The organism is Streptomyces sp. NPDC002580, from assembly GCF_042889485.1.
Lineage (GTDB): Bacteria > Actinomycetota > Actinomycetes > Streptomycetales > Streptomycetaceae > Streptomyces.
On the sequence record NZ_JBIAQZ010000016.1, the window covers coordinates 1 to 112,896 of the forward strand.

The following is a 112,896-nucleotide window of genomic DNA, read 5'->3' on the forward strand; positions in this document are numbered from 1 at the left end:
CGGCGGTGAGCGGTCGACTTCGATATCCCGAAGCAGGGCGGCAGTTGGCGCCAGGCGCAGCCGCTGACCAGGACGTAGACGATGGCCGCGAACAGGGTCTCATCAGGCGTGTCCTGTGTTCCGCCGCCCTGCGGCCGCACCCTCGACGGCGGAATCAGCGGCTTCGCGATCTCCCACAGCCCGTCCGGAACAATCCAACTCCACGTACCCCGCCCCATACCGAGGTCAACGACGCCTCACCACGTAGGACACGGTCTTATGGGTCGATACCCTGCGACCTGGGCGGATGCATGACGCGACCGCCGCACGCAACGAAGGTATCGGGATCTGTTTCCAGCACTTTCCCGATGTCGAGATCCTTCTGGACGACGGCTATCTCGGGCTCCGTCGTGATCACCCCGGACAGGCGGTGACACCGCCGAGAAAGGGCAACAGGATCAGCCCGCCCGAGGTCCTCGAAGCCCGTCGGCGAGCCCGCCACCGACACTCCTCGAAACGCATCACCGTCGAACACGCCCTCGCCGACCACAAACGCTGGAAACAACTGACGCGCTGGACCCACCGACGCGAGACGCTGCCCGCCACCTACCGAGCTATCGCCAGCCTCGTCTCCGACCGCACCACCGGCTGACAACAGCCACGACCGGGAGAAACACACCTCGCCCGCTATCACGCACCAGCTCGTAAGTCATGCTGAGATAGGGCCACCCTGTACCTCCTAAGTTGAACTGGCCGTTCGCTTTGGAGAGTTGCACGGTGGCCCGCCCTACGGGCAGGGAGCAGAATCCGACCCAGCACACGCCTCCGGCGTACGCCTCAGCCGTGATCGGCTACACCACATCACGGGACGCGATCCACGCGGCAGCGTGAACGTGCGATGAAGGGCTTCCGCAGTACCAATAAAGCCCAGCGGTTCCTGTCCGCGTTCAGCGGCATCTCACCCCACTTCCGGCCCCGCCGCCACCTGATGACAGCCTCCGACCACCGAGCCCAGATGGCCATCCGCTTCGCCATCTGGGACCAGATTCAGACAGTCACGCACCCAACAACGTGACAACGCCCCCGTCTGCCTTTCCCTCTCTCCCCGCCCCACGGACAACCACCGGCTGACATCGCCGCTCGTGTCCCTCCCGTCCGACCGGCTCCCGTCGGGACCCGGTCACCGACAGCAATGAGCCCCGCTCACGGCCGATCGGGGCAGCCCCTGAGCACCGGCGCACGGCGCGGGATCTATCCGGACCAATCGCTGCATCCGAAAGCGTGCCCGCCTCCGAAATCCTGTCGAGACCTCACACCGTACGGAAGTCCCTCCTGAGGGGTGATTTTCATGACTTCCCCCACCTCCTACGCCCTCGCCGCCTCTGCCGGTGCCCTGGCCCTCGCCCTCGGCGTCACCGCGCCCGTCACGGCGGCACCCGCCGATACCACCGCCCAGGCCATGGTGTCCGTCTTCCACGGCATCCCCGGTGCGACCGTGGACGTGTACGCCGACGGTCAGCGACTGCTGGACGACTTCAAGCCCGGCACGGTCACCAAGCCGCAGCCGCTGGACGCCGGCACCTACGACATCCAGGTCTACCCGGCCGACCAGGGCCCCGGGGACGGCACACCGGTGGTCAAGAAGCAGATCAAGGTGGCCGCAGGCGCCGAAGCAACCGTCGCTGCACACCTGTCGACCGGCGGCGATCCCCAACTGACGGCGTACAACGACGACGTGGCACCGGTGGCCGACGGCAAGACCCGCCTGACCGTCCGCCACGTTGCCGCCGCCCCGGCCGTCGACGTCCGCGCGGGCGGCCAGCCGATCTTCGTCGACCTCACCAACCCCAACCAGGAAGGCGCCGCTGTCGACGCGGGCACCGTCAACGCTGATGTCGTTCTCGCCAACACCGACACGGTGGTCATCGGACCGGCCGACCTGGACCTCACCAGCGGCACCAGCACCATCCTGTACGCCTGGGGCAGCGCCCAGGACGACAACCTGAAGCTGACGCCACAGGTACTCGACGCCCAGTAGAAACACCAGGGCCCCGGTCACAGGACAGATCCGAACCCCGCCGCCTTCCCCACCGGCCACCCTTGGCAAGAGCCCACGGTTCCGGCCTCGACGTTGCACGGCAATTACGTCTGGCGTTGCGATCGGTCGCGGGTGCCAGGTCTGTACGGTCAACGGTGGATCTTCGAATAGGAAGTGACGCCTGATGACAGATGTGACCGTGTCGGCGGAGGCCGTGGCGGAAGTGCAGCCGTCCGGTTTGGCGGCCACTTCCCGAACGAGCAGGCCGCCATCAAGTGCGTCTATATGGCCATCATGAGCCTGGACCCCACCGGCCAGGGACGTAAACGCTGGACCCAGCGTTGGAAGGCGGCCCTGAACGCCTTCGAGATCACCTTCGACGGCCGGCTCTCAACCGCCCGCCGCTGAACCCCAACAACTCCAAAACCACCGTTAACTTTACGGGCCCCAAGACTGCACATATTCATCGAACTTCCGGCGCAGGGCACTAGCTTGACTCTGTTGGGCATCTTGGATGGTCGGGCTCAGGTGCCGAGGGATTCGCCAGGACTTTGACCGGGGGATCTCGTTCTGGTCCAGGAAGATCTGGAAAGCAGTCGGTGGTCGCGGCGAGGGCGGCTCCCCGGCCGGTGTCAGTCCGCTGAGGCGCTCGATGTTCACGGCGATGGCCGTGAGTACGTGTTGCAGGTGGGCTTTCAACTGTCCCTGGTAGCGGCAGTGGCGCATGCCGTGTCCGTGGGCGAACTCGTTGATGGTGCCATCGACTCCGGATCGGACCGCGTAGCGGGCTTTCCACTCGGGGGTCTGCTGCTCGGCGAAGTCCTCATCGCACCACAGCCCGTCGAGGCGGTCTCTCACCCACATCGCCGTCGTACTGCCCGGGTTACCCGCCCGCGCGATCTGCGCGGTCAGAGAAGGGACCTGCTCACCGGAACGAGGACGGAGCGACAACGGCCACCTCGACAGCTGCATCGGCTCGTGAAACAGCCCCGAGCATGCCCGTTGATCACGCTGCCGCACCGAGGAACTCCAAGATCCCCGACAGAGTCAAGTTAGAGCCCCACACGCGCGCCTCCGAGCAGAACAACGCACGCGCCGGGCGGAGCGGGTTCAGCGAAGTCTGCCGACGCTTAACTAGGTAATTCGTAGCCGAATACAAAGTGGGTTGGTCTGCGATCTTTTTTCACCTGATCGGGTTCAAGACCAATCTATCCGGTGGGTAGAACCGGATTCCCCGCGTGAGGGATGAAGAGAAGGATCAGCAAGTACGGCCGGGGTGGCCGCGTCTGGCGCTGGGTGCGCTGAGCGGGGTGCTGGCCGGCCTCGCGTCGCTGGCGGTGGCCGAACCGGTCACGGCAGCGGTGCGTCCGCAGTCCAGTCCGGTCATCGCGGTGGGTGGGGCGTCCGTCGACGCAACGCCCGCTGGGGTCAAGGACTGGGCGATCCGTCACTTCGGCACCAATGACAAGTTCGTGCTGCAGTTCGGCATCCTCGTCGTGCTGGCTGTGCTGGCTCTGGTGCTGGGTGCGCTGGCGGTACGGTTCCGGCGGGGCGGAGCCGCCGGGGTCCTTCTCTTCGGAGCCGTAGGCGCGGTGGCCGCCGTGAGTCGCCCCGACTCCACGGGTATTACCGACGCCCTCCCATCCGTCGTGGGAGCCGTTGCCGGAGCCCTGCTTTTGTACGTGCTGGTGGGCCGCCTGACTGCGGTGAGGTGGCCGGCAGCGCAATCCGGCTCTGCGACCGAGGAAGCGGGCGATGGGCTGTCTGCGCCCGCGGGCTGGGACCGGCGCGGATTCGTCCTCGCGGCCGCATCCGCGGCAGCTGCCTCTGCCGTGGTGGGTGCGGTCGGCCGGTCCCTGAATGCTTCGCGCGGCCAGGACGCGATCGCCTCCCGTGAAAAGGTCGTGCTGCCACCCCCCGGGTCACCGGCGCAACCGGTCCCCAAGAGGGCCGGGCTCCGCATCGCTGGAATCAGCCCCTTCGTCACCCCCGGCTCGGACTTCTACCGGGTGGACACGGCGTTGGTGGTGCCCAGGGTGGACGCCACTACTTGGCGGCTGCGGATCCACGGCAAGGGCGTACGCCGTCCGGGCGTCTACTCCTTCGACGACCTGCTGCGCAGGGAACTGATCGAACGGGACATCACCCTGACCTGTGTCTCCAACGAGGTCGGTGGCCCGTATGTGGGCAACGCCCGCTGGGTCGGCGTACGGCTGGCCGACCTGCTCGCCGAATGCGGGGTCAGACCTCCTTCCCAGGGAGGTGCGGCGGATCAGCTGGTGTCCCGGTCTGTGGACGGCATGACGATCGGCAGCCCGGTCGAGGACCTCATGGACGGCCGCGACGCGATGCTCGCCCTCGGCATGAACGGTGAGCCGCTGCCCTTCGCTCACGGTTTCCCGGTCCGGATGGTCGTCCCCGGCCTGTACGGATTCGTCTCCGCCTGCAAATGGATCAAGGACATCGAACTGACCACGTTCGACTCCTACGACCCGTACTGGGTCAAGCGCGGCTGGGCTCGCAGTGCTCCGGTCAAGACCGGGTCGCGCATCGACACCCCCGAACCCTTCGCCCGCCCCGGAGCCGGCACGGTGATGATCGCCGGCGTCGCCTGGGCCCAGCACCGGGGCATCGACAAGGTCGAGGTCCGCATCGACGACGGTTCCTGGCAAGAAGCGGACCTGGCTGCCGAGGACACGCGCGACACCTGGCGTCAGTGGTCGCTCCCCTGGCAGGCCGCCAAGGGCGGCCACACCCTCACCGTCCGCGCCACCGACCGCACCGGCGCGGTGCAGACCGACAAACGTACCCACACCATCCCCCGCGGTGCCAGTGGATGGCACTCCGTCGTCGTGACCGTCGACTGACCACCACCCCAAGGGGCCCGTCCCCTTCCCTGAGCCACCTCTCTGCAACACCCCCGATGCAGCCGCATCACGCTGCACCTTCCAACAGGAGATCATGATGAACACCCGTATCCGCCGTACCTCCGGACTCTTCGCCGCCGCCGCTGTGCTGCCTCTGGCCCTGTCCGCCTGCTCCAGTGGCAGCAGTGACTCGGCCGCCTCCGACTCCTCGATCAAGGCGTCGGCTACAGCCAGCGAGAGCGGCGACGGCATGGGCGGCGGCTCGAGCAGCAACCCGAGCAGCATGGACCAACCGTTCGGCCCGGCCTGCTCCTCCGTTCCCAAGAGCGGCGCGGGCTCCTTCGACGGCATGGCCAAGGACCCGGTCGCCACCGCCGCCTCCAACAACCCGGCGCTCTCCACCCTCGTGACGGCGGTGAAGAAGGCCGGCCTGGTCGACACCCTCAACAACGCCCAGAACATCACCGTGTTCGCGCCGACCAACGACGCCTTCGCCAAGATCCCGAAGGCCACCCTGGACAAGGTCCTCAACGACAAGGCCCAGCTGACGAAGATCCTCACCTACCACGTCGTCGGCCAGAAGCTCACTCCGAAGGACCTGGAGAACGGCTCCTTCACCACTCTGGAGAAGTCGAAGCTCACGACCTCCGGCTCCGGCGAGTCCTACACGGTCAACGACTCCGCCAAGGTCGTCTGCGGCAACGTGAAGACCGCCAATGCCAACGTCTACATCATCGACACCGTCCTGATGCCCAAGAGCTGACACCACCGCGAGCCGAGCACGCACGCCTGCCCGGTCGCCCTGATGGGAGCGACTCGGGCGGCGGCCTGCTCTACCCGGGCATCCGCCGGCCGCCCGATCGGCAGGGCCTGGCGGGTGCCCCTCATCAGATTCCTGACTCGGAAGACTGGATCGGCTTCGGGGCGAGCGCCCGCCCAGGCTCGGCCTGTTACGCCCCCGCTCAGGCCACAGGTCCCTGTCATCACCCGCTCGGTCCCCTTGCGCCGGGCAGTCGTCCCCGCGACGGCCGAGGATGGCGGGACCAGGCTCGCACCGGCCTTCGGCGCGCCCCCGATCTGGAGGTCCCATCGTGAGCAGTGCCGATATCGCCCCCGACTTCGCAGATCGCATCGACTTCGAGGACGCCGACCGAGGCCTGGTGGCCGGACCCTCCAACACGAAGATCACGGCTGAGGACGGGCTGGTGGTCTGGGACTTCGAGGCGACCGCGTTCCTGCGGGAAGACTGCCCGGACACGGCCGATCCGAGCCTGTGGCGCCAGTCGCAGCTCTGTGCTCGTGCCGGCCTGTACGAGGTCACCCAGGGCGTCTACCAGATCCGGGGCTTCGACCTGTCGAACATGACCCTGATCGAGGGCGAGCGAGGTGTCGTGGTCGTCGACCCGCTCGTCTCGAGGGAGTGCGCCGCCGAAGGCATCGCTCTCTACCGGGCCCACCGGGGTGAGCGGCCGGTGTCCGCGGTGCTGTTCACCCACTCCCACATCGACCACTTCGGCGGCACGCTCGGCGTGATCGGCCCGGACGACGACGTGCCGATCGTCGCCCCCGAGGGCTTCATGGAGCACTCCGTCGCCGAGAACGTCTACGCCGGTACCGCGATGCTGCGTCGTGGCGTCTACCACACCGGCGGCGAACTCGAGCCCGGCCCGCGCGGCCTGATCGGCGTCGGCCTCGGCTTCGCCGCCTCCCACGGTCTGCCCAGCCTCCTGCCGCCCACCCTGGACATCACCCGCACCGGCCAGGAGGAGCGCCTCGACGGCGTCCTGTTCCGCTTCCAGCTCACCCCGGGCACCGAAGCACCCTCCGAGCTGAACTTCCACCTGCCCGAACTCCGCGCCCTGTGCATGGCCGAGAACGCCACCCACAATCTGCACAACATCCTGACCCTGCGCGGCGCCGTGGTCCGCGACGCCCGGATCTGGTCCCGCTACCTCACCGAGGCCATCGGCCTGTTCGCCGCCGACTCCGACGTCGTCTTCGCCTCCCACCACTGGCCGACCTGGGGCACCGAACGCCTCACCACCTTCCTGTCCGAGCAGCGTGACCTGTACGGCTACCTCCACGACCAGACACTGCGCCTGCTCAACCAGGGCCACACCGGCACCGAGATCGCCGAGATGATCGAGCTGCCGTCCCGCCTGGCGAGCGCCTGGCACGCCCGCGGCTACTACGGCTCGGTCAGCCACAACGTCAAGGCGATCTACCAGCGCTATATGGGCTGGTACGACGGCCACCCCGCATCCCTGTGGGAGCACCCGCCCACCGCCTCCGCCCAGCGCTACGTCGACTGCATGGGCGGCATCGACTCCGTCCTGGCCAAGGCCCGCTCCTACATGGATGCCGGCGACCTGCGCTTCGCCGCCCAGCTCCTCAAGCACGCCACTTTCGCCGCCCCCGGCGACAGCCGGGCCAAGGAAATGCTCGCCGAGACCTTCGAACGCCTCGGCCACGGAGCCGAATGCGGCACTTGGCGCAACAACTACCTCATGGCCGCCCAGGAGCTGCGCACCGGCGTCAGGCCCGTCCCGATCGCCACCGGCAGCATGGCCACCGCGCTCTCCGTCGAGCAGGTCTTCGACTCCCTCGCCATCCGCGTCAACGGTCCCCGGGCATGGGAGCACTCCCTGGCCGTGCTGTGGCGGTTCTCCGACCTCGCCCAGACGTACCGGACGAGCCTGCACAACGGCGTCTTCGTCCACCACTTGGTCACGGACGCTTCCGCCGACGACGCAGACCTCACGCTCACCCTGACCAAACCGCAGCTCATGGGCATGCTCTCCGGCCGCGGCCTCGACGGCATCGACCACACCGGTGACGCCGGCGTCCTGGCCACCCTCATGTCCGTCCTCGACGAACCCGACCCCGCCTTCCCCATCGTCACGCCCTGACGGACCAGAGCCGCCGGCGGTGCTGGTGCACCGGGTGCGGGCCGGGCAGGGGCGGCACTGGCTCTTGGTGAACCGGGCCACGATCAGCGGGGCCGCGGTGGGCGAGGAGGATGCGGGCGGTCCCACGGCCTGACGCGGACGTCACCTGGATCACTTCATGCGGGGAAGCGGCCCGTGGAGCGCAACTGCCAGCGCCGTTCGGCGTAGGCGAGGTCGTCACGCCATAGCCGGCCGGCCGCTGCCCGCATGAGGGGGCGCATCAGTGGAGCTGCGCTGCGCGCTGCGGCGAAGCCGCGTCGGCCGGAGGTGGCCACGATTGCCTCGATGACGGCTGTCCGTGGCCTGCCGTGCTCGTCGGGTCCGAGCGGGGTCGCGTGCGTCTCGACGACCGAACCTTGTCCTTCGCCCTCGGTGATGTGCATGACGACCGTGCGGGAGTCGGGGGCGGTGAAGACGGCACGCACGGGGACGACGAGTCTCCCGGTGAGCTTGAAGGAGACGTCGACGGTGAAACTGTCCTCGGTCGCGTGCTTGCCGGGGGTGTCGACGACGGTGAGGTCGACGAATGAGTAGGGATGGAACCAGGCGCCGTGCCATGGATCCAGCCGGTTGGCGATGATGTCCTCCGGCTCGCAGGTTCCGAGAGCCGAGTAGACGGCTGACACGGCGTTTGCCAGTGAGGGCCGGACGGGCAGCACGGGTGTGTCCAGTGGTGGTTCGCCGCCCACGGTGTCCAGGCGTACCCAGACCAAAAGGCCGTCATGGTGGACGGGCAGGGGTTCCCAGCCGGCGAACGGCTTTCCGTCGAGAGCGAGTCCGTGCCAGTGACAGATGAGTGTGCCGCAGCGCACCGGGCTGTCCCGCAGAGGTGCACCAAGGTGCGGGCAGATGCCAGGTCCGGCGGCAAGCCGCCCGTCGCCGTTTCGCCACACGACGATCTCCTGCCCGACGACGGTCCGGGCGAGGGGACGGTCCGCGGGAATGTCTCGGGCGGCGCCGATGACGTACCAGTTGCCAGAGGGCCTGTTCTGCGCCCGTTTGAGCGCATGCGCGATGACAGCAGGGCGGGCTTCACGCCAGGTCGGATGCTGGTGCTCCCACGCTACGGGGGTGCGGCGCAGTGACAGCGGGAAGCGTCTGCGCGGGGCAGGGGGGCCGGGGTTCATGCGACCTCCGCAGCTGCGGGCTGAGACGGGTGCGTAGCACCGCCGTGCGAGTGCGCCTCATTCTCAGACGGCGTCGGCCGAGCAGTATGGCGCGTTCGTGCCCGCGCTGCGGCGACGCGCACCAGACCGTCGACGGCGACGGCGGCGCGGCGTCGTCGGCTTACCGCAGTCCGTCGGTGAACGACCGCGTAGCCGTCCTCGGCCACGGCGTCCAGGATTCCCCCATAGAGCACGAAGGCTGTCCGGATGCACGGGCGGCTGACGGGGTCGAGCATCGCGATGCCAGGCGCCGCCTGACGGTACACCCCGCGAGTGAGGTCTTCGAAAGCCTTGAGCGCCGCAGTGATGCGCGGGTCACGGCGGCCGGTGGCCCTGCTCCATTGCAGCAGGTCCCGATCGACTGCGTGGGCTGCCATGAGGTTCGCAGGAAGGTAGACGCGGCCGCGGTCGAGGTCCTCACCCACGTCCCGCAAAAAGTTGGTCAGCTGGAAGGCGACGCCGAGTGCGGCGGCATACGGCTCCGCTTCCTGGTGCGGCACCACGGTGCCGAGGACTGGCAGCATCTGCAGTCCGATGACCGCAGCCGAGCCGTGCATGTACAGGCGCAGATCTTCGTAGGTCGGGTAGTCGGTGACGTCAAGGTCGCTGCGCATGGAGTCCATGAAGTCACTGAAGTGACGGGGGTCGATGTCATACCGGCGGGCCGTGTCGGCGAGCGCCATGACGACCGGTTCGGAGCTGGTCGCGTCCTGCAGGCCCTGTTCCAGGCCTGCTTGCAGGCGGGCTAGGCGCGCCGAACGCTGTTCCGCAGTATCCGTGGTGTCACGTACGTCGACGATGTCGTCGGCCCAGCGGGCAAAGCCGTACAGGGCGTGAACGGCGGGACGCCGCTCGAGGGGCAGGAGCCGGGTTGCGAGGAAGTAGGTCTTGCCGTGCCGAGCGTTGAGCTGCCGGCAGCGTGCGTAGGCGCTGCGCAGTGCAGGGTGGCGGATGCCCGCCGCATCGAGTTCACGGTCGCTCATCGAGCCGTCCTTCGGTGGAGGATGTGGCCTGGCGCGGACGGACCAGCCCGCGGACGTGGCCACCGGTGATCCGGGCGGCGGCGAGCTTCCCGGAGATCAGCACCGTGGGTACTCCTACACCCGGTGTGGTGCCGCAGCCGGCGAGGACGGCGTTCTCGGTGCCGCGAACCAGGTTGCGGGGGCGGAAGGGGCCGGTTTGAGCGAAGGTGTGCGCCGCGGAGAACGGGGTTCCCGCAGCGTGGCCCTGGGCCTGCCAGTCGGCGGGCGTGACGAGGCACTGCTCGGTGATGCTGGAGCTGATGCCCTCGAGACCGCGCTGCTCGAGCTCTTTCAGGAGGCTGTCGCGGTAGCGCGGGGCGAGCCCGCCCCACTCATCGGCCTCGGGCCCGATGTCCGTGTTCGGACAGGGGGCGAGGATGTAGTGCAGGTGCTTGCCGGGTGGTGCGAGGCGCGGGTCCGTGGCCGTTGGGCGGGTGATGAGCAGGGAGGGATCGCTCATCAACTGTCCGGTGCGGGTCAGTTCATCGAAGGTGCGGCTCCAGGAGGCTCCGAAGGACAGTGTGTGGTGGCCGAGACCGGGCCAGGTCTGAGTGGTGCCCGCGTGCAGGATGACGGCGGACGGCGAGTTCCGGATCCGTACCGGCCGGCGGGGTGTGTGGCCCAAGAGGCCGTAGGTGACGGGCAGATCGGGAGTGAGGACGACCGCGTCGCACGGGATGCGGTTCTGGCCGGTGACGACCGCGGTGATGCGATGGCCGGAGCGTTCCAGATGTGTGACGTCCTGCCCGAAGTGAAAGTCCGCGCCCGCTTGGGCGGCTGCGTCGGCCATGGCCTGCGGCAGAGCGTGCATGCCGCCGCGGGGGAAGTAGACGCCGGCGATCGTGTCCATGTAGGCGATGACGGCGTAGGCGGCCAGCGCTCGGGCGGGCGGGATGCCCGCGTACAGGGCCTGGAAGGAGAAGACGCGGCGCAGCCGCTCATCGTGCAGGTAGCGTCCGATGCGCGTGTCCAGCCTGCCGAATCCGCCCAGGGCGGCCAGCCGGGCCAGGTCAGGTGTCAGGAGTTGGAAGGGCGAGTCGAAGTTGGCGTCGATGAAGTGGCGCATCTGGGCTCGGTAGAGGCGAGTGAGCCAGTCGCGCAGGCGCCGGTAGCCTGCTGCCTCCCTGGGACCGGCGAACCGTTCGACCTCCGCTTCCATGGCTTCGCCGTCGGTGTGGACGTCGATGCTGGTGCCGTCGGCGAAGCGGGCCCGGTAGGCCGGATGAAGAGGGATGAGTTCAACGCGCTCGCGCAAGGAGTCGCCGACTGCGGCGAAAGCCTCGTCGGCAAGCTCCGGCATGGTCAGCACGGTGGGGCCGGTGTCGATGTGGTAGCCGTCGCGCTGAAGGCGTCCGGCACGGCCGCCGGGCAGCTGATCACGCTCCACAACGGTGACTCGGCGACCGGCACCCAGTAGATGCAGTGCGGCCGAGAGCCCTGACAGGCCGGCACCCACAACGACGACGTGGTCCGTGCGTCCGGGGATGGTCCTGGTCATCGGCTGGCCCCCTCTGCGCCCACGGTGAGAAGCAGGGATCCGGTGCGAGGGCAGGAGGCGGTTGGGCCGCCCGCAGGTGCATTTTGGGCCGTGGGAATCCCGGCGGTGGACTGCAGGAGTTGCCGCAGATGCCTGCGGCCGTCGGGCTCGAGCGCCGCTGCTTCGAGATGGCGCATGCCCTGCGCGGTCAGTCTGCTGATCTTTGCTTCTGTTGTCGCCTGCGCGCCGGTGGAGACGAGTACCTCTCGTACCCGGGCGAGACCGTCTTCTGAGAGTTCGGGACGGCCGAGTGAGTTGCGCAGCACGTCCAGGGCGCTGTGGTCGTCGCGGGCCTCAGCCCGGGCCTGCGCAACGGCGATGAGATAGGTGGGCTTGCCCGAGCGGACATCACTGCCCGACGGTTTGCCGCTCTGCTCTGCCGTGCCGAAGACGTCCTGGAGATCGTCCCGCAGCTGGAAGGCGATGCCGACGCACCGGCCGGCTGAACACAGGGCCGCGGTGGTGGCGTCGTCTGCATCTGAAAGGGCGGCGCCGAGGGCCAGGGGCCGCTCGACCGAGTAGAGAGCACTTTTGAGGCAGGCGGCGCGGATCGCGTGAGCCAACGAGCGTGAGGAGGTGGTCTGGCCTTGAAGGTCCAGGTACTGGCCGGCCACCATCTCCGTGCGCATGGCGCTCCACAGGCCGCGCACCCGTCGTGCGCGGGTCGGGCAGAGTTCGGTGTCGACAAGCACGTCGTCCGCCCACGCCAGCGCCAGGTCCCCGGCGAGGATGGCCGCCGACTCGCCGAAACGCTCTCGGTGCGGAGAGGACACGGCGTCGGCGTATTGAGCCTCGACGTCCGCGTGCAGGGCGGGCTGCCCGCGGCGGAGCCGGGAGCCGTCCATCACATCGTCGTGAACGAGCGCGCAGGTCTGAATGAGTTCCAGAGCGCACCCCATACGCAGCGCGGCCTCCGAATCGCCGACCCCGCCGCCGCACGCGCGCAGCGCCCACCACAGGAACTGGGCTCGTGTGCGCTTGCCACCGCCCAGGGTGAAACGAGCGACACGATCGGCGAGATCGTGAGCGAACACCGGGTCGAGGGCGGTTGCCTGGGCAGCGCGCTCGGTCAGCAAAATTTCGAGCCGCCGTTCGACGGCTGCGGGCACATCCGCGTCGATCCTCTGCAATTCCTGGAAGCCCGCGCTGGTCGGCTCACCTGAGATGGCGCTGTCGGATCGGGCATGCGAGCGGCGCGAGGAATCAAGCTGCTGTGAATTCCGCTCGGCTGGAGTTCCCTGCTGGGAAGCGTGCGCCGAACCAGGGGGCGCTTCGACCGCACAGTGGCCGTTCGGCTTGCTGGGACGCATCCCGGATCCTCTCAATGTGATCGCAGCTGGCCTTTTCCTTAACCTTTCCGCGCCGGTGGGAGTCTCGGATGCGCCAGCCGAGGTAATGCGAAGCCGCATGCCGCACTTCCGCGAGCGAGCCCTGCCCCTTGCCCTGCGGAGAGTGAGCACGGCTGGCACGCAGAAAGCCGTCTCCCGTCAAGCTCTCCGCGCGTCCTGCATCCGGAGGGCCGCGTCAGCGGGAATCATTTCGACCACGCCTACGGGATACGACAAGAGAGGGGAACGCTCGTGCTCAGGGCGGACGTCGCCATCGTGGGCGCGGGCGCGGCGGGACTCTCCCTCGCCTACCTGTTGTCCGACCCGCCCCCTGGAAGGCGTCGGCTGGCGGTGCTCCTCATCGACGCCCCGCCAGGTCCCCTGCGACCGCCGCGCCGGACCTGGTGCTTTTGGGAGCGCGGTCGGGGATGGTACGACGACGCCGTGACCGCGTCCTGGCAGAACTTGCGGGTTCACACCCGCACCGGTCACATCATCACGAGTCACATCGCACCGCTGCGTTACAAGATGATCCGCTCCGACGACTTCGAGAACCTGATCGCTCACAGCCTCCGGCAGAGCGACAACGTCCAGTGCATCGAAGCGACCACCGAAGCAGTGGAGGGCATTGCCGGCGGAGCCCTGATCCACGGTCGAACCGCAGGCGGTCGGTCATTGAACGCCCGGGCCCGGTGGGTCTTCGACTCCCGCCCGCTGGGTAGCCTCCCCGCAGGCCGCACCACCTTGCTGCAGCACTTCCACGGCCGGTTCGTCGAATCCGATCAGCCGATCTTCGACCCCGGCACGGCCGAACTGATGGACTTCCGCACGCCGCAGCCCGCCCAGGGGCTCTCCTTTGGCTACGTACTCCCCACCAGCCCCACGTATGCCCTCGTGGAATACACCGAATTCTCCCCCCGACTCCTGTCTCAGCAAGCATATGAAGCCGCCCTGAGCCACTACACCCGAGATGTTCTCGGTCTGCCGGACCTCAAGGTCGTCTCGACGGAGACGGGCGTTATTCCCATGACGGACGCACCCTTCACCCGGCAGACCGCACCATCGGTGTTCCGGATCGGCGCGGCAGCAGGTGCGACCCGCCCGTCGACGGGATACACCTTCGCCGCCATCCAACGCCAGATCCAAACAGTCGCCAACGCGCTGCTGTCAGGGCGGAACCCGCTGCCACCCGCTGCGCACTCCGCCCGCTCCCGGGCCATGGACGCCGTCATGCTGCGCGCCCTGGACAGCGGCCGGGTCGGCGCCGACTTCTTCACCCGCCTGTTCACCCACGTCCCCATGGAACGGCTGCTGCGCTTCCTCGACGGCCGTACCTGTCTCCACGAAGACCTCGCCGTGGGAATGTGCACCCCCGTGCTGCCCATGCTGCGATCCGCCGCAGAACTGCTTTACCTACCCCGCCGGCCCTTCCCCCGCCCGTGATCCGGCGGCGGACCCCTGTGTACCTGCTCAAGGAGACCGCATGACCCTGCTCCGCGACGCGGACCTGGCCGCCGCGTTCGACCATGCCGCCCGCAGCTACGACACGCTGGTGGCCGTCAACCCCGGCTACCACGCACATCTGCGCCGTTCCGCGCGCCGCCTGGGCTTGGCGGACGGCGGCCGCGGCCTGCGGGTACTGGACCTGGGGTGCGGCACCGGTGCCTCGACCGCCGCACTGGCAGCGGTGCTTCCGCACGCCTCGATCACGGCTGTCGATGCCTCGGCCGGCATGTTGGAACGCGCAGCTGTGAAGCCCTGGCCCGGCCACGTCACGTTCGTCCACGCCCCGGCGGAGCAGCTGACAGAGGCAAACGTCGGGAAAGCCTACGACGCGGTGTTCGCCGGATACCTGTTCCGCAATGTTGCCGATCCCGACAGGGTGCTCGCATCGGTGCATGGCCTGCTGGCCGCCCACGGCCGGCTCGCGGTGCACGAGTACACCCTCAGCGGCCGGGCCGGCCACCGAGCGGTGTGGACGGCCGTGTGCGCCGGCATCGTCCTGCCCGTCGCTACCGCCCTGGGCGATGGGCAGTTGTATCGCCACCTATGGCGCAGCGTCGTCGAATTCGACACGGCCGAGGAATTCGCTCGTCGGGTCCAGTCGGCCGGCTTCGACTCCGTTCGGGTGCTGCCCTTGCCGGGATGGCAGACCGGCATCACCCACACGGTCATCGCCCGGCGCGCCACCGGCGACGACGAGGCCGGCGGCCGATGAGGGCGCCGCGGCCACGAGACGTCGCCCGACGCGGCAGAGACCGCCGGGCCTCCACGCTGCTGCCCCGGCCCGGCACCCCACGCGTCGACAGCGCGCAGCCGCCCACCACCGCCGTCGTGGGCGGAGGAATCGCCGGAATGGCGGCAGCGACCGCCCTCGCCGAACGAGGCGTGCGCGTCACCCTCTACGAACGCGAGGCCTCACTCGGCGGGCGCGTAGCCGGCTGGCCGGTCACCCTGCGCGACGGCACCACGGCCACCATGAGCAGAGGCTTCCATGCCTTCTTCCGGCAGTACTACAACCTCCGCGGTCTCCTGCGCAGGACCGACCCTGGGCTGCAGCGGCTGACCGGCCTTGCCGACTACCCCCTGCAACACAGCGGGGGGCTGCACGACAGCTTCCGCAAGGTCCCTCGCACACCACCGTGGAGCGCCATCGGATTTGTCGCCCAGAGCCCGACATTCGCCATCCGCGACCTGTACCGCATGAACCCCCTCGCCGCCCTGCCCCTCCTCGACGTCCGCGTCCCGGAGGTCTATGAGCAACTTGACGGCGTCAGCGCGTACGACTTCCTGCGATCGATCCGCTTCCCCGAAGCCGCCCACCATCTCGCCTTCGAGGTCTTCTCCCGCAGCTTCTTCGCTGATCCTCGGCAACTGTCAGCGGCGGAGATGGTGCTGATGTTCCACATCTACTTCCTCGGCTCCGCCGAGGGACTTCTCTTCGACGTACCCGACGAACCCTTCCCCGACGCTCTCTGGAGACCGCTCGGCGACTACCTGCGGGGCCACAACGTCGACGTCAGGCTGTCCACCCCGGTCGCGACCATCACCCCCACACACGACCAAGGCTTCATCGTCGACTGTGGCGAAGAGCGGTGGTACGACTCCGTCGTGCTGGCCCTGGACACTGCCGGCCTGCAATCCATCGCCAGCAGTTCGCCGGAACTCGGCAGTACGGCATGGCGCCAGAGCGTTGCCCGGCTGCGGACGGCACCGCCCTTCCTCGTCTCGCGGCTCTGGCTTGACCGGCCCGTGGCCCGCGATCGCCCGGGCTTCCTCGGCACCAGCGGTTACGGAACCTTGGACAACGTCAGCGTCCTCGACCGCTGGGAAGGCGAAGCCTCCCGCTGGGCCACTCGCACCGGCGGCTCCGTCGTCGAACTGCACGCCTACGCCCTACCGCACACCTGCGCCCGCGACGTGGAGCAAGAGCGGTTGCTCACCCAGCTTCACACGGTCTACCCCGAGACCCGGGCCGCCCTCGTCGTGGACGAACGCCACGAGTGGCGGACCGACTGCCCGATGTTCCCGGTCGGTGGGTACGCCGACCGTCCCACCGTCCGAACCAGCCACCCCGGCCTGGTGATCGCCGGAGACCTCGTTCGCACAGAGCTGCCCGTCGCCCTCATGGAACGCGCAGCCACGAGTGGCTTCATGGCCGCCAACGCATTGCTGGAACAGTGGAACGTCCAAGGGCAGGTTCTGTGGACGGTGCCCCGGCGAGGCCGCAATGTCGCCTTCAGGGCTATGACGATGATGGGCACGTTTTTCTAACGGGTAGCCGAACGGCTTTCGTGGACCGAACCTGCTTCCGGTCTGCGAGCAGCACTCGCCCAAGACGTCCTGTGCCGTGAGGGCCGGACGCCTTCGGACATCCTCAGCGATGTCGAACACCGCCCGCCTGCCAGGACACTGCGTGCCCAACTTCAAATACTGGCGCCGGGCCACACCCCCAGCGATCTCTGTCGGCTCGGTACGGCCACCCTGCACAAGGTTTGAAATCGCCTGAGCGGAACACACGGTGTTCTGACACAGCCTTTATATGACCAGGTAGGAGACACGTCATGGGCATCATCGCCTGGATACTCATCGGTCTGCTCGCGGGCATCATCGCCAAGGCCCTCATGCCCGGCAGGGACCCGGGCGGCATCATCATCACGATGCTCATCGGCATCGCCGGAGGCCTCCTCGGCGGCTGGCTCGGCAAGGTCATCTTCGGCGTCGACTCCATCGACGGCTTCTTCGACCTGTCCACCTGGATCGCCGCCATCGTCGGCTCGCTCATCCTCCTCGCCCTGTACCGGGTCCTCACCGGAAACCGCCGCCACGCCTGACCCCACTCCCGCACCTTCGGCGAAACGGCTCCGCCCTCCCCTCACCGGAGGACGGAGCCGCCGCCTTTTCCGCCCCGCCCGAAGCGTGTAGGACGCCCCGGCGAGCTGCGGATACGTAGGCATCAGATGCTCGAGGCGCGCACCGGTCGGCGCGCGCGGGGTGCGGGTACCGAAGAGGGCCGGCGGCGCAAACGTGAAGCTCGGCCCAGCATCGGGTTCTCATCTGCGGTTGTATCGTGCCCAAACGGTCGGCGGTGGTCGGCCCGGACGGTACGGGGTGACAGCTCGTGTTCCTCAGCCTGTGCCGGACCGGCCCATCCGCGGCACGGGCCGCCCTGGAACAGATCCGGGGGGACGGCAACGCGTCTCGCCCCCGCGTCATGGGCAAAAGGGCCGTCGCCCGCTCCGGTCTGCCCGTACGCGGTCCTGCTCAACATCCTCGCGGAACCCCTGCCGCACAGGGGCATCCCCGGTTTCATCCCCGCGTGGGAGAGCAGAGTGGCAGCGCAGGGCTGGATCCGGCGGGGCCGGGGCACCTCAGAAAGGGCGGGTCGTGGACCCGCCGGCCGCCGGCAGGACGGCCGGTCGGCAGGGAGAGAGGAGATGGCGGTGCCGGAGCACACGGAGGCCGATGGGAGAACCGCCCCGGATGCGCGTGCTGCCACGCTCACGGAGGTGCTGAAGGCCATCGGAGCCGGAGCGTACGTCGTCGACGAGCGGGGGCGCATCATCGCGGTCAACGCCCGCGCCGAAGACCTGCTGGCCCGGACAGCCGGCGATCTGCTCGGCCATGACGCGCACGACCTGCTGCACAGGGACGTCCACGGTCAGCCCCTGCCGAAAACCCGGTGCCACATGCGGCGGGCTTTCCACGCCGGCCGCATCGCCTGGGCCGAGAAGGACCACTTCGTCCGCGGGGACGGCTCCGTCCTGCAGGTCTCCTGGACGATCACTCCCTACGACACCGGTGACGAGGCGAGCGGCGCGCTGGTGGTCTTCCACGGCGCCACCCGAGGGCCGGAAGCGGATGCGCGGCCGGAGGCGGCGGCCGGGCCGCTGCCGGAGCTGGAGCGGCTCGCGCTGCTGGCGGAGACCACCACGCGGCTGACCTCCACCTTGGACGCCGAGGAGGCGCTGCGCCGACTGGTGGCGCTGGTGGTGCCACGACTGGCGGACTGGGCCGTCATCGACCTGATCACCGAGCGCGACGAGGTGTGGCGCAAGGCCGTCGTCCACGCCGAGGGCGACAGCCTGGTGTACCACGAGGAACTCCAGGGCCCGATGCCGCCGATCCCGGAGGAGTCGCCGATGCCGCTGTCGCGGGCGCTGCGCGGAGCCGCTTCCACCCTGGCCGGCCCCCAGACCTACCGGCGGGAGCCGGACTCCGGTATCGCGGTGGAGCAGCGCAGGCTGTTCGACGCCACCGGCATCCGCTCGGCAGCCATCGCCCCCATCCACAGCGCCCGCGAGGTCCTTGGGGCCCTCACCCTGGGCCGCGCCGGGCATCCGGGGGACTTCACCCCGGCGGATCTGCACCTGATCGAGGACATCACCCGCCGTGCGGGCCTGGCTCTGGACAACGCCCGTCTCTACCAGCGCCAGCGCAAGGTCGCCGAGACCATGCAGAACCATCTGCTGCCCCAGATGCCGCGTGTGCCGGGACTGGAGATGACCGTTCGCTATCTGCCCGCTCCCGACGCCTCGCAGGTGGGCGGCGACTGGTACGACGCCTTCCCCCTGTCCGACGGCGCCACCGCCCTGGCCATCGGTGACGTGGTCGGACACGATCTGGAGGCCGCGGCGGGCATGGCGCAGGTCCGCAACATGCTGCGTGCCTACGCCTGGTCGCAGACCAAGCCCCCCAGCCGGATCGTCGAACGCCTCGACGAGGCGATCCGGCACATCACCGACGTCACCATGGCCACCATGATCCTGGCCCGCCTCGAGGAGGCGGACCACGGCCGGTGGAAACTGTCCTGGAGCAATGCCGGTCATCCGCCGCCACTGTTGATCAGCCACGATGGCCTGGCCGAATACCTCACCGACGGTCACGGCCTCCTCCTGGGCGTCAAAGCGGCCCCCCGTCCCGACGCGACCACCCTGCTGCCACCCGGATCCACCCTCGTGCTCTACACCGACGGTCTCATCGAAGAGCTCGGCCACACCATCGACGAGGGCCTGCAGCGGCTGCGCCGGCACGCCGCAGCACTGGCCCACCGCCCCCTGGCCTCCTTCACCGACCAGTTGCTGCGTCGGGTCCGACCGGCCGAAAACGACGACGATGTCGCCCTCCTTGCCCTGCGGACCCCGGTGCCCCGCGCGTGACCGCTCCCGACCCCTCATCGCGGGCGCCACGCGGCAGGGGCCGCGATAGGGGGCTGGGCCGTGCATCGAGTCGTGACCAATCTGCGGAACCGCCCCTCGCACCGGAGCCCGACCCCGCAGACCCCTCTGCCCGACACCAGCGCAACCGGCCGACAACAAGCGGGAGTTCACCGGCCGTACCTGCCGACCGGCCAGAGTACGGCCCCTGCCCCGAGCGCCTGCACCAGCAGTCCGCGGACCCGATCCGGCGGTTCACGACCCACGCGCAGCAGCGGTGGCGACTCCCCCGTGCATGGCCCTGTGAGGTTGGGGACGCGACTGACGGGTGGTTTTCCTGCGAGCACGGTGCGCCGACTGTGGTGAATGCGGTACGCAGCCATAGCGGGAACGCGTCACGCCGCTGGGATGCACATGGGCAAGGACGCGCTCACCGCCCTGGAGAACACTGCCGCCGAAGAAGGCAAGGCCAGAACGGTTCACCTCGCCCCTGACCACAATCGCCACCCACCGGCCTCCCTCCTGACCGCCAGGCAAACGACCGACAGCCCACAACCCGCCCCCGCACCGACGAAAATCCAAGTCCATGAGCCCGCCGGCCGTGACGCCGACCTCTCCAAGGAGAGGAACACCGTCGAGCGCCTGATCAACAAGCTCGAGGCCTGGCGAGGCATCGCCGCCAGATACGACAAGACCCCGGACAGCTACCTCGCCGGCCTCCGATTGCGCGCCTCGGTGATCTGGATCGAAGGCCTCACCCGAGGCGCCCCTTGATCACAGCCCTGTCATGCTCTACGGGCGGGCGTAAGGCCGGGTCATGACCTCCATATTGTGACCGTCCGGGTCGTCGAAATAGGCGCCGCGACCACCGAACAGATCGTTTACCCGGCCGGGATCGGTGTGGCCGGGGTCCGCGTAGTGGGTGACCCCGACCGCGTTCAGACGGGCGATCACGGCGTCGAACTGCTCGTCAGACACGAGGAAGGCGTAGTGCTGCGACTGGATCGGCTCGTCCCTCTTCTCGCAGTAGTCGAGCGTCACGCCGTTGCCGAGGTCAACTGGCAGGAACGGCCCAAACGGTGCGCCGACCTCCAATCCCAGGATCGCGGCGATGAACTCGGCGGACAGGTGGCGATCGCTCGCGTAGACAGCCGTATGGTTCAGCTGGACGCCGGCATGCGGGTGCGGCTGGTTGTAGGACATCAGTGGTGTGTCTCCGGTCTTGGGATCCGTTTGAAAGGCGCCATACGCAGGCGCCGGGAGCAAGGACGCGGAGAAGGGGGCGGGCCTCTGGCCCGCCTCGGGCTCACGCCGAGGCCGGGAAACCCACTCGTGCATGGCCCAAGGCCGACCCGGCAGTCACGCCACCGACCTTAGTGATCACCGCAGGCGAGGGCAACACCGGCCCTCGGCCGCGCTCTGACCGCTCCCGACGGCTCGCCGGAGCAGGCACGGCCGACCGCTCCTCCCGGCCTGGCAGAAGCCCGCGCCGGACCGACCCGCAGCGAACGACGGATCATCAAGGCCCGCGCCCTACGCCGGTGAGAACCGGCCCGCCTCGCCCACCTGCTGCACCTGCTGTCCTCGACCGTGCACCGCATCCTGACCCGCTACCGCCCGGCCCGGCTCCGACAGGCGGGTGCGATCGGGCTCGATGAGCTTCAAAATGTCACAGGCGTAGGCAACGGTGTCGGGCCCTCGTGCGGCTGCGATCTCGGCGTAGAACAGCCATAGCCCCTGCCGGGCAGTCTGCCGGCACGCTTCCGAGACGTCTTCGTCGTCGTTGTCGACGAGTCTCAGCAGCAGATCAAGGATTTCGGTCCTCGCACCGACGGACAGCTCTTGTGCAAGGGCTGCCATCAGCACCGACGCAGCAGGGACGGCGGGCTCCTGCGGAAACGACTGGATCATGAGGTGGTTCTCGAGGCCGAGAGCCTGCGCCTCTCCTCGCCCCTTCGCGGCTGCCAGCAGCAGGAAGTCACCAGCCAAATGAGCCGCACCGTGTTCGCACGCGCATCGGAGCGCGGCCCAGTCGTACCTGTCCAGCTCAGCCTTCATAAGCTCACCGCCGTTCAGCGCGTACCTCCACGATGGTCACCGCGACAGCCCTGTTTCCATCCGCCTGTCGCAACTCGCACGCCGGCGGAGCCGGATCGCCACCGGAGGGGAGTGCCTCGGTGACGGTACCCGGCCCGACGACCTCGGCGTCCGGTCTCTCGCGAGACGAGGGCCCGCCCGTCGACCTTCGGCGAGAACCGCTCAGCCTTAGGTGAGAGGGGACAGCACTCCCGTGACATCGAAGACTGCTCTGTTGCCATCGAAGTGCGACCAATGCCGGTGCTACTCGCCGAGCATGTCGGCATTCATGCGAGATCTCGATGGTCCGCGGGACGGACGTGTGAGCAACTGACCCGCACCGACGGCGACGTAAAGCACGACCAGAACCCCGAGTCCGAGGTCGAGCCAGGCGCAGGACGCGCCCCTGAACAGTGAGGTCCAGGCCCGGCCACCCGCGACAGACCCGGCAACCACCAGCAGCACCGACATCACGGCAGACAAAGCCTTCGCAGCCCTGGGCCGCCGCTCTTCGAGCAGGTCACCACCCGCGTTGAGCGCGACTACCGCAGGGAAGACATCGTGCGGCTCCAGGCGCCCCGCCCCGATCGCGTCCACGCTGTTGATCAAGACGCCAATCGAGCCGACGACCAGCACACCCCGGGATATACGGCGGCTCATCAGTCCTCGCTTGCAGTCGAACCTCGGTGGCACCGGATCAGTCTTCGCTGCCGCGGGTGTCCCGTCTCACTGAAGATTGACCAGTCTCACCGAACTTCGGGCGGCGAGTTGCAAAGGCTACGCGGACGACTGGTGCTGCCATGCGTGCGGTCCTTCGCCGTTCGGGATCGTGCGGCATCTCATTCAGGAGCCGAGCCCTCGCCCCTGCCTCGGCTTCCTCGAACTCTCCTGCCGCACACAGATCCCGGAGCCGGTCCAAGGCCGCCCTCTGCGATGGGGCCACCCTCCCCCTGACCTGCCTGCGCCACGCGCGGTCCCACCCCGTACGTATCGATCTCACAAGCCGCGAGGCTACGGGAGCCGGATTCCCGCTGCCGCCCAGGCACCCGCAAAACCGCCCACCGCGACCTCCGACCTCCGACCTTCAGAGAGATGGAGCACGGGCGGTCTCTCCTGGTGAAACTTCGACGAGACGAACAGGTCGGTCGTCGAACTGCGGTGAGAGCGGTGCATCTTCGCTGAGACAGATCAGCGGGACCGCCGGCCGGCAGACGCAGGTCCCAGCCCGTCCCCTGGTGTCACGCTGTCGCGCCGGACCGCCGAGCGGCACCGCCGCTCCAGCACTGGGCTGGCAGGCCGGCTGCGGTCCATCGCGATCGAGCAGTGCCGCATCAGGCAACATTCGCCCCGCCGGTGGGTACTGTGCCGACGTGGCGGATGAGAAGGACAGCGGGAACGGCTCGATCCGGCGACGTCCATGGGACCTGGTGTGGGACTTGGTGGTGGAGACCGTCCTGCTGGAGCTCGCCGGTCTCGCCCTCCTGGGGGTTGCCGCCCTGTTGGCGTGGTCGTTCGGCTGGCTGTCCGGCACTGGTCTCGCCACGTTGCCTGTGGGCATGCTGGTGACCTGGCCTGCAATCTGGTCTGCGGTGGTGCTGTACCGCGCGGGGCCGCCCCGACGGCTCGCCGTCGTTGCCGCTGTCCTTGCGCTGGCAGCGGTGACACTGCTCGTGGCTGCAGCAGCGAACTGGGCCTTCCCGACGCTGACCGGCTCAGAAGCCGGTATTTTCATCGGCTACCTTGTCGCGATACCCGTCGGCGCGGCTGTGTTCGCGTGGTGCCTCAACAGGACGAACGCTGCCTGACGCGGCACTCCAGGCGGACGTCCGGCCGCACGGCTGCGCCGCCGCCTGCGGCTGGTCACGGGCCGGACCCGGCCGCTCAGGCCACTCGCGGCACCGACGGCGCCAAACCGTGCGCCGCAGGTGCTGGTAGTGCCTGGTCAGCTGGTAGTGCCTGGTCAGGTCGGTTGTGGTGGTGCGTGTCCTTCGGGCGGGGTGCGGCGCTAGGGTGAGGTGACCCCCGGAGTGTGGACACAGGGGTTCATGCTGCGGGTAAGAGCTTGACCAGCCTGTGGTGCTGCTGTTCGGATGAGGCCGGGGCAGCGGTCACCATACGTGGTCGTCGGGCCGGCCACGGCGGCCGCGGCCGGCCTTCCCTCCTCGCTGACGCGATGGGCGCGCTCCTGCCCCGAGGTGCAGGCTGCTCGGCCGGCTGTCAGCGGCGGCCTGTTCAATGGCCGCCATGAATGTTCACGAGCTGGTGTCCGTGCTGGCCGATCCCGATGTCCTACGTGCCCGTTGTCGGGCGCTGGCGCTGCTCGACGTTGTGCTCGGCGGTTCCGCTCCGAGGCACGACTACTTCCCGGGCTGGCGTGCGGGCGTGGACTTGGCCACGATGGAGAACGGCTCCGGTGATCTGTACGGGGTCGTCTTCGATCCGGCCGGGGTCTTTCTCTACGGTTTCGACCATGAATGCGATGCCACGCCGTGGCGTGAGTGGCCCAGGGCGCACTGGCCTGGGCTGCTGGAGGGTCTGCCTGCTGCGCTGGCGCACTATCCGGACGATCCGGAGCTGCAGTTCGAGGGGTTCTTTGACGCGACGGTGTGCGTGTGGCGCGAGGCGGATGCGGCTACGTGGCGATGCGGTCCGGTGGTGTTCGCGCCAGGGGAGTCGGATGGGGCCGGTTGGCTTTTCAGGGCGCTGACCGACGGCAGTGCCGAGACCGTCTGCAGTGACGCTGAGGACTACTACGAGCGGCCGGTGGACCGGCAGGCTGTTGCCGCGATGCTGGCGGGTGCCCCGCTGGACCGTCGGACGGTCAGGGTGCTCAATCCGGTGACGGGCTTCGAGGCGGTAGCCGACCGTGCCCGCTTGCTCGGCTACGTGGTGGCGGATGCCTGAACGTGACGAGGGGTCTCACACGGGCTTGTGGTCGAGGTACAGGAAATCCCGGTGAGATTGATTTGCCCACCGGCGATCCGCGATCGTGAGCCGCAGGCGTCGGTCTGGCCGCCTCCACGGCCAGCACCCGCAGGGACAAGCCGCTGCTGACGTTCAAGCAGATCGACGTGGTGGTCGCGTGGACCGTGGACGTACCGGTGAAGCGGCCGGACGGCGCCGACTACGAAGCTCCGCACATGGCCAGCGCGGTTCGCGCCAGCCCGCGCAGCCAGGCGTGGGCGTGGTCGGTGTCGTAGCGCTGATGCCACGACAGGTATATCGGTGCCGACGGCAGTTCGAGCGGGAGGGGGAGCACGACCAGGCCGAGGTCGGCGACCGCTGACCTCGTGGTGGCCTCGGGGACGCTGATCAGGAGATCGGAGCCGCGCGCGAACTCCAGCGCGGCCGCTTCCGTGGGCGCGGTCGCCACCACGCGGCGGGTGAGGCCGAGCCGCGCGAGGGCGTCGTCGATGGCATTGCTGAGGTTTCCACGTCGCGAGACGGTGACGTGCTCAGCGGCGGCGTACCGCTGTGCGGTGACGGTCCTGACGCGGGTGAGGGGGTGCCCCTGCCTTGCGACGATGACGAGGCGGGTCTCGCCCACGTTCTCGGCACTGATGTCCGGTGCGCTCGGGCGGTTGGCGTTCGCCTCCAGGTCGACCTCGCCGCGCCGCAACTCGGGTGTGTCGATGCTCGATTCCGCGACAAAGCGCAATCGCACGCCCGGCGCCTGCCCGCGCACGGCCGCGAGCAGCGCGGGGCCGCTCAAGGCGACCAGGGAATCGTGCCAGCGGAGTGTGAATGTGCGCTCCAACGTTGCCAGATCGATTTCACGGCTCGGTGCCAGCACCCCTTGGACCTGGTGCAGCAGCTCATGCACCTGTTCCCGGACGGCGATCGCATACGGCGTCGGGGTCATCGTGCGGCCGGTGCGCACCAGGATCTGATCCCCGGTCGTGCGCCTGATCCGGCCCAGACTCCGGCTCATCGCGGGGGCGGTGACATGCAGGCGCGCCGCCGCCCCGGTCACGCTGCCCTCCTCCAGCAGCGCGTCGAGCGCGGCGAGCAGATTCAAATCCAATTGCATGTGAGTAATCCTAGACGTGCCTGACATGCATTTGAAGTTAATCGTGAGGGTGCATAGCGTTGACGCGAAAGCGCAGGAAACAACGCGCAGTTCAGCCCTCGATCGGCCTCAGCACCCTTCCTCAGACGGGAACACCACCATGTCCGAAACGCTTCAGACCACTGACGTCGCCGCCTCCGACGCCGATCTGCTCGCCCAGACCGTGATCGCCGTGCGTGAGGCGGGTTCGGCGCTGCGCGAGCGCTTCGGCGAGGTGGTCCGCTACCAGAGCCGCGAAGAGCTGATGCGCGTGCTCGCCGTCAACGACGACACGGCCCTCGACATCCTGCGCCCCCGCCTCACGCGGCTGCGCCCGGAGGCCGGCTGGGTGGAGGACGAACTGGACGGCGGGGCGCTGCCGCCCGGCGAGTGGTGGATCGTGGATCCGGCCGAGGGCAACGTCAACCACCTGCACGCCCTGCCGGAGTGGGCGGTGACCGCCACCCTCGTGCGTGAGAACCAGCCGGTGCTCACCGTGGTGCACCTGCCGTTGACCGGCGAGACCTACACCGCGCTGACCGGCGCGGGCGCCCTCCTCGACGGTCGGCCGCTGCACGTCTCCCGGACCGCGGACCTCGGCCTGAGCATCGTGGCCACCAGCCAGGCCCGGCCGGACGAGGACGAAGAAGTCGTGCGACGCGTCGGCTCCTCGATCACCGCGATGCTCTTCGACGCGCTCGTCGTCCGCGTCGCCGTGCCCGCGACCCTGCACCTGCTGAACGTGGCCGCCGGCCGCATCGACGCCTTCTGGCAGTTCGCCGGAGCCCGCGCGGACCTGCTGCCCGGCGTGCTGCTCGTCACCGAGGCCGGCGGACGGATCTCCGACGCCGAAGGTCGCCCCTGGACCCCCCAGAGCCAGAGCTTCCTGGCTGCCGCGCCCGGCGTCCACGCCGAGGCCGCATCCACGCTCTCGCGCTGACCGCGCACCACAACCGGCACCCACGAAAGGACCAGAACCTCATGACCACGATCGCAGTTCTCGGAAACGGCCGCGTCGGCGGCAACCTGGCCGCAGCCCTCGCCCGGGCAGGACACGAAGTGACCGTGGCGGACCGCACGCCGGGCGTCACCGCCGACGCCGCCCGGACTGCCCGGATCGTCATCAACGCCACCCCGGGTGCCGGCTCGTTGGACCGGCTCGCCGCTCTGCGCGAAGAACTCCGGGACAAGATCCTCGTCGACGTCTCCAACGCCACCACCGACGGACCGGACGGACTGCCCGCCGATCTGATCTACCCCGGCTCGAGCCTCGCCGAACAACTCCAGGAAGCGCTCCCCGAAACCCGCGTCGTCAAGACACTCAACACCATGCTCTTCCCGGTGATGACCTCGCCGGCCACGCTCCCCCAGACTCCGACTGCGTTCCTCTCCGGCGAGGACGTGCAGGCCAAGCAGACCGTCCGCGAACTGCTCACCGACCTCGGCTGGCAAAAGGAATGGATCACCGACCTCGGCGGGATCCAGACCGCCCGCGCCACAGAGGCCGCGATCCTGTTCGTACCGCACGTGATCCGGTCCGCCGGATTCACACCCTTCGCGATCTCAATCGCCCGCTGACTGTCGAGCCGCGCTGGCTGGAGGTAGCCGGAGACGGCGCGGGGCTGGATGGTCTTGCAGGTTCCGCCAGCCGTGGATCCGGACCATGTACGCGGCGGCGGCCTCGATGAGGTCTGCCCACCCTCCCCCACCCGGAACCGGATCGAACGCGACTTCGCCCCCGAGGCGGTTCGGCGGCTGAAGGCGTCTTCCGAAGGTGACCTCACCGTCGGCGGGGCCGCCCTCGCCGCCCACGCGATCGCCGCAGGGCTGGTGGACGAGTACCACCTGTTCGTCGGCCCCACCGTGCTGGGCGGCGGCAAGCCCTTCCTCCCCGACGAGGCCCGGCTCCGCTTCGAGCTCCTGGACGAACGCCGGCTCACCAGCGGCGTGGTCCACCTCCGTCACCACACCCAGCCGTGAGCACCCGGTGCAGCCCGGCCGGGGCAGATCGGGTGCGCCGGGTGCTCAGCCAATCTGCCCCTGGAGGACCTGGCGGGCGATTCTCAGCTGCCTGTCCCGCAGCGCGGTGCGGTCCTTGAGCACGTCGGGGTGATCGTCGAGCCAGCGCTGCTGCATCACGGCGAGTCTGGCGTAGGCGGTGCGCAGGTATCCGGTGTCCTGCTTGCAGTGGACGTCCGCCTTGGTCGCGGGGTGGGTGCGGATGTCCGCGTCGGGCGGCAAGGCTCTGATCAGGTCGAGGGGGTCTTTGGCCTGGACGCGGTTGGTGAGCATGCACTGCCGCCAGTCCTCGTTCGCCTTGCGGAAGAGGGAGTCGTGCTTGAGCCACTTGAACGCTGTCTGCTCCCCTTCGTCGAGCTGCATCCGCAGTTCCGTCCACCGCACCCGGCCGTCGCCCAGCATGTGCTTCTCCGCCTCGGCCTGGCAGCCTCCCGCCGGCATGGTCACCTTGAGCAGCTTGCCCTTGACGGAGATCTCGTTTCCGGGTTTGCCGTAGAGGGCGCGGTTGAAGGCCTCTCCTTGCGGCTGCTCCGGTGGCGCCTGCGTCTGGCTGTCCGCCCCGATTTCTTCGAGGGTCTCGAGACCGAACGGAGTCGGGCGGGACACCGCCGCGTCACCCGCCTTCGCCACGGGAGCGGGCTTGAGGGTGAATCCGCGCTCGGCCATGCAGGCGACGAGGACCTGCTGCTGGGCGGTCGCGATCTGTTCGCCGCTCTGGGTCCAGGCGTAGAGCTGGGCGTAGATCGGCGGACGCAAGCCCTGTTCGGCCAGCACGGCCGGGGACGGCGGACGATGGGGTCGGGGTTCGGGGTTCTGGGCCCTCGCGTCGGCGAGCGCCCAGATCGTTGCGCCCACCGTGACGGTCAGGACGCAGGCGGCGATGTGCCGGCGAGTGCCGTGGAAGCTCAGTGCCATGGGAATCCTGTCGAGGTCCGGAACGTGCGGGCCCGGTTTGCGCCGGGCCCGCCGTTCACAGAGGTCAGAAGCAGTCGGTCGACGTTCGGCCCGGGAGCGTCAGCCGGCTGGCCCGGTTCCGGAGGTCAGCGGGCAGCGGATCGCCGTTCTGCCTGCCCGCCTGGTCGACGGTGGAGGCGGAGTCGACGTAGTGACCGGGGTTGAGGCAGAACAGGAAGCCCGTTTTGTTGGTGTTGTCCCAGTAGTGGCTCTCGTAGTTCCCGGTGCTTGAATTGCTGGCCGAGTAGACGTTGTTGTCGACCGTGTAGTTGCGACCGACCCCGCTCACGTTGTACTCGTCGAAGGTGTCGTTGGAGAAGTCCGGATCGGAGTTGAAGAAGGACTGCCGTGCGGAGTTGATGTCGGTGTAGAAGACGCAGTGGTAGCCGGAGGCGCAGTTGGGGCCGGCGGCCGAGGGGGACGCGCCGACCAGTCCGAGCGTGGCGGTCATGGCGGCCACTCCTGCGACTGCCGCGAACTTTGTACGCATGTGCTGTCCTGCCTTCCCAGTGATCTGCTGATGGGTGTTCTGACCGCTTCTGGAGCGGAACCCGAGCTTCACGCTGTGTCCCTTCGCGTTCTCTGCGACTCCGACGTCATCTCCACGGCGGGGGTGCCTGTTGGACTGGTCGGAGTCGTTCTGGAGGGGCGCACCCGTTCCTTCCTTGACCGGAGGGCCAGGAGACGGTGGGCCCGGTATGGGAAGCGATCGTTGTGAGACGCGGTATAGGACCCGTATAAGTCCTGATGGGGATATGTGCGGCAGGTGATCGGGCGTTGCTTCGGCCGGCTGCGCATCGTGGATCTTTGGGGCATGCGGCCGGGGGTGCCGGCCCGGGAGGCCGCACCAGGCGGCAGTTTGCTGATCCACGTCAGTGCGGCGTCATGCGTGGGTCGGGCGGGCCGGCACGGGTGTCTGCGTCGGAGGGCTGGTGTACCTTCGGGCCGCCTGCGTTGATCCGTGCAGCCTTGGGGGGCGGCCGAGTGGAGTTGGGGATTCTGGGGGACCTGACGGTCCGTCGCGGGGGCTTGCCGGTCGACATCGGATCGCCCAAGGTGCGTCTGCTGCTCGCGGTCCTGCTGAGCAGGCCCGACCGGCCGGTGCCTTCGGAGTTCCTGATGACCGCACTGTGGGGCGAGCGACCGCCGCGCTCGGCGCGTAAGAACCTGCAGCTGTACGTCCATCTGCTGCGCAAGGCCCTGGGCCCGGAGCGCATCGAACGGCAGGGCGACGGCTATCGCGTGGTGGCGGAGGATGCGCTGGACGCCACGCGGTTCGAACGGCTGGCGCTCCAGGCGGAGGAGGCCCTGCGACAGGGTGAGACAGCGGGCGCGCAGGAGTTGCACGGTGAGGCGCTGCGGTGCTGGAACGGTCCGGCGTTCGCGGAGTTCCTGGATACCGAAGCCGTCGCGACCCGGGCTGCCCGGCTGGAGGAGCTGCGTCTTGCCGTGCATGAGCGGTGGGCCGATTGCGGTCTGGCCCTCGGCAGGCATGCCGAGGTGGTCGTGGAGCTGACGGAGCTGCTGCCCCGGCATCCCTTTCGGGAGTCGCTCCGCGGCCAGCTCATGACGGCCCTGTATCGCTCGGGCAGGCAGGCCGAGGCGTTCGAGCTCTACCGGCGGACCCATGCGCTGTACGGGGCCGAACTGGGCGTCGAGCCCGGCCCGGGTCTGCAGCGTCTGCACCAGGCGATGCTCCGCGGCGATGAGGGCCTCATGCCCTCTCAGGTCCCCGTCGCGGCACTGGTGCCGGTCGGGGCCAACCCCTACCGGGGCCTGCCGGCGTTCACCTCCTCGGATCACGACCGGTTCTTCGGCCGTGACCGGCTGTGCGGGCTGCTGTGGGAGCGCGTGGAACGCTTCCCGGTGGTCGTCGTGTTCGGCGCGTCGGGATCGGGGAAGACCTCGCTGCTGGCGGCGGGCCTACTGGGCCGGATCCGGCGGGACACGACCGCTCGGTGGGAGCCGGTCATGATGACGCCGACCGACCAGCCGGTGAAACAGCTGGCGGCCGCGCTCGCCGAGCACGACCGGCCCGCCGGTCAGGTGCTGCTGGTGGTCGATCAGTTCGAGGAATTGTTCACCGTGTGTTCCGATCCCACGGTACGGGAGGAATTCGTCGCCGGGCTGTTAGCGGCGTCCCATGCCGGAACGAGGGTCGTGCTCAGTGTCCGTGCGGACTTCTTCGTCCAGATGACCGGGCTGAGCGAGCTGGCGCCGGCGCTGATGAGCGAGGCGCAGCTGCTGGTCGGTCCGCCGTCGGCCGCGGAACTGCGAGAGCTGATCGTCCGGCCGGCGGATCTCGAGGGCTGCTCGGTCGACGCCGATCTGCTGGCGACCGTGGTGGCGGAGGCCTCCGGCGCTGCCGCCGCGCTCCCGTTGGTGTCCCACGCGCTGCGGGAGACCTGGCGCAAGCGGGCCGGCCGCACCCTGACCCTCGCGGCGTACCAGGCAGGGGGCGGGATGCACGGTGCGATCGCCCAGACCGCCGAGCACGTCTATGCCGAGCTCGAACCCGCCGAGCAGGATCTGGTGCGCCGGCTCATGCAGCGGTTGATCAGCCTGGACGAGGACGGGGTGCGGGACAGTCGGCGACGGGTCCCGCAAACCGAACTCGACGGGATGGGCCCGGCCGCGGCGGTCGCGGATGTGGTCGACGAGCTGGTGGCGGCGCGCCTGGTGGTCGTGGACGAGGATCGGGTGGAGATCGCCCATGAGGCGCTCATCGTGGCGTGGCCCAGGCTGCGGGCCTGGCTGAGCGAGGACCGCCGGCGTCTGGTCGTACGGCAGCGGCTCACCGCCGCGGCCCGAGTCTGGCAGCAGTCGGGGCGGGACGCCGGAGGGCTCTATCGGGGCTCGGGGCTGGCCGAGGCGCGCCCGCACCGCTCGGAGTTGAACCTTCTGGAGCGTGAGTTCCTCGACGCCAGCGAGGAGCTGGCCGAGTCCGAACTCGCTGCGGCGCGGCGCCGGGTCCGTCGGCTGAGGGTCCTGGCGATAGTGCTGGCGGTGCTGCTGGCGGCGACCGTGGCCGGGGGCGGTGCCGCCTGGCAGCAGCGGCAGGTGGCACAGCGCGAGCACCTGACCGTCCTGGCCCATCAGGCGGCGCTCACGTCGCGCTCGCTGGTCGCCACCGACCCGGACGTCGCCCGGTCGCTCGCCCTGGCCGCCTATCGGCTGCATCCCGACGCCGACACCCTGGGCGCGGTGATCAGTACGTCGGCGTCCGCGCAGCCCAGCGTCGTACTCAACACGAACGGGCCCGCGTCGTTCGGCCTGGCCCTGTCCCCTCACGGCTCGTTGGTGGCCGCGGCCACCAGCGACGGCACCGTGGAGCTGTGGGATCCGGAACGACACAGGAGGCTGGCCTCCTTCACCGAGCATGTCGTCAAGCCGCTCCCCCAGGGGTTCTTCGCACTGAGGGTGGCCTTCAACGCCGACGGTACCCGGCTGGCGTCCCTGGCCCGGTCGAACAATCCGAAGCAGCCGACCTCAGGCTCGGTCGTCGTGCGGGAGGTCCGGTCGAGGAAGGTGCTGTTCAAGCAGGTCGTGTCCGGCGACCTCAGCAACGGTCTGGCCTTCAGCGCCGACGGCACGGTCGTGGCCTACGGCACCGGCGAGGGCACACGGGTGGCCACGCTGGGCGGTGGCAAGGCCGTGTTCCTGCCCACCGGTATGCCCGCGGCACTCAGCCTGGCCGGCGATCAGCGCTCGCTCGCCGTCACCCGTACCGATGGGACGGTGGCCGTCTGGGACGTCGAAACCGGTCGCCGTCGCTTCGAGTTGAACACCGAAGGCGCCCAGGTGGCCCGGTTCGGCTCCACATCCGACGTCCTGGCCACGGCCTCCGAAGAACACGGCATCAGGTTCTGGCGGCTGACCGGCCGCTCGGCCCGCCAGTTCGCCGACCTCCCGGTGCAGACGGCCTTCCCCTGGATGATCTCCGCGCCGGTCGGTGATCGGATCGCGATCGCCGACGAGGAGGGCATGATCTCGATCTGGGACTACCGGCGCCGCGAGCAGATCGCCCGCCACGCCGACCGCTACCGCTCGGAGACCATGGCTCTGGACCTGGCACCGGACGCGAGCACGGTGGTCTCGGGCGGCCTGGGACGCACCATCGTGGTGCGCCGGACGGCCCTTCCCTTCAGCGGTCACGGCGGCGCCGTGAACGACGTGGACGTCAGCCCCGACGGCCGGCTCGTCGCCTCCGCCGGCGACGACAGGTCCGTACGGATCTGGAATGCCTCCGGTGCTGCCGAACGGCTGCTGGGCGGACACTCCGACCATGTCAAGGCCGTCGCGTTCAACCCGGACGCCACGGTGCTGGCGGCCGTGACGCGCGACCACACCCTGACTCTGTGGAACCCGTCGACCGGGCGGCGCCACACCACCATCGCCTTCACCGGTATAGGCACCGGCACGGACGTCGCCTTCAGCCCGGACGGCAGCACGGTCACCGTGATGTCCCTGGGAGGAACGTTCCGCTGGAGGGTCGACGACCCGGCACACCCCCGTCCACTGCCGGCGCCGGCCGGCCCGCGCACCTCGACCGCCATGGCCTACCCCGCTCGGGGCGGCCTCCTCGTCGCGAGCACACCGGCCGGCGGCATCGCCGTGTGGAGCACCGCCGACGACCGACTGGTGAAGGCCTTCCCGGCCACGCAGGGGTCCACGCAGGACATCGCGACCACTCCGGCGGGCGATCTGATCGCCACCGCCGGCTCGGACCACACGGTGCGCCTGTGGTCGACCCGGACATGGAAAAGCAGGGGCACCCTGACCGGCCACACCGCAGCGGTCGGCACGCTCGCCTTCAGCAGGGACGGACGCCTCCTCGCCTCGGCAGGTGAGGATCACACCATCGTCGTCTGGGATGTACGAACCCGCCGGCGCATCGCCACCCTCACCGGCCACTCGGCAGACGTGCAGGGCTTGGCGTTCACCCCGGACGGAACCCTGCTGTCCGCGGGTGCCGACCAGCGCATCATCCACTGGCCGCTGACCGCGACCGAAGCCATCCGGCGCATCTGCCGAGCCACCGCCCTACCGCCCACCGCGGCGCAACTCGACCGCCACCTCCCCGGCCAGGACACCGGCGCGCTCTGCCCGCAGCCCTGACCCGGGCACGCCGCCGGCGCGGCGTGCTCCCCCGCAAGCGGTCCGTGGCCGGCACCACCGCCCAGGGCGGCCGGGTGACGTTCGGAAATACCCGGGCTATACCGACGCGGGGCACGCTCAGCGCACCGGTCGCTCCCCCCGCCGGCGTGCTCACGATGAGGGCCGTACATGGCTGCCGCCACTCCGGCCCTCATCGTGACCGCCACGCGGGCGGCACACCGCGGCCGAACGCGGCCGTCCCGCAGCGTCCAGCCACAGCGGAAGGGCACCTGCCGTCCCATCGCCGCCCGCACACCCCGCCCCGGACACGCATGAACTCGGCACCAAAGAAGGAGGCACGTTGATATCCCTCATCCGCACGCTCAGCCCAGCGCTGCTCGGCAGACTGCTCGTGGCTGTCGCCGCCCTCGTCGTCCTGCCCTGGCAGGCCGCGGCGCCGGCCGCCGCGGCGGCCCCGCCCATCGCCTTCCAACTGCCCTTCACCTGCGGCCAGCAGTGGCGACTCGACAGCTGGTCACACGCACCCGCGCTCGACATGGTCCGCGAGCCCGACCAGGCCGGCACCGAAGGAGCACCGGTGCTGGCTCCGGCCTCCGGTACGGTCCGGCAGTCCTTCTACCACTCCAACGCCGGCAACGTGATCCAGATCAACCACGGGCAGCGCTACTTCACGACATACCTGCACCTGCAGAGCCGTGATGTCAGCGTCGGCCAGACGGTGCAGCGCGGCCAGCTGATCGGCCGGGTCGGCAGGACGGGGCCGACCTCGAACAACCACCCGCACCTGCACTTCGAGCTCGCCTACGACGCCGACAACAACGGATCCGCCACCTGGGGCAACTCCACCTCCGAACGGATCCGCCCCTGGTTCAACGGCGTCGAGTACGGCCAGGCCGACGGCAGGACCTGGCGGAACGTCACCAGCAACAACTGCGGCGGCACACCACCGCCCACCTGCGGCGGCGTCAACCTCGACTTCACTGCGTACCCCCTCATCCAGCAGGGATCCAACGGCAGTCCGGTCAAGGCGGCGCAATGCCGGCTGATCTCCGCCGGACACAATCCGGGAGAACCCGACGGCGACTTCGGGCCCGACACCGCAACGGCGACGATGTCCTTCCAGTCCGCCCGGGGCCTCACGGCCGACGGTGACATCGGCCCCAGGACCTGGACGGCCCTGCTGTCGTACGGCTCGACACCGGCGCTGCAGAACGGGTCGACCGGCGCGGACGTCAGCCGACTGCAGCGAGCACTGACCGCGGCACTCGGCCGCACCGTGGGCATCGACGGGGACTTCGGCCCGAACACCGAACAAGCCGTGCGCGACTACCAGACCACCCGCGGCCTCGGCGTCGACGGTGACGTCGGCCCGCAGACCTGGGCAGCCCTGCAGGCCGGACGATAAGCGCCCTCGTGGGCGGGGAAGCACGGCAACTCCGCCCACGACCGGCGTCGGATCGGCCGCGAGGACGTCCGGTGCTTCAGAGAATCGAGGCCGGTGTCGCGGTGGTCCTGGAGGGGATCTTGCACGAGGCCATGCCGCAGAACCACAGCCGAGGCGATCATGCGGGCGCCGCGTCGCGCGGGGGCCACATGTACCTACCCCGGCGGGCGCAGGGACGACGCCGTGTGCAGCCGCCGCGGCTTCCGGTGGGACGAACTACCCCCGCGGGCGCGGGAGCCCGGACCACCACCGCGTCGCCGCCGTCCGCCACGCCCTCGACGACCAGCACCGAAAACCCCGTCCCTATAAAGGAGTTGATATCCACCACGAGATCATGATCAAGAGCGGCTACTCGGCGTCACCACCGACTACCGGCCAGAGCCGAACGTCTCACAGTCCCCCGCCAGCACGAAACCGCCCCCGACCACGCCGAGTTCGGTGCCCCAGCAGTGGGCCATGACCGGAGCGGCCGGCATCAGGACCGCACCGCAGTCCCGGCCCGAGGCACGGATCAGATCCGGACGCCGAACTGGAAGGGCATGTTGCCGATCGCCTCGTAGCGGACGAACGTGCCGGTGCGCGGGGCGTGCAGCACCCGGCCGCCGCCCGCGTAGAAGCCGACGTGGTGCTGGTCGCCGTAGAAGATGACCAGGTCGCCGACCTGCAGATCGCTCTGCGAGTAGATGCGGGTGCCCGCGTTGGCCTGGGCCTGCGAGGTGCGCGGTATGGTCACGTCGGCTTGGGCGTACGCCCAGGAGGTGAGGCCCGAGCAGTCGAAGGAGCTGGGGCCGGAGTGCGCGTACGCGTACGGTGCCCCGATCACGCTCTGCGCCGCGGCGAACGCAGCGGCGGCGCGGCCGGAGGCGGCCGGGGCGTCGTCGAGGTCGACGCGCTCGCCGGCTCGAGTGGCCCGCTGCTGGTCCTCGGTGGCTAGCGCCGCCTTCTCCTGCGCCGTCAGCGAGTTCAGGAGCTTCTGCGCCGTGCCCAGCTTGGTCTGGACTTCCTTCTTCTTGCTCGCGAGCTTGGTCCGGGTGTCGGCGAGGTCCGTGAGCTTCTCGGAGGCCTCGGAGCGCTGCTGGGCGAGCGCCCGCTGCTTCTCCTGGACCTTCTTGAGCGACTCGGCCTGCTGGGCGGTCAGCTGGTCCACGGCCGAGGCCTTGTCCAGGAAGTCGTCGGGGTCCGAGGAGAGGAAGAGCGCGACGGAGGGGTCGATGCCGCCCGTGCGGTACTGCGCGCTGGCCATCGAACCGAGGCCGTCACGGAGCTCGTTGAGCTCCTCCTGGCCGCGGGCGACGTTGTCCTGCAGGGAGCTGATCTCCTTCTGGAGCTTCTCCTGCTTCTCCTTGGCGCCGTTGAGCTTCTCCGTGGCCTGCTCGGCCTCGTCGTAGAGCTTGTCGACCTTGGACTTGACCTCGTCCTTGCTGAGCTTCTCGGACGGCGCGGCGTTGGCCGCGTTGGCGCTGAGCGCAACGGCGGCAGCGGCGGCCGCGGTGAGCACGGTCACACGGGTGCGGCTCGGCTGCTTGGGTCGACGGTGGGACGCCACGAAAGCGAGCTCCTTCTTCGTTCGGCCGCCTGCCGACTACACCGACGGGCGGTGATCCTTCACTGCCACCCCCAGCGAGTGAACAACCGAGCAAAGGTTCGGATGGCGACTGTAGTGACTCAGTCTCCACTAGAGCAAGTGGCGCTTTAATGAAGGATGTTGAGTGGCAGAGACAAGTTACGGCTCCTTTCAGAGTGTTGCCGGGTAGACGGATGGTGTTGATTTGGATTCGACCGGTCAAGGCGAAACGTTCGGCCGGCGTGCGACATCCCGGGCACTCCCGCGACCGGCTGTTGAGATTCGTCGCGATGACGTCAAGTTCGTCCGGGCTGGACGTCGACAGGTTTTTTCCTTCGGGCAGATACCGTCGGAGCAGCTCCTCATTCGGTCGGACGTCGGTGATCTGTGAACGCCACGGGTCTTTCACCCTGTGGCGCTTTCCCTTCCGGATCGGGCGGCCAGTCCGACGCGCTTGCGCCGTTCACGGGGGACCGACTTCCAACAGGCGGTGTGGATCGTCCGGTAGGTCGTCTCGTGAGTGATCCGCGTCCGCGGGTCGCCCCCGTGATACGTGACACGGACGCAGGCGTCCGACGATCCGCCCGGGCGACCACTCCCCCGGCAGCAAGGTCAGCGCCGTCCGCCTCCCACCGGCATCGCCGCTCTGGCCGGTTGAGGCCAAGCCCATCGAAGCTGAGCTGATGCGGCGGGAACCTTCCGCCGGTTGCCGGACACCTATAGAGCATGGAACTGAACAACGCTGGTCCCGCCGTGCCGGTCGGAGGGACATCCGACCGGGAGCTGTGGGCGAGGGCCGTCGATGGCGACCGGGAGGCGTTCGGTCGGATCTTCGACCGTCACGGGAAGACCGTCTACAACCACCTGTTCCGGCGGACGGCCGACTGGTCCGAGGCCGAAGACCTCACGTCGACCGTGTTCTTGCATGCCTGGCGTCGGCGATCGGAGACGGTGCTGGACCGCGATTCGGCCCTGCCGTGGCTACTGGGCATCGCCGACCACCTGCTGTCGAACACCAGGCGGAGGCTGAGGCGGGCCGAGGCGTTGCTGCGCCGGCTCGTCTCGCACGACGAGTCGGTGGGCGACCACGCGGACCGCGTCGCCGTACGGGTCGACGACGAGCGCCGAATGTCGGAGATCCACCGGGCGTTGGCTCGGCTCCCGCGCCACGAACGCGAGGTCGTCGAACTCTGCGTGTGGTCGGGCCTGGATCAGCAGGCGGCTGCGGCAACGCTGCAGGTGGCGCTCGGAACCGTGAAGTCCAGGCTGCACCGGGCGCGGCGGAGACTGGGGGCCGATCTGGTCGGCAGATCCACAGTTCCCGCGTCATTCAGTTCGAAAAGTCCCGTCACCACGGAAGAGGTCGCACGATGAACGACATGCCGGGCATTCCCGCGGCTCCTTCCGATCGCGATCTGCCGAACCACCGGCGGACCCGAGAGGAGCTGCTGATGAAGATCGGTCCAGAGGACAACCGTGCTTCGCTGCGACGCAGGTGGGCAGTGCCGCTGGGTGTCGCCGCCGGCGTCGCGGCGGTGAGCGTCGCGACCGTGGCCGTCTTCAGCGGGATAGGGGACGCCAAGCCGCTGCTCGCCGCCCCTGCCGGAAACCCGACGAGCGCCGCCCCGCCACCGAGCCCAACGCACGGCTCCACGTCGTCCGGAACCGGCTCTGCGCCTTCCTCGACTCGCACGAGCTCCACCCCCGGCGCATTCACCATCACCAGCGGGACCACGACCCCGATCGACTCAGGGACCGTCGCCAAGATCCTGACCTCCTGCCTGGGCTCGGATGCCTCGAGCTACCACGCGGTGGTCGCGGCCCGCGCTCCCATCGCCTCGCGGGACGGGGACGGCGTGGTCATCGCCGTCAACTCCGCCGATCAGTACGTGCAATGCGAGTCAAAGGGCGACAAGGGCAACAGCCAGGACTCCCCGCCCACGTTCATCAACAATCGCCTGTGGGGCACCGGTCATACGATCGAGTATTTCAACTCCATTAGCGAGCCCGCCGGCAAGGGACGATATCTCATGTCGGGCGCTGGGCACTACGCATCCAACATTGCCAAGATCGCCATCAGCTACGGCGACAATCCGAAGCAGTACCCGGCGATCATGGCAGGCGGTGCATTCGTCTACGCGGCGGCTCTCTCCACGGACGACCCCGGCCCGCACTATTCGGGCCCCAGCCCCTACGTCCATGCCTACAACGCTTCCGGCAAAGAGATCTACAACCAGAAGACGGACCCGCAGTTCACCGATAACCAGTAATCGTCCGTTCCGTCGACCTTATTGCCGGCCGGCGAAGTCGAACGACTACCCATTAGTCTCGCCGCGCTGAGGGTGGACCCCCAGAGCGACACGTATTCCCGGAAGCAAACGATTGCCGGTCTCGGTATGCCCCCGGCCTGGAGCGAAGATCGTTGAGTGCCGGTGCAGATCGGGCGGGCGCGCAACCCCGACGGTACGACGGCGATATGTTCCTCACCTGTCCCCAGGGCCAGGTCAGCCAGGGCTGGCACGGCCCCTACCCGACCTCCTCGACCAGCGCGACATACCTCGGCCGAAGTCCTGGCGAAAACTAGACCGCTGACCGCGACAAACTCCAAGATCCCCGACGGGGTCGAGCTCACAGTCCCCTCCGTCACAGGGTGTGGTGCAGCCAGCGCTGCAGGACTTCGTTGACGTCCGCCGGGAGGGAGCTGATCTGCTCGATGACGGCACGGTCCTCGGGCATCGGAAGAATGCCGGCGGCTGTGAGGGTCGCTTGCAGGACCAGACGCCGCTGGTCCTGCGGGTCGAGGGTGTGGCTGAGGCGGTGGGCGGGGTTGGACGGCGCCAGAAGGAAGTCGCCGTCGTCGCGGGACCACGCCTGAGCGGGCACGGCGGCGTCAGGGGCTTGTACGGCATAGGGGTCGACGAAGGCGCGGGAACCGAGGGTCGCACTGTTCCAGGGGGTCATCTCTGTCTCCTCACCGATGGGTTGTGAACCACCTGTCGAGATCTCCGCGAGGGCCCCTCCGGTTGCGTCAGCGGCCGAACATCACGCTGACGGCGTCATCGGCGGGTGATCACCTCGTACGACGGGACGACGGGACGACGGCCGCCGACGCCACGAGACCCCGCGCGACCGCCCACCGCGAAGTCCGCCTCCCGCGCGACCACCGGCTACGAGGTCACCGTCGGCCGCGGCCACGAACGCGTACCACGCGGCCGGCGGCCACCGGGTCACCCCCGCCCGCCGGACCAGCGCACGGCGGCGGCTCCGGCGAAGTCGCCGGCGTGGGCGAATCCGCCCAGCACCACGAGGTCACCGTCCTTCACCCGGCCCGAGGTGATCGCGTGGTCCAGGGTGACCGGGATCGCCGCGCCGAAGAGATTGCCGCACTGGTCGAAGGTGTTCAGGTGCCGCTCGGCGGGCAGTTCCAGCGCCTCCGCCCAGTTGCGCAGGAAGGTGCGGTTCGGCTGGTTGGTGACGAGGACGTCGATGTCGGCGGTCGCCACGTCGAGCCGTCGGCACAGGTCCGTGATCACCTCCGGGACGAGCCGGTTGCCGCGTGCCAGCACCTTGGCGACGCTCGCGTCGGTGAACCCGATCCGGAGCTGGGACTCCCCCGGCTCCCAGTACTTGCGGCCGTCGTCGACCGCCAGGGTCATGTCGCCGGCGAACTCGCCGATGTGCCGGGTCTCCACGTCGAGGACCGGGGCGTCGGCCGACGTCGTCACCCATCCCACGCCGCAGCCGTCACCCGGGATCGCGGCCTGCGCGAGCCGACGCACCTCGGACTGGGTGAACCACTGCCCCGCGGCACTCTGCGCGTTGCAGATCAGCGCGGTCCTCGCGTCGGTCGTGGTGAGGATCTGCCGGGCCAGCTTCAGCATGTGGACGAAGGAGGCGCAGCCCGCGTTGGCCACGTCGACGAGCCATTCCGGGTTCAGGCCCAGCCGGCGCGCCACTTCGGTGCCCGCGCCGACGAACGGAAGGTCCGGGAGCTGGCTGTGCACCAGGAGTACGTCGACACCACGGATCTCGTCCCGGCCGTGGCGGTCGATCAGTGGCTGGACGGCGCGCTCGATCAGGTCCGTGTTGGTCTCGTCCGCGGCGACGTGGTGCCGTGTCCGCGGGACCTTGAACATGGGGTGGCCGCGCAGTTTGTCCTCCGCACCCGGGTACTCGGTGTAGTACTCGGCGGGGACCGGATCGCCCGGAAGGTAGGCGGCGACGTCGGTGAGGCTGACCGTGGTCACGATGCCACCGCCCTCGCGGGAGCCACGCTCACCGGCTGGCCGTTCCGGTGGCGATGCTCCAGGATCGCCTTGAGGTTGTTCATCTCCACGGTGTGGCCCGCGTAGAACAGATCCCAGTAGTCGCCCACCCAGGGCCGGTCGGGGCGGGGCGCGAGGCCGGGGTGCGGGTTCGTGTCGTAGTAGGGATGACGGCAGTTGGTCCAGGTGATCACCGATCCCGGCCTGTCGAGCACGAGTCGGGCCGGCACGACACGCATCAGGTAGATCATCCACAGCTTGTCGCCCTGGTCCCAGGAACAGTGGTAATCCACGGTCATGGCCTCGGGGTTGGCGGCGATCCTGCAGTAGATCCGGGTGTCGTCCTCCAGCCGGTCGCGCCCGACCCACAGTCCGGCTGTGCCGGAGGGCTCGAAGTCCCGCAGGCTGCAGGTCCATTCCTCCAGGTGGTGACCCTGGCGGAGGTAGTCGTAGGTCAGTTCGGGGGGACAGTCGACGTACTCGTGGATGGTGCAGTACTGCCCGTAGACCTGGTGATGGGGGTAGACGGAGTGGGTCAACTCGACGCAGTGCGCTGTCAGTTCGTCCCTGCCCGGGTTCTCGATCCGCATCAGGCCCGGGATGTCAGCCGGCGCGGACGATTCGTCGCTCATCTGCTTGCTCCTTGTTGTCGGCGTGTTCGGCGTGTTCGGCACGGTCGGCATGGCCCGCGGCTTGGGCGAAGGGCTGGAAAGGCAGGAACGGGGGGATCTCCTTCGGGTCGCAGTCCAGCGCCACGAAGGCGGGCCCGGCGCCCGCGTTCCCTCGCAGCAGCGCCTCGCGCAGGTGCTCCGCGCTCTCGGCGCCGGTGACGTCGAGGGACGGGAACGCGGCGGCCACCCCGGCCGCGATGTCGGTCCGGCCGAACATGTCGTCGTCGCGGACTCCGCCCTGGAGGAACTCCTCGCGCAGCGCGCACATGGCGTGGGCGTTGTTGTTGAAGACGACGAAGGTGACGGGCGCGGAGTGCTCCACGGCGGTGTGCACTTCCGCGCCGTGCATGAAGAAGGCCCCGTCGCCGGCGAGTACGTAGGTGCGCCGCCCGGTGGCGAGCGCGGCACCGATGCCCGCCCCGAAGGTGTAGCCCATGCCTCCCATGCCGAGCGCCACCACGAAACGCCCGTGGCGCGGCGCCGGAAGAAGGTGGACCGCGCTGGCACCGGTGTTGCCGGCGTCGACGAAGACGTGCGCGTCCTCGGGCAGGGCCGCCTCCACGGCGGCGAGGGCCTGGGAGAAGGGGACGATCCGCCCGTGGGCGGCCGGGAAGTCAAGCCCTGCGGCGGGGGTGGGGAGGGGGCCAGGGTGCCGGGGGCAGGGGCGCGGGCTCGACGCGAGCCTTTCGGTCACCGCGCGCAGTGCGTCCCGCAGGTTCCCGGCCAGCGCCGTACCCGGCACGAACGGCGCTTCGGAGTCCAGGCACACGACGTCGGTGGTGGCGAGGGCGCGCTCGAGCCCGCCGCGTGCCAGGAGGGGCAGCCGGGTGCCGACCAGCAGACAGACATCGGCCCGCCGCAGACAGTGTTCTACGTTGGCGTGGCCCATCACCCCGGCGACACCCGCGAACCGCGGGTCACGGTTGTCGAAGACGTCCTTGGCGTCCGGGGTGACGGCCACCCACGCACCGAGGTGCCGGGCCAGCAGGGACAGTTCCGCACGGGCGTCCGCCGCGGCGACGCCCTCTCCGGCGATGACCAGGACGGTGCTCGCGCCGCGAAGGATGTCCGTCACCTCGGTGACAGCGGCCGGTGAAGGCGGGGCCGGTGTCGGCGCGGCCTCTGCCGGTGCGGCGCCTGGCGGTGCGGCCCCTGGCGGCGCGGCCTCTGCCGGTAGGGCCTCCGCCAGTTGAGCGTCTGTCGGCGCGGCCTCTGCGGGTAGGGCCTCCGCCGATGCGGCGCCTGGCGGCGTGGGCTCTGCCGGTGCCGGATCATCCTGGCCCGGCAGGGCGATCCGTGCCTGTTGTACGTCCTTGGGCAGCAGCAGCACCGCAGGGCCGCGCGGCTCCGTCCGCGCCGCCGCCATCGCCCGTGCCAACAGTTCCACGATCGAGTCCGCGTCCTCGACCCGGGCGCAGAAGCGGGAGATCGGGCTGAAGACGTCGGCCGCGTCGAACGAGCCGCCCTTGCCGCTGGTGTCCTGGAAGGCGCCCTCGCCCTCCTGGGCCGTCGGCGGCTGGCCGACCAGGGCGAGCAGCGGCACCCTGGACGCGTACGCCTCCGCGAGGCCCGGCACCAGGTTCATCGCGCCCCCGCCCGAGGTGGCGGCAACCACCCCCAGGCGCCGGGTGGTTCGGGCGTAGCCGTCGGCCATCGTGACGGCGGAGAACTCGTGCTTGGCGACCACGCCCCGCACCGCTCCGCCGCGGTGCACAGCGTCGTACAAGTCCTCGATGTTCGCGCCGCCGACTCCGAACATGTGGGTGACCCCGGCCCGGGCGAGCTCGCCCGCCAACTGGTCGACCATGCGTACCGTCCCGGCCTCGGGTACGTCCGGCGCGGTGGTCATACGGGGCTCCCGTCCCTCTCGTGGGGCCGGTCGACGAGACCGGACGACGTGATGACCTGGAAGCGGTGCCGGTACTCCTTCGGGGTGACGCCCAGCGTTCGTCCGAAGGACCGGAAGAAGGTCTCGGGGGCACCGAATCCGCAGCGGCCCGCTATCTGGCTGATCGGCAGATCGGTCGTCTCCAGCAGCTCGCGGGCGCGGGCGATCCGGGTCCGCTGGACGTACTGCCCGGGGGTCGTGCCCACCTCGCGCCGGAAGACCCGGGCGAAGTTGCGCGGGCTCATGTTGGCCCGCTCGGCCATCTCGGCCACGGGTAACGGATTGTGGAGGTTCTCCAGGATCCACTCCTGCGCCGTCCGGATCGGCGGATGGTCCGCCAACTGGGCGTCCAGCAGCGCGCTGAACTGCGACTGCCCGCCGTGCCGTTTGAGGAACAGCACCAGGAACCGTGCCGTCTCCAGGGCGAGGGCCGCTCCGTGATCGGCCTCGACCAGGGCGAGCGCCATGTCGATCCCGGTCGAAACGCCCGCCGAGGTGACGAAGGGTCCGTCCCACACGAAGATCGGCTCGGCGTCCACCGTCACCGCCGGATAGCGGCAGGCCATCGTCTCGCTGTACGCCCAGTGCGTGGTGGCGCGTCTGCCGTCCAGCAGGCCCGCCTCGGCGAGCAGAAAGGATCCGCCGCATACGGAGGCGACCCTGCGCGACCGGGCCGCCGCCGTGCCGATCCACGAGATCAGCACCTGGTCGCGCAGCGCCTCGCCGACACTCCATCCCCCTGGCACGAGAAGCGTGTCGATGGGGCCCTGCCCCGCCTCCAGCGGCTGGGCCCCCACGCTCACTCCTGAACTCGTGCGCACCAGTGGCGCGTCTGGGGAGACCAGCTCCATCCGATAGGGAACGGCCCCGGGGGCGAGGAGCCTGTTGGCGATGTCGAACACTTCAATCGGTCCGGTGATGTCCAACGCCATGGCACCCGCGTAAACCACCACAACAACACGTCGCTCTGACACGGTCACAGCCTGTATCGGATCTCCGACTGACTGCAATGACAGATAACTGACGCATCCGGCCAACAGGCCACTCTCCGAGAGGAGTCACGGGCTACTGACCAGGCAGTTCGCATGCTGACGTCGCTGACGACAGGTGAGGCAACTCACAGGCACCAGCCAGCCACCCCGGCCCGACCCACAGGGCGTCATGAAGGACGGGGCCTCCGCATCCAGGGGACACGCCCCAGCCCCGATGCCGTTGCATTACGGGCCTGGGGGTTGGGGTCTTGTGATGAGGATGGCTTGGGTGCCGGTGCGGGTGGGCTGGGGCCAGGCGTGGTGTTCAGCCCGTTTGAGCCGGTAGTTGGACATCTTGCGTTTGACGGCTCGGGGCTGGCCCCGAGCCGTCTGGCGGGCAGGAGTCGTTCCAGGAGGTCCTGCTGGAGCAACAGCAGGGCTCTGACCAGGAGGGCAGGGGAAAAGCTGCCCGGCGTGACAGTCACACCGCACCGCACCAGCGCCCGGCCATCTCAAAGCCCAGACCCCGGGCGGCGCCGGTCACCACCGCCGTACGACCAGCCAAGGGGCCTGAAATGGGCACGACACCTCCGCACGGCAGAACGGGTCGACGTCACCATCCAGAATGCCCCGGTCCCCGCCGTCGGCGCTCCGGCGGCCCTCGGCGAATACCGCTCGATGGCGGGTGTGTGCTCCGGCCCGATTTGGGAACGCGCAGGGGGTGGGGTACTTCGAACGGTGGAGGCACACATGGCCGTACGGCATCGTCTGATCAAAAGGTCCCCCGAGGCCGTGTGGGACGTCCTCTCCGACGCCGAACGGTTCGAGGACTGGGTGGTCGGGACCTCCCATGTCGAAGCGGACGAGGGCAAGTGGCCGGAACTGGGGGCGACTCTCCGCTATGAGATCAAGATAGGGCCACTCACTCTGAGCAACCGGACCATCGTGCGCCGCAGTGAACCGACCACGGTTCTCGAGCTGGAGGCGGACAGCGGAGCGCTGGGGACGGCGAGGATCGCGCTGGAGCTGCGGCCCTGGGGCGACCACACCTTGCTCATCCTCGACGAGCACCCTTTGCGTGGTGCGGGTGGCGCCCTGCACAACGGCCTCCTGGACGCGGCGCAGCAGATGCGGCATCGCGCGATGCTCCGCCGTCTTGCCCGGCTCTGCGAAGCGGCCGAAGAACCGTCCCGTACCCCGGTCGGCCGGCCCGGGCACCCGCGCAGCGCCTGAAGCGCCACCGGGACCCGCAGGCGGTCACGTCACCGGGCGCGACGCCACCCACCGAGCCGGGGGCACGTCATGGCGGACGCAGTAGTGATCGGGGCGGGCCCAACGGTCTCGTCGCGGCCAACCTCCTGGTAGACGCCGGCTGGAGCGTGGAGGTGCTGGAGGCCCAGGACACGCCCGGCAGGGCGGTCCGGCACCACCATGGGGTCGACAACGATGGTGCTGCCGGTGCGCCGGCTGGGCGAGGAGGAGTTCCGCGGCGACGGCCGGCTCCTGCTCGCGGGCAACGCCCTGCACGCCGACCTGGCACCGGAAGCCGCGGGCAGCGGCGGATTCGGATGGCTCATGTCTATGCTCGGCCAGACCTACGGCTTCCCCGTTCCGGCCGGCGGCTCCGGAGCCCTCACCACCGCTCTCGCCCACCGCCTGGCACGGCGCGGCGGAACCATCCGCTGCGGGGAGCAGGTCACCGAGGTCGCCTGGGCCTATACGCATGTACCGCAACAGGTGCGGGCAGACGCGGGGACCGACGGGCTGACGGGATCGTGGGACACCCGGGAGCAAAAAGCCTTCGCGGATCGCATGGAGACGCACGTCGAGCGATACGCCCCCGGTTTCCGCGGCCTCATCCGTGCCCGGCGCGTCCTCGCCCCGCCCACTCTGGAAAGCCTGGACGCCAACCTCCGCGGCGGCGCCATCAACGGCGGCACCACCGCCCTGCACCAGCAGCTGTTCTTCCGCCCCGGTCCCGGCACCGGCCGCCCGGAGACACCCGTCCCCGGCCTGTACCTCGCCTCCGCTTCCGCGCACCCAGGCGGAGGGGTCCACGGCGCCCCCGGCGCCAATGCCGCACGGGCCGCCCTGCGCGGGCACCGCACCGCCGCTCTCTTCCACCTCCGGAGTCGGCTGCCCCCATCGCGATCGCCGGGGCTGGCGATGAGGTCGCCGGCCCTGGCGCTGCCGCTCTGGACGCCGAACTCCGCGGGTTTCGGCGTCCACAACCCGACCGTACAGGCGGGGATCTTCGAGGAGGAGGGTGAAAATCCTCATCGTCTGGGCCTGGCCTCTCGGAGCAGGACCGGCTGTGCCCGGTACGGCGTAGAGTCCCGATACGGCAGCAGGGCCCGGACCGCGTCGCGGTCCGGGCCCTGCCCCATGCGGTGTCGCCCTGCGGCGGCGGTGCGTCAGCTCTGTGCGGTGTCGTCACCCGTCTGCCCGGTGTCCCCCGCCGCGTTTGCCTTTTCGCGCATCTTGCGCACCAGCTCCGCCTTGCGGTCGGCCGCACTCTGGCGGTCGAGGTTGCGGTGCGGACCGTTGTTCTGCCGTTCGGCGCGGGACAGCTTCTTGCGCTGGCCGCCGCCCATGCCCACGGGGTTATTGATGTTCTTGCTCACGGGTTCTCCCGGAATGATGTGAAGTGAACCATGGATTCATCGATGAGGGAGGGGCGCGGCGACGCCGAAGGACGTCAGCAGGGGCCCATCACGCTCTCACTCGTAAATCAGTGTCTGGAAGAACATGCCAACGACGTTACCCGGTCCTGGGGGCCCCGAGCACCAAGGTTTTCGGCGCCGGGAGTCGGCCGGGCCACTCGTCCGGCGTGGGCACTCCGACGGCGGACACCTGGAGGAATACCCAACATAACCAGACACTGCCCGCATATCTGGCGTAATGCCAACACCCGCTGGGGCGGACGCCCGCTCACGATGGCGGGGTGACCAGACGTCCAGTGGTCAGAGCTGGTCAGAGCACGAAGGCCGCGCGCCGCGTACCGAATCCGGGGGGCGATCGGTCTGTGGAGCGGTGGCGCCGGGCTTGGCGAGAGCAGGGCGGGGCCGTGGTCTGTTCGAAGGGATCGCCCCAGGGCAGTCCAGGCTGTTCTAGGTCCAGATCATGGTCCAGGACCGCGATATCAGAAGCCCTGAGGAGAGGCGGCGGCGCGTTGATCGGGCCCAAGGTCCCGAGGCCATGCACAGGCTGAGTCCGTTCGGGGGTCGGCCAAGATACGACGGAGACCGGCAACCAGCGATCTTGAGTCGAACTTGCCTCAGGTGAGGTGCTGGGGCGGATCGGCGTCGGCCGCCCGACCAGGGACAGCGATGCGGCAAACCCAGTCAAAGGCCCGATCCTGCGTCACCATTCGCAGTGGACTTCTTCGCGTCCCGCTCAGTTCAGTCAGCGGCGCACCTGATAGCGCAGGTGAAGCGCCCGGTTGCCTTGAATCACCACGTCAGGGTCCTCCAACAGGTGCTGCGTGTGAACCGACCCGAAGTAGCGCCTGCCTGACCCGAACACGACGGGTACGACGTCCATGCGCACCTCATCGATCAGGCCCGCGGCAAGCACCTGGCCACCGACGTCACCGGCAGCGACCTCGACCGTGCGGTCACCCGCAAGCTCCTGCGCCTTGGCCACGGCTGCCTCGATGCCGTCGACGAAGTGAAACGGCGCCTCGGGCCCCGCCCGGTGCGTCACGACGATCACGTGGTCGATCCCGCGGAGGGTTCCCGTGCCAGCCGTCCGTGATGTCGAAGACGTGGCGGCCGACGAGTGTCGCCCCGATCTGGTCCCAGTACGGCCGGATGCAGTCGTAGGAGGTCTGCGGCACCTTCAGCGCGCCGCTCTTGTCCAACGGGACATCACCGCTGGACAACCAGCCGCCCGGCGCGTGGCCGGGATGTTCGTGGGATCAGCGGGCGATGTCGCGACGAGGACGAGCTCGGTGCTCGTCCGACGGTGGGTGTACCGCTGCGCAGATCGGTCGGAGGCGAGTGAGGCGATCGCGAGGTGGGTCTCGCCCGTGGAGATCGCGACGTCTGTACAGCGGTCCCTTCACGGCCAGGCCGGGACGATCATCATGTCCGCCGAGGCCATAAAGCAGTGGACAGCCCTCCGACGTCGGGCGACCATCTCCGCGATGAATGACGAACCTCTCTCAATCCCTAAACGCGTCCGTTTCGTCGAGCTCAGCGCGAAGGCGCTGCGGGCGCTTGCCGACGGTGACCTCGCCGGCGGCAGCGCCGAGGCCGGAGTCGCCCTTCACGAACATTTCGTCGGTGACCGGGCCCGCTGGATCTTCGGCTACCGCGCGGACCAGCTCGCCGAGGACCCGTCTGCCGCGCCCTGGATCACGCGGGCAGCGGTGTCCGAGCCGGACGGGGTCGTCGTCGGCGACGCCGGGTTCCACGGGCCACCGGACGAGGCCGGCATGGTTGAGGTCGGCTACACCGTCGTGCCCGTTTACCGCCGTCAGGGCTACGCCCGCGCCATGCTCAGGGCTCTGCTCGCCAGGGCTGCCGCCGACCCCGGTGTCAGGACCGTGCGCGCCAGGATCGGATCCGACAACACCGCCTCCCTGGCCTCCATCGAAGGCTTCGGCTTCACACGCGTCGGAGAGCAGGGGAACGAGCGCGACGGACTCACTGTCGTCTTCGAGGTTCCGGCAGACGCGATTCAGGCCGCGTAGCCTCTCGGCCTCGGCGGACAAGTTGACCGTGCCGGTCGGGCCGTGAAAAGGACCGCTGCACAGACATCGCGATCTCCACGGGCGAGACCCAACTCGCGATCGCCTCACTCGCCTCCGACCGATCCGTGCGGCGGTACACCCACCGCCGGACGATCACCGAGCTCGTCCTCCTTCGCGACATCACCCGCTGAGCACCCACCAGCCGAGCCGCCAGGCCTGCACGCCCGAGGCCCGACTTCCTCCGAGACCGTAGGATCACCTGCCTGACACCGACCCGAGGAAGCGGGCGAATTGGACCGCCTCGATTCTCGTTCAAGGCCTGTATCACCGTCCCGAGCACTTCTCCCCGGTGGCAGAAAGCTTGCGGACCGCAGGAGTCGAGGTCGTCGTTCCCGCACTCCACCGGGGCTCGGTGTTCGCAACACGGTGGCGGTACAGGCTGCCATCAACCCGCTGCGAGACCCTCCGGTCGTGCTTGGTCCCTCCTACGGCGGGTCAGTGATCACCGGAGTGCGCGGAGCAGGACACCTTGTCTGCCTGGCGGCCTTCGTACCGGATACCGGAGAAGGCCCAGCCACTCTGGACGGGGCGTCCTCCCAGCTCCAAGACGCGATCAGCCGTGAGCCCGACGGCTCGGCCAGCCTGCACCCCGACCGGGCCGTCGACGCCCTCTACAACAACTGCCCCGAACCTCTCGCCACCTGGGCTGTCGGCCTGCTGCACGCGCAAGCCCCGGCTGCGGACGAGTGGGCCCGGAGCACCACAGCCGGGAACACACTCCCTCCCCCTACGTCGTCTGCGCCCAGGACCAGGCCATCAACCCCGAACTGCAAGCCCGTCGGCTTTCGACGCCGAAGGCGCTGCCGTCGAGGTCGGGGCCGCGAGGCGCGAGGGACCGGAATCTGCGCTACGGCACCGCGCTGCGCACCCTTTCGCGTGTTCGCACGCTTGTGTCACCCTGTGTCCTCGATGCGTGGGGCAAGGGCGGGGATGTCTTGAGCAGACGCGGTTCGTTGAGTGCCCGGAAGTGGTTCAGGCGTGGGGTCGCTCTCGCCGAGCAGGGAAAACTGACGGAAGCGCGTGACGCTTACCTCCGTGCGGCGGAGTCCGGCAGCGTGAACGCTCAGTACAACCTGGGGCTCGTCCACGTCGATCTCGGTGACCTCGACAACGCGATCCCGTGGTTCCGCCGGGCTGCCGCCGCTGGAGACGCCGGCGCCATGCACAGTCTCGCGCTGCATCTCTACGGCGGGGATCGGAAGGCGGTCGCCGAGGCGCTGCACTGGTACGCCGAGGCGGCCCTGCGCGGTCACGCGCCCTCGCAGTACAACCTGGCTCTCCACCACCACCTGGCGGGTCAACTCTCCCTCGCCGAGCGCTACTACGAAGAGGCGGCGAAGCAGGGGCACCTCGATGCGCAGGTGTCCCTGGCAGGCCTGTGGCATGGCCGGGGCCTCGACCGGGAAGCCGAGGAGATGCTGCGCCGGGCAGTGGCCAAGGAGCATCCCGGGGCGCTCGACTTCATGGGCAAACTGGCCGCGAACCGAGGTGACACCGAGCGGGCCGCCGGGTTCTACGCGCGCTCCCACGCGGCGGGATTCTCCGGTGCGGCGGTGAACCTGGGGATGCTGCACCAGGGGCAGCAGCGCGAGGCGGAGGCCGAGGAGTGGTTCCGTAAAGCGGCCGACGCCGGTAACGCCGGCGGTATGTACGCCCTGGGCCGGCTGATCATCGATCTGGACCGGTCGGACGAGGCCCTTGTCTGGTTCCGCAGGGCCGCCGAACTGGGGGACGCGTCGGCGCAGCACGCGGTGCGGGTTCTCACCGCGCGCGAAGAGGAATGACACTTCGCCGCACTCCAGAACACCGATGTCCCCGAAGGACCGGGCTTGATCAAGTTCCGCGGGTGTCTGGATCGTTGGTGATGCCCAGGATGGGGAGCGCTCGTTGGGGTTCGTCGCGGATCGCCCGGGTGGTCTTGGCGATGTTGTCGGCTCCGAGGGTTTTCAGCACGCCGATGGCGAGGTTGCGGAGGGTCGCCATGGCCCGTGGTGCGGTTCCGGCGTGGACGGTGGAGGCGTCCTCGGCGAAGGTGACGTCCCTGATGTGGTGCGAGGAGTTCTCCACTGCCCAGTGCCCGCGAATCGCGGCGGCCAAGTCGGCCGGGCCGGCCTGGTGGGCGTCGGGGCTGGTGACGGCGTAGACACTCTCACGGGTCTCGCGCTTGCCGGTCTGCTTGCGGCGGCGGTGGACGCGGATGGCCAGGCGGGCGTGGGGAAAAGCGATCCCGCCGACTTCGTCCGCGACGGCGCAGGTCTTGATCGAGCGGGACTCGCGGCGTCCGTGTCCGGAGGCGGAGGCGGTGTGCTGGACGGCGATGTCCCGCCACGGCAGGGCCGCGAGCCGGCTGTGGGCGGTCGGCTGGTTGGTCTTGATCACGGCGATGCAGTGGGCTTTCTCGGCCTCGACCAGCCAGGAGGTGTTCGCCTTGACCGAGTGCACCGGCAATTGATCTCTACCGCCGGTGACCCACCATCAGGACAACAGCACCGCGGAACAGGATCACCGGGCCCGGATCGGCTGAGTGAGGTTGAACGGGTCGTATCGCCAGGCAGACCGTTCGGGGACGGCGAACTCATCGGTAAGACCACCCTGCCGGACGATCCACAACACAGACCGCCGCACCCCGAAACAAGGTCACACCACGCCACTGACCAGCCACTTCAGTACGACGGAGCTTCACAGAGGCTCTTCGCACTCATCCACCGACTGCCGGTCCTGACCTCTGCTTCAGCGCAGGTCAGGGACCGTCACTCCCAACAATTTCGCAAAGTCCTCAACCTGCCTACGACGGTTGGCACCTTTCCAGTACGCGGACTGCCGCCGCTGAGCAGCGGAGAGGTCGTTGTCGCCTGTCGCATCTGTCATCGTCGAGCCCCCGCACAGCCCAGGGACAGCTCGAGCGGGAACATCGCGAAATGGTGTGTGCCGGAGTGCGGGTACCCGCTCGCGGCCTAGGTCTGCGGTGCCAGGGAGCGCAGGACGTCGAACTCGTTGCCCTCGGGGTCTGCCATGACCACCCAGTTTCGGTCGGGGCCCTGGCCCACATCCATCGTGCTGGCGCCGAGGCCGAGCAATCTGGTCACCTCGTCCTGGGTACTGCCGTCGATCGGGCTGACGTCAAGGTGGAGCCGGTTCTTCACGGTCTTGCCCTCGGGTACCTGGATGAACACCAGCGTGGGCGGCATCTGGCCGGCCCGAACATCCTCGACGGTCGGCACCCAGGAGCCGATCTCGACTTTGCCCTCGCTCCGGTCGATCACCTTGAAGTCCAGGACCTCGCACCAGAAAGCCGCAAGCCTCTCCGGTTCATGGCAGTCAACGACCAAGTCGGTGAACCTACTTGTCACGACTCTCCCCAGGTAGTGCGGATGGGGCTCAGAGTATTGGCCGGACCGCCCGACCGACAGATCCGCGATCTTCCTGGCCGACCAGGAGCTGTCCGTCCGATCCTGGGTGCGCACTCTTGACTCGTGATGGATCACGGTATTGCTCTCCCCCACCACCGCCTCCACGTCGTGCCTGCGGTCGTTTCGCCGGCTCTGTCTCACATCCGGCGGTAACGCCGAGCAAAGGCGGATGCGCAGAGTAATAGCCGCAGCTCGGCTCGGACATCGCGCCGCCAGAGCCTCTCGGAGGCCACTTTCGGAGAGGCGTCCCGACGACCGGACGCGTTCCCTCCAAGCTGCGGCGGAAGCGTCCCCGAGGACGGCCTTCGGCAACGTAACGTTCCATTACCACCGAATATGAGACAGAGTCGAACGTTTTACAGTCCCCGGATCATGGTCGTCCTCGTCGAGAGTGCGAGAGGGCGAGAGTCCTTGTGGACGAAGGCGAGGTAGGGGCCGGTGGACCGTCACCAGGGCACTGTTCCGCCGTCATCGAAGAATCCGCCGGTCGGTCCGTCGTCGGGCAGGGTCGCGAGGTGAATCGCGATCGCCGCACCCTGGTGGGGAGTGCGGACGCCCTGGAAGCCGTTGAGGTCGGTGGCGGTGAAGCCGGGACAGCCGGAGTTGATCAGGAGGGTGGTGTCGCTCAGTTCCTTGGCATATTGGACGGTGACGGCGTTGAGGAAGGTCTTGGACGCCAAGTACGCAGCGGGAATCGGGCCCATGTCGATGCCGGGCGTGGTCTGCAGGACGAGCGAGCCGACGCTGCTGGACATGTTCACGATCCGCGGTGATGCCGAGCCGCGCAGCATGGGCAGCATCGCGTTGGTGACGCGGATGACCCCGATCACGTTGGTTTCCACGACGGCTCGTACGGTGGCGGGATCGATTGTGGTGGGCGTCTGCGGCGTACTCCCGGTGATCGCGGCGTTGTTGACCAGGACGTCGAGCCCTCCGGCGTGGTCGGCGATCAGCTCGGCCGCGGCGGCCACACTTGCGTCGTCTGCCACGTCGAGCGGCACGCCGAACGCGTCGGTCCCGGCTGCGCGCAGCTCCTCCACCGCGGTGTCGCGGCGCTGTTGATCCCGCGCGCCCACGCCGATGCGCCAGCCGAGGGCGCCCAGGCCCGCCGCGATCTCGTATCCGATTCCCTTGTTCGCACCGGTCACCAGCGCGATCGTCTGTTCACTCATGTCATCAAGCGTGGGGCGGACTTGGGCGGGACGTCCAAGACCGATCGGGTGGGCGGCGATACCGCACGGATATCGGTCGTGGTGAGCGCCGGATACGATGAGGCGGTGGAGACGCGAGAGTTACGGTACTTCGTCGCCGTCGCGGAGGAATTGCACTTCGGGCGGGCGGCGCAGCGGCTCGCCATGGCGCAACCACCGCTGTCGCGGGCGATCCAGCAGCTCGAGCGGCGGCTCGGAGTGGTTCTGCTGCACCGCACTGCTCGCGCGGTCGCCTTGACCGAGGCCGGGTCGGTGCTTCTGCGGGAGGCCCGGGCCGCACTCGACGCGGTCGAAGCCGCCGAGCGTCGCACCCGCCGCGCCGCTGCCGAACCACCCGCCGTGGTGCTGGCCACGAAAGCCGGAGCGTCCAGCGAACTGTTGTCGAAGCTGCTGGACGCCTATGCCGCCGAGCCCGGCGCGGTCGCCGTCGAGGTGATGCTGTGCGGGCCCGGCGAGCAGGAAGGGATGCTGCGCGACGGGCGGGCCGACGTTGCTCTGCTCCAGCGGCCCTTCGACACGACGGCCGGACTTGACACCGAGGACCTGCACACCGAACAGCAGGTCGTGGTCCTGCCCGCGGGGCACCCCTTCGCCGACCGACCCCATACGTCGATGGCCGAGGTCACCACCCTGACGGACCTGCCCCTGCCACGCTGGCCCCGACAGGGCGGGGGCTACCCGGACGGACCTGGCCCGCAGGTGCGCGACCACACCCAGCTGTTCCAGCTGATCGCGCTCGGACGGGCCTGCGCGGTCGTGCCCGAGTCCCTCCGAGCCCACCTGCGCGACGGTCATGCGACGGTGCCGGTGCCGGACGCGCCGGCTGTCACGACCGTCATCGCCTGGCCACCCCACAGCAGATCCAAAGCCGTCGCCGACCTCGTCCGCACCGCGACACGCCTCTAGCCAACGGCATGCGCGAGAAGCCATGGGGGTGACATCCTTGGCTCGGTGTTCTCATCCGATCATGCAGGTGTCGTGTTTTTCGATGTCGATGGCACCCTCGTCCCAGGTACGAGTTCTTCAGTCTTTCCGGCCGGCTTCCTCGGCCGTCGGGACGAGTTGGCCAAGGCCGAGGACGCATACGCTTCCGGCGACATGGACAATCGACAAGTCTCCGAGCTGGACGCCAAGGGCTGGGCGGGTGTCCCCGCGGAGCAGGTCTCTGGCTGGCTCGATGGGCTTCCCTTGATCTCGGGCATCACGGAGACCGTGGCCTGGTGCTGGCAGAACGGGTTGGTGCCCTTCGAGGTGGCTGCCGCCCAGCCGACGATGCGGCGGGAGAAGGTGTCCACGACGAAGGCCACGTGGACGACGCCGGCGAACGTGGCGACATGGGTGAAATCGGCGACCCGGCAGCGGTTCGGGGCCGGGGCGACGAAGTCACGGTCCACTACGGGGAAGAACGTGCGTCCACTACGGGGAAGAACGTGCCTTGACTCGATCCTCTCAAACGATCGAGTCCCTACCGAACCCGGAACGGTTCACCTCCAACGGCCCCGGCGCAGGCGGGCACGGACGGCGAGCAGTGATCTTCAGCCCCCAGCCGGGCAGTTGACTCCTACGACCGGCCTACGACCAACCCGACCTGCCGTCGACCCGAACCACCACCGGATTCAACGCACTACCGCTAGGAGGTGAAGACCTTCCCCGGGTTGAAAATCCCGGCCGGGTCGAACACCTTCTTGATCCCGCGGTGCAGATCGAGCACGGCCGGGCTCAGCTCCTGGGCCAGGCCGCGCATCTTGAGCAGCCCCACCCCGTGCTCCCCGGTGACGGTGCCGCCCAGCGCGATCGCCTGGTCGACGACCTCCTCGAACACCCCGCGCCCCCGGGCCAGGGCGGTCACGTTCCCCCGAGGAACGACCATCATCGGGTGCAGGTTGCCGTCCCCCGCGTGGGCCAGGCTCGCGATGTGCACGTCGTGCGCCAGGGCGATCCGCTCCAGGTGGGCGAGCATCTCCGGTACGAGCATGCGCGGCACGCAGATGTCCTCGCTGAGCACCAGGCCCAGCCGCTCCAGCGCCGGATAAACCAGTCGGCGCGCGGCGAAGAGGGCATCCGCCTCCGCAGTGTCGGTCGAGCGGGCACTCCAGGTCGCGCCCGCGCTCTCGAAGCAGCTCAAGACGGTGTCGGCCTCCTGGTCTCCGGCGGCTCCAGGGGCGTCACAGCGGGCCAGCAGCAACACGTTACCGGTCTCGGTGAGGCCCATGTTGGTCCAGTCGTCCACGGCGCGCAGGCAGTAGCCGTCGACGAGTTCGAGGGCGCTCGGCACCACTCCGGAAGCCACCACGCGGGCGACCGCGCGTCCCGCGCCGGGCAGGTCGTCGAAGTAGCCGACGACGGTCCGCTCCTGCGCCCGGGCGCCACGCAGCCGCAGGGTGACCTCGGTGACCAGGCCCAGCGTGCCCTCCGAGCCCACCATCAGCCCGGCCAGTTCGTAGCCCGCGGTGCCCTTGGCGGTCTGCCGCCCCAGCCGGACGGTCTCGCCATGCCCGGTGACGGCCTCCAGCCCGAGGACGTAGTCCCGGGTCACCCCGTACTTCACGCAGCACAGCCCGCCCGCGTTGGTGGCCACGTTCCCGCCGATCGTGGACCACGGGGCGCTGGCCGGGTCTGGCGGATACCAGAGGCCCTTCTCGGCGCAGGCCGCGCGCAGATGGTCGTTGACCACCCCGGGCTGCACGACGGCGAGCCGCTCGTCGGGGTCGATGCGCACGATCGCGTCCATCGCGTTGAACGAGACGACCACACAGCCCTCGATGGCGTTGGCCCCGCCGGACAGCCCGGTGCCCGCGCCGCGCGCGACCAGCGGGACACCCCGCTCGGCGCAGTACGCGACCACTGCGGCGACCTCGGCGGTGTCGTGGGGGCGTACGACGGCGACGGGCATGCCGAAGGGGGCGCCCGCCGCCTCGTCGTGCGCGAAGGAGGCCCGGGTGTCCCGGTCGACGATCACCCGCCCCGCGGGGAGGAGCCGTACCAGCTCGGAAGAAGTCGTGGTGGCCGAAGGAGTCGTGGTGCCCATTTTCGCGACGCTTTCACTGGCCCCGACAGGGGTCAATTGGCCTTTGGTACAGCCAGATCCGTACGTGTACGAAAGGCCAATTGCCGCGCCTCGAAACATTGCGCGAGGGTAGTTGGACGCCAGGTCAGACAGTGGATGGCGACCATAAAGGGGGAAATTCACATGGCGGTGGTACTCTCGGGTATCGGGGGATTTCTCCCTCCCAGGGTGGTGACGAACGACGACCTTTCCGCCACACTCGACACGAACGACGAGTGGATCAGGACGCGGACCGGAATCAGTGAACGCAGGGTCGTCTCGGACGGCCTGTCGACCGGCACCCTGGCCGTGGAGGCCGGTGCCCGGGCGCTGCGGTCCGCCGGCGTGAGCGGGGTGGACACGGTGGTCGTGGCGACCACCTCCCCCGACCGGCTCTGCCCTGCGGTGGCGCCGGAGGTCGCGTCCCGGCTCGGCATGGGACCGGTGGCGGCCTTCGACCTCACCTCGGCGTGCAGCGGGTTCCTCTACGGACTCGCCGCCTCCGCCGGGCTGATCGCCTCGGGGACCGCCGAGAGCGTGCTGTTCATCGGCTCGGAGGCTTTCACCACGCTGGTCAACCAACGGGACCGCGGGACGGCGCCGATCTTCGGCGACGGAGCGGGCGCGGTGGTACTGCGCCGCGGCGAGGACGACGAGCCCGGCGCGCTGGGCCCCTTCGACCTCGGCAGTGACGGCTCGCTCGCCGATCTGCTGGCCATCCCGGCCGGCGGTTCGCGCCAGCGGTCTGCGGACGCGAGCCTCGGCCACGACTCGGTACCCACCGAGGACTGGTACCTGCGGATGGAGGGCCGCCCCCTTTACACGCAGGCAGTCGAGCGCATGACGCAGTCGGCGCAGGCGGTGCTCAAACGCACCGCCTGGTCCGTGGCGGACGTCGACTGGTTCGTCGGCCACCAGGCCAACGTCCGGATCGTGCGGGCGGTGGCGGAGGAACTCGAAGTCCCCATGGAACGCGTCGCGGTCAACATCGACCGGGTCGGGAACACCCTGTCGGCCTCGGTCCCCCTGCTGCTGAACGACATCGCCGCCAGCGGCGACCTCAAGCCCGGCGACCGGGTCCTGCTGTCGGCGTTCGGAGCCGGTCTCTCGTGGGGCTCGACGGCCCTGGTCTGGCCCGACATCCGTGCCGAGCACGTGAACTGACACATCCTCAACAACTCATTCGAACCAGGAGACACACCATGAGCACCGTTCAGGAATCCGTCGTCGAGGTCTTCGTCTCCCGCTTCGGTCTCGACGCCGAAAGCGTTGTCCCGGAAGCGACCTTCGACGACCTCGGTCTCGACTCACTGTCCCAGATCGAGCTGGCGACCGCACTGAAGAAGCGCCTCGGCGTCGTCATCACCGACGACGAGCTGACCGAGATCGCCGCCGTCTCGGACATCATCGCCCTCATCGAGCAGAAGGCCGCCGCCGTCTGATGAGCGGCTTCGCGGCTTCCATCACCGGCATCGGACTGATCACCCCCGCGGGCATCGGGGTCAAGGAGAACTGGGAACGCGTGGTCGACGGACGGTCGACCGCCGCCCACCACGACGACCTGGCCGGCCTGCCGGTGACCATGGCCTGCCGGGTGCCCGACTTCTCGCCTCAGCAGCTCGGGCTGCGCGGCGCCTGGCAGTGGGACCGCTACTCCCAGTTCGCCATCGCCGCGACGCGCGAGGCCCTCGCCCAGGCAGGCCTCGTGGCCGGGGAGTGGGCGGACAGCGCACGAGTGGCCGTCATCATCGGTTCGGGTGCTGGTGGCACCGCGACGCTGGAGGAGCAGCACCGGATCCTGATCGAGGAAGGACCCGGTGAGATCTCCCCGATGACCCTGCCGATGGGGCTGCTGAACATGGCGGCCGGGCAGGTGGCCATCGACATCGGGGCCAACGGCCCCTGTCTGACGCCGTGCACCGCGTGCGCCGCCGGAGCCAGCGCGATCGGCCTCGGCCGGGAGCTGATCCGGTCCGGACTGGCCGACATCGTGATCGCGGGCGGCGCCGAGGCGCCGATCACCCCGCTGTACATGTCCTCCTTCGCCCGGATGCGGGCACTCTCCCGGCGCCTGGACGACCCGGCGACGGCCTCCCGCCCCTTCGACGCGACTCGCGACGGGTTCGTGCTCGGCGAGGGTGCGGGGATCGTGGTCCTGGAGTCCGATGAGCACGCCCGGGCCCGCGGCGCCCAGACCCTGGCCCGCGTGATCGGGTACGGCGCTTCGGCCGACGCCCACCACGTGACCTCCCCGCACCCGGAGGGCAAGGGCGCAGAGCTGGCGGTCCGGGCGGCGCTCGCCGACGCGGGCCTGACCGGCCGCGACGTGGGCTACGTCAACGCCCACGGCACCTCCACCCCCCTCAACGACGTGATCGAGGCCGGGGTGATCCGCCGGGTGATCGGCTCGGATGCCAAGGTCAGCTCCACCAAGGGGGTCACCGGGCACCCGCTCGGCGCGGCCGGTTCCATCGAAGCGGCGTACGCGGCGCTCGCGGTGCACCACGGCGTGATCCCTCCGACGGCTTCGCTCACCGAGGTCGACCCGCAGGTGGACGTGGACGTCGTGCACGGCGCGCCACGGCTCGGCCCGGTGCCCATCGCCCTGAGCAACTCCTTCGGGTTCGGAGGCCAGAACGCCGCCCTGCTGATCTCCTCCTGAACCGCACCACCAGAACCGTGAAAGGACCCCTCAGATGAACCCGGTCGCCACCGCCGACCTGACCAGGCTGCTCTTCGACGGCAGGTACGAGCAGGCGCACAAGGACATCGGCGAGCTGTTGCTGGACCCGATCTTCGATCCCCGTGAGGGCCTCACGATGAACGAGGCGGGGAAGCTCGCCTACGAACGGTCCCGGGTGGTGCACGCCGCGCTGGAGCGCCCCGTGGAGATCCTGCGGGACCCGTGGCGGCTGTTCGCCCTGGCCGAGTGGCCTTCGCTGGTCGACGTGTCCACGTTCTCGCTGCTGATGGTCCACTACAACCTCAGCTTCGGCACGGTCATCGAGCACGGCGACCGGCCCGAACTCAAGGACCTCGTAGACGAGTTGGACCGGCTGGACTCATTCAGCCCGTACATGGCCACCGAGCTGGGGTACGGCAACAACGTGGCCGCCATGCGCACCGAGGCCGTCTACGACGCCGCTTCCGAGACCTTCGTCCTGAACACCCCGGACGCACTGGCCCAGAAGCACATGTCCTACAGCGGGTTCCAGGACGTCCCGAAGCTCGCCGTCGTCATGGCGCGGCTGAAGACGGACGGCAAGGACCACGGTGTCTACCCCTTCCTCGTCCCGATCAGCGACGGCAGCCGGCTGCACGAGGGGGTCCACGCGGCTCCTTGCCCGGAGAAGCCGGTCCAGGGCCTGGACAACGGCGTCACCTGGTTCGACCACGTCCGCGTCCCGCGCCGCAACCTGCTTCACGGCGACATGGGCGGCTTCGACGAGAACGGCGCCTTCCGCCCCTCCTCCGGCAACCAGCGCAAGCGGTTCCTGCGCGCCATGAGCAGGATCCTGCCCGGGCGTCTGTGTGTCTCCAGCTCGGCGGTCGGCGCGGGCCGGGCCAGTGTGTACATCGCGCTGCGCTTCGCGGCGCAGCGGCTCACGAACGCCCCTGGCCGCAACGACCTTCCGGTCATCGAATACCGCAGCCACCAGCTGGCCCTGTTCACCGCGCTGTCCAAGGTCTATGCGATGACCCTGCTGCTCAACCATGCCAAGCGGGAGTTCGTGGCAGTCCCGGACGCCGTACCGGCCGAGCTGAACCACCTGATCTCGATAACCAAGGCACTCTCCACCTGGGAGATGACCGAGGTCGTCGCGACCTGCCGGGAGCGCTGCGGGGCCCAGGGCATCTTCAGCGTCAACCGGATCGCGGACTACGGCTCGCTGCTCCAGGGCCTGGTGACCGCGGAGGGCGACAACCAGGTGCTGCTCGCCACTACGGCCGGTCAGATCATCGCCCAGGGCCAGGCCGAGGGGGAGGCACCGTCCGAGGCCCCCGACCCCACCGGCCGCGACCTGCGCGACACCGCGTTCCTGCTCGCGGCCCTGCGCCACCGGGAGCAGGAGCTGCTCCGGGCCGCCCGCGCCTCCATGGCGGACGAGACCCGTGAGCGGACCTACCTCGATGCCTGGAACGACACGATGAACACCGGGCTGGCCATGGCCCGGGTGCGGGGCGTGCGTACAGCCCTGGAGTGCTTCGTCGAAGCGGCCGAGGAGGCCGAGACCGAGCCGGTGCGGACCGCGCTCGGCCTGCTCGCCTCGCTGTACGCGTTGACCGAGGTGCAGCGGGAGGCGGGCTGGTACCTGGCCCGCGGGGTGTTCACGGCCGACCAGGTCGAAGAGCTGCCGCAGGCCCTGGACGCCCTGTGCGTCCTGATCCAGCCGCACACCGAAACCCTGATCAGCGGTTTCAACCTGTCGCCGGAGCTGCTGCGCGCCCCGATCGCCGCGGACGACTACGTGGCCGCCTTCCAGCGGCGGACCGGAGCGTTCGGTCCCGCCGGGGCCCAGATCACCACCGGGAGCTGACCCCCATGGCACGGCACACCTATCCCTGCCCGATCCGCTGGTCGGACATGGACATCTACGGGATCGTCAACAACGTCTCCTTCGTGCGCTACCTGGAGGAGGCCCGGGTCGACTTCATCTTCCGGATGGCCCCGACCGAGGGCGACGCGTTCTTCCGGGAGGGCTCGGTGGTCGTCTCCCACCAGATCCGCTACCGGCACCAGCTCGTCCACCGTCACGAGCCGGTCGACATCGAGATGTGGGTCTCGGACCTCCAGTCGGCGACGGTGACCGTCGACTACGCGGTCCGGGACGGCGACCTCGTCTACGCCACCGCCTCGACCACGATGGCCCCGTTCGACTACCGGGCGGGCCGCCCCCGTCGGCTCACGGACGCGGAGACCGGCTTCTTCGAGAAGTACCTCGACGAGACCGCGTCGGCCCGCTGACATGCACCTGCTTCGGATAGGCCCGCAGGGCGGGGAACGGCCGTGCGCGGTCGGCCCCGGTGGAGTCGTCCGCGACCTGTCGTCCTGGGTCGCGGACTGGACGGGCGAGAGCCTGGACCCGGACGTACTGCGTGATCTGGCCGCCCGGCTGGCCCGGGAAGCCGGCACGCTGCCGGTGGCCGATCCGGCCGCCGAGCGGGTCGGCCCGCCCGTCCGGCCGGGCGGGCACCTGTTGTCGATCGGCCTCAACTACCGTGCGCACGCGGCCGAGGCCGGTCTCGCGCTGCCGGACGAGCCGATCGTCTCCAGCAAGGCCCCGATGACACTGGTCGGTCCCCACGACGATCTGCTGCTGCCCCCGGGCGGTGAGAAGACCGACTGGGAGGTGGAACTGGCGGTCATCATCGGACGGCGTGCCCAGTACCTGCCCGACCGGGCGGCCGCCCCTGCCCACATCGCGGGCTTCGCCACGGGCAACGACGTTTCCGAGCGGCGCTGGCTGCTGGAGCGCGGCGGCCAGTGGGTCAAGGGCAAGTCCTTCGAGTCCTTCAGCCCGCTGGGCCCCTTCCTGGTCACACCCGACGAGGTGCCCGACCCGCAGGACCTGCGGCTGAGCTGCACGGTCAACGGGCGGGTCATGCAGAAAGCCTCCACCGCCGACATGGTCTTCGACGTGGCCCATCTGGTCTGGTACCTCAGCCAGTTCATGGTGCTGCACCCCGGGGACGTGATCCTCACCGGAACCCCGGGCGGGGTCGCGCTGGGCCGCCCCGACCAGCCCTACCTGTGCCCCGGCGACCTGGTCGAAGCCGAGGTCGCGGGTCTGGGCGCGCACCGTCAGCGCTGTCGCCCGGCTGTGCGACCCGGTGCTTCCGCCGACCGCCCCCGGGAGGTGGTGTGATCCAGGAACTCGTCCCCGGCCGGATCGCGGGCTGGGACTCCTTCGAGGACCAGCCGCGGTTCACCCCGCACCCGGCCGAGGCGGCGTCGCTGCGCAGCATGGCCCCGGCCCGGCGCCGGGAGTTCGCCAACGGCCGGTACTGCGCCCACCGGGCGCTGCACCGCCTGGGCACCCCCGCCGTCGCGATCCCGGCCGGCGACCGGGGCGCGCCGCAGTGGCCGGACCAGGTGGTCGGCAGCATCACGCACTGCCCCGGCTACACCGCTGCCGTGGTCGCCCGCCGTACGCGGATCAGCGCGCTCGGCATCGACGCCGAACCCCATCTGCCGCTGCCCGAGGACGTGCTGGAGTTCGTGGCCCGCCCCGAGGAGCACGCACGGGTCCGACGGCTCCTCGCGGAGCGGCCCGGCGTGCAGTGGGACCGGCTGCTCTTCAGCGCGAAGGAGAGCGTCTACAAGACCTGGTTCCCGGTGACCGGCCGCTTCCTGGGCTTCCACGAGGCCGGGATCCGCATCGACCCGGAGGCGGGCACCTTCAGCGCGCAGATCCCGGCCTCCGGCGGGACCGGGCCGGGGCTCCCCGAGGAGCTGACCGGCCGCTGGCGGGTCAGTGGCGATCTGGTCGTCACCGCAATTGCCGTACCGGCTCCGGAAGGAGGGCGATAGAAGATGTCCGCCCCAGAGAAGACCGCCCCGCCGAAGGCCCCGGCCCTCGACTCCCACGGGCAGGTGGCCGAGCTCTACGCCACCAAGGAGCTGGCCCGCCGCGGGCCCGGCGAGCGGGCCACCGCGGCCCAGCACGCCAAGGGCAAGCTGACCGCACGGGAACGGATCGACCTGCTCCTGGACCCCGACTCGTTCAACGAGGTCGAGCAGCTGCGCCGGCACCGGTCGGTCGGCTTCGGCATGGAAGACCGCAGGCCTCACACGGACGGGGTGATCACCGGCTGGGGCACGGTCGAGGGCCGCACCGTCTTCGTCTACGCGCACGACTTCCGGATCTTCGGCGGGGCGCTCGGCGAGGCCCACGCCAGCAAGATCCACAAGATCATGGACATGGCCGTGGCGGCCGGTGCCCCGCTGGTCTCGCTGAACGACGGAGCGGGCGCCCGGATCCAGGAAGGCGTCTCGGCGCTGGCCGGATACGGCGGAATCTTCCAGCGCAACGTACGGGCCTCAGGCGTCATCCCGCAGATCTCGGTGATGCTCGGCCCGTGCGCGGGCGGCGCCGCCTACTCCCCCGCCCTGACCGACTTCGTGTTCATGGTCCGGGGCACCTCCCAGATGTTCATCACGGGCCCGGACGTGGTCAGGGCCGTCACCGGCGAAGAAGTCAGCCAGGACGGTCTCGGCGGCGCGGACGTCCACGCGGAACTGTCGGGCGTGGCCCACTTCGTCTACGACGACGAACCGAGCTGCCTGGCCGAGGTCCGCTACCTGATCTCGTTGCTCCCCTCCAACAACGGCGAACTGCCGCCCGCCTCCCCGGAGTCCGACCCGGCGGACCGGCGCAGCGAAGCCCTGCTGACGCTCGTGCCGGCCGAGGGCAAGCTCCCATACGACATGCGTCACGTGATCGAGGAACTCGTCGACCACGGGGATTTCCTGGAGGTCCACGAACGCTGGGCGCCCAACATCCAGTGCGGGCTGGCCCGGCTCGGAGGGCGGGTGGTGGGCATCGTCGCCAACCAGCCGATCGCCCTGGCCGGCGTCCTGGACATCCACGCGAGCGAGAAGGCCGCCCGCTTCGTCCGGATGTGCGACGCCTTCAACATCGCGCTGCTGACCCTGGTAGACGTACCCGGCTTCCTGCCCGGCGTGGGCCAGGAGCACGGCGGGGTCATCCGGCACGGCGCCAAACTGCTGTACGCCTACTGCGAGGCCACGGTCCCCCGGGTCCAGGTGATCCTGCGCAAGGCTTACGGGGGCGCGTACATCGTCATGGACTCCCGCTCCATCGGCTGCGACCTCTCCTACGCCTGGCCCACCAACGAGATCGCCGTGATGGGCGCCGAAGGCGCCGCCAACGTCATCTTCCGGCGGCAGATCGCCGAGGCCGACGATCCGCAGGCCACGCGTGCCGCGATGGTCAAGGACTACAAGGCCGAGCTGATGCACCCCTACTACGCGGCCGAACGCGGCCTCGTCGACGACGTGATCGACCCCTCCAGAACCCGGGCGGCGCTCATCCGCGCCTTCCGGATGCTGCGGACCAAGAACTCCGAGCAGCCGTCCCGCAAGCATGCCAACACACCCCTGTGACCGGCCACTTCCACCGCCCCGGAGCGTTCTGATGCCCATCACCTTCACTACCGAACCGGCCGAGCGGCTCTCTATCGCGGAGCGCGCCCGAGTGCTCGAGGCACCCGCATTCGGCGACGTGTTCAGCGACCATATGATCAGCATCGACTGGGAGCGGGAGCGCGGCTGGTACGACGCCCGGATCACGCCGTACGGACCGCTCGTCCTCGACCCCTCCACCCAGGTGTTCCACTACGGCCAGGAGGTCTTCGAGGGCCTCAAGGCCTATCGCCGCCCCGACGGATCGGTGGTCACCTTCCGTCCGTACGCCAACGCCGCCCGCCTCAACCGCTCCTGCGAGCGCATGGCCATGCCACCGCTGCCCGAGGCGACCTTCGTCGAGGCCCTGGAACTCCTGGTCACCACCGACCGGGACTGGGTGCCGGAGCAGCCGGGCCACAGCCTCTACCTACGCCCCTTCATGATCGCCACGCAGCGCACGATCGGCTTCTACGGCCCGTCCAGCGCCTACCGGTTCATGGTGATCGCCTCCCCGGCCGCCGCGTACTTCAAGGCCGGGGCCAAGCCGCTGACGGTCTGGCTCTCCGAGGACTACACCCGCGCCGCCCCCGGCGGCACCGGCGAGGCCAAGTGCGGCGGCAACTACGCCGGCACCCTGGTCGCCCAGGCGCAGGCCCAGGAGATGGGTTGTGACCAGGTGGTCTGGCTGGACTCCGCCGAGCGTCGCTGGGTCGACGAGATGGGCACCAGCAACATGTTCTTCGTCTACGGCGACCGGCTGGTCACCCCGGAACTGTCCGGCTCCCTGCTGTCCGGCATCACCCGGGACTCCGTCCTCACACTGGCCGCCGAACTGGGCTACACGGCCGAGGAGGGGCGGATCAGCGTGGCGGACTGGCGGGCCGACGCCGAGTCGGGCCGTCTCACCGAGGTGTTCTCCTGCGGCACCTCCTCCATGATCACCTCGGTCGGCGAGGTCAAGGGCAAGGACGGCGGCTGGACGATCGGCGGCAGCAAGCCCGGTCCGGTCACCGCCCGGCTGCGTGCGGAACTGTCCGGGATCCAGTCCGGCGAGCGGCCCGACCCGTTCGGCTGGGTCCACAAGATCGCCTGATCCGCGGTCCCCCAGACACATCAGAGATGATTCCGAGCAAAGGTGCGCTGAACCGATGAGCCGTTCCGTCCTGGTCACCGGAGGAAACCGGGGCATCGGCCTCGCCGTTGCCCTCGCCTTCGCCGAAGCCGGCGACAAGGTCGCGCTGACCTACCGCTCCGGCGAGCCGCCGGAGGCCGCGCTCCGGCTCGGCTGCCTCCCCGTGCGGTGCGACGTCACCGACTCCGCGCAGGTCGAGAAGGCCTACCACGAGGTCGAGGAAGCGCACGGCCCGGTCGAGGTGCTCGTGGCCAACGCGGGCATCACACGGGACCAACTGGTCCTGCGGATGGCCGAGGAGGACTTCGCCGCGGTCCTGGACACCAACGTGATGGGGGCGTTCCGGATCGTCAAGCACGCCGCCACCGACATGGTGGAGGCCCGTCGGGGCCGGATCGTCCTGATCTCCTCCGTGGTGGGCCTGCTCGGTGCGGCGGGGCAGGCCAACTACGCGGCCTCCAAGGCCGGTCTGGTCGGCTTCGCCCGCTCGGTCGCCCGCGAACTGGGCTCGCGCGGGATCACCTGCAATCTGGTGGCGCCCGGTTTCGTCGAGACCGATATGACGAGGGCACTGAGCGAAAAGCAGCGCGCCGCGTTCCTGGGCAAAGTGCCGCTGGCGCGCAGCGCGGAGCCGGAGGAGATCGCCGCCGCCGTGCGCTTCCTCGCCTCCGAGGAGGCCGCGTACATCACCGGAGCCGTCATCCCTGTGGACGGCGGCCTCGGCATGGGGCACTGAGCCCGTCGTGTGTCCCCGGCCCGGGGGCCGAAGTCAGAGGTGCTCGGAGACCAGCACCGCAGTGGTGCCGGTCTCCAGCGCCTGGAAGATGTGCGGGACGTCGGCCGGGTAGCCGATGTAGTCGCCCGGCAGAAGTTCCACCGGTTCCTGCGCGGTCCCGACCAGCGCCCGGCCCGTACCGATCACCACGTGTTCCACCACGCCCGGCATGTGCGGGGCGGACGAACGCTGCGGACCCGGTTCGGCGGCGATGCTGTAGACGTCTCGCCGGGCCCCGGGCGGGGACGCGGCCAGCAGGGTGGCCCGGTAGTCGGCCTCGGCCGAGACCACGGCCGGCCCCTGGCCCGCCCGGATCACCTGGACCGCGGGCCGGGAGGCGGCCAGCAGCCGGGAGAACGGGATCTCCAGGACCACGCAGAGCGCCCAGAGGGTCTCCAAGCTGGGGTTCCCGGCACCCGATTCGAGCTGGGAGAGCGTGGACTTGGCCAGTCCGGCGCGGCGGGCCACCTCCGTGAGGGAGAGCCCGGCCCGGACACGCTCCGCGCGCAGGGAGGCGGCGATCGCTTCGAGCGGCGGCTTGAGCGGGAGGTCGGCTTCGGACACGAGATGTTCGCTCCAATGGTCAATCGTTCGCCTTGACGAACACTTTCTTACCGTTCATTATAAACGCCATGCGTTCGTTATGGGAAACCCTCAGTCGTACCCAATGGCGTAACATCGCGCTCGTCTGCCTCGCGGTGGGCGTCATCGGCCTGTCGTACGGCGCCATCGCGGTCACCTCGGGCTTCGCCTGGTGGTTCCCGGCCCTCATGGGCACGCTCGTCCTCGCCGCCTCCTCCGAGTTCCTGTTCGTCGGGATCATCGCCGCCGGAGGCAGTCCGATTGCCGCCCTGCTGGCCGGACTCCTGGTCAACGCCCGGCACGTGCCGTTCGGCCTGGCCGTCCCCGACGTCCTCGGCCACGGCTGGAAAGGCCTGCTCGGCACACACCTGATGAACGACGAGACTGTCGTCTTCGCCATCGCCCAGGACGGACTCCCGCGCAAGCGGGCCGCGTACTGGGCCTGCGGGCTCGGCATCCTGATCTGCTGGCCGACCGGGGCCGCGCTGGGAGCCCTGCTCGGCAGCGTCGTCCACGACACCGACGCCCTAGGCCTGGACGCCATGTTCCCCGCAGTGATCCTGGCGCTGATCCTGCCCGCCCTGAAACAGCGCGAGTTGCGGCGGACCTCCCTGGCCGGAGCGGTCCTGGCGCTGGCCTCCACCGCCTTCCTCCCAGCCGGACTCCCGGTCCTGGTCGCCCTGGCCGCCCTGCCGCTCTTCACCGTCGCCGCGGCGACGGGGGAAGCCAACCAAGGAGCCGACCGATGAAGAACGCCGTCCCGACGCTCATCGCGATGCTGGCCCTCGCGGGGGGCACCTTCCTGCTCCGGCTCGCCGGACCGGCCCTGCGGGCCCGGATCACCTTTCCGGAGCGGGCGGAGAAACTACTGGAGGCTTCCGCAGTCGTCCTGCTCGCGGCCCTGACGGCCACGGCCGCGCTCGCCGAAGGACACGGATTCGCGGGCCCGGCCCGCCCAATCGGTGTAGCGGTGGGCGGCATACTCGCCTGGCGCAAGGCCCCGTTCCTCCTCGTCGTACTCGCCGCCGCCGGCACGACCACCCTGCTCCGGCTCGCCGGAGCGCGCTGACCGGCAGCCGCCCAGGCGGAATATTCGCACCGAACCCACAACGCGAAACACTATTCCCCGCAGACCTTTACGGAGAATTCCAGCCATTCGTCTCACATAGTGGATTACGGGTTGTCCGCCAATATCGGCCGTTAGTACGCTGCGGGCGGACCATGATCCAAAACGTGAGCCACGTTCATCACCAAAGGTTAACCGGTTCAGGCGGGCCACATCGCGGTGACGCCCATGCCGGGACCACTCGCGCACGATTCCGGCAAACATACTCCACGTTTCAATTTCCCGACGCTTAGGCAGTCGGCCGAATTTCGACCGTCAGGGCCGATAAAAAAGTCCTGCCGGTTTCCGTGGGAAACCTGAAATACTTTTCTCCGGACTTCACCATGCCTCGACCGGCCGACCTCTGCGGTCTCATTCCACCCCCCGCGCTTGAAGCAGGAGCACCGAACACGATGAGCATCACCGACACCCTCGACTCACCCGTCTGGAAGACCCATGTCCCTCCGGACCGCCCAGTCCTCACCCGCGACCACGCCTGGGACACGGTGATGCGCCGGATCCCCCTGCTCTCCGAGCGTGAACTGGACGTGTTCCACCTGCTGGCGAAGGGGGCGTCGAACCGGACCATCTCGACACGGCTCGCCATCACCGAACGCACCGTCAAGGCCCATGTTGCACAGATCCTGGCCAAACTCGACGTGGAGTCCCGATTACAGGCGGGGATCGTCGCCTTCGCCTGGGAGACCTTCAGCCGGGGCGGCGGAACCTCGGCCTGCCTCTCCCCGTACCTGCTGCTCCCCGCCTGACCGGCCGCGTGCGGGTCGGGGCGTCCGCACGCGGGGCCGGGGGCCGGCCCTCCTCTCCCTCCACCGGAAGCCACAGCTCGGCACCGACCTCCCCCTCCGGCCTTGGCCGCCGCCGGACGGACGGACACTGAGGATCTCAGGCCAGGCCAGGCCAGGCACGGCACGGCCAGGCCCGGCTGCGGTGCGGGCTGGACGGGAAGCACTGGGTGAACGCGTCCCGCCACAGGTACTGAACAGCCTCCGGCGCCGGACCGTAGGACGGCTCCGCGGCAGCCGGACCGGGACCGGGACGAATTCCCCCACATGGCAGGCGAGTTGATGCATCACTCGGACGCCGGTTCACGAGGCGGATTCAACTGGTCGTCGCAACACCTCGTGATCAGCGAGGTATGGGATGGTTCGTCGTCAGCAAGCGGCCGATCGGGCGGTGCGCCCGAAGTTGAGGTCACCGGGGCATCCGAAATTCCAGCGTCATATCGAGGCGGAGTTCTGGGACGAAATCGCCAAGGGGCTTCTCTCGGAGGAAGCGGCCGGGGTTATCGGCGTGGCGCCGGCGGTGGCCACGCGCTGGTACCGGCAATGTGGCGGCATGCGACCGTTCGATCCGCAGCCGCATTCGGGCAGGTACCTGTCGTTTTCTGAGCGGGAGGAGATCGCGCTCCTCAACGCCCAAGGCAAGGGCGTTCGTGAAATCGCGCGGGAAGTCGCACGTGATCCGGGGACGATTTCCCGCGAGTTGCGGCGCAACGCGGCCACCAGGAGCGGCAGGCGTGAATATCGGGCAACGGTCGCGCAATGGAAATCGGACTTGGCCGCACGCCGCCCGAAGACATCGAAGCTGGTGGCCAATCCACGGTTGCACGCCTACGTCCAGGAGCGACTGTCCGGACGGATCGGCACGCCCGGCGGCAAGGCAATCGCTGGACCTGCGACTGGCGGGTGGACGGGTCGGAACAAGCCGCACCGCAAGGACCGCGCGTGGGTGCAGGCATGGAGCCCGGAGCAGATCGCGAACCGGATCAAGCTTGATTTCCCCGATGATGAGTCCATGCGCATCAGCCACGAGGCGATCTACCAGGCGCTCTACATCCAGGGTCGCGGGGCGCTCAAGCGAGAGCTGATCCTGTGCCTTCGTACGGGCCGCGCGCTGCGCGCCCCGCGTGCTCGTTCGCGCCGCAAGACCTGGGCGCACGTGACACCCGAAGCGTTGATCAGCGAACGGCCGGCCGAGGTCGAGGACCGTGCTGTTCCCGGCCACTGGGAAGGGGACCTGATCATCGGGCTGGAGCGTTCCGCGATCGGCACGGTCGTCGAGCGGTCAACTCGATTCACGATGCTCGTTCACCTGCCGCGCGAGGAAGGCTACCGGCACAAACACACGGTCAAGAATGGCCCTGCACTGGCTGGTTATGGGGCGATCACGATGAAGAACGCACTCGCCAGCACGATGTCGACGCTGCCCGAGCAACTGGCACGGTCGCTGACGTGGGATCGAGGCAAGGAGATGTCGGCGCACGCTCAATTCAAGGTCGAGACTGGCATTCCCGTGTTCTTCGCCGATCCGCATAGTCCATGGCAGCGCGGTACCAACGAGAACACCAATGGGCTCTTGCGTCAGTACTTTCCGAAAGGCACCGATCTCTCCAGATGGTCCCCTGAGGAAGTCGAGGCCGTCGCTCACACTCTCAACAGCAGACCCCGCAAGTCGCTCGGTTGGAAGACACCCGCCGAAGCATTCAACGAGCAGCTACAGTTGATTCAACAAGCCGGTGTTGCAACGACCGCTTGAATCCAGTCGATATACGAGTTTCCGTCTCGCCTAGCATCTGGACGCCGTGGGCATCGCGGCTTCGATCGGCTCGATCGGTGACGCTTACGACAATGCCCTCATGGAGTCCGCGATCGGCCTGTTCAAAACCGAACTGATCGAGCCCGGCAGGCCCTGGCGGACTCGCGACGGCCGAGTGGGTCGACTGATATGCCACCCGCCGGCTCCGCCGCTAAACAGGGCGCATCCCACCCGTCAAATACGAGACCAACCACCCCCGCGAAACCCAGGTCAAAACCACAATCTGAGACCTCTATCGAACGGCACCGCCCCGGCGAACCCGCCCGCCGTGGCCTGGGACCGGCTCGAGCTGGAGTTCCTCATCCCGTCGCCGCCTCGGGCCTCCACGCCGGCACCCTGAGGAACACGCGCCCCACCGGCGCCCAAAACCCCGTGCGCCGAAAGGGACTTGCGCCGGACCGACCCCCCGCTCCCGTTGAGGAACCGTCCCGGGGGTAACCGTGCGGCATGACTGTCTACGGATTGCACGCCTCGCACGAACAGATACCGCCCGCGGATCTGCTCGACGCCGTGGTGCACGCGGAACGCGCGGAATTCACCGCGGCCATGTGCTCGGACCACTTCTCGCCGTGGAGCGTCCGCCAGGGAGAGTCGGGGTTCGCCTGGTCCTGGCTCGGAGCCGCTCTCCAGGCCACCGCACAGATGCCGTTCGGCGTGGTCAACGCGCCGGGCCAGCGCTACCACCCCGCCATCGTCGCACAGGCCGTGGCCAGCCTCGCGTCCATGTACCCCGGCAGGTTCTGGGTGGCGCTCGGCAGCGGCGAAGCCTCCAACGAGCACATCACGGGCGCCGGCTGGCCCCGCAAGGACGTCCGCAACGCGCGTCTGCGGGAGTGCGTCGACGTCATACGGGCCCTGCTGCACGGGGAGGAGGTCAGCCACGACGGGCTGGTGACCGTGGACCGGGCCAGGCTCTGGACGCTGCCCTCCGCCGTGCCGCCGCTGATCGGAGCCGCGTGCAGCAGCGCCACCGCGGCCTGGTGCGCCGAGTGGGCGGACGGACTGATCACCGTCAACGCCCCGCGGGAGCGGCTCCGCGAGATCGTCGGCGCCTACCGTGACGCGGGCGGCCGTGGCCCCGTACATCTCCAGGTGCATCTGAGCTGGGCCCCCGACGAGGACGAGGCTCTCGCGCTGGCGCACGACCAGTGGCGCACCAACGTCCACGCGCCCCCGGCCAGCTGGGACCTGGACTCCGCGGAACTCTTCGACATCGTCAGTGAGCACGTGACGCCCGAGCAGGTGGCCGGCACGGTCAACGTCTCCTCCGACCTCGGCCGACACACCGCCTGGCTGCAGGAGTACGCCGAACTCGGCTTCGACGCGGTCATGCTGCACCACGTGGGCCGTGAACTGGGCCCGTTCATCGACGCGTTCGCGGCCGAGGTGCTGCCGCGACTGGACGTCACCCGCCCCCTCCCCGCCACGGCGAAGGAGTACCGATGCGTCTGACCCGCACGTCCGACCTGTGGTGGAAGAACGCGGTGGTGTACTGCCTGGACGTCGAGACGTACCAGGACGGCAACGGGGACGGGATCGGTGACTTCGTCGGCCTCACCCAGCGCATCGACCACCTGGTGCGCCTCGGCGTGACCTGTGTCTGGCTGATGCCCTTCTACCCGACGCGCGAGCGCGACGACGGCTACGACATCACGGACTTCTACGGTGTCGACCCCCGGCTCGGCACCCTCGGCGACTTCACCGAGTTCGTCCGCACGGCCAAGGACCGCGGCATCCGGGTGATCGCCGACCTCGTCGTCAACCACACCTCCGAGGAGCACCCCTGGTTCCGGGACGCCCGCTCGAGCCGTGACTCCGCCCACCGCGACTGGTACGTCTGGAAGGACGAGCCCCCCGAGGACGGACCCGAGGGCGTGGTCTTCCCCGACGCCGAGGACAGCCTGTGGGAGTACGACGAGGGCAGCGGCCAGTACTACCTGCACCGCTTCTACAAACAGCAGCCGGACCTCAACGTCGCCAACCCCGCGGTGCGCGACGAGATAGCCCGCGTCATGGGCTTCTGGACACAGCTCGGGCTGTCCGGCTTCCGGGTCGACGCCGTGCCCTTCCTGCTGGAGACGGACGGGCAGGACGACGCGGACAAGCTGCCGGACCCGCACGAGTACCTCGCCGACCTGCGGGCCTTCCTCGGCCGCCGCAACGGCGAGTCGATCCTGCTCGGCGAGGTCAACCTGCCCTACGACGGCCTCGCGCGCTTCTTCGGCGACCCCGCCTCCGACCGCGGCGACGAGCTCACCATGTGCTTCGACTTCGTCGGGATGCAGCGGATGTACCTGTCCATGGCACGTGAGGACGCGGGCCCGCTGGCCGCCGCGCTGCGGGACCGCCCCGCCGCCCCGCGGGACGCCCACTGGGCCACGTTCGTGCGCAACCACGACGAGCTCACCCTCGACAAGCTGAGCGACGACGAACGCGCCGAGGTGTTCCGGTCCTTCGGCCCCGAGAAGGACATGCAGCTGTACGACCGCGGGTTGCGGCGCAGGCTGCCGCCGATGGTCGACGGTGACCGGCGCCGCGTCGAACTCGCCTACAGCCTGCTGTTCACCCTGCCGGGCACCCCCGTGCTCTTCTACGGCGAGGAGATCGGCATGGGCGAGAACCTCGCCGCGGAGGGACGGCAGGCCGTACGGACACCGATGCAGTGGACGCCGGAGACCGGCGCCGGCTACTCCACCGCCGAACCGGACGCCTTCCCCAACCCGCTGGCGGACGGCGCCTTCGGACCGCAACACGTCAACGTGTACGAACAGAGCCGCGACCCCGGATCGCTGCTGAGCCGCATCCGGTTGTTCGTCGAGCGCTACCGGGAGGCACCCGAGCTGGCATGGGGCGACCACCGCCTCGTGGAAACGGGGGAGCGCTCCGTCCTGGGCCACATCGGCCGCACCACCGACGGCAGGGTCCTGGCCCTGCACAACTTCGCCGGCGAACCGGTCACCGCACGGCTGAGGCTGTCCGAGGCCGGCCCCGGAGAACGGCTGACGGATCTGCTCGACGAAGGACACGCCGGCCTCACCGTCGGCGACGACGGTCTGCTCCACGTCGAGCTGCCCGCCTACGGATACCGGTGGTTGCGCGTCGGTACTCCGGCGGACGACCCCGAACGGGTCGCTTCCGACTGACACCGCGTCCTTCGGGAAGCCTCCTGAGGTGATCGAAGACCCGCGGCAGCCGACCAGGCCCCCGCGGATCCCAGAGCACGGCACGACCAGGTCATCCGCTCAGTTCAGCGCAAGGAGAAGCCGGTGGACTCAGCCCGTACCCGCACCTCCTGGTGGCGTGACGCCGTCATCTACCAGGTGTACCTGCGCAGTTTCGCCGACGGGAACGGCGACGGCATCGGAGACATCGCCGGACTGCGACAGCGCCTGCCCCACCTCGCCGGGCTGGGCGTCGACGCGCTGTGGATCACCCCCTGGTATCCCTCGCCGATGGCCGACGGGGGGTACGACGTCGCCGACTACCGGGACATCGACCCGCTGTTCGGCAGCCTGGACGACGCGGGGGTCCTGCTCGACGAGGTCCACGGGCACGGGCTGCGGCTGATCATCGACATCGTGCCCAACCACACCTCGATTGCGCACGCTTGGTTCCGCCGAGCTCTGGCCGAGGGGCCCGGGTCCCCGGCCCGTGAGCGATACATCTTCCGCCCCGGACGCGGCGACCTGGGCGCCGAGCCGCCCAACGACTGGCGCAGCGTCTTCGGCGGGTCCGCCTGGACGCGCATCACGGAACCCGACGGCTCTCCGGGCCCCTGGTACCTGCACCTGTTCGCCCCCGAGCAGCCCGACCTCGACTGGGACGACCCGGAGGTCAGGGCGGAGTTCGAGTCGATCCTGCGTTTCTGGTTCGACCGGGGCGTGGACGGCGTCCGCATCGACGTCGCACACGGCCTCGTCAAGGCCCCCGGCCTGCCCGACCTCGGCTCGCTGGACGGCAAACTGCTGGAGGGCGCCACCCGCGAGGACCACCCCCACTGGGACCGGGAGGAAGTCCACGAGATCTTCCAGGGCTGGCGGGCTGTCGCCGACACCTACGACGAGCCCCGCGTCTTCGTCGCCGAGGCGTGGACCGGCGCCCCCGAACGGCTGGCGCGCTACGTACGGCCCGACGAATTGCACACAGCCTTCAACTTCGACTACCTGATGACGCCGTGGCGCCCGGACCGGCTGCGGCGCGTGATCGACACGTCCTTGAGCGCGCTGGGCCAGGTCGCCGCTCCCGCCACCTGGGTGCTCTCCAACCACGACGTGGCACGGCACGTATCCCGTTACGCGCGCCCCCAGCCGGACGGAACGCTGCGCTCGTTGTCGGACCTCACAGAGCCCGCCGACCTGGACCTCGGTACGAAAAGGGCGCGTGCCGCCGCGCTCCTCACCCTCGCCCTGCCCGGCAGTGCCTACCTCTACCAAGGCGAGGAACTGGGTCTGTGGGAGGTCGAGGACCTCCCCGAGGACCTGCTGCAGGACCCCACGTGGCACCGCTCCTGCCACACCGACCGGGGCCGCGACGGCTGTCGTGTCCCCCTCCCATGGAGCGGCGACACCCCGCCGTTCGGCTTCAGCCCCGAGGGCAGCCGGACGCGCACGTGGCTCCCGCAGCCCGAGGCGTGGAAGGCGCTGACCGTGGCGTCCGAGGACGGGGACCCGTCCTCGATGCTGGAGCTCTACCGCGAGGCGCTGCGCATCCGCCGTGCGGCGCCCGCACTCGGCGACGGGACCCTCGCCTGGGACAGCGCACCCGACGACGAGGTGCTCTCCTTCCGCCGCGACCCCGGCTTCCGCTGCGTCGTCAACCTCTCCGCCGAGCCGGCCGTGCTTCCTGCCCACCGTGCGGTGCTCGTGGCCAGCGGCCCGCTGCAGGACGGCCGTCTGCCGTCCGACACGGCGGTGTGGCTGACGGACTGACGCCGAGACCTCCGCTCACCGGCGGGACGGCGGCAGGCAGGGCGAGCAAAACCGCCGGTGCGCGACACCACACCGAACCGGTGCCCGTCACCGTCCTGCAGCGCAGCCTCTGGCTCGCCCGCACCGGCTTCCGAGCCGGCCACTCCGCCCGGCTCGGCGCGCGGCACCGTGCGCCGGACGGTCCGGGCCCCGGCGCGTCCGGCGCCCGTACAACCATTGGCACCGGGGGCGAGTCTGGCGTGTCATGCGAAGACTCATCGTTGCCGGCGCCGCGCTGCCGGCCGCCCTCGCGGCCTCCGTCCTTCTGCCCCCGGCCGCCGCCCACGCCCGCACACCGACGCCCTCCGCCGACTTCAACGGCGACGGCTACGGCGATCTCGCCGTAGGCGCGCCCGGCGCGGCGATCGACGGGCACAGCCTGGCCGGGGCGGTCGTCGTCGCCTACGGCTCGTCCGCCGGGATCAAGTCCTCGCGGACGACGACCGTCAGCCAGAACACCTCGCGCGTCCCGGGTGTCGCCGAGGCGTTCGACCGCTTCGGCACGTCCACCGCGGCCGGAGACTTCAACAAGGACGGATACACCGACCTCGCGGTCGGCTCACCGGGCGAGGACATCCCGCGCGGTGACGACTGGGGCTCGGTCACGGTGCTGTGGGGCAGCCCGAAGGGACTCGGCGCGGGCGGGGCGCTGAGCCAGCCGCTGGGCATCGAGCAGACCGGATTCGGCACCGCGGTCACCGCCGGGGACTTCGACGGGGACGGCCACGCCGACATCGCGGCGAGCACGGGCAGCGGCACCCACCTGTGGCTCTACCTCAACCGGAGCACCGGCCAGTCCGGCGAAATGGGCTTCGCGCTCGCCGACTTCGAGGCGTCGGCGGTGCCCGCCACCGGCACCGGCGTCACCGCGCTCGCCGCCGGGGACGTCGACGGCGACGGCACCGACGACCTGGCCGCCGTCACCAACCCGCTCAACGGCACCGGCGGCGCGCTCTACCTCTCCCCCGGGGTCCCGGCGAACCGCCGCGCGGCGGGCGAGCTGCCCCCGGCGCTCTCCCTGACCATCGGCGACGTGGACGGCGACGGCCGCGGCGACGTCGTGTCCGGGCAGCCGTACGGACGCGAGGAGGTGAACGGCGCCTTGGACGGCGGCAGCGTGACAGTGCTGCGGGGCTCGGCGCAGGGCGTCGACCCCCGACGCGCGGTCGTGATCACGCAGGACACCGCCGGGGTTCCCGGGGTCGTCGAGGAGGGCGACCGCTTCGGCTGGTCCGTCGAGCTCGGCGACGTCAACCGGGACGGACGAGCCGACCTGATCACCGGCGCCGTCGACGAGGGCGTGGGCCTGACGGGCTTCACCGGATCCGTCACCGTGCTCCCCGGCTCCGCGAAGGGCCTGACCGGCACCGGCTCGTACGCCTTCCATCAGGACACCGCGGGCGTGCCCGGCGTCGCGGAGTCCCGCGACTCCTTCGGCGAGGCCCTGGCGCTGGCCGACACCGACCGCGACGGGCGGCTCGACCTGGCCGTCGGCGCGCCCGGCGAGAACGGCTGGTACGGCGCGCTCACCTCGCTGCGCGGCGACGGCGTGCGAATCACCTTCACCCGCGCGGTCGGCTTCAGTGCGGAGACCATCGGGCTCGCCACCGGCGAGGACTGGTACCCCGAGTTCGGCGCGCCGATCAGCGGCTGAGCCCGGACGCTCGGGCAACGGGGCGCGTTCCGGCGCGGCACACCGCCGGGACGCGCCCCCTCGCCGTTCCGACGCGGGCCGACACACGGCTGGTCGCGCGGTGATCACGCCCCCGCGCGCGGCCCGACCTGGTGGGATCGGTGGGATGTCGGCGCCGCGTCGGCCGCACCCCGTGTCCCGAGGGCCGGCGCCGCCTGCCCACGGATCACGAGATCGGGGTCGGCGAGTGCCTCGCGCAGATGCGTGGTCGCTTCGTCATAGGGCATCTCGGCGACGGGGGCAGGCGTCCTGAGGGGCCAGTTCGTCCAGGAGTCGGGGGACGCTGTTGACGGCGGTGGAGACGGGGCGGGCGTCCAGATGGCCGCCCGCCGGCCGACTGAGCAGGGCCCGCAGCTCATCGGGGTCTTGGTGGCCGGGGTCGAGCCAGGCGTCATAGTGCTCGCGTGCGAGGGCGAGCGGCATGCGGGGGTGCACGCCGAGCTGGGCGGCGGAGCGACCTCGACGTCGTCCGCACGGCGCCGTCCCGGCCAGTTCCTCCTGCCGGCCCCCACCGTCCGGGAGGGTGAACCTCCCTCAGTCGGCCGGCGCATCAGTTGCTGCCCACGCAGACGACATCCTTGCGACTCCGCGCAGCGGAAAGTCAGCCGGTATCCCGACGTGGGGGCGGGGGGGGGGCCCCCCCCCCCCCCCCCCGGGGGGGCCCGCCCCCCCGCCCGGGGGGGGCAGCACCCCCCCCCCCACCCCCCCCCCCCCCCCGGGGGCAGGGGGCCCCCCCCCCGCCCCCACGTCGGGACGGCGCAGCGGCATCGCCGTTTCACGATCGCTCACGGCCCTCATCCGCACAGGCCAGCTGGGGCACTGGGGCCCAGCCGCCCTCCGTCCCGGGTCACCGGCAGCGATCCGAGCCTGCAGCGCTAGGAACCGACCATGGCCTCGTTGATGGCGCCGAGGAAATCGTCGAGGTCCTTCGGCGTCCGGGAGGTGATCAGGGTGTAGCCGCCCGCACTGTCGCTCACCACTGCTTCGTCGACCCAGTCTTTGGCACCCGCGTTGCAGACATCAGTGCGCACTGAAGGGTAGGAGGTCAGGGTTTTACCGTTCAGGACGTCGGCTTCCACCAGAGCCCAGGGGCCATGACAGATCGCAGCGATCGGACGCCCCGTCGCCGCAAATGCCCTCACCGCCTCGAGAGCCCTGGGCTCCAGGCGGAGCTGGTCGGCATTGATGGTGCCACCAGGGATTAGCAGCAGTTGGTGCTCGCCAAGGTCCAGCTGCTCAAGCGTGGTGGTGGGCCGCACCGCCTCGCCGGGGTCCCGGTCGCCCACCAGCGTCTGGACCGGCTCCGAGGTCAGGGCTGCGAGGATGACGTCCGCGCCGTCCTCTTTCAGCCGGCGGATCGGCACCAGCAACTCGTCCTGCTCGACTCCGTAGTTGGTGACGATGACCAGCACCCGGTGGCCGTTGAGCGGCTTGTCGGGCATGATGACGTGCCTTTCGTCGTCGTGATCGATCCGGCGCCGCCGGCCCTGTCAGCGGGTCGCCGCCTGCTCGGCGGCTTCTGTCTCGGTGGCCGCATCGGCCGTGGCGAGGGTGCCGCCCGCGGTCTCCAGGTGCGCCCGCACGAACCACTGGAACTGCTCCAGGTCGCGCAATTGCTCGATCAGCAGGTCCTCGGTGGCCGGATCGATGTCTCCGACGGTTTTGATCGCGGAGCGGAGGTCTTGGATGATCCCTGTGTACACGAGGTCGAGGGCGCCGAGGTGGGCGAGGGCATCGGCGCGGCCGACGCTGTAGTCCTCCCAGGTGCGCTCCTTGACCAGCGTGCCGGGCGTGCCATGAGCGACGCCGCCCAGGGCTGCGAGGCGCTCGGCGACGTCATCGGCCATCTCACGCACCCGGTCGACCTGCGGGTCAAGCATTTCGTGGACGGCGATGAAGTGCGGGCCCACCACGTTCCAGTGGGCGTGCTTGAGTGTGAGGTGGAGATCGTTGAGGGAGTGGAGGCGCTGTTGCAGCAGCTCGATGACCGAGCCTGCGTCCTGCACCGTAAGGCCCGGGACGGTGTAGCGGGGGGTGGCAGCGGAAGCCATGTCCTGTCTCCTGTCTCGTGCGTTTCGCCCCGTCCTGGTACCCAGGGTGAGCGTGTGAAACTCCGTAGCACCATGTCCGCCTCGCCCGCCCGTTCGCAGCCACGGCCGCTCACACCCTGGCTCTGGCCGTGGCCGGAGATCCCCGGCGCGTGACTCCGTATTGCATTCCTGAACCGGAAATCGCCAGAGATTCCGACGTCGCGAGAGAGCCTGGTCCACAGAGGCGGAGATCCCTACGCAGGGCACAAGAGGGGGCCAAGGCCGATCATGACTCCTGTTCTTCCTGCCTTCTGCCAGCACTGATCCTTTGATACCGGTTTCGCGCTCAAAGCCCTCTGGCGGGTAGCCGTGTTCCACCGCAGGAAATCTGCCGGGCACCGCGAGCCCGGGTGGCGTGCGCCCACCACGGCCCGCGTCCTCGATGCCCAGTGCACGCTGATGCCGCAGCGCGCCTCGGAACCGGTCTTCCTGGTCGGCGGGCGCCGGCTCGGCGCATGCGCATGGCTGTCGCGCCGGCCGGCTGCGGCCGACCCCGAGGTGCACCGCGTATCGTCCCTCTGTCTGTACGCTGACCAGTCCCAAGTCCTCATCCGAAGAGCGGTCAGGGATCAAGAGAGGGGGCACTCGTGTCACAGGAACCGCCGTCGGCGGCAACTGGCGATCATGAATAACGCGGGACTCCGCTCGTAAGCGACACACGGAGGCAGAGGCCATGACCGGGCAACGCGATGCAGGCTCCCCTGTACCCAGGGACATGCCTGACCAACAGCGCGACGAGACAGCCGAAGCGGTCCCACCATGCGCTGACGAAGCTGACAGCGACAGTGGCGGCGAGGAAACCCTTCAGCAGAGGGGAGTTCCTTCCAGGCAGCCTGCTCCAGAAGAGCCCACTGATTGACGAACGGCTACACGGCGTTGCCGCCACACGCATCTCGGAGTGCACTCATGGGCGAGCACCGGGGACCGGACGACTTCGGTCGGCCCCGCACGACAGAAGGACACGAGGGCCAGACGGACGCGTTGTTCGGACTGGAAGAGGTGAGGCCCGGGCCGGTTCACCCGGTGTCCGAGAGCCCCGGGCCGCCTGTCGGACCGCTGTTCCGCGACTCCCCCGCCGCCCGTCGCCTGCTGTCCGTGCAGGAGATCCACGCCGAACCCGCCGCTGCGGCGTCACCCAGGGGCCGACAGATCCTCGCCCGCTTCCCCGGCGCCCGGATCGTCGACGTGGACTCGCACTGGCGCATCCCGCACCTCCACGGCAACGCGGGAAATCTCGAACGCTGGGTCCGCATCAAGAGCGAGGTCCTGGTCCTGGGCGAGAAGAAGACCCTGGCCACACGGCCGAACGGCAGATCGGCCGACTGGATCGCTCCAGGCCCGGCGAACGGCTGCGCGATGGCCTGCGCCTACTGCTACGTACCGCGCCGCAAGGGCTACGCCAACCCGATCACCGTCTTCACCAACATCGAACAGATCATCGCCCATCTCGCCCGGCACATCACGCGCCAAGGCCCCAAGCGCGAACCGAACCAGTGCGACCCGCATGCCTGGGTGTATGACATCGGCGAGAACAGCGACTGCGCGGTGGACGCGCTCATCAGTGGGAACGTCGCGGACCTCGTGAACATCTTCGCTCACTGGACCACGGCCAAGGCATCGTTTGCCACGAAATTCGTCAACCCCGATCTGCTGCTCCTGGACCCACGTGGCCGTACCCGGATCCGGTTTTCCGTGATGCCGCCGCGGGACTCCCGGCTGCTCGACATCCGCACCAGTCCCGTGCAGGAACGCATCTCGGCGGCCGCGGACTTCCTGGAGGCCGGGTACGAGGTCCACTTCAACCTCTCGCCCGTCGTCATCCGGCCCGGGTGGGAAGCGGACTGGCGCCTGCTCTTGGAACACATGGACGACGTCCTTCCGCGCGCGGTGAAGGACCAGGCCGCGGCAGAAGTGATCATGCTGACGCACAACCGGGACCTGCACGAACTGAATCTGGCCTGGCACCCGCGGGCGGAGGACGTCCTTTGGCGTCCCGATCTGCAGCAGGCCAAACGCTCCGAGAGCGGCAGCTGGAACGTCCGTTACCGCACCTCCGAGAAGGCCGGAGCCGTGGACTCCCTCCGACGCCTGATCGCAGCCCGTGCGCCCTGGCTGCGCGTCCGCTACGCCTTTTGAGGGGCCTGGCGCCCAGCACGCATCGTGCCGGCGTCTGACGAGGAGGAGGCCGGAGCGCGGCGGCCCGGGGGCAGGCGCTCCGGCACAGTACTGACGCCCGTGCTCGCGTCAGGTCACCCCCGCGGACGTACCGCGCCGGGCGAAAGGCCCGCCCTCAGGTGTGCAGGCGGCTGTTGGTTCCATCGTGTCCGTCCGCGTCCGCTTCGTCGAACCAGTGGTTGTCTTCGCCCAGGTAGCGGAAGGAATGCGCGCTCTTCCCGGGCAACGCGACACTCACGGCCCGCTTGCCGTCGGCGCGAGGCTCGAGAACGTGTGCCCCGGGCTGCCAGTCGTTGAAGTCGCCCACGACGCTGACAGAGCCTGGCGGAGTCTCCGCCGGCAGGACGAAGGTGACCCGGATACGGTCCTTGAGCTGCTTGCGTTCCAGCATGATGACGGCTCCTGGCAGTGAGGAATGGTCGTGTGGCGCTCATCTTCGAGGCGCCGTCGGCGAACGGACCGCTGAACACGGCCGGCGGAGCGCGGTCTCACTCGTGCGGCAGCGCGGAGCCCCGAGTTTCGCTCGCGCCGCCGGTTCGCAGTCGTCTCGTGCCGGTCGTGGCTGCCTCGTGGCGGGTGGCCGCTTCCGGTGTCTGGTTCAGGCCGCGTCACCGGGCTGTCGTCATCGATCGGACGCAGGCGACGTCGGGCCTCCGCCAGCCGCTCGTCGTAGTCGGGGAAGAACAGGGTGGGGAGCACCTTGTGCAAGATCACGGCCGTCCGTTCACCTGGGATCCGAACGATTACGCCACGCGATGGAGCTGTTCAAGGCAGTGGCGAAAGCACACCAGGCACCGTAGGGAAGGAGGGCACGGGCCGCAGTTGAGTCCGCCCGCGCGGTGCGGCGGATCAGGTCAATGTTGCCGGCATCCAACAGAGCGGTGCCTACAACGCCCGCCTTGGGGCTGCGACGGGCGAAGAACAGCCAGTTCCACGTAGTGTTCAGCGCGAGGTTCACCCCCAGGCTGGAAGCCAGCAGCAGCTTGGAACGGCCGCTGGTACGGTTCAGCGCGCGCCCGCCTGCCCACGCGATCGAAGCGTAGAGGGGGGTCCATACTGCGCCGAACACCCACGGCGGCGGCTGCCAGGGCGGCTTGTCCAGGATTTGGTACCAGGCGCTATCGGCATCGACGGCCCTCGCCCCCGCGACCGCGCTCGCTACGACCGCGACAGCGGTCAATGTGTAGGTCCGCAACGCGCGACGCCCGCGATCCTCAGGACTGACGGGCACTCCGACTTCTTCCATCCCTTTCGTGTACCCCTCGCCTGCTCGGCACACATCGGATGTCGGACCGGAGCCGACGCTCGTCCGTGGTTGGAGTCTGCGGCCTACCGGTGCACCTCTTTAGCTTCCCGAACCGGGCCAGTGCCATGTCCATGTGCTGAATCGCCACGCACAAAAGCCTGTGATGATCACGAAGAAGAAGCCCACGATGATCACCAGACTGCGGGCAACGGCTGCCCACCTCACCTGCTGGTGCCGTCCCCGCACCCCGCCTTCCCTGCCGTGGCCATGCGGGACGGAGTCCCCAGGCGGGCCGGCGCCGTGTGGTCGATGCGGGTCGAGCATGAGGCCATACTCGTCCGCCTGCTGGCGCACCGTACGCCCGCGGACTGCCGCACCCGCGACAGCGTAGGCGCGTAGCGGCAAGTTCGTCCGTCAGGTCGGGGGTCGACGAAGACACCGCTCTGACCCGCACCGGGCCGGTGTGGCCGGTGCGGGTTACGGGCGGGATGTCCCTGAGCAGGGGACTTGCCGACACGTGAGCTGAGGCGCGTGGCTGGTGTGGCAGGTGTCATCCGCGGGGCTCGGACGTCTCCGGGATCGTGGCGTGGCTTCCCTGATCGAGCGGGGTGGCACTGGTGAAGCCGACCCTGGTCATCTCGCCCCACTCGGGCTTGCCGTTGCGCAGCGACGCCCACCAGCCTTGAAGCCGCCAGACGGCGGTGAGTTGGCGGTAGCCGAGGTTCTCCAGGACGGCGGCGGCCGCGACTGCCGCCAGGTCCGTGAGGCGGCGATAGCGATGCAGTCCGAGTTCGTCCAGGAGCAGGGCCAGGAGGGAGAGGAGCACGGCGTAGCCGAAGGCGGCGAGCACGAAGAGCAGGGCCATGGGCGGGGAGATGACGCCGAGGGCGAACCCGACCGCCACGATGACGACGCCGCACACCTCGATCAGGGGAGCGAGGAGTTCGAAGAGGACGAAGTAGGGGAAGGCCAGCATGCCGATGACGCCGTAGCGGGGGCGCAGCAGCATACGGTGATGGCGTAGGAGGGTCTCGTACAGACCTCGGTGCCAGCGTCGCCGTTGGCTGGCGAGGACGGCACGGGTGTCGGGCACCTCGGTCCAGCAGACCGGTTCGGGGACGAAGACGATCCGGTACGGGCGCTGCTGGTCGCGCAGGTGCTGGTGCATGCGGACGACGAGTTCGAAGTCCTCGCCGATGGAGTCGGCGTCCATGCCGCCCACCTCGACGAGGACGTCGCGGCGGTAGAGGCCGAAGGCGCCGGAGATGATGAGCAGGCCGTGCAGGCGGGACCAGCCGGTGCGGCCCATGAGGAACGCGCGCAGATATTCGACGACCTGGATGCGCGGCAGCCAGCGGGTGGGGATTCTCGCCTCGAGGACCTGGCCGTGGCGTACGACGCTGTCGTTGACGGGCCGGATGACGCCGCCCGCGGCGACGACGCGCAGCGGGTCGGCGACGAACGGCTGGGCGATGGTCAGCAAGGCGTCCTCGTCGAGCAGCGAGTCGGCGTCCACCATGCAGACCAGGGGATGCCGGGCCAGGTCGATGCCGACGTTGAGGGAGTCCGCCCGTCCGGAGTTGTGCTTGCGGACTACGGTCAGGGGGACGGAGTGCGTGCTGACGTGGACGGACCGGGCCGGCTCACGGGAACGGACCTCCCCGGGAATCACCCGCTCCAGCGGGACCAGTCCGAAGGCGTCTTTCAGCCGGTCGAAGGTGTCGTCGCGGGAGCCGTCATCCACGACGACCACCTCGTGGCGCGGGTAGCGCAACGCGAGCATGGCGCGCACGCTCTCGACGATGGTCGGTTCCTCGTTGTAGGCGGCCGTGACGATGGACACCGGCGGGGTCAGCGGGCTGGTGGCCAGGTCGTCCACACCCGTCAGGCGGCGGCGTCTGGCCAGGTGGGGGATGGTCCGTCCGGCCAGGGTCAGCAGCACCAGGTAGACGGTGTTCAGAACCAGGAAGTAGCCGATCACCACGTATTGGCTGAAGTCGATCAGCGCGACGACGACGTCCCTCACCGGCCGCCACCGGCCATGACCTGGGCGGTGGCGAGGACTTCGTGCGCGTGCGCTGCGGCGCCGGGGGCGAGCGTGCTGTCGGTGAGCGCGCCCCGGCCCGTGGGACCGAGCCGCAGCAACGCGTGCGCTGCCGTGTGGGCGAGGCGGTATCCCTGCGCGGTGAGTGCTTCTCGCAGTACCGGGATCGCGCTCTGGTCCCCGATCAGGCCGAGTGCCTCGGCGGCGGCGACCGCCACCCGGGCGGACGGGTCGGCACGCACGCTGTGGATCAGGGCCGGGACCGCGGCGGGTTCGGCGACTCGGCCGAGAGCGGCCGCGGCGCTGGCGCGGACCGCGGCGGAGTCGTCATCGAGCGCCGCCGACAGCGTGGCGACGGCCCGGCGGTCGCGGATCAGGCCGAGCAGTTCCACGGCGAGGGCCCGCTGTTGTCCGCCGGTGGCGTGCACCGCCTCGATCAGCGCCGGTACGGCTGCCGGGCCGATGCGGATGAGGGCGTCGCCCGTCAGGCCGGGAGCGACGGCGAGGGGTGAACGCAGAGCGGCGAGGAGCAGGCGGGCACTGTCGGCATCGCCCACACGCCCTAGCGCGCGCACCGCCGCTTCCCTGACCGTCGCGTTCCGGTCGGTGAGCAGGGCGTGGAGGGTGGTGCGAGCGGCGGGCCCGCGCAGCGGATCCGCCTTGAGCGCGTCTCCGGTCAGGGCGAGCAGCGAGGCCGCGTGCGCCCGCCGCAGGCCGTGCGGGCGGGCGCCGTCGGCCAGTGCCTGGTCGACGACGCCCCTGCGCAGCAGGATGTCGGTGAGGGAGCTGTGGGATCCGCCTTTGACGCTGCCCAGCAGCCGCAGCACCGTGGGCTGCGTGGCTCGCCAGGAGTGCTTGTCGAGGGCGGCGAGCGCGGCGTCCGCGCTCGTGTCCTCGCCCGCGGTGACCCGCAGGACGAGCGGTCTGGTCGCCGCCGCGGCTTCCCTCCGGACGTGCTCCCGCCGATTGCGCACCAGTCGGCTCACGCAGAGCACCAGCAGGCACACGACCACTTCGATCACCGACACCAGCAAGATCATCTGGGCTACCGTGCGCACCGGGGCTCCGCTCCGTCTCGACACCGCCTTCAGCTTCGAGCCCGGCGGGTGTCCGGTCGGTCGGGCCTCACGCGTTTGCCGCACGGTGTCATCCGCAGGAGTGACGGTGATCCGCCGGACAGGGCGGTCGCGGAGCCCGGCGCCGGGGGTCGGGCGCCGAGACATCGGCGTGGGCCGGTCGGCCTCGGAACCGGTCGAACGCGCAGGGGTGACGTAAGGACGAGGGGCATCTGGTTGCGGAAGGCAGCCCTCCGGGCGACGCTGACGGAGACCGGTGATACGTCCATCCACGTCAGTGAGGTCCGACAACGTGTACGTGAGCGTGGACGACGGTGCTTCCGAGACACGCCGCCTTGCGGTGCTGGAACGGTACGGCATCGTCGGCTCCCCTGCGCCCGCCGACCTGGACGGGATCGTCCGTCTGGCGGCGCGCGTGTGCGAGACCCCCCAGGCCGCCGTCAACATCATCTCGGCCGACAAGCAGCATCAGATCGCGGCCGTCGGCATCGAGCCGTCCGTGTGCTCCCGCTCCGACTCCATGTGCGCGGTGAGCATCCTGGCGCCCGGCCAGGTCCTGGTGGAGGACGCCCGGCTGGACCCCCGCTTCGCCGCCAATCCCTGGGTGACCACGCCCACGGGCGCCGTGAGGTTCTACGCGGCCTCACAACTGCGTTCTCCCGAACAGGAGATCCTGGGTACGTTGTGCGTGTTCTCCGGGCGGACGCGGTCCTTGACGACGCAACAGAGCCGGGCTCTGGAAGACCTCGCATCCCTCGTCGTCGGTGTGCTGGACCTGCACCGCCATCGGCAGCTTCTGCACCACGCGCTCCTGGCCGCCGATCAGGCGCGCACCGAACTCGAGCGGTCGAACACGGCGCTGGAGGAGTTCGCGGGACAGGTGAGTCACGACCTGCGCAACCCACTGACCGGTGTGTCCGGTCACGCGGGGCTCCTCGCGGAGCTGCCCGCCATCACCGGGGACACCCATGCGTCGGCGTTCGTGGGGCGCATCGAGCAGGCCGTCGCGCGGATGAACCGGACGATCGAAGGGGCCCTGGCCCTCGCGCGGTTCGGCGGGAAACTGGACATCAGCCGGACCGACCTGGGAGCACTCGTGCGGGAGGTGCTCGAAGACCTGCGTGCCGACCTGGCCGCGGCACAGGCCCGCGTCCGTGTCGGGGTCCTTCCCACCATCTCCTGCGACGGCGTGCAGGTGCGCCGGCTCCTCCAGAACCTCGTCGGCAACGCGGTGAAGTTCCGACGCGCGGACCGGCCCGCCGAGGTCGAGGTCACCTGCGCGACCGACGCGGACGGATGGAACCTCCGGGTCGCGGACAACGGGGTCGGAATCCCCACCGCGGAACGGTCACGCGTGCTGGAGCCGTTTGTGCGACTGGACTCCGGCACGCAGGGATTCGGCATCGGCCTCGCCAACTGCGTCCGTATCGCGGTGGCGCACCGCGGCACGTTGTCCCTCGGTGACGGCATCGACGGGGGAACGAGCGTCAGTTGCCACTTTCCCTACCCGCCCTCATCGGGGCAGCCGCTCTGAATCCGCCGGTGCCGGGGCAAGCGCTCCGAGATGGCCCGACGTTCACGAGCGCGAGCGCGACAGGACCGCCTGCACGCGGCTGCCCACTTCGCGTGGGCTGAAGGGTTTGGTGATGCAGTCGTCCGCGCCTGCCTGGAAGCCGGCCTCGACCTCGTTCTCCTCGGCCAGCGCGGTGCGCAGGGTCACCGGGAGCCGCGCCGTGGCGGGCTCGTGTCGCAGTCGGCGGCACACCTCCACACCGGTCGGGCCCGGCATCCTGACGTCCAGGATGGCCAGGTGCAGTTCCCGCTCGCGAGCGGTGCCGAGGGCCTCGGAACCCTCCTGGGCGACCAGCACCGTGTGGCCGGCGGTGCCCGGCTTGAACGCCACTACGTCGCGGATGTCGGCGTCGGCGTCCGCCACCAGATTGGTGCCACGTCCCACTCCCTCTGCCGAACACCGCCCCTTCGACGACACCGCACGAACCGGCCACGGCGACGGCTCGCACGCGCACGTCGTCTATGCGTGGGGTGTTGAGGGCTGATCCGTTGTGGGTGGAGACGTTCACGGGGCTGCGGATGAAGCAGTTCGAGCGGTTGTTGAAGGTGGTGCGGGAGCGGGGTGGCGACGGGCCGCGCATCGGGCGGCCGTGGTGTCTGCCGCTTGCCGACCGGGTGCTGGTGGTGGCGGTCTACTACCGGACGAACCTGACCATGCGGCAGCTCGCGCCGCTGTTCGGGGTCTCGCCGGCCACGGTGTGCCGGGTCGTCCAGCGGTTGCGGCCCCTGCTCGCGCTCGAGCCGGTCTCACGGCCCGTCGATGGCGCGGAGCGGCTGTGGATCGTGGACGACACCCTGGTCCCGGTCCGTGACCGCACGGTCGGTGCCTCGAGCCGCAACTACCGGTTCTCCGCAAACGTGCAGGTCATCATCGACGCCGACACCCGCCCGGTCGTGGCCGCCGCCCGCCCGGCCCCCGGCAACAGGGCCGACGCTCACGTGTGGCGCGACTCCGGCCTGCCGCAGCACTGCCAGGGCGTCACCGTGCTCGGCGACGGCGCCTACATCAACACCGGCCTGGTCGTCCCGCACCGCAGACGACCCGGCCGGTCCCTCCTGGCCGGCGAGGAAGCCGACAACACGGAGCATCGCCGGGTCCGTGCCCGCGTCGAGCACGCGATCGGCCGGCTGAAGAACTACAAGATCCTCCGCGACTGCCGGCAGCACGGCGACGGCCTCCACCACGCAGTCCAAGCGGTCGCCCACATGCACAACCTCGCCCTAACCGCATGACCAGAACAACAATGACCAGGCCCTGACCTGCAAAATCCCGGCCTTCTGCAACCCGCTTTAGCCGGGCGTGAACGTCCGGGGTCCCGCGCCAGATCATGCTGCATTCGCTCACTGACGATTCGGTACCGCTCCGCCCACAGACCGTACCCATCGCGTTACCGTCGGGTACAACCTGCTAATCTCACCGCCCGGCGGACGCGTTCTTCGTGCGGTCGCATGCGGTTACAGGGGGAGAGATATGCGGTTAGGTACGAGTTCCGCCCGCGTGGGCGCGGCTTCGATGGGGGCCGTTCTGGTCTGCCTAGCTCCAGGCAGTGTCGCGACCGGAGCCGAAGATGCTGGTCCGAGCACCGTGCGGATCAGTGTGTCGAACGACGGTACGGAGGGAAACGGCGGCAGCTTTTCCCCGGATATCAGCGCCGATGGCCAGACTGTCGTCTTCGACTCGGTGGCAACGAATCTGGGCGCGGGGGACGCGACGGATGGAATCCTCGTGCGCCACGGCAGCGAGATTCTCAGGGCGGACGTGTCCACGGGCGGAGAGCCCAGCAACGGGTACAGCAGTGAGCCGGTTGTCAGCGGTGACGGCCGTTACGTGGCCTTCCGGTCCCAGGCCACCAATCTGGTCGCTCAGGACACCAACGGAGTCACCGACATATTCGTGCGTGACCTCCATACGCTCACCACCCGGCGGGTCAACCTCTCCTCGACAGGCCAGCAGGCCGTTGGCGAGGAGGACTCGCCGGGCGCTCCGGATACTGGGAACCGGCTCGCCATCAGCGGCGACGGCCGCTACGTCACGTTCGGGTCGCGGGCGGCCAACCTGGTTCCCGGTGACACCAACGGCCATCAGGACGTGTTCGTCCGCGATCTGACAGCCGAAACCACCACCAGGGCCAGCGTCGGCAGTCAGGGGCAGCAAGCCCTCTCGGAGAACCGGTCCGCGTCCATCAGCGCCGACGGCCGCTACGTCGCGTTCGGCTCGTTCGCTGCCAACCTCGTCGCCGGGGACACCAATCGCCGGCCTGACGTGTTCGTGCGGGATCTGGTGGCACGTACCACGGTTCGGGTGAACCTCTCGACCAGGGGGGACCAGGCCGCTTCGGACCCGGGCACCTGGAGTGGCCTTCCGTCGATCAGCGGTGACGGCCGTTCGGTGGCGTTCGTTTCGACCGCGGACAACCTGGGCGGCCTGGACTCGGCTTCGGCGGGCGAACGCGTCTACGTACGAGACCTGGCGGCAGGCACCACTACGCTTGCCGCCACGCAGTCGAGGGATACCGGCAGGCTTTACCCGGGCATCCCGCACATCAGTGACGACGGTCGCTACGTCACGGTCGAGTCGGACGGCTCGGCGGAGATGTCCCGCGGCCTGTTCGTGCGGGACATGGCCGTTCGCGGCCTCACCAAGGTGAGCGTCCCGTACGCAGACGGGCAGGAACCGTCGTGGTGGTCGGTCACTGCGGCAGCGATCAGTGCTGATGGCAGCCAGGTCGTCTTCTCCTCGGACCACGACCAATTGGTGCCGAACGACACCAACGAAGCGGACGACGTGTTCCTGCACACCCTGGGTCGCCGGTAGACACGCAGCCGAGACAGGGGTGGCCACCCCGTCGATCGGCCACCCCGTCGATCGGCCACCCCGGAACACCGTCGATGGGACGAGCCGGATCCGCCCGCAGCCTCGCCGACGTCGTTCGCCCAAGGCCCCGCATATGGCTGCCCGGCCGATCGCCTGATGTACGGACTGTCGCGGTCCCCAAGAGTGGTGCCCGACGACTTCGAGGGTCACTCCGCGCTGCGGGGTGCCGACGGCACCGCGGAAGTACTTGCCAGTGACGATGCTGAGCGCGTTCACCGACCAGAAGCCGGGGAACGCGACGCCACGCTGCTCGAAGTCGGCCAAGCGATCGCGCCAGTTGGTCGTGCGGACGTCACGGCGCTCCCACTGGGGCAGGTCGGGCATCAACTGGCCGGCGAGCCCAGGCGGGTCCGGTTCATGCGGATCATCATCGCCCTGGGCAACGGTGCGGGGGCGAGCCGAGTTGCTGGACTCCGTGCGGGCACATGACGGAGCCGGAGTCGGTGTTCGCCGCCAGCGGCCTCATCCGCGCGCTCAACCCTGTGCAGCCCCGATGACTGTCCAGGTGGTCGTGGGCCACGCCGAGGCCCTCAGCGCCGTGTCGGGTCGCACCCTGGACCAGGCGGGGGGTGGCAGAGGCCGCGTACCTTCTCTAATCCTCCGAAGGACGCCCCCCATCGGCTCAGCCGATCGCGTCGTCGGGCTCGGCGCCGGTTGCTCGCGACTGTGGTGTCGCCGGGAAAGCCACGGCCTACCGCGCTGGCCTCCTCGTCGCGGGCATCTGCCTCTGGTCTGCCCGCTGAACGAACACGCAGATGACGGCCGCAGGCATTCTCCCCGCAAATGGAAGCAGCCGAGTCCTTGCTCATGAGCCAGCGCAGCGGCGTACTCTGACACCCGCTCGGCCTTGCCGTAGGACATGAGCAGGTACGCCATCGGCCCCGACGCCTCCTCGATGACCGGAGGGGACCGCCCATACGATGCGAGCAACCTCGTCCGGATATCGCTCGACGAGGGCTTCCACGTAGGCCCCGATGCGCGGCACCGGAGGCACGGCGACATCGTCCGACTCCAGGTAGCGCTCGTCGCAGGCCGCTGTCCCCCAGCGCAAGGTCATAACTCACCGGCGAATCGTCACAGGCAGCAGTTCCTTCGGACTCAGCAGACCCTGAGATCGACCGCCAACGCGACCCTCCTCAGGCCGCCGACGGCTGTGCCTCCCACGGCCACGGCCCCGCACCCTCCTGCCAGCGCCGCAGTTGCGGACCGTCGACGCACACGATGCCGCACCGCTCTGCGTAGTCGAGCGCAGGGGCGGTGAAGTCGCTGGTGGTGACCACCACGGCGACATCGGCGCCGTGGACGGTGAAGCAGGTGCCGCCGAAGCGCTGCAGGTCCTGTGAACCGACCCGGTTGCCGTCGCAGTACCGCTTGCACTGGATGACGACCGAGCGCCCGTCGGGCGTCCTCGCCACGACGTCGGCGCCCAGGTCCCCGGCCCCACCCACGACGTCCACGTCGAGACAGCCGTCGCGCCGGCACAGTTCGGCCACCGCCTGCTCGAACTCGTCCGGGTCCAGGGCCTCATAGGCGATCTCCACCGTGTCCGCGGGCGCCTCGGGCACGGTCTCGGGAAGCAGGACGGTGGGATCCGTGGCGAGGCGGCCGCCGCAGGCGCCGGCCCCGGCGGGGACCAGGCCGACGGCGGGAGCCGGTGACGCCGCGTCGAGCGCTTCGACCGCCGTCTGCGTGGCTTCGTCCAGGGCTCTGGCCGCGCTGCGCGCGATCCTCGCCGCCGATATGCGGCGCTTCCCACGGTAGCCGACCATGACGGCGCCGACGCCCACCAGGGCGAGCGCCACAGTCCAGGCGGGACGGTGCACCGCTGCCGCTGTCGCGGTGCGGGCCGCCGCGCCCACCAGAGCAAGGATGACTGCGAGGAGGGCGAAGTAGAGGGCCGTCGCCCGGAGTTCGAACCGGTGAGAGCGGCGCGCGGTACGCCGGGCGTGTGCGGGAACGGCCATGGTGATGTTTCCTCCCCTGGGACGTCAACGAAGATCAATTCGCGTCTTCCCAGGCAGCGGCCGTTCTACCGGGTTCCGTCGTGCACACTTTCTTTCGGCCCGACGGCAGGCGCGGGCTCGCTGCCTGTCGGGTCAGATGTCCTCGGCCCCGGCGCGAGCCCGCGCGTGAACGTGGCGTGAGCCTCAGGCCAGGGGCCGGTGCCCGAGCCGTCGGCCTCGATCAGCCTGTGCCTCCAGCAGGGCAGCCACGTCCGGTCCTCTCCCCAGAACCGGCCGGGTCAGCGTCGGCACTGATCACGACACCGCCGCGTTCGCGGTCACGCGCCATGCGCCGCATGACCAAGGAAGCCAACAGCCTCGGACTGACCATCCGCTTCGGGCCAATCACCGCCTGAACCACCCGATCAAGGGGTCGTTTTCGTGTCAGTCCCGGGGACGCAGCGGCCGAACTAGGACTCGTCCGGCCGATCATGGCTGTGGGCAGTCGGGCATGATGCGCGGGTGAGCATCATCGTGAAGTTCTTCGTGGCGCCGGACGACACGTCAGCAAGCCTGGCCCTCCAGTCCGGGCCGGAACCGGCATTCGAGTCCCTCTCCTTCGGCAACTTCGACCCCGAAGAAGCCGTGTTGGAGTGGGAATGCCTTCTGGCCGGCGGCAGCTTCGAGAACCTCGTTGAAGCCGGTGAGCCTCGCATCGTCGCCGGCCAGGACAACGACGGGTGCATCGTCTTCGCGTTCTCACCTCGCCTGTCCACTGCACTCGCGGATGCCGAGCACGCCAGATTGCGCGACGTCGCCGCCTCGTGGACCCGACTGCGTGCGGAGGACGGCGAGGTCATCGGCACGGAGATCGCCGACGCGATCGTAGGTGGTCTCGCTGCTCTCGTCAGCAGCGCCCGGCGCCAGAACCAGAGCGTCTACTGCTGGGTTGCGTAGCAGTTCATGTCCGAAGCCAGATCGCGACGGCCGCCGCGGTGGCGGTGCCAAGGAAGACGTAACCGCGCTTGTCGTAGCGAGTGGCAACCGCCCGGGACTGCTTCAGGCGATTGATCGCCCGCTCGATGGTGTTGCGCTTCTTGTAGCGGTCCTCGTCGAAGCCGGGCGGCCGTCCACCACGGGCGCCTTTGCGCAGGCGGGCTGCCTGGCTGTCGGTCTTCTCCGGGATGATGTGGCGGATGCCCCGCCGTCGCAGGTACTCGCGAATGAGGACGTTGCTGTAGGCCCTGTCGGCCGCAAGGCTGTCGGGCTTCTTGCGTGGCCGTCCCAGGCCCGGTCTGGGCACTCGGATCTTCTCCAGGACCGGCTTGAACTGGGTGCAGTCTGCTCGCTGACCTGGGGTGACGATCAGGGACAGCGGGCGGCAGCGACCGTCCGCGCTCAGGTGGAGCTTGCTGGTGAACCCGCCGCATCCGCCGCGGCCTGCACCTGCTGGAGCGGGTGTTCCCACGTTCCGTCGGCCGACCACAGTCGATGGCGTTCATAGACCGTCTTCCACGGCCCGAACCGTTCCGGCAAGTCCCGCCACTGCACCCCGGTCCGCACCCGGTGCAGAATCCCGTCGATCACCCGCCGGTGGTCCCGCCACCTGCCGCAACGTCTGTTACTGACTGGCAAGAACGGCCGCAGACGTTCCCACTCGGCATCAGTCAGATCACCCCGCCCCATGTCCACATCAACGATCTGCGCCCACGGCAGCAACCGGCTCCGCCGGATCAGTCCTAGTCCCCGGAAAAGCCGAAGATTCCCAAGTGAGTCGGCCTGTCATCGGAGTAGAGGACGATGTAGCAGCCGGTCCATCGCATCTGACACTCGCCGAAAAGACTCCGCTCGTGCTCCTCATGGCTCGCAGCCTCATTGGCAGCGGCAGCGAGCTCTTCATACTGCTCGACCGTCGGGCGGTCGGCGCCGAAGTGGTGCGCCACGCGGCTGAGTGCCAGAGGGCGCAGGGTGCCGTAGTCAGCGATACCGGACTGCGTCGGCGGGTCATCCGTGGCAACAATCCTGTCGATGTCGAGGATCGTATGGGTGCCTTCCTCGCCCATGAACTCCTCGTCCGCGTACAGGTCCTGCAGGCTTCGGTAGCGGGCACCGCCGCCGTACTCCTCCTGAAACACCCTGGCTTGAAGAGTCCGCAAAGCCGCCTCGACATCGCCGTCGTACTTGGTGATGTAGTCCCATCCGCTGGCACCCATTGAGCCACCCCTCCCTGAAGACCGTGAAGGGCCGAACGGTAACGGCGAGGACCGACAACGCCGGGGCTATGGCCAGAGACCGTTGACCGCATCACGATGATCACCCGGACAGGTCCTAGATGAGCTCGGCATGCGGTGATGCTGACGTCCGTGGGCTACGGATGATCCTTCAAGGTCGGGTCGGGTGGCCCCAGTCGAGGCGGAGCACGGCGAGGTCGTCGGTATGGCGTCCGGCGTTCAGAGAGAGTGTCTCTTTGATGAGTCGGTCGATGTGAGCGGCAGGGTCGGACGGCGGCAGCTGTTCGATCAGGGTGAGGAGGCCATCGACTCCGAGCCGATCTTGCTGGGCTCCGTTGTGGCCTTCGGTGAGGCCATCGGTGTAGAGGGTGAGCGCGCCGGCTGCGGGGAGGATGACCTCGGTGGCGGGCCAGCGCAGCGAACCGGGGGCGACGCCTAGCGCGATGCCGTGTGCGGCGGTCAGTTTCTGTGTGCCCTCGGCTGTGGTGAGGAGGGGTTCGTGGTGGCCGGCGAGGTGAATGGTGGCAGTGGCAGCCTGCTCGTTGAGGGTGAGGATGGTGCAGGTGGCGAAGAGCGGCTGTTCACCCCGTTCGGCGATCAGGATGCGTTCCATAAGACGCAGGAGTTCAGGGCCGCGGTGCCCGGCGAGTATCAGGGTGCGCCATGCGATGCGCAGGCAGACACCCAGAGCTGCGGCGTCGGGGCCGTGGCCGCTGACGTCACCGACGACGGCGTGCAGCAACCCGTCATCGCCTTCGACCACGTCGAGGAAGTCGCCGCCCAGCAGTGCGAGTTTCGCGCTGGGAAGGTAGCGGCTGGTGATGGTGATGGTGGATGTGTCGAGGAGCGGGGAGGGCAGCAAACCCCGTTCCAGGCGGGCGTTCTCTTCAGCCCGTAGGCGGGCTGCCTGTGCTTCGGCGCCTGCACGTTCGGTCTGGCTGCGGTAGACGGCGTAGCGGATGGTGCGGTGCAACCGATCGGCGTCGACTGTGCCCTTGACGAGGTAGTCCTGAGCGCCGGCGGTCATGGCGTCGGCACCGGCTTGCGCTTCGGACAGCCCGGTCAGGACGATCACTGCGGTATGCGGGGCCAGACCGCGGACGGAGGTGACCGCAGTCGTGCCGGAGACGTCGGGAAGGTGGAGGTCGAGCAAGATGCAGTCCACCGGCCTGACTGCCAGTTCCGTGCGGGCCTCGGCCAGTGTGGAACAGGTGATCAGCTTGAACCGCAGTCCCGAGTCGTGGAGGAGTTCTTCGACGAGCAGGGCGTCACCTTGGTCGTCCTCGACGAGTAGGACCTGGTATTCCTGCTCGCCGGCGCCCCTGTTGTAGGAGACCGCTCCAGGCCGGCTCATCGGGTGGGCTCCGCGCCCGCGCGGGTGGCCTCCGGGAGTATGGAGGGGCCCGGTACCTGAGGCGGTTCGGGGGCGAGCGTGAAGATGATGCGGGTGCCGTCGCGGTAGTGCGGGTCGGTGGTGATGGTCCCGCCGTGGAATTCGACGATCTTCTTGCACATCGCCAGGCCGATGCCGCTCCCGGCGTAGCTGTCCTTGGTGTGCAGCCGCTGGAAGATGACGAAGACCTTCTCGGCGAACTCCGGGGCGATCCCGATGCCGTCGTCGGTGACCGTGAACCGCCACAAGGCGTCGTCACGCTGGGCGGTGACGTGAATGTGCGGTGCTGTGCCGGGACGCCGGAACTTGACGGCATTGCCGATGAGGTTCTGCCACAGCATCCCCATCTGCGTCGCGTCGGCGACGAGGGTCGGGAGCGGCTCGTGTGTGATCACGGCTCCGGATTCCTCGATGCCGATGCTCAGCGCGGACAGGGTGCGCTCCATTGTCAGGTTCAGGTCGACGTCGTGGAGGTCGTTGTGAACCCTTCCGACGCGGGAGAAAGCGAGGAGATCGTTGATGAGGATCTGCATGCGGTTGGCGCCGTCGACCGCGTAGTCGATGTACTGGTCGGCCTTGGCGTCGAGCTGTCCGCCGTAGCGGCGCTGAAGAAGCTGGGTGAAGCTGGAGACCTTACGCAGAGGTTCTTGCAGGTCGTGGGAGGCGACGTAGGCGAACTGTTCGAGCTCGGCGTTGGAACGCTGCAGGTCGGCTGCCTGTGCGTCCAGGCGCAGTCGGGCCTCCTCGGTAAAGGCGAGCTCACGGACCAGGCGCCGCCGCATGAAGTCGATCTCAGCGCTCACGCGTCGTAGATCGGCGGGCCCGGTAGGGGTGATGGGGTGGCCGAAGTCGCCGCCGGCAATGGTGCGGGCATCGGAACCGAGTTGTGTCAGAGGGACGGTGATGCCGCGGCGCAGTGCTTCGAAGATGAGGGCCGCGAGGAGGACGATCACTGCGGCGATGGTGGCGAAAACCCAGTTCCGCAGGTTCATCGTGGCCGCCAGGTCTTCCCGGGTCTCAAGGCGGTCCGCCCTCAGCCGCCCCTGCTGATCGTTCATGACTTTTCGCAGCGCGTCGAAGGTGGCCTTGCCCTCGGTGGCGCGTCGGCTTGCCACGGCCGACGGTGCTCCGGCCGGTGAGGCGGCGACGGGTCGGGCGATCCTCTCCTGCCAGGTGCCGATCGCGTCCTTCACGGTCTTCAGGTCGGCGAGAGCGGCTCGGTCGCCGCTCAGCAGCTCCGTCAGTTGAGCGGTGTACGTCCGTTCGTCGGCCAGGCCCTGGCGGTAGGGGGCGAGGAACTGCGTCGTTCCAGTGAGGCCATAGCCGCGGATGCCGGTCTCCTGGTTCAAAAGGGCCGACTCGAGACGGTAGGAGGTGCTCAATGCGGGGGACCGTACGTCGACGAGTTCGTCGCTGATGGATGCCGACCGGCCCAGTATCCAAGCCCCCACTGTTCCGAGCAGCGTCAGAACTATCAGGGATGCCGTGACCCCGACGCGCAACCATCGCCGGGTTGTCCACGTGGAAAACCGCCGCGCCAATGGCATCCCTTCATCGCCGGTCATCTGATGTACCCCTCCGAAGTGACAGCCGCTCCCGACGGATTGCAGCGCGCATACTCTACGGCCAGGACGACAACCATTGTTGTCGCGGGGGGTCTGGGGCTTAGGGTGCGGGTATGCCCGCCGAGAGCTTCGTATTGCGGACCACCCGTCAGGAGACCGCTGCGGTCGCAGATGCGACTGTCGCCGATCTTGCACAGCGGCTCGCTCTCAAGCTGCTGGACGCCCCGTCTGCGGCGGCGGACGGTCCGGCGCGGGCTCTTGCCCTGCTCCACTTGCTTGATCACGTGCAACAGGCCACCGAACGCCTCCAGCATCAGGCAGCCAAGGCGGCTGCCCGTGCGGGGGCCGGCTACCCGCAGATCGGCGAGGCGTGCGGGATGACCCGCCAGGGGGCCCGGCGACGCTGGCCGGGACTCTTCAACCACACCGACGAAGCACTCACGGAGCACCCGATCATGACCACACCCGCCCTCCCCTTCGATGTCCTGCTCGTGGAGGACGATTTGGCGGACGCGATGCTAATCGAGGAAGCCCTTGCCGAACGCGGCGCCCGCAACCTGGTCCGTGTCACCGACGGACTCGCCGCCCTCGAGCATCTCCGCAGCCCAGGCAGCGTCCGCCCCGACCTGATCGTCCTCGACCTCAACATGCCCCGCATGAACGGACGCGAGCTGCTCAGTGTCCTCAAGAACGACGACGACTTCCAGACCATCCCGATCGTTGTCCTCACCACGTCCTCCGCTCCGGACGACGTCGTCGGCGCCTACAGCAGGCACGCCAACGCCTATGTGACCAAGCCCGTCAACCTGGACGAGTTCGAGCAGGCCGTCCAGAGCATCGACGCCTTCTACCGCAACACCGCCACCCGCCCGCCCCGCTCCTGAATCACACCGAGCTCCCCTGCCGCACCGCTGGCCGCTCGGACACGCGGTCCCTCGGCCGTCCTCGATCGACAGCCGAATCGGGGCGTACGGAGAAGGCGAGCAGCATCTCGCAGGCGGTGCAGAGTCTGCCGACGGGAAGGAAGTGGTGCGGCCCCGAAGGCAGGGGTCAGCCGCGCAACTGCTCGGCCGCCCCGGCCCGCCCATGCGCCTGCATCACGGCCGGGCGCGGGTGTGCAGACGCCGCGCACCGGCCGCTGCGTGGCGGTGTGGGGATGACGGCGTCTCCGCGTTATCCCCACGTATTCGATGCCGCAGGCCCACTGCCCTGTTGAGGGGAACCGGAGGCCGATCGTGCCAAACCCCCACACAGCCGACGGTGCTCCGGACCGCCGTCCGGACACTGACACGTCTGTGGGCGTTGTCCCGAAGATCCTCTGCGAGGCTTGATTCCGAACCCCTGAGGGATGAGGGGTATCCCTCTCACTGATCTCAAACAGAGTCGGTCAGAGCTTCGGGCAGCGCCGGGGAGCAGGCGATGACCGTGTCCAGGCCCACGAGGCGGACAACCCGCTGAACCGGTGGGGTCGGAGCAGCCATGCGTAACCAGCCGCCGGCCTCGGTGGTGTGGTGGTGCGCAAAGGCCCGGATGCTGATGGCGCTGGAATCCATGAAGGTGACCCCGCCGAGATCGAGCACGGTCCTTGAGGGGGCATTACCGGGGGCCAGGAGAGCCTCTTGCGCGAGGGGGAAATTTTCGGCGTCGACCTCGCTGACCAGAATCAGGACGCGTATGTCGGCGCTGGTGATCTGGGTGATCGACAGGCGGGCGGCCTGCTCGGCCGGCGGCTGCTGTCTGCTGCCACGCGCCCTTCGGCGTTGCTCTGCACAGTGTGGTCGTCCTCGTCGAGCGAACGGAGATTCAAGCCCCTTCATGATATGGACGCCGCAACCGGGAGGCCTGGCGTCCCAGGTAACCTGCGGCATTCGGATGGTCGGTCCCGTACAAGCAACCGAGCGGGAAGAGACGGGAGCGGGCGCGCATGAACGGATCACTCGAAGACGTGGGGGGCAGCGGTCAATTGGAGGCCTCTCTCGCACTCGACAGTGACGGTTCCCGCATCTCCCAGGCCCGCCACCTCTCGGCCGACTTCCTGGCAAAGGCCCGGGACCAGTACGGCATCCCGGTGGCGACCTCGGCGGTCGAGATCACCCAGCTGATCGTCAGTGAACTGGTCACCAATGCCCGCAAATACGCCCCCGGACCCGCTCTCATGCACCTGCGGATCCTCGGCGCCGTGCTGCGCGTCGAAGTATGGGACAGCAGTCCCATCGCGCCGGCGGCCAAGGAAGCGGACCCGCAGCGGATCGGCCAGCACGGACTGGAAATCGTCACCGCCCTCGCCCTGGCCGTCACGATCGAACCCACTGTCGTCGGCAAACGCATCACCGCCGACATCGCCCTCACCGCCTAGGGCTGTCCGATGGGTCGTGTGAGCTGGTCAGGGCCGTGGCTCAGACGCAGATGAGCTCTCCGAAGGCGCCGTCGTCGGGCTCGCCGGCACTGAGAGCTCGTCGCCAATCCGCCCACGCTTGCCTGCGTCGGCCGGTTGAGGAATTTGGTTGCGGTGGACCAGGCGGTTGCGGTGATATTCCGGCATGAGTAGAGACGCCGAGGTCATCGTGCTCGCCCGCTGGTCGGCCGAGGTGATGGAACCGCTGACCCAGGACGACCCGGAACGCACGTGGCGAGGTCGCTTCGTCCCGATAGCGGGGCACTGGGGCTACCAGTTCGGGTGGGCCCTGGAGTTCGAGAAAGTGCGTGCCCGCAAGGGTCTGCTCAGGCACCTGGAGTCGCTGCCGTGGCCGCATCCGCATACGGTGCAAGTTCTGCTTCGTGACCAGGACGACGACTGCTTCGGGCTATGGATGTTCCAGGAGGGCCGGCTGGTGGAAGTCGCCCTTCCGCGCACCGAGCGTTTCCACGAGCCGGCACCGCCCAATGAGGACTTCGAACCCGACCCGGGCATGCTGCTGCGCACCGACCAGAACACGGCTCTGCCCGAGCAGACCCCAGAAGCACGCCGCGACACCCGCTCACCCTGGTAGACCGAGTTCGACAGCTCATCTTGGGACGTCAGGGCTGTCGACGCGCGCCTGCTCAGCGAACTGCGCCACCACCACCCAGGTGCCGATGAGCTCTGAACGAGGCGTTTCACTGCGCCGGAGCCATAGGCGGATCGCGGCCACGGTGACCGTCCCGTGGAAGACGTACGCCCGTTCGTCGAAGCACGTGGCGACGGCTCGGAAGTTCTTGAGCCGGTTGATGGTCCGCTCGACCTCGTTGCGGCGGCGGTAGATCGTCTTGTCGAAGCCCGTGGGCCGGCCTCCTTGGCTGCCGCGGCGCCTGCGGTTGGCCCGCTGGTCTCTCGGCTCGGGGATCGTGCGCTTGATCTGGCGTCTGCGCAGGTGACGCCGATTACGGCGTGATGAGTATGACGCTTATCCGCGTGGGATGTCTTGTCTCCCCCGACATGGTCGGGCCGAGTGCGCGGTCGTCCACCAGCCTGCCGGGGCACACGGATCTCTTCCGGGACGGGGTGCACTCGGCAGGGGGCGAGCGGCGCTCATCGGCTGCCCTGTCCTTCGCGGGCATGGTGGGTGAGCTGGCGGTCCAGTTCAGAACGGATGTCCTCGCTCAGGTTCCCCGTGTGGGCCCAGTCGGTGTGCTGTTCCGGCACCTGCCGGAGTTTGGTGGTGGCGCGCTGGGACAGTTCGCGCAGCACGTCCCATCCCGCCCGCTCCCCCGTCCCCGGCCGGGTCGCCACCCGTGACACCGCTCTGCCGGTCCTGGCCGGCCCTCGCCCTTGCGGGGCTTCTTCGTACCCGCGGCCCGCTGCTGCGCGCCCAGGAGGGGTGGACGACCGCTTGCGCCTCTCCACTCACCGGCAAACGCCCGAGGCCTTACAGAGCACGGCACGAGTTTCACCCCGCGGGAAGTCGCCCGCATCTCTGCGCCGCCGCCGCTGAACCGGAAAAGTCCCGCTCAGAACTCGCGCGGATAGGCGGGTGGGCTGGCAGGTGCTGGTGGATCACGGGTTCTGTGACAGGCCGTGAGGAGGGGACCGTCAGGTCAGTGGCAGCAAGGTGAGGGCCTGGATCCGCGACGCTGCGAAATCGCTGCCGCAGCGGGGGCAGCCGTTGACCAGTTGGTGTGCTCCGATGTGCCGTCCGAAGATCGGGAGTCCGGTGTCGGGATAGACGGCTCGAAAGCGAGCTGTGCAAGCGTGGCAGGTCAGGGAATGGACTTCCCCGAGGACGACCTCTTCCAGAGCATGCGGGTCCGGTGTGGCGTTCTCAGTGAGGTCGGGTGCTGATCGGTTCGCGGGCCAGACCGCTACGTAGGGAGCTTCTGGTCGCAGGTGCGGCCGGAGGAGTGCCGGACGGAAGCGGTCCTCGAGATGTACGAGGGTCTCGATGGTGGGTCGCAGGGCGGCGGGGACAACCTCATTGGCGGCGAACACCTCGAGTTCGCCCCAGGGCAGTGGGAATCGCCGCATGGGTTGTCCTGTCGTCCGGGGCTGTCATTGTCGCCGACACCGTGGGCGGCGCCGCCAGCGGGAAGTCACGGACGTCGGCGGGGGCGCTCATCCCAGCACCGGAGTCAGCCTGGTGGTTCCCCGCCGAACTCACCGGCGCTGATCCAACGAACCTGCCCGGCCCCACGGCACAGCTGGAACAGCGACCACACCGTCAGCAACCTCTTCCTGTTCCAGCTGCAGCGTCACTCCGGCCACCATGCCAACCCCCTCCGTCGACACCAAACACTGCGTCGCTTCGACGAGGCCCCGCGGCTGCCGTCCAGGTACGCCGGCATGATCGTGCTGGCATGGGTGCCTCCGCTGCGGCGTCGAGTCATGGATCCGCGGCTTCTTGCGCACTGTGACGGAGACCTGACTCAGGCTGGCATCACCCCTGCCGCTCGCACCCGCCTGCTACGTCGCTATCCGGCGACCGGTCCCAACACAGCGAGCACTGCCTGAACAACCTGTTGCGGTACGTGGTCGCGATTGGACGAAGGCAGGAGCATGTGACTGAGCGTCAGCCGAACCGCAACGTCGGCGGCACCAGCTCGCCGCTGACTGGTCGTTTCGGGTGCCCGCCGCGCAAACCAAGCTTCGAGTAGTGCGCGAGCGGAGTCGAATATCGGGTCGGGACGGCTGGCGAGATAGGGCAGCAACGCGTCTGTGTCCTTGTGCGCAGCGTGAAGTACGGCGCTCACCAAGGGATTGTCAGCGCCCTCGGACAACGTATGGGACACGGCCGCCCGCAGGCAGGCGCCCACATCCTGGCCCGGTTGCTCCAGGGCTCTTGCGACGCCCGACAGTACGCGGTCCGTCTCTCGCTGGACAAGAACCCGTCCGATGCCGGCACGGTCCCCGAACTCCTTGTAGATCGAGGGCCGGGACACTTCGGCCCGATCGGCGAGATCCACGACCCGCACGCGGTCCCAGCCATGGGCCGAGGTGAGTTCCTCCGCGGCCGCCAGAACCCGTTCGCGCATCTGTCGGCGCCAAGCTACGCGGGGTGGATCCGGACGTGCGGTGTCCAGATCTGGCAGGTCGTCGGGCACACGCGCAGCTTCTCACAAGTCTGTGGCGCCGCCGGCGTCAACTACGCAGAAGGGCGGGAAACCGGCAGAGCGCCTTCGGCCTCAGGCGGCTGTGCCGATGCTCGGCGCCTCTCCGTCCGGGTTCTACCGGTGGCCGGCCGGCGCGAACGCGCGGACCGGCCGGTGCAGGCGGACGTCGAACTCGCAGAGATCCGCACCGAGTCCGACGGAACTTGCGAGGTCCTGCGAGTCACCGCAGAACTGCACGATGCCGGAGTACAGGTCAATCACTGCCACGGACATAGCGCGGACGTCGCAAGTGGAACGATTCGAGCTCGCCTTGACCGGCGACTGATCTTCCGTCTGGAGCCGAGGCAGGGAGGGGATCGCCATAGAGGTCCTCGAGGCGCTCCCGGTCCGCGTCGGTGACCCAGAAGCGATGGAGCTGGGGGCGGTTCGGAACTGGACCGGCACGATGCCGGCCGCTGCGGTACGACGGACGAGGTCGTCGCCGGCCGCTGGCGCCGCCCCGTCCGCCGGCATCGCCTCGCCCGACCTCTCCCCCACCGACGCCCCCAGCACCATGCCACCGGCGTGAAGTTGTCTCAGAAGCCGTATCCCAGACGAACTTGATCGCTTGATTCCTGCTGGTCAGGAATGTTTTCGCTCGGGGTGAGGGAGGCATTCGCCGTCTGGTGTCCGCTTGACGGTTGAGGGGTGCGCGGTGGCGTCGGTGCTGGGAGTGCCGGAGGAGCGGGAGGCGGCTGCCCCCGTGCGAGGGGAGGGCCCTCGGGACGAAGTCGCCCGGATGCCCGAGGTGTTGGAGGCCGCGGAGATCGAGCTGGACCGGCGGGTGGTCGCGAGGGAGGAACTGGTCGAGGCTCTGGCAGTCTCCGCGGCTGGGACCACTGCCGGGACCGGGGCGGAGAAGGAAGCGGCGCCCTCGGTCGCGCCGGTGCCGGGCTCGACGGTGCCGCCCTGGCGGGACGGACCGCCGGTGACGGTTCTGGCGCCGGACCATCAGCGGATTCTCGGCGTGCTGGAAGAACGTCGGTCAGCATCCCCTGTCCCGCCCCACCGCTCAAAATCCTGCGGCCAGGGCCTCATCTAGCCGGGCTGGACCAACGGTCTTCACACCGGTGTTTTCCCGAAGCGCGGAGCACAACCCATGGCACTCACCAACCCCACCGGCCCCCGACCTCGCCGCAGCAATTCGCGGTCACTGGACAGCGGGGCCTATTCCTGGGCCTGCCTCGGATCGATCGGAATCTCTCGTGCCGTATTCTCGGCGCGCTCCTCGGCCCTCAGCTGCTGCGCCACGGTTCCGCAGCAGCGGTCGTACTGGTTCTGCCAGTCCGCCATGAACATGTCGTAGCTGGACCGGTCGCTCAGCTTCAGGTCCGACTCGTCGTTGTGCCAGACGCCGTTGCTCGTCCAGTTCGAGGAACCGACGAACACGAGCCTGGAGTCGGTCGCCCCCGCGTAACGGCCGCTGACCATCATGTACTTGTCGTGCGTGTAGTGCAGAGCGTTGCCGTTCGCGTCGGTGCCGCGGCTGGTGTCGTGCATGTCGATATTCGGCCGGTTCTTCAGGTAGTTCTGCACGCTGTCATCGACCTGGCCGGCGGTGATAAGAATGTGGATCTTGACTCCGGCTTGCGCCAGACTCACCAGCTTCTTCGGCAGTTCCAGATAGTTCGGGTCGCCCGACTGCCCGTGAGAGGTCCACTGGAACATGGCGATGTTGATCGTGGCCGGCGCCTTGATGTTGCTCAGGAAGTCGACCCAGGTATCGCTCCTGGTGCGTGCCTTGGGCCACTGGTAGGAAGGCGGCGAAAGTTTCCTGGCGGTCGTGGCGCTGGTGGAGTTGTAGTAGTCGGGTGCCAGCGGGCCCGGGCCATTGAGCGCCCCCTTGGCCATGGCGGTGAAGTAGCTGACGTAGGAGTTGTACAGGGCGACGTTGCCCTTGACGGTGGCGCTGCTGTTCCACGCGGTGCCGGCCTGGGCGGAGGTGGGGTTGGCGCTGCTGACGGTCACTGTCCTGTTCGCGTCGCTCCCGCCGCTGAACATGTAGTACTTCGCGTGCAGAGCGGAGCCGGCGTAGTGGGTCAGGCAGCCGCCCGGGCACAGCGCGGCGAAGCTGGAGGCTCGTGGGTCGTTGCCCAACTCGGTGACCATCGACTGCCAGAGTGTATTGCTGCTATGAGCGTCCATCAGAGCCTTGACGATGACGCCGCGTTGGTGCGCGGCTATCAGGGCGTTGGCGAAGTCCGGGCCTGGCTGCGCGTTGCTGATCGAGTACATGGCGACGCGTATGGTCTGCCCGCAACTGGTGCTGTTGATCGATTCGATGATCGGGCCCATGATCTTCATCTGGGCGGCGGGGTCCTCCGGGTCGTTGAAGCGCGGGCCCGGGCCGGAGGTGAACGTCCGCGACTCGCAACTGAGCGGAGTTTTGGCCTTCTTGACCGCGGCGTGTGCCGTCGTCGGCGACAGCACAGTGACGACCAGTGCGATGATCAAGGTGAACGTTCGCTTCATGGGCGGCCTTTCACTGGGCTGGTGATCAAGAGCCGGGCTACCACAAGAAACCAGTGCGCGCGCCGAATCCCCTGTCACCTTATGCGACCTGCGTGTATTTGTGGATGGGGCTGCCGAGACGGTCGCACCGGGCGGCACGCGATGGTCACCGGTGGCGGGTGCGCCGGGCGCGCCCCACCGTCGGGGCTTCGTTGTCCGAGTGATCGGTGCAGCCGGTGTTTGTCGTGGTGGTCGGCGTACTGCTCGATGACGAGGCGCGGGTGGCTTTCTCCGGTGATGAAGGATGCGGTCGGTGGCCTCGCGTCTGCAGGATCCGACCCAGCGCTCGGTGATCGCGTCCATGATGTCGCGCAGGTCTTGCTCGGGCGGCCGGCCGAAGTTCAGAGCTCTGCCTGGCGCTCGAAGCGTCAGGCAGAGAGCACCGGTTCGACCAACTCCCAGCGGACATCGGAGATCGGACAGATCACCCGGGCAAGGACGTCGCGTCGACATGCTTCCGGCGTACCGCATCGACCGATCGACGGCGGTCTTCATTCATCTGCGGCACGATCTGCCGCACGCCGCCCTCGGGCTTCAATAGGGCGTGGACCGCTCCGTCATCACCCGCGTGATCGGTGAGATACGCGTCCTTCTTACCGAGCGGGGGTGTGTGGCCCCGACCGCCCTGGCCTGCGTCTGGTCCGAGCTCGCCCCGAAGGGCAACTCCTCACAGCGGCGGGCGAAACCCTACCCGTCGACTCCTCCGCACGCCCCGGTGGACGGGCACTCGATGCCCATCACCTCCGAACTCCAAGCAGGCCCGTCATCGACTACCAGCACCGGCGCGACGCCCTCGTCACCTGGACGCTCGAACTCAAGAACTGACAGCACACACTCGGCCGGCTCCCAGTCCTCACGCAGCGTCGAAAGCCCATCCGCGACGACCGCAGACGCCCGGCGTCAGCGCCTGCATCTGGACCCGCGTCACCGAAGGCGAGCTCGATTTCGTGCCGTGCCCGCCGCACATCGCCCTCGACCCCGAACGACGTGCCGTCTGGACCCGACAGAGGCACACCGTGTTCCACTGGCTCCGCAAAGCTGACCACCAGCCCTGCTACGGGCGCCCTCAAGCCACTGCTCGAAGGACACGCCAGCAACTGGCCAAGGCGATGGCCATACCTGTTCAGGGACAGTGCGACTGTCCTGAAGTCCGCTCGTCGATCGCACTACCAGCATCCTGGCGTCTCTCACGGCCCTGCCCCTTGGCCCGGGCGGGCGACAAGGTCCAGATGTGAGTTGATCTTCCGAGCGGCGGCACGCGCAGCCGCGGACGGTGTGGGGCGCCTCGAAAAGGGGTCGCCCTGGAAGACATACCCGTCATCACGACACCGGAGATCCACACCATGGCTGCTCAGCAGCCGCTCACCTACGACGCGTCCGTCGAACTCGCCGTCGCCGACTCAGCCGTCGTCGCCAACTGGGCCCGGCTGATGCCGACGAGGCATTCCGGGACTCCACCGGATGGCTCGACGCTTACGCCAACTCCCTCTACCGCTCGGTCGAGAACCGCCGGAACGGCGGGCTTCTGGCGGCCCGCCTCGACGCCGGAGACAGCATGCGGCTCCGCGACGAGAGGAAGTCGAAGGTGTCGATCTCCTCGTTCAGTCGGGGCGCACGAGAACCTGCCCGACGTGGCAGCCAGGTCGAAGGTCACCGTGCGGTCTTCCCGCCCCGGGTGCGGCAGGCGCTGCCGGGGGAGGCGTCACAATTCGGGCAGCCGTGACGTTCTACCGCCGATGCTGCCCGATCGGGCGTGAGATCCATGCATCGCCCAGCAAAAAGCCTGGCCGGCTTGGCGCGGGCGGCCCGTGGCACGGAGAGGCAGCGCGGGTGCGCGCCCACAGCTGAGGCCAGGGCCCTCTCTCGAGATCGTAGGGAATGCTCAGGGCTGGGTGGCGGCATCGATGTCGGGGTGGACAGGGAGAACCCGGTCGAGGCCGACGATGCGCAGAACGCGCTGAGTGTGGGCTGGGGCCGCGGCAAGCGCGATGTCCGCTTGGGCTGCGTGGGCGAGGTTGCGGGCGGCGATCATGGCGCTGATGCCGCTGGAGTCGCAGAAGTCCATGCCGCCCAGGTCCAGGACGAGGCGCTGGCCGGGCTGGAGGGTGAGGACAGCGAGCTGGTCCAGCAACTGGGTGGCGCTGGCGTAGTCGAGTTCGCCGATGATTTCCAGCACGGGTCCGGTCACGGCGTCTCGGGTGGTGATGTTCAGGCTCATCGCGGGTTCTTCGTCTGCGGGGCGGGCACGCCGAGGGCGAGCAGGGCGGTGTCGTCGTCGAGTCCGTCACCGAAGTCGTTCAACAGGACGGTCAGGGCCTCGATGACGGCGTGTGGGGGCTTGCCGGCATGGCCGGCCGTGAAAGTGCGCAGTGCCTCGTCCCCGTAGAGGTCGGTGCGGTCGTCGCCGGTGCGGGCTTCGGTGAGGCCGTCGGTGTAGAGCAGGAGGGTGTCGCCGGGCGTGAGGGTGGTGGTGGCGGTGGCAAAGGGCGCGGTGGGCAGGACGCCGACGAGGAGGCCTCCGGGTGTGGGCAGGAAGTCGGCTGTGCCGTCGGCGCGCAGGACGAGCGCCGGGGGGTGTCCGCCTGAGGCTATGTGGACGGTTGCCTGTCCGGTGGTGGAGTGGGCGTCGAGGATGCCGAAGATGACGGTGCAGTAGCGCGGATCGCCGCCGGTGTAGCGCTCGTGGAGCACCTTGTTGAGGGTCGACAGGGCAGCGACCGGGTCGGGGTCGTGCAGCGCTGCTGTGCGCAGGGTGTAGCGGGTCAGCGAGGTGAGAGCGGCGGCCTCGGGGCCCTTGCCGCACACGTCGCCCAGAAAGAAGCCGAAGCGTTCGCCGTCGATGGGGAAGAGGTCGTAGAAGTCGCCGCCGAGACGGTCGGGAAAGGCGGTGCGGTAGTGGGCGGCCGTCTGTATGCCAGGGACCGGCGGCAAGGTGGTGGGCAGCAGCGACTGCTGGAGGACGGCCAGGGCGTCCTCCAGACGAGCGCGGTCGGCTTCGGCTTGCTTGTGCGCTGTCTCGGCTGCTCTGCGGGCCCGCAGGAGTTCTTCTTCGTAGGCGCGGCGGTCCCTGGCGTCGAAGACGCTGGTGCGGATGAGTATCGGCTCACCGCCGCTGCCGCGCTTGACCGCGGAGGAGACCAGGACGGGCATCCGGGCACCACCGTCATGTTTGATCTCCAGGGCAATGCCGCTGATCTCGCCTTGCATCTGCAGGATCGGCGCGAAATGCGTTTCGTGGTACAGCTTGCCGCCCACGGTCAGCAGGTCGGTGAACCTCATCCGCCCCACCACTGCGTCCCGCTTCAGGTCGAGCCAGCCCAGCAGGGTGGTGTTGACCTTCGCGATGGTGCCGTCCATCAGTGTGGACAGATATCCGCACGGTGCGTTCTCGTACAGGTCTTCGGCGCTGTCTTCCAACAACGCGGCGAACACCGCATTCGATGTCTCTTCGTCATCTGTGCCATGGGGCTCCGGCTGCTGCCCGGCTCGGGACATCACCGCAGGCTCGCCAGAAAACCGGTGAAGGAAGCGTAGCGGTCTTCGCGGAACGCGGACGGATCCGAGCGGCCCGAACCGACGTAGTCGAACAGCACCACCTGATAGTCCTCGAGCAGGGCCGGCACCGTCAGCCGCCACATGTTCTGATCACAGCCGAACCCGTGAGCCAGCACCACCGTCGGCCCCTGCGGGTTGCCGGTGACGGTGACGTTGTTCCTGCGGCTGATATCCATCCGATCAGTCTCCCAGGCCCCAGCCGCCACTCCGGCAGAGCCCCGGATCACCCCCACACACCCCTCAGCTTCTTCACCCACTGCGCAGGGGGCGAACGCAGCTGCGGCACACGCATGAAGCGCGCCTGCAGAGGCCCGGCGGAGCACCGGGATCCGCCATCCGCCCGGGACAGGTGCTGACGACCGAGAGCTGGCATGCCCGGTGCCACCGGGACGGGCGCGGGCGTCGACGCGTCCGGCACGGGGCGGATGCGCTCGGCTGTGCAGTGACGCCCCCGGTGCGGAGAGTCTCGGCGGGCACGCCTCGTCGCCAGAGACGAGCAGATCCCCCTGCCGGCAGGCCGGGGAGAAGGTCACGCGGCCAACGTCTCGTCGGCCCGCCCGGCACCCTCACGGCCAGTGCTGTACCGCTCCAGCAGGGCATCTGCCGCAAGCAGGGCCTGCTCCGCGGTCCGGACCCCGGTCATGACACACAGCGTGTACGTGATGTCGTCCAGCGCCCGGCTGGTACGGCCGGTGGGGCGGACATCGTGTTCGATCCGCGTCTCCGCAAACCGAGCCAGTACCGCGCGCAGGTCCCTCTCCGCCGGAAGGATCATGGTGATGTCTCTCCCCAAACACAGCTCGCGTGACGGCTGGCCGTCACCGCGAAAGACAGGTCGTATGTATGGCATCTGGCGCCGCTCAGCACTGAACGGCAACAGGCAGATCTTCAAGTGCCCTGTACCGAGGGGTCCATGCCACCGTGTTTGCAGCTCTGTCCGCGAGACGGCTCACCGCAGCCCGCGCACGTGCTTGCCGGACCGTCCGGACCGGGAGTTTCATCGTCACCGCATACTGACCCGCTCCCGCCCTGCGGGAAAGCTCCGCCATAGCGCGCGCTACCCCTGGATGTCGTTCCCCAGTCAGTTCCTCGCGGGCGGTGTGCCCGTCAGACGCGGGGCCGGCGTCCGGGTCTGGCCTGTGCATTTCGGGGAACTGCACAGAGCAGGTGCCCTACAGGCGCTCGTGGATACGCTGGGGCCGGTATGAGGAGTGGAGCAGTGGACGAGTCCGAGAGGTCGTTGCTGGACGGGCTGACCGTCGACGAAACAAGGCCCGAACAGCCTGTTCTGCTGGACGAAGGCGGCTGCCCGATCGCCACGTGGCAGGAAAATTATCCATACGAGCGTAAGGTCCAGCGCAAGGAATATGAACGGCTGAAGCGGGTCCTGCAGATCGAGATGCTGAAACTGCAGCGCTGGGCCAAAGACGCCGGTGCCCGCGTGGTTGTCGTCTGCGAAGGACGAGACGCGGCAGGCAAAGGCGGAACGATCCACCGCTTTACCGAACGACTCAATCCCCGCAGCGCCCGCATCGTCGCCCTAGACAAGCCCACCGGACGGGAAGCGGGTCAGTGGTACTTCCAGCGCTACGTGGCCCACCTGCCAGCCCCGGGCGAACTCGTCTTCTTCGACCGCTCCTGGTACAACCGGGCCGGTGTGGAACACGTCATGAACTACTGCACCACGGCCCAGTACGAGCTCTTCCTCCAGCAGTGCCCCCGCTTCGAGGAGATGCTCGTCGAAGACGGCATCGTGCTGGTGAAGTTCTGGTTCTCCGTCTCCCGCAGCGAGCAGCGCACCCGCTTCGCCATCCGCCAGGTCGATCCCGTACGGCAGTGGAAACTCTCCCCCACCGACCTCGACTCCCTTGACCGCTGGGACGACTACACCGTCGCAAAGATCGAGATGTTTCGCGCCACCGATACCGAGCACGCTCCGTGGACCGTTGTGAAAAGCAACGACAAACGCCGCGCCCGCCTCGAGGCCATGCGCAGCCTGCTTTGCCGCATCGACTACAGGAATAAGGACTTTGGGGCGGTCGGGATGCCAGATCCCCTCATCATCGGTCCGGCCGACACCCTCCTTGAGCCCGGCGAAGAGGACACCGCGCTCTCCCCCACTCCTCTCGCCCGACATCCCGAAGGACCAGGAAAGCACCCTGCAACCAGCTGAATCGGGCCTTGGCCGTCGGCACCGTCAGATGGCGGCCAGAAGGACGGCCATGCAGTACGGGTGTATCGCCACCGGGAGCGCCTATCCACAGGGTGCGGAAGGCGATGTCCGCCGGTGCGCCTGCCCACCCGCTGCCATTACCGCCATTCACCGGCCTGCGGGCGGCGGGAACACCGCCAACGGGGTGTAAGTGATCAGGAACAGGTTCGCGTGGTCCAGCCGTCGTAGGACCGCCTCTCGGTGCGGATCCCTGTGTCGCGGTGGTGGACCGCGCTGGTGCCGAACAGTCAGGCAGGCCGACAGCGCGCACAGGGGGCGTCGGCGGCTGGTCGGTGGCCTCTGACAGACTCCGCGGCATGGGATTGTTCAAGCGGGCCAAAGGAACGGAAAGTGCTGGTCAGACCGGGGAGCGGGCCGACCTGAGCGCATTGCTGCTGCAGGGCGAAGACATGATCGAACAGCTGGGTCGTGCGCACATGTCCTGGGGGCTGGGATCCGCGGACCGCTGGGATCTCGACCAGACGACAGGCACGATCACCTGGACCTTCGCCGACAAGACAGCCACGGCACCGGCTCAGATTCTCGGCAGCTTCAGCCCTGCCTCGGGCTCATGGCTGTGGGCCTGGGCCAATCAGAGCATCCTTCCGGACATGAGCCGAGACGCGCGCATCTTCCGGGACTGGGCGCAAGCCAATGGGCATCCCGCTCTTGCTCAGCCGAAGGTCGAGGCCGATGAGAGTGCTGCTGCGACGATCGTGGCCTTGGCTGTCCGGGTCACCAAGGCGACCGGCTACTACCGGGGCCCGGGAGCCAACTCCACCGCGATCATCACATTCGGTCCGGTCACCCTGACCGCCGCGGACGGCAGTGTCTCGGGCTTCGAT

The 112,896-nt window shown here is 69.1% G+C and carries 95 protein-coding genes and 16 pseudogenes (1 of these 111 only partly in view); 61 read left to right on the forward strand and 50 right to left on the reverse strand.

The window, feature by feature from the left end:
• A partial coding sequence (locus ACFYW7_RS35105) for a transposase (RefSeq protein ID WP_389510020.1) occupies positions 1 to 218 on the reverse strand: 218 nt, incomplete at its 3' end.
• Positions 219 to 256: 38 nt separating this feature from the next.
• Between ACFYW7_RS35105 and ACFYW7_RS35110 the strand changes: the two are divergent.
• From ACFYW7_RS35110 to ACFYW7_RS35125, 4 genes and pseudogenes are all read left to right on the forward strand, one after another.
• Positions 257 to 631: pseudogene (locus ACFYW7_RS35110) on the forward strand (transposase family protein); the annotation flags it as partial.
• Positions 632 to 856: 225 nt separating this feature from the next.
• Positions 857 to 1,054, forward strand: a pseudogene (locus tag ACFYW7_RS35115) (IS6 family transposase); the annotation flags it as partial.
• 273 nt (positions 1,055 to 1,327) lie between these two features.
• On the forward strand, positions 1,328 to 2,017 hold the full coding sequence (locus tag ACFYW7_RS35120) for a DUF4397 domain-containing protein (RefSeq protein ID WP_389510023.1): 690 nt from the start codon (positions 1,328 to 1,330) through the stop codon (positions 2,015 to 2,017).
• A 228-nt stretch (positions 2,018 to 2,245) separates the two neighbouring features.
• A pseudogene (locus tag ACFYW7_RS35125) lies at positions 2,246 to 2,425 on the forward strand (IS256 family transposase); the annotation flags it as partial.
• A 30-nt stretch (positions 2,426 to 2,455) separates the two neighbouring features.
• Here ACFYW7_RS35125 and ACFYW7_RS35130 read toward each other — a convergent pair.
• Entirely contained in the window at positions 2,456 to 3,037 is a 582-nt protein-coding gene (locus tag ACFYW7_RS35130; protein ID WP_389510025.1) for a transposase, read from the reverse strand.
• A gap of 218 nt (positions 3,038 to 3,255) precedes the next feature.
• Between ACFYW7_RS35130 and ACFYW7_RS35135 the strand changes: the two genes are divergently transcribed.
• The 3 genes from ACFYW7_RS35135 (at position 3,256) to ACFYW7_RS35145 (ending at position 7,793) form a co-directional block, all read left to right on the forward strand.
• Positions 3,256 to 4,884, forward strand: a complete 1,629-nt coding sequence (locus ACFYW7_RS35135; protein ID WP_389510027.1) for a sulfite oxidase — start codon at positions 3,256 to 3,258, stop codon at positions 4,882 to 4,884.
• A 97-nt stretch (positions 4,885 to 4,981) separates the two neighbouring features.
• Entirely contained in the window at positions 4,982 to 5,647 is a 666-nt protein-coding gene (locus ACFYW7_RS35140) for a fasciclin domain-containing protein (protein WP_389510029.1), read from the forward strand.
• Between the two features lie 271 nt (positions 5,648 to 5,918).
• On the forward strand, positions 5,919 to 7,793 hold the full coding sequence (locus ACFYW7_RS35145; protein ID WP_389510031.1) for an alkyl/aryl-sulfatase: 1,875 nt from the start codon (positions 5,919 to 5,921) through the stop codon (positions 7,791 to 7,793).
• Between the two features lie 155 nt (positions 7,794 to 7,948).
• On the opposite strand, the gene ACFYW7_RS35150 is transcribed toward ACFYW7_RS35145, so the two are convergent.
• The 4 genes from ACFYW7_RS35150 to ACFYW7_RS35165 are packed head-to-tail and all read right to left on the reverse strand — an operon-like array spanning position 7,949 to position 12,867.
• Positions 7,949 to 8,959 carry a DUF5914 domain-containing protein gene (locus tag ACFYW7_RS35150; protein ID WP_389510033.1) on the reverse strand — a complete coding sequence of 337 codons (1,011 nt, stop codon included), beginning with the start codon at positions 8,957 to 8,959 and terminating at the stop codon, positions 7,949 to 7,951.
• The gene (locus ACFYW7_RS35155) at positions 8,956 to 9,981 is read right to left on the reverse strand and encodes a phytoene/squalene synthase family protein (RefSeq protein WP_389510035.1); all 1,026 of its coding nucleotides are present in this window, start codon (positions 9,979 to 9,981) and stop codon (positions 8,956 to 8,958) included. Before ACFYW7_RS35155 ends, ACFYW7_RS35150 begins: the two co-directional genes overlap by 4 nt.
• Entirely contained in the window at positions 9,968 to 11,518 is a 1,551-nt protein-coding gene (locus tag ACFYW7_RS35160) for a phytoene desaturase (protein WP_389510037.1), read from the reverse strand. Before ACFYW7_RS35160 ends, ACFYW7_RS35155 begins: the two co-directional genes overlap by 14 nt.
• Entirely contained in the window at positions 11,515 to 12,867 is a 1,353-nt protein-coding gene (locus ACFYW7_RS35165; RefSeq protein ID WP_389510039.1) for a polyprenyl synthetase family protein, read from the reverse strand. Before ACFYW7_RS35165 ends, ACFYW7_RS35160 begins: the two co-directional genes overlap by 4 nt.
• A 270-nt stretch (positions 12,868 to 13,137) precedes the next feature.
• Here ACFYW7_RS35165 and ACFYW7_RS35170 point away from each other — a divergent pair, with 270 nt between their 5' ends.
• From ACFYW7_RS35170 to ACFYW7_RS35195, 6 genes and pseudogenes are all read left to right on the forward strand, one after another.
• Positions 13,138 to 14,328 carry a lycopene cyclase family protein gene (locus ACFYW7_RS35170; RefSeq protein WP_389510041.1) on the forward strand — a complete coding sequence of 397 codons (1,191 nt, stop codon included), beginning with the start codon at positions 13,138 to 13,140 and terminating at the stop codon, positions 14,326 to 14,328.
• A 40-nt stretch (positions 14,329 to 14,368) separates the two neighbouring features.
• Positions 14,369 to 15,103 carry a class I SAM-dependent methyltransferase gene (locus ACFYW7_RS35175; RefSeq protein WP_389510043.1) on the forward strand — a complete coding sequence of 245 codons (735 nt, stop codon included), beginning with the start codon at positions 14,369 to 14,371 and terminating at the stop codon, positions 15,101 to 15,103.
• Positions 15,100 to 16,659, forward strand: a complete 1,560-nt coding sequence (locus ACFYW7_RS35180) for an FAD-dependent oxidoreductase (RefSeq protein ID WP_389510045.1) — start codon at positions 15,100 to 15,102, stop codon at positions 16,657 to 16,659. The genes ACFYW7_RS35175 and ACFYW7_RS35180 overlap by 4 nt, the downstream gene beginning before the upstream one ends.
• Before the next feature lie 290 nt (positions 16,660 to 16,949).
• Positions 16,950 to 17,219, forward strand: a complete 270-nt coding sequence (locus ACFYW7_RS35185; RefSeq protein WP_389499795.1) for a GlsB/YeaQ/YmgE family stress response membrane protein — start codon at positions 16,950 to 16,952, stop codon at positions 17,217 to 17,219.
• Positions 17,220 to 17,822: 603 nt separating this feature from the next.
• On the forward strand, positions 17,823 to 19,544 hold the full coding sequence (locus ACFYW7_RS35190) for a SpoIIE family protein phosphatase (RefSeq protein WP_389510047.1): 1,722 nt from the start codon (positions 17,823 to 17,825) through the stop codon (positions 19,542 to 19,544).
• Positions 19,545 to 19,670: 126 nt separating this feature from the next.
• Positions 19,671 to 20,315 (forward strand): annotated as a pseudogene (locus ACFYW7_RS35195) (hypothetical protein).
• 18 nt (positions 20,316 to 20,333) lie between these two features.
• Here the strand turns inward: ACFYW7_RS35195 and ACFYW7_RS35200 are convergent.
• Positions 20,334 to 20,744, reverse strand: a complete 411-nt coding sequence (locus tag ACFYW7_RS35200; protein ID WP_389510049.1) for a VOC family protein — start codon at positions 20,742 to 20,744, stop codon at positions 20,334 to 20,336.
• 215 nt (positions 20,745 to 20,959) lie between these two features.
• Here ACFYW7_RS35200 and ACFYW7_RS35205 point away from each other — a divergent pair.
• Positions 20,960 to 21,173, forward strand: a pseudogene (locus tag ACFYW7_RS35205) (IS481 family transposase); the annotation flags it as partial.
• Here ACFYW7_RS35205 and ACFYW7_RS35210 read toward each other — a convergent pair.
• On the reverse strand, positions 21,075 to 21,599 hold the full coding sequence (locus tag ACFYW7_RS35210; protein ID WP_389510242.1) for a hypothetical protein: 525 nt from the start codon (positions 21,597 to 21,599) through the stop codon (positions 21,075 to 21,077). The pseudogene ACFYW7_RS35205 and the gene ACFYW7_RS35210 sit on opposite strands and share 99 nt — an antisense overlap.
• 282 nt (positions 21,600 to 21,881) lie before the next feature.
• A complete protein-coding gene (locus ACFYW7_RS35215) occupies positions 21,882 to 22,253 on the reverse strand; it encodes a hypothetical protein (RefSeq protein WP_389510051.1) in 372 nt (123 codons plus the stop codon).
• A 734-nt stretch (positions 22,254 to 22,987) separates the two neighbouring features.
• On the opposite strand from ACFYW7_RS35215, the gene ACFYW7_RS35220 reads away from it, so the two are divergent.
• A complete protein-coding gene (locus tag ACFYW7_RS35220; protein ID WP_389510053.1) occupies positions 22,988 to 23,422 on the forward strand; it encodes a hypothetical protein in 435 nt (144 codons plus the stop codon).
• A gap of 439 nt (positions 23,423 to 23,861) precedes the next feature.
• Positions 23,862 to 24,521 carry a hypothetical protein gene (locus tag ACFYW7_RS35225; protein ID WP_389510055.1) on the forward strand — a complete coding sequence of 220 codons (660 nt, stop codon included), beginning with the start codon at positions 23,862 to 23,864 and terminating at the stop codon, positions 24,519 to 24,521.
• A 220-nt stretch (positions 24,522 to 24,741) separates the two neighbouring features.
• Here the strand turns inward: ACFYW7_RS35225 and ACFYW7_RS35230 are convergent, their stop codons facing one another.
• Positions 24,742 to 25,647, reverse strand: a complete 906-nt coding sequence (locus ACFYW7_RS35230; protein WP_389510234.1) for a LysR family transcriptional regulator — start codon at positions 25,645 to 25,647, stop codon at positions 24,742 to 24,744.
• Positions 25,648 to 25,786: 139 nt separating this feature from the next.
• Here ACFYW7_RS35230 and ACFYW7_RS35235 point away from each other — a divergent pair, with 139 nt between their 5' ends.
• From ACFYW7_RS35235 to ACFYW7_RS35245, 3 genes are all read left to right on the forward strand, one after another.
• Positions 25,787 to 26,605, forward strand: a complete 819-nt coding sequence (locus ACFYW7_RS35235; RefSeq protein ID WP_389510057.1) for an inositol monophosphatase family protein — start codon at positions 25,787 to 25,789, stop codon at positions 26,603 to 26,605.
• Between the two features lie 41 nt (positions 26,606 to 26,646).
• Positions 26,647 to 27,243, forward strand: coding sequence for an NADPH-dependent F420 reductase (locus ACFYW7_RS35240; RefSeq protein ID WP_389510059.1), 597 nt, complete (start codon positions 26,647 to 26,649; stop codon positions 27,241 to 27,243).
• 72 nt (positions 27,244 to 27,315) lie between these two features.
• Entirely contained in the window at positions 27,316 to 27,645 is a 330-nt protein-coding gene (locus ACFYW7_RS35245; RefSeq protein ID WP_389510061.1) for a dihydrofolate reductase family protein, read from the forward strand.
• A 45-nt stretch (positions 27,646 to 27,690) separates the two neighbouring features.
• Here ACFYW7_RS35245 and ACFYW7_RS35250 read toward each other — a convergent pair whose 3' ends face one another.
• On the reverse strand, positions 27,691 to 28,599 hold the full coding sequence (locus ACFYW7_RS35250) for a hypothetical protein (RefSeq protein WP_389510063.1): 909 nt from the start codon (positions 28,597 to 28,599) through the stop codon (positions 27,691 to 27,693).
• Positions 28,600 to 28,663: 64 nt separating this feature from the next.
• Positions 28,664 to 29,089: a hypothetical protein gene (locus ACFYW7_RS35255; RefSeq protein ID WP_389510065.1), complete on the reverse strand. Its 426-nt coding sequence runs from the start codon at positions 29,087 to 29,089 to the stop codon at positions 28,664 to 28,666.
• Between the two features lie 578 nt (positions 29,090 to 29,667).
• Between ACFYW7_RS35255 and ACFYW7_RS35260 the strand changes: the two genes are divergently transcribed.
• Entirely contained in the window at positions 29,668 to 33,756 is a 4,089-nt protein-coding gene (locus ACFYW7_RS35260; RefSeq protein WP_389510067.1) for a BTAD domain-containing putative transcriptional regulator, read from the forward strand.
• Between the two features lie 340 nt (positions 33,757 to 34,096).
• Positions 34,097 to 35,161 carry a peptidoglycan-binding protein gene (locus ACFYW7_RS35265; RefSeq protein WP_389510069.1) on the forward strand — a complete coding sequence of 355 codons (1,065 nt, stop codon included), beginning with the start codon at positions 34,097 to 34,099 and terminating at the stop codon, positions 35,159 to 35,161.
• Between the two features lie 550 nt (positions 35,162 to 35,711).
• On the opposite strand, the gene ACFYW7_RS35270 is transcribed toward ACFYW7_RS35265, so the two are convergent.
• A complete protein-coding gene (locus ACFYW7_RS35270) occupies positions 35,712 to 36,746 on the reverse strand; it encodes an NlpC/P60 family protein (protein WP_389510071.1) in 1,035 nt (344 codons plus the stop codon).
• A gap of 744 nt (positions 36,747 to 37,490) precedes the next feature.
• Here ACFYW7_RS35270 and ACFYW7_RS35275 point away from each other — a divergent pair.
• Positions 37,491 to 38,138 (forward strand): RNA polymerase sigma factor, encoded by a 648-nt coding sequence (locus tag ACFYW7_RS35275; protein WP_389510073.1) that lies wholly within the window; start codon positions 37,491 to 37,493, stop codon positions 38,136 to 38,138.
• Positions 38,135 to 39,034, forward strand: a complete 900-nt coding sequence (locus ACFYW7_RS35280) for a hypothetical protein (protein ID WP_389510076.1) — start codon at positions 38,135 to 38,137, stop codon at positions 39,032 to 39,034. The genes ACFYW7_RS35275 and ACFYW7_RS35280 overlap by 4 nt, the downstream gene beginning before the upstream one ends.
• 373 nt (positions 39,035 to 39,407) lie before the next feature.
• Here ACFYW7_RS35280 and ACFYW7_RS35285 read toward each other — a convergent pair whose 3' ends face one another.
• The 5 genes from ACFYW7_RS35285 to ACFYW7_RS35305 form a co-directional block, all read right to left on the reverse strand.
• Positions 39,408 to 39,725 (reverse strand): hypothetical protein, encoded by a 318-nt coding sequence (locus ACFYW7_RS35285; RefSeq protein ID WP_389510078.1) that lies wholly within the window; start codon positions 39,723 to 39,725, stop codon positions 39,408 to 39,410.
• Positions 39,726 to 39,991: 266 nt separating this feature from the next.
• Positions 39,992 to 41,011, reverse strand: a complete 1,020-nt coding sequence (locus ACFYW7_RS35290; RefSeq protein ID WP_389510080.1) for a 3-oxoacyl-ACP synthase III family protein — start codon at positions 41,009 to 41,011, stop codon at positions 39,992 to 39,994.
• Entirely contained in the window at positions 41,008 to 41,661 is a 654-nt protein-coding gene (locus tag ACFYW7_RS35295) for an SRPBCC family protein (protein WP_389510082.1), read from the reverse strand. The genes ACFYW7_RS35290 and ACFYW7_RS35295 overlap by 4 nt, the downstream gene beginning before the upstream one ends.
• Positions 41,633 to 43,549, reverse strand: coding sequence for a thiamine pyrophosphate-binding protein (locus ACFYW7_RS35300; RefSeq protein ID WP_389510084.1), 1,917 nt, complete (start codon positions 43,547 to 43,549; stop codon positions 41,633 to 41,635). The genes ACFYW7_RS35295 and ACFYW7_RS35300 overlap by 29 nt, the downstream gene beginning before the upstream one ends.
• Positions 43,546 to 44,562 carry a GlxA family transcriptional regulator gene (locus tag ACFYW7_RS35305; protein ID WP_389510086.1) on the reverse strand — a complete coding sequence of 339 codons (1,017 nt, stop codon included), beginning with the start codon at positions 44,560 to 44,562 and terminating at the stop codon, positions 43,546 to 43,548. The genes ACFYW7_RS35300 and ACFYW7_RS35305 overlap by 4 nt, the downstream gene beginning before the upstream one ends.
• A gap of 747 nt (positions 44,563 to 45,309) precedes the next feature.
• Between ACFYW7_RS35305 and ACFYW7_RS35310 the strand changes: the two genes are divergently transcribed.
• The gene (locus ACFYW7_RS35310; RefSeq protein WP_389510088.1) at positions 45,310 to 45,792 is read left to right on the forward strand and encodes an SRPBCC family protein; all 483 of its coding nucleotides are present in this window, start codon (positions 45,310 to 45,312) and stop codon (positions 45,790 to 45,792) included.
• A 210-nt stretch (positions 45,793 to 46,002) separates the two neighbouring features.
• Positions 46,003 to 46,698, forward strand: a pseudogene (locus tag ACFYW7_RS35315) (phytoene desaturase family protein); the annotation flags it as partial.
• A 275-nt stretch (positions 46,699 to 46,973) separates the two neighbouring features.
• Here ACFYW7_RS35315 and ACFYW7_RS35320 read toward each other — a convergent pair.
• Entirely contained in the window at positions 46,974 to 47,183 is a 210-nt protein-coding gene (locus tag ACFYW7_RS35320; RefSeq protein WP_389510091.1) for a DUF6243 family protein, read from the reverse strand.
• A gap of 781 nt (positions 47,184 to 47,964) precedes the next feature.
• Positions 47,965 to 48,445, reverse strand: a pseudogene (locus ACFYW7_RS35325) (dihydrofolate reductase family protein); the annotation flags it as partial.
• A gap of 261 nt (positions 48,446 to 48,706) precedes the next feature.
• Between ACFYW7_RS35325 and ACFYW7_RS35330 the strand changes: the two are divergent.
• From ACFYW7_RS35330 to ACFYW7_RS35345, 4 genes and pseudogenes are all read left to right on the forward strand, one after another.
• Positions 48,707 to 49,255, forward strand: coding sequence for a GNAT family N-acetyltransferase (locus tag ACFYW7_RS35330; protein WP_389510094.1), 549 nt, complete (start codon positions 48,707 to 48,709; stop codon positions 49,253 to 49,255).
• Positions 49,256 to 49,604: 349 nt separating this feature from the next.
• Positions 49,605 to 50,094, forward strand: a pseudogene (locus ACFYW7_RS35335) (alpha/beta fold hydrolase); the annotation flags it as partial.
• 111 nt (positions 50,095 to 50,205) lie between these two features.
• Positions 50,206 to 50,355 (forward strand): annotated as a pseudogene (locus ACFYW7_RS35340) (tetratricopeptide repeat protein); the annotation flags it as partial.
• Positions 50,356 to 50,370: 15 nt separating this feature from the next.
• A complete protein-coding gene (locus tag ACFYW7_RS35345; RefSeq protein ID WP_389510236.1) occupies positions 50,371 to 51,099 on the forward strand; it encodes a tetratricopeptide repeat protein in 729 nt (242 codons plus the stop codon).
• 49 nt (positions 51,100 to 51,148) lie between these two features.
• Here ACFYW7_RS35345 and ACFYW7_RS35350 read toward each other — a convergent pair whose 3' ends face one another.
• The 3 genes from ACFYW7_RS35350 to ACFYW7_RS35360 all read right to left on the reverse strand — a co-directional run bounded on the left by ACFYW7_RS35350 (position 51,149) and on the right by ACFYW7_RS35360 (position 53,897).
• Positions 51,149 to 51,757 (reverse strand): ISAs1 family transposase, encoded by a 609-nt coding sequence (locus ACFYW7_RS35350; RefSeq protein ID WP_389510096.1) that lies wholly within the window; start codon positions 51,755 to 51,757, stop codon positions 51,149 to 51,151.
• A 512-nt stretch (positions 51,758 to 52,269) separates the two neighbouring features.
• Positions 52,270 to 52,665 (reverse strand): VOC family protein, encoded by a 396-nt coding sequence (locus tag ACFYW7_RS35355; RefSeq protein ID WP_389510098.1) that lies wholly within the window; start codon positions 52,663 to 52,665, stop codon positions 52,270 to 52,272.
• Positions 52,666 to 53,171: 506 nt separating this feature from the next.
• Entirely contained in the window at positions 53,172 to 53,897 is a 726-nt protein-coding gene (locus ACFYW7_RS35360) for an SDR family NAD(P)-dependent oxidoreductase (protein WP_389510100.1), read from the reverse strand.
• Positions 53,898 to 54,002: 105 nt separating this feature from the next.
• Between ACFYW7_RS35360 and ACFYW7_RS35365 the strand changes: the two genes are divergently transcribed.
• Together ACFYW7_RS35365 and ACFYW7_RS35370 are read left to right on the forward strand one after the other, a co-directional pair.
• Complete coding sequence (locus ACFYW7_RS35365) at positions 54,003 to 54,842, forward strand: LysR family transcriptional regulator (RefSeq protein ID WP_389510102.1); 840 nt, start codon at positions 54,003 to 54,005, stop codon at positions 54,840 to 54,842.
• 72 nt (positions 54,843 to 54,914) lie between these two features.
• Positions 54,915 to 55,181 (forward strand): annotated as a pseudogene (locus ACFYW7_RS35370) (haloacid dehalogenase); the annotation flags it as partial.
• On the opposite strand, the pseudogene ACFYW7_RS35375 reads toward ACFYW7_RS35370, so the two are convergent.
• Both ACFYW7_RS35375 and ACFYW7_RS35380 read right to left on the reverse strand, forming a co-directional pair.
• Positions 55,175 to 55,333, reverse strand: a pseudogene (locus tag ACFYW7_RS35375) (DDE-type integrase/transposase/recombinase); the annotation flags it as partial. The pseudogenes ACFYW7_RS35370 and ACFYW7_RS35375 sit on opposite strands and share 7 nt — an antisense overlap.
• 233 nt (positions 55,334 to 55,566) lie before the next feature.
• Entirely contained in the window at positions 55,567 to 56,964 is a 1,398-nt protein-coding gene (locus tag ACFYW7_RS35380; protein WP_389510104.1) for an FAD-binding oxidoreductase, read from the reverse strand.
• Between the two features lie 135 nt (positions 56,965 to 57,099).
• Between ACFYW7_RS35380 and ACFYW7_RS35385 the strand changes: the two genes are divergently transcribed.
• The 10 genes from ACFYW7_RS35385 to fabG are packed head-to-tail and all read left to right on the forward strand — an operon-like array spanning position 57,100 to position 66,999.
• Positions 57,100 to 58,146, forward strand: a complete 1,047-nt coding sequence (locus tag ACFYW7_RS35385) for a beta-ketoacyl-ACP synthase III (protein ID WP_389510107.1) — start codon at positions 57,100 to 57,102, stop codon at positions 58,144 to 58,146.
• Positions 58,147 to 58,184: 38 nt separating this feature from the next.
• Positions 58,185 to 58,424 (forward strand): acyl carrier protein, encoded by a 240-nt coding sequence (locus ACFYW7_RS35390; RefSeq protein WP_328672333.1) that lies wholly within the window; start codon positions 58,185 to 58,187, stop codon positions 58,422 to 58,424.
• On the forward strand, positions 58,424 to 59,644 hold the full coding sequence (locus ACFYW7_RS35395; protein ID WP_389510110.1) for a beta-ketoacyl-[acyl-carrier-protein] synthase family protein: 1,221 nt from the start codon (positions 58,424 to 58,426) through the stop codon (positions 59,642 to 59,644). Before ACFYW7_RS35390 ends, ACFYW7_RS35395 begins: the two co-directional genes overlap by 1 nt.
• 34 nt (positions 59,645 to 59,678) lie before the next feature.
• Positions 59,679 to 61,520: an acyl-CoA dehydrogenase gene (locus ACFYW7_RS35400; protein ID WP_389510112.1), complete on the forward strand. Its 1,842-nt coding sequence runs from the start codon at positions 59,679 to 59,681 to the stop codon at positions 61,518 to 61,520.
• Positions 61,521 to 61,525: 5 nt separating this feature from the next.
• Entirely contained in the window at positions 61,526 to 61,948 is a 423-nt protein-coding gene (locus tag ACFYW7_RS35405; protein WP_389510114.1) for an acyl-CoA thioesterase, read from the forward strand.
• 1 nt (position 61,949) lies between these two features.
• Entirely contained in the window at positions 61,950 to 62,849 is a 900-nt protein-coding gene (locus ACFYW7_RS35410; protein WP_389510116.1) for a fumarylacetoacetate hydrolase family protein, read from the forward strand.
• On the forward strand, positions 62,846 to 63,514 hold the full coding sequence (locus ACFYW7_RS35415) for a 4'-phosphopantetheinyl transferase (RefSeq protein WP_389510118.1): 669 nt from the start codon (positions 62,846 to 62,848) through the stop codon (positions 63,512 to 63,514). Before ACFYW7_RS35410 ends, ACFYW7_RS35415 begins: the two co-directional genes overlap by 4 nt.
• 3 nt (positions 63,515 to 63,517) lie before the next feature.
• A complete protein-coding gene (locus ACFYW7_RS35420) occupies positions 63,518 to 65,110 on the forward strand; it encodes an acyl-CoA carboxylase subunit beta (protein ID WP_389510120.1) in 1,593 nt (530 codons plus the stop codon).
• 31 nt (positions 65,111 to 65,141) lie between these two features.
• Positions 65,142 to 66,224, forward strand: a complete 1,083-nt coding sequence (locus ACFYW7_RS35425; RefSeq protein ID WP_389510122.1) for a branched-chain amino acid aminotransferase — start codon at positions 65,142 to 65,144, stop codon at positions 66,222 to 66,224.
• Positions 66,225 to 66,279: 55 nt separating this feature from the next.
• Complete coding sequence (gene fabG, locus ACFYW7_RS35430) at positions 66,280 to 66,999, forward strand: 3-oxoacyl-[acyl-carrier-protein] reductase (protein ID WP_389510124.1); 720 nt, start codon at positions 66,280 to 66,282, stop codon at positions 66,997 to 66,999.
• A 33-nt stretch (positions 67,000 to 67,032) separates the two neighbouring features.
• On the opposite strand, the gene ACFYW7_RS35435 is transcribed toward fabG, so the two are convergent.
• A complete protein-coding gene (locus ACFYW7_RS35435) occupies positions 67,033 to 67,602 on the reverse strand; it encodes a helix-turn-helix domain-containing protein (RefSeq protein WP_389510126.1) in 570 nt (189 codons plus the stop codon).
• A 68-nt stretch (positions 67,603 to 67,670) separates the two neighbouring features.
• On the opposite strand from ACFYW7_RS35435, the gene ACFYW7_RS35440 reads away from it, so the two are divergent.
• From ACFYW7_RS35440 to ACFYW7_RS35475, 8 genes are all read left to right on the forward strand, one after another.
• Entirely contained in the window at positions 67,671 to 68,369 is a 699-nt protein-coding gene (locus ACFYW7_RS35440) for an AzlC family ABC transporter permease (RefSeq protein WP_389510128.1), read from the forward strand.
• A complete protein-coding gene (locus ACFYW7_RS35445; protein ID WP_389510130.1) occupies positions 68,366 to 68,689 on the forward strand; it encodes an AzlD domain-containing protein in 324 nt (107 codons plus the stop codon). The genes ACFYW7_RS35440 and ACFYW7_RS35445 overlap by 4 nt, the downstream gene beginning before the upstream one ends.
• A 449-nt stretch (positions 68,690 to 69,138) precedes the next feature.
• Positions 69,139 to 69,492, forward strand: a complete 354-nt coding sequence (locus ACFYW7_RS35450) for a LuxR C-terminal-related transcriptional regulator (RefSeq protein ID WP_389510132.1) — start codon at positions 69,139 to 69,141, stop codon at positions 69,490 to 69,492.
• Positions 69,493 to 69,886: 394 nt separating this feature from the next.
• Complete coding sequence (locus ACFYW7_RS35455; RefSeq protein ID WP_389510134.1) at positions 69,887 to 71,281, forward strand: IS30 family transposase; 1,395 nt, start codon at positions 69,887 to 69,889, stop codon at positions 71,279 to 71,281.
• Positions 71,282 to 71,788: 507 nt separating this feature from the next.
• A complete protein-coding gene (locus ACFYW7_RS35460; RefSeq protein ID WP_389510136.1) occupies positions 71,789 to 72,793 on the forward strand; it encodes a TIGR03885 family FMN-dependent LLM class oxidoreductase in 1,005 nt (334 codons plus the stop codon).
• Positions 72,784 to 74,484 carry an alpha-amylase family protein gene (locus ACFYW7_RS35465; protein WP_389510138.1) on the forward strand — a complete coding sequence of 567 codons (1,701 nt, stop codon included), beginning with the start codon at positions 72,784 to 72,786 and terminating at the stop codon, positions 74,482 to 74,484. The genes ACFYW7_RS35460 and ACFYW7_RS35465 overlap by 10 nt, the downstream gene beginning before the upstream one ends.
• Before the next feature lie 123 nt (positions 74,485 to 74,607).
• On the forward strand, positions 74,608 to 76,269 hold the full coding sequence (locus tag ACFYW7_RS35470) for a glycoside hydrolase family 13 protein (RefSeq protein ID WP_389510140.1): 1,662 nt from the start codon (positions 74,608 to 74,610) through the stop codon (positions 76,267 to 76,269).
• 244 nt (positions 76,270 to 76,513) lie between these two features.
• Positions 76,514 to 77,962, forward strand: coding sequence for an FG-GAP-like repeat-containing protein (locus ACFYW7_RS35475; RefSeq protein WP_389510141.1), 1,449 nt, complete (start codon positions 76,514 to 76,516; stop codon positions 77,960 to 77,962).
• Positions 77,963 to 78,217: 255 nt separating this feature from the next.
• On the opposite strand, the pseudogene ACFYW7_RS35480 reads toward ACFYW7_RS35475, so the two are convergent.
• The 3 genes and pseudogenes from ACFYW7_RS35480 to dps form a co-directional block, all read right to left on the reverse strand.
• Positions 78,218 to 78,436: pseudogene (locus ACFYW7_RS35480) on the reverse strand (SOS response-associated peptidase family protein); the annotation flags it as partial.
• Between the two features lie 440 nt (positions 78,437 to 78,876).
• Positions 78,877 to 79,443, reverse strand: a complete 567-nt coding sequence (locus ACFYW7_RS35485; protein WP_389510142.1) for a type 1 glutamine amidotransferase domain-containing protein — start codon at positions 79,441 to 79,443, stop codon at positions 78,877 to 78,879.
• A gap of 48 nt (positions 79,444 to 79,491) precedes the next feature.
• A complete protein-coding gene (gene dps, locus ACFYW7_RS35490) occupies positions 79,492 to 80,052 on the reverse strand; it encodes a DNA starvation/stationary phase protection protein Dps (protein WP_389510144.1) in 561 nt (186 codons plus the stop codon).
• Between the two features lie 1,062 nt (positions 80,053 to 81,114).
• Between dps and ACFYW7_RS35495 the strand changes: the two genes are divergently transcribed.
• Positions 81,115 to 82,227, forward strand: a complete 1,113-nt coding sequence (locus ACFYW7_RS35495) for a spore photoproduct lyase family protein (RefSeq protein WP_389510147.1) — start codon at positions 81,115 to 81,117, stop codon at positions 82,225 to 82,227.
• 154 nt (positions 82,228 to 82,381) lie between these two features.
• Here the strand turns inward: ACFYW7_RS35495 and ACFYW7_RS35500 are convergent, their stop codons facing one another.
• The 4 genes from ACFYW7_RS35500 to ACFYW7_RS35515 form a co-directional block, all read right to left on the reverse strand.
• Positions 82,382 to 82,657, reverse strand: a complete 276-nt coding sequence (locus tag ACFYW7_RS35500; protein WP_389510149.1) for an isoamylase early set domain-containing protein — start codon at positions 82,655 to 82,657, stop codon at positions 82,382 to 82,384.
• Between the two features lie 333 nt (positions 82,658 to 82,990).
• Positions 82,991 to 83,512 carry a TspO/MBR family protein gene (locus ACFYW7_RS35505; RefSeq protein WP_389510151.1) on the reverse strand — a complete coding sequence of 174 codons (522 nt, stop codon included), beginning with the start codon at positions 83,510 to 83,512 and terminating at the stop codon, positions 82,991 to 82,993.
• A gap of 550 nt (positions 83,513 to 84,062) precedes the next feature.
• Positions 84,063 to 85,538, reverse strand: coding sequence for a glycosyltransferase family 2 protein (locus ACFYW7_RS35510; RefSeq protein ID WP_389510153.1), 1,476 nt, complete (start codon positions 85,536 to 85,538; stop codon positions 84,063 to 84,065).
• Positions 85,535 to 86,596, reverse strand: a complete 1,062-nt coding sequence (locus ACFYW7_RS35515) for a HEAT repeat domain-containing protein (protein WP_389510155.1) — start codon at positions 86,594 to 86,596, stop codon at positions 85,535 to 85,537. Before ACFYW7_RS35515 ends, ACFYW7_RS35510 begins: the two co-directional genes overlap by 4 nt.
• 334 nt (positions 86,597 to 86,930) lie before the next feature.
• Here ACFYW7_RS35515 and ACFYW7_RS35520 point away from each other — a divergent pair, with 334 nt between their 5' ends.
• Positions 86,931 to 88,166 carry an ATP-binding protein gene (locus tag ACFYW7_RS35520; protein ID WP_389510157.1) on the forward strand — a complete coding sequence of 412 codons (1,236 nt, stop codon included), beginning with the start codon at positions 86,931 to 86,933 and terminating at the stop codon, positions 88,164 to 88,166.
• 42 nt (positions 88,167 to 88,208) lie between these two features.
• Here ACFYW7_RS35520 and ACFYW7_RS35525 read toward each other — a convergent pair whose 3' ends face one another.
• On the reverse strand, positions 88,209 to 88,589 hold the full coding sequence (locus ACFYW7_RS35525; RefSeq protein ID WP_389510159.1) for a response regulator: 381 nt from the start codon (positions 88,587 to 88,589) through the stop codon (positions 88,209 to 88,211).
• Between the two features lie 77 nt (positions 88,590 to 88,666).
• On the opposite strand from ACFYW7_RS35525, the gene ACFYW7_RS35530 reads away from it, so the two are divergent.
• The 3 genes from ACFYW7_RS35530 to ACFYW7_RS35540 all read left to right on the forward strand — a co-directional run bounded on the left by ACFYW7_RS35530 (position 88,667) and on the right by ACFYW7_RS35540 (position 91,508).
• A complete protein-coding gene (locus ACFYW7_RS35530) occupies positions 88,667 to 89,437 on the forward strand; it encodes a transposase family protein (RefSeq protein ID WP_389510161.1) in 771 nt (256 codons plus the stop codon).
• A gap of 352 nt (positions 89,438 to 89,789) precedes the next feature.
• Positions 89,790 to 91,019, forward strand: a complete 1,230-nt coding sequence (locus ACFYW7_RS35535) for a TolB family protein (protein WP_389510245.1) — start codon at positions 89,790 to 89,792, stop codon at positions 91,017 to 91,019.
• 186 nt (positions 91,020 to 91,205) lie between these two features.
• Positions 91,206 to 91,508, forward strand: a complete 303-nt coding sequence (locus tag ACFYW7_RS35540) for a hypothetical protein (protein WP_389510247.1) — start codon at positions 91,206 to 91,208, stop codon at positions 91,506 to 91,508.
• Between the two features lie 707 nt (positions 91,509 to 92,215).
• Here ACFYW7_RS35540 and ACFYW7_RS35545 read toward each other — a convergent pair.
• Positions 92,216 to 93,043: a restriction endonuclease gene (locus tag ACFYW7_RS35545; protein WP_389510163.1), complete on the reverse strand. Its 828-nt coding sequence runs from the start codon at positions 93,041 to 93,043 to the stop codon at positions 92,216 to 92,218.
• Positions 93,044 to 93,544: 501 nt separating this feature from the next.
• Here ACFYW7_RS35545 and ACFYW7_RS35550 point away from each other — a divergent pair.
• Positions 93,545 to 93,979 (forward strand): hypothetical protein, encoded by a 435-nt coding sequence (locus ACFYW7_RS35550; protein ID WP_389510166.1) that lies wholly within the window; start codon positions 93,545 to 93,547, stop codon positions 93,977 to 93,979.
• A gap of 4 nt (positions 93,980 to 93,983) precedes the next feature.
• Here ACFYW7_RS35550 and ACFYW7_RS35555 read toward each other — a convergent pair.
• The 4 genes and pseudogenes from ACFYW7_RS35555 to ACFYW7_RS35570 all read right to left on the reverse strand — a co-directional run bounded on the left by ACFYW7_RS35555 (position 93,984) and on the right by ACFYW7_RS35570 (position 98,211).
• A pseudogene (locus ACFYW7_RS35555) lies at positions 93,984 to 94,708 on the reverse strand (IS5 family transposase).
• Between the two features lie 53 nt (positions 94,709 to 94,761).
• Positions 94,762 to 95,235: a hypothetical protein gene (locus tag ACFYW7_RS35560; protein WP_389510168.1), complete on the reverse strand. Its 474-nt coding sequence runs from the start codon at positions 95,233 to 95,235 to the stop codon at positions 94,762 to 94,764.
• A 169-nt stretch (positions 95,236 to 95,404) separates the two neighbouring features.
• Positions 95,405 to 96,607, reverse strand: a complete 1,203-nt coding sequence (locus ACFYW7_RS35565; RefSeq protein ID WP_389510170.1) for a PP2C family protein-serine/threonine phosphatase — start codon at positions 96,605 to 96,607, stop codon at positions 95,405 to 95,407.
• On the reverse strand, positions 96,604 to 98,211 hold the full coding sequence (locus tag ACFYW7_RS35570; protein ID WP_389510172.1) for a CHASE3 domain-containing protein: 1,608 nt from the start codon (positions 98,209 to 98,211) through the stop codon (positions 96,604 to 96,606). The genes ACFYW7_RS35565 and ACFYW7_RS35570 overlap by 4 nt, the downstream gene beginning before the upstream one ends.
• Positions 98,212 to 98,324: 113 nt before the next feature.
• Here ACFYW7_RS35570 and ACFYW7_RS35575 point away from each other — a divergent pair, with 113 nt between their 5' ends.
• The gene (locus ACFYW7_RS35575; RefSeq protein ID WP_389510174.1) at positions 98,325 to 99,095 is read left to right on the forward strand and encodes a response regulator; all 771 of its coding nucleotides are present in this window, start codon (positions 98,325 to 98,327) and stop codon (positions 99,093 to 99,095) included.
• A 489-nt stretch (positions 99,096 to 99,584) separates the two neighbouring features.
• Here ACFYW7_RS35575 and ACFYW7_RS35580 read toward each other — a convergent pair whose 3' ends face one another.
• Positions 99,585 to 100,028 (reverse strand): STAS domain-containing protein, encoded by a 444-nt coding sequence (locus tag ACFYW7_RS35580; RefSeq protein WP_389510176.1) that lies wholly within the window; start codon positions 100,026 to 100,028, stop codon positions 99,585 to 99,587.
• A 107-nt stretch (positions 100,029 to 100,135) separates the two neighbouring features.
• On the opposite strand from ACFYW7_RS35580, the gene ACFYW7_RS35585 reads away from it, so the two are divergent.
• Together ACFYW7_RS35585 and ACFYW7_RS35590 are read left to right on the forward strand one after the other, a co-directional pair.
• Positions 100,136 to 100,567 carry an ATP-binding protein gene (locus ACFYW7_RS35585; RefSeq protein WP_389510178.1) on the forward strand — a complete coding sequence of 144 codons (432 nt, stop codon included), beginning with the start codon at positions 100,136 to 100,138 and terminating at the stop codon, positions 100,565 to 100,567.
• Positions 100,568 to 100,751: 184 nt separating this feature from the next.
• A complete protein-coding gene (locus ACFYW7_RS35590) occupies positions 100,752 to 101,201 on the forward strand; it encodes a hypothetical protein (protein WP_389510180.1) in 450 nt (149 codons plus the stop codon).
• 114 nt (positions 101,202 to 101,315) lie between these two features.
• On the opposite strand, the pseudogene ACFYW7_RS35595 reads toward ACFYW7_RS35590, so the two are convergent.
• The 4 genes and pseudogenes from ACFYW7_RS35595 to ACFYW7_RS35610 all read right to left on the reverse strand — a co-directional run.
• Positions 101,316 to 101,689, reverse strand: a pseudogene (locus ACFYW7_RS35595) (transposase); the annotation flags it as partial.
• A 30-nt stretch (positions 101,690 to 101,719) separates the two neighbouring features.
• The gene (locus ACFYW7_RS35600) at positions 101,720 to 101,920 is read right to left on the reverse strand and encodes a hypothetical protein (protein ID WP_389510182.1); all 201 of its coding nucleotides are present in this window, start codon (positions 101,918 to 101,920) and stop codon (positions 101,720 to 101,722) included.
• Positions 101,921 to 103,095: 1,175 nt separating this feature from the next.
• Positions 103,096 to 103,725: a TetR family transcriptional regulator gene (locus ACFYW7_RS35605; RefSeq protein WP_389510184.1), complete on the reverse strand. Its 630-nt coding sequence runs from the start codon at positions 103,723 to 103,725 to the stop codon at positions 103,096 to 103,098.
• 123 nt (positions 103,726 to 103,848) lie between these two features.
• Positions 103,849 to 104,001, reverse strand: a complete 153-nt coding sequence (locus ACFYW7_RS35610) for a hypothetical protein (RefSeq protein ID WP_389510186.1) — start codon at positions 103,999 to 104,001, stop codon at positions 103,849 to 103,851.
• 511 nt (positions 104,002 to 104,512) lie between these two features.
• Between ACFYW7_RS35610 and ACFYW7_RS35615 the strand changes: the two genes are divergently transcribed.
• On the forward strand, positions 104,513 to 104,815 hold the full coding sequence (locus ACFYW7_RS35615) for a hypothetical protein (RefSeq protein WP_389510188.1): 303 nt from the start codon (positions 104,513 to 104,515) through the stop codon (positions 104,813 to 104,815).
• Positions 104,816 to 104,940: 125 nt separating this feature from the next.
• Here ACFYW7_RS35615 and ACFYW7_RS35620 read toward each other — a convergent pair whose 3' ends face one another.
• From ACFYW7_RS35620 to ACFYW7_RS35645, 6 genes and pseudogenes are all read right to left on the reverse strand, one after another.
• Positions 104,941 to 106,245 (reverse strand): phosphatidylserine/phosphatidylglycerophosphate/cardiolipin synthase family protein, encoded by a 1,305-nt coding sequence (locus ACFYW7_RS35620; RefSeq protein WP_389510238.1) that lies wholly within the window; start codon positions 106,243 to 106,245, stop codon positions 104,941 to 104,943.
• A 330-nt stretch (positions 106,246 to 106,575) separates the two neighbouring features.
• A pseudogene (locus ACFYW7_RS35625) lies at positions 106,576 to 106,737 on the reverse strand (IS5/IS1182 family transposase); the annotation flags it as partial.
• 1,429 nt (positions 106,738 to 108,166) lie between these two features.
• Positions 108,167 to 108,502 (reverse strand): STAS domain-containing protein, encoded by a 336-nt coding sequence (locus tag ACFYW7_RS35630; protein WP_389510190.1) that lies wholly within the window; start codon positions 108,500 to 108,502, stop codon positions 108,167 to 108,169.
• Positions 108,499 to 109,779, reverse strand: coding sequence for a PP2C family protein-serine/threonine phosphatase (locus tag ACFYW7_RS35635; RefSeq protein WP_389510192.1), 1,281 nt, complete (start codon positions 109,777 to 109,779; stop codon positions 108,499 to 108,501). The genes ACFYW7_RS35630 and ACFYW7_RS35635 overlap by 4 nt, the downstream gene beginning before the upstream one ends.
• Positions 109,780 to 109,796: 17 nt before the next feature.
• A pseudogene (locus ACFYW7_RS35640) lies at positions 109,797 to 110,015 on the reverse strand (alpha/beta fold hydrolase); the annotation flags it as partial.
• Positions 110,016 to 110,368: 353 nt separating this feature from the next.
• Positions 110,369 to 110,614: a DUF5133 domain-containing protein gene (locus tag ACFYW7_RS35645; RefSeq protein WP_389510194.1), complete on the reverse strand. Its 246-nt coding sequence runs from the start codon at positions 110,612 to 110,614 to the stop codon at positions 110,369 to 110,371.
• A 429-nt stretch (positions 110,615 to 111,043) separates the two neighbouring features.
• Here ACFYW7_RS35645 and ppk2 point away from each other — a divergent pair, with 429 nt between their 5' ends.
• Positions 111,044 to 112,012, forward strand: a complete 969-nt coding sequence (ppk2, locus tag ACFYW7_RS35650; protein ID WP_389510196.1) for a polyphosphate kinase 2 — start codon at positions 111,044 to 111,046, stop codon at positions 112,010 to 112,012.
• Between the two features lie 356 nt (positions 112,013 to 112,368).
• A protein-coding gene (locus ACFYW7_RS35655) for a DUF6882 domain-containing protein (RefSeq protein ID WP_389510198.1) crosses the window boundary here: on the forward strand, positions 112,369 to 112,896 show its 5' portion. It continues 15 nt past the right edge of the window; 528 of the gene's 543 nt are visible here — the first part of the coding sequence; its start codon is at positions 112,369 to 112,371; its stop codon lies off the right edge, out of view.

Bases quoted from the DNA above. Each gene is read 5' to 3' on its own strand.
- ACFYW7_RS35145 (WP_389510031.1), top strand. From the start codon at position 5,919: ATGGCGGGACCAGGCTCGCACCGGCCTTCGGCGCGCCCCCGATCTGGA.
- ACFYW7_RS35530 (WP_389510161.1), top strand. From the start codon at position 88,667: ATGCGTGGGGTGTTGAGGGCTGATCCGTTGTGGGTGGAGACGTTCACG.
- ACFYW7_RS35455 (WP_389510134.1), top strand. From the start codon at position 69,887: ATGGTTCGTCGTCAGCAAGCGGCCGATCGGGCGGTGCGCCCGAAGTTG.
- ACFYW7_RS35360 (WP_389510100.1), bottom strand. From the start codon at position 53,897: ATGAGTGAACAGACGATCGCGCTGGTGACCGGTGCGAACAAGGGAATC.
- ppk2 (WP_389510196.1), top strand. From the start codon at position 111,044: ATGAGGAGTGGAGCAGTGGACGAGTCCGAGAGGTCGTTGCTGGACGGG.
- ACFYW7_RS35545 (WP_389510163.1), bottom strand. From the start codon at position 93,043: ATGGCCGTTCCCGCACACGCCCGGCGTACCGCGCGCCGCTCTCACCGG.
- ACFYW7_RS35475 (WP_389510141.1), top strand. From the start codon at position 76,514: ATGCGAAGACTCATCGTTGCCGGCGCCGCGCTGCCGGCCGCCCTCGCG.
- ACFYW7_RS35185 (WP_389499795.1), top strand. From the start codon at position 16,950: ATGGGCATCATCGCCTGGATACTCATCGGTCTGCTCGCGGGCATCATC.
- ACFYW7_RS35500 (WP_389510149.1), bottom strand. From the start codon at position 82,657: ATGCTGGAACGCAAGCAGCTCAAGGACCGTATCCGGGTCACCTTCGTC.
- ACFYW7_RS35425 (WP_389510122.1), top strand. From the start codon at position 65,142: ATGCCCATCACCTTCACTACCGAACCGGCCGAGCGGCTCTCTATCGCG.
- ACFYW7_RS35165 (WP_389510039.1), bottom strand. From the start codon at position 12,867: ATGCGTCCCAGCAAGCCGAACGGCCACTGTGCGGTCGAAGCGCCCCCT.
- fabG (WP_389510124.1), top strand. From the start codon at position 66,280: ATGAGCCGTTCCGTCCTGGTCACCGGAGGAAACCGGGGCATCGGCCTC.
- ACFYW7_RS35160 (WP_389510037.1), bottom strand. From the start codon at position 11,518: ATGACCAGGACCATCCCCGGACGCACGGACCACGTCGTCGTTGTGGGT.
- ACFYW7_RS35630 (WP_389510190.1), bottom strand. From the start codon at position 108,502: ATGAGCCTGAACATCACCACCCGAGACGCCGTGACCGGACCCGTGCTG.
- ACFYW7_RS35175 (WP_389510043.1), top strand. From the start codon at position 14,369: ATGACCCTGCTCCGCGACGCGGACCTGGCCGCCGCGTTCGACCATGCC.
- ACFYW7_RS35405 (WP_389510114.1), top strand. From the start codon at position 61,526: ATGGCACGGCACACCTATCCCTGCCCGATCCGCTGGTCGGACATGGAC.
- ACFYW7_RS35590 (WP_389510180.1), top strand. From the start codon at position 100,752: ATGAGTAGAGACGCCGAGGTCATCGTGCTCGCCCGCTGGTCGGCCGAG.
- ACFYW7_RS35155 (WP_389510035.1), bottom strand. From the start codon at position 9,981: ATGAGCGACCGTGAACTCGATGCGGCGGGCATCCGCCACCCTGCACTG.
- ACFYW7_RS35575 (WP_389510174.1), top strand. From the start codon at position 98,325: ATGCCCGCCGAGAGCTTCGTATTGCGGACCACCCGTCAGGAGACCGCT.
- ACFYW7_RS35570 (WP_389510172.1), bottom strand. From the start codon at position 98,211: ATGACCGGCGATGAAGGGATGCCATTGGCGCGGCGGTTTTCCACGTGG.
- ACFYW7_RS35380 (WP_389510104.1), bottom strand. From the start codon at position 56,964: ATGGGCACCACGACTCCTTCGGCCACCACGACTTCTTCCGAGCTGGTA.
- ACFYW7_RS35420 (WP_389510120.1), top strand. From the start codon at position 63,518: ATGTCCGCCCCAGAGAAGACCGCCCCGCCGAAGGCCCCGGCCCTCGAC.
- ACFYW7_RS35280 (WP_389510076.1), top strand. From the start codon at position 38,135: ATGAACGACATGCCGGGCATTCCCGCGGCTCCTTCCGATCGCGATCTG.
- ACFYW7_RS35330 (WP_389510094.1), top strand. From the start codon at position 48,707: ATGAATGACGAACCTCTCTCAATCCCTAAACGCGTCCGTTTCGTCGAG.
- ACFYW7_RS35560 (WP_389510168.1), bottom strand. From the start codon at position 95,235: ATGGGTGCCAGCGGATGGGACTACATCACCAAGTACGACGGCGATGTC.
- ACFYW7_RS35505 (WP_389510151.1), bottom strand. From the start codon at position 83,512: ATGGAAGAAGTCGGAGTGCCCGTCAGTCCTGAGGATCGCGGGCGTCGC.
- ACFYW7_RS35190 (WP_389510047.1), top strand. From the start codon at position 17,823: ATGGCGGTGCCGGAGCACACGGAGGCCGATGGGAGAACCGCCCCGGAT.
- ACFYW7_RS35150 (WP_389510033.1), bottom strand. From the start codon at position 8,959: ATGAACCCCGGCCCCCCTGCCCCGCGCAGACGCTTCCCGCTGTCACTG.
- ACFYW7_RS35200 (WP_389510049.1), bottom strand. From the start codon at position 20,744: ATGTCCTACAACCAGCCGCACCCGCATGCCGGCGTCCAGCTGAACCAT.
- ACFYW7_RS35225 (WP_389510055.1), top strand. From the start codon at position 23,862: ATGAATGTTCACGAGCTGGTGTCCGTGCTGGCCGATCCCGATGTCCTA.
- ACFYW7_RS35645 (WP_389510194.1), bottom strand. From the start codon at position 110,614: ATGATCCTTCCGGCGGAGAGGGACCTGCGCGCGGTACTGGCTCGGTTT.
- ACFYW7_RS35385 (WP_389510107.1), top strand. From the start codon at position 57,100: ATGGCGACCATAAAGGGGGAAATTCACATGGCGGTGGTACTCTCGGGT.
- ACFYW7_RS35140 (WP_389510029.1), top strand. From the start codon at position 4,982: ATGAACACCCGTATCCGCCGTACCTCCGGACTCTTCGCCGCCGCCGCT.
- ACFYW7_RS35230 (WP_389510234.1), bottom strand. From the start codon at position 25,647: ATGCAATTGGATTTGAATCTGCTCGCCGCGCTCGACGCGCTGCTGGAG.
- ACFYW7_RS35235 (WP_389510057.1), top strand. From the start codon at position 25,787: ATGTCCGAAACGCTTCAGACCACTGACGTCGCCGCCTCCGACGCCGAT.
- ACFYW7_RS35565 (WP_389510170.1), bottom strand. From the start codon at position 96,607: ATGAGCCGGCCTGGAGCGGTCTCCTACAACAGGGGCGCCGGCGAGCAG.
- ACFYW7_RS35580 (WP_389510176.1), bottom strand. From the start codon at position 100,028: ATGAAGGGGCTTGAATCTCCGTTCGCTCGACGAGGACGACCACACTGT.
- ACFYW7_RS35310 (WP_389510088.1), top strand. From the start codon at position 45,310: ATGGCCGTACGGCATCGTCTGATCAAAAGGTCCCCCGAGGCCGTGTGG.
- ACFYW7_RS35285 (WP_389510078.1), bottom strand. From the start codon at position 39,725: ATGACCCCCTGGAACAGTGCGACCCTCGGTTCCCGCGCCTTCGTCGAC.
- ACFYW7_RS35240 (WP_389510059.1), top strand. From the start codon at position 26,647: ATGACCACGATCGCAGTTCTCGGAAACGGCCGCGTCGGCGGCAACCTG.
- ACFYW7_RS35180 (WP_389510045.1), top strand. From the start codon at position 15,100: ATGAGGGCGCCGCGGCCACGAGACGTCGCCCGACGCGGCAGAGACCGC.
- ACFYW7_RS35295 (WP_389510082.1), bottom strand. From the start codon at position 41,661: ATGAGCGACGAATCGTCCGCGCCGGCTGACATCCCGGGCCTGATGCGG.
- ACFYW7_RS35300 (WP_389510084.1), bottom strand. From the start codon at position 43,549: ATGACCACCGCGCCGGACGTACCCGAGGCCGGGACGGTACGCATGGTC.
- ACFYW7_RS35410 (WP_389510116.1), top strand. From the start codon at position 61,950: ATGCACCTGCTTCGGATAGGCCCGCAGGGCGGGGAACGGCCGTGCGCG.
- ACFYW7_RS35255 (WP_389510065.1), bottom strand. From the start codon at position 29,089: ATGACCGCCACGCTCGGACTGGTCGGCGCGTCCCCCTCGGCCGCCGGC.
- ACFYW7_RS35460 (WP_389510136.1), top strand. From the start codon at position 71,789: ATGACTGTCTACGGATTGCACGCCTCGCACGAACAGATACCGCCCGCG.
- ACFYW7_RS35485 (WP_389510142.1), bottom strand. From the start codon at position 79,443: ATGCCCGACAAGCCGCTCAACGGCCACCGGGTGCTGGTCATCGTCACC.
- ACFYW7_RS35635 (WP_389510192.1), bottom strand. From the start codon at position 109,779: ATGTCCCGAGCCGGGCAGCAGCCGGAGCCCCATGGCACAGATGACGAA.
- ACFYW7_RS35445 (WP_389510130.1), top strand. From the start codon at position 68,366: ATGAAGAACGCCGTCCCGACGCTCATCGCGATGCTGGCCCTCGCGGGG.
- ACFYW7_RS35390 (WP_328672333.1), top strand. From the start codon at position 58,185: ATGAGCACCGTTCAGGAATCCGTCGTCGAGGTCTTCGTCTCCCGCTTC.
- ACFYW7_RS35250 (WP_389510063.1), bottom strand. From the start codon at position 28,599: ATGGCACTGAGCTTCCACGGCACTCGCCGGCACATCGCCGCCTGCGTC.
- ACFYW7_RS35440 (WP_389510128.1), top strand. From the start codon at position 67,671: ATGCGTTCGTTATGGGAAACCCTCAGTCGTACCCAATGGCGTAACATC.
- ACFYW7_RS35585 (WP_389510178.1), top strand. From the start codon at position 100,136: ATGAACGGATCACTCGAAGACGTGGGGGGCAGCGGTCAATTGGAGGCC.
- ACFYW7_RS35465 (WP_389510138.1), top strand. From the start codon at position 72,784: ATGCGTCTGACCCGCACGTCCGACCTGTGGTGGAAGAACGCGGTGGTG.
- ACFYW7_RS35400 (WP_389510112.1), top strand. From the start codon at position 59,679: ATGAACCCGGTCGCCACCGCCGACCTGACCAGGCTGCTCTTCGACGGC.
- ACFYW7_RS35120 (WP_389510023.1), top strand. From the start codon at position 1,328: ATGACTTCCCCCACCTCCTACGCCCTCGCCGCCTCTGCCGGTGCCCTG.
- ACFYW7_RS35450 (WP_389510132.1), top strand. From the start codon at position 69,139: ATGAGCATCACCGACACCCTCGACTCACCCGTCTGGAAGACCCATGTC.
- ACFYW7_RS35620 (WP_389510238.1), bottom strand. From the start codon at position 106,245: ATGAAGCGAACGTTCACCTTGATCATCGCACTGGTCGTCACTGTGCTG.
- ACFYW7_RS35515 (WP_389510155.1), bottom strand. From the start codon at position 86,596: ATGATCTTGCTGGTGTCGGTGATCGAAGTGGTCGTGTGCCTGCTGGTG.
- ACFYW7_RS35210 (WP_389510242.1), bottom strand. From the start codon at position 21,599: ATGAAGGCTGAGCTGGACAGGTACGACTGGGCCGCGCTCCGATGCGCG.
- dps (WP_389510144.1), bottom strand. From the start codon at position 80,052: ATGGCTTCCGCTGCCACCCCCCGCTACACCGTCCCGGGCCTTACGGTG.
- ACFYW7_RS35275 (WP_389510073.1), top strand. From the start codon at position 37,491: ATGGAACTGAACAACGCTGGTCCCGCCGTGCCGGTCGGAGGGACATCC.
- ACFYW7_RS35615 (WP_389510188.1), top strand. From the start codon at position 104,513: ATGCCCGAGGTGTTGGAGGCCGCGGAGATCGAGCTGGACCGGCGGGTG.
- ACFYW7_RS35395 (WP_389510110.1), top strand. From the start codon at position 58,424: ATGAGCGGCTTCGCGGCTTCCATCACCGGCATCGGACTGATCACCCCC.